Raw genomic sequence first — 111,732 nt, forward strand, 5'->3', positions numbered from 1 at the left:
CACTGGGCGTGGTGCCGGGCTTGGCGATCAACCTGTTGAGGGCTTGTTCCCACGCGGGACGCGCTGCGCCGATCTCCGACGGCCTGGCCGTCTGGATGCCGGGTGCCTGCGACAGGAGCTGGGCGCGGATGGTGGGGTGGTCTTCCGCGGTGAAGAGCAATGCCGCTACATGCTTGCAGTCCTTGCGGACCGGGCAGCTGCAGATACCCACAGTGCAGCTCCAGCCGGCGGGCTTGCGGACCAGTTTGGCCGACGTCGAATACGGTTGCGGGCCGCTGCCACGGACCTTGCCCAGGAGAAGCCCGGTAGCCGGATCGAAGGAAATGCCGCTCACCCGGCTGCCCATGGCATACGCCAGTCCGGCCGCCAAGGAGCGGTCGTTGATGGCTGGAGTCTGAATGGCCAATTCCCAGGATTCGTCGGTGGGGGACGGCATGCGTCGGGCTACTTTCGGCAGGAGGTTATCTGCTCAATCTTAGTCAGCCCCCAGCGGCCCCCAAACTTCGCCCACCGTTCACCTCCACCTCGATTGCGGCGCCATTGCCACGCGTACGTTGTAGGTGTCCGGAGCACCATCAGCTTTCAGCAGTGAGGATTTCCCATGACTACCAACGAATACCCCGTCGTCCTGAACAAGACCGCTTTCGCAGCAGGCAATGGGGATGTAGTGGATTCCAACGTCACGGTCGTGAACCATATGTACGCGGAGCTCCTCAACAGCGACGAGATCTCGCCCGCCGCGCTCAACAGCTACTTTGTGGACTTCTACCTGACCCAGGCACTCTCGGGTGGGTTCGCGCAGTACGTGTTTACCGCTCCTGAGCGTGAAGAGGTTGATGCCTATGTCCGTGCGGGCCTTGAAGCCATGGGCGCTACCCGGCACCTGGATCTCTTCGACCGCACTGCTTCGGCGTTTGATGCATTGACGGAGGACGAAGCCGAAGCCTATCTTGACGGCGAGCTGGATGAGGCCGAGACGCCCGTTCCGGCCGTTGTGGCGCTGGACGAGTTGGACGGTGAGTTTGAAGCCTTGCTTGAAGAGGAGGACATTATCGACCTCAACGCCGTGTACCTCCGCGACCAGTCCGAGCTGCTGGTTCTTTCCGACGAAGAAATCGAGGCACACATCGCAGCACGCGTGGCCCTCATCCCGGATTTGGCCGAGCGCCAGGCGGAGGCCGAAGAAGAAGCTCTGGCCAACGCACCCGAGTTCGAGGTCATCATCCGCGAACTGTGCGATGTGGCCGGCTTTGCGCTGGAGAAGATCACCATGGGCGATCCGAACTACGAGCACGACGGCGTGAAGACCCTCGCCTGGCACTTCTCCACCGACCACGGGGACTACCTCATGATCGAGGACGACGAGGAGGCCTTCATGATCCACCCAGAGACCAAGGAAATCATCGCGGCTGTGGAGTTCGAGGAGTCCGACGAGTTCGTGGGGCCTAGGCTTCCCTCCTTCCGCTCGCCGGGATCGCTGGAACGCTGCGGGATCGCCGGAGTTTTCCAGCGATCCCGGCAGCTTCCGGCGACTTGGACGAGCTCGTGAGTAGACTCGTCCAGTGCGTGCGTACTGGGAACTCGCTAAATCATCCTTCCGCCGCCATTCCACGTACCGCACTGCCGCCGTCGCCGGTGCTTTCACGAACTCCGTTTTCGGCCTCATCCGCGCCTCCCTGCTGCTGAGCGCAATTACGACGGCGGGCGGCGCCATCGGGGGATACTCGGCAACGGAGGCGGCTACTTATGTGTGGCTGGGCCAGGCGCTTCTGGCGCCTTTGGGACTCTTCGGCTCAGCTGAGCTGGCCAACCGCGTGAAGTCCGGGGACATCGCCGTCGACCTTTCCCGATCCGTCAACCTGACCGCCTCATACTGGGCACAGGACCTGGGTCGTGCCGCTTTCGATGTCCTGCCGCGCGGACTTCCCCCGCTCATCATCGGGAGCGTGGTGACCGGGTTGGCGATGCCCGGGACGCCTGGACCGTACCTTTTGGGTTTTGTGTCCATTCTGGCTGCGGTGTCCCTGAACTTCCTGGGCTTCTTCGCCATCAACCTCCTGTCCTTCTGGGTCCTTGAAATCCGCGGTTTCTGGATGCTGTACATGGTGGTGATGAATCTGCTGTCCGGCTTCCTGGTACCGGTGACGTGGTTTCCTGCCTGGCTGCTGGACTTCGCGAGGGCTACACCGTTCCCGTCGATGCTCCAGACCCCTGTGGACATCCTTGCGGGGAGAACCGAAGGGGCCGAGATCCTCGCGTTGGTCGGTGTGCAACTGCTGTGGCTGGGCGTGATGCTGGTCTTGGTGCAGGTGATGGTCCGTTTTGGTTCGCGGAAGTTGGTGGTGCAAGGTGGCTAGTCCCCGCTCAACCCGCGATCCCCAGGCGCCGGTGACCAACCTGGTTCTCCTCAAGCTGCTCGTCTCTGCCCGGCTGCGCTCGCAGCTCGCTTACCGTGGCAGCTTCCTCTCCGATCTCGCCGGGCAGGTCCTGTTGGGAGTGGCCGAGTTCGTGGAGCTATACGCGATCGTCCACAACGTATCAACGTTTGGCGGCATGACCCTGGCCCAGACGCTTTTGGTGTTCGGGTTCGCGTCAGTTGCCTTCGCTCTCGGGGACCTTCTCATGGGAGAGACCGATTCCATGGCCGAGACCATCAGGTCCGGGAAGTTGGAGGTGCTGCTGGTCCGGCCCCTTCCCGTCCTTCTTCAGCTGGCGACGTCGGATTTCCAGCTGCGAAGGGTTGGCCGGTTGATGTTCGGGGTCGTCGCGCTGGGGGTGGGCTTGCTGCTCGCAGACGTCCAGTGGGACCTGGCAAAAGTACTGCTGGCCACTGCGACGCCTCTCGCAGGAGCGGCAATTTTCTGTGCGCTCTTCCTCGGCGCCGGAGCGATGCAGTTCTGGATCCTCGATGGCAGACAATTCGCCAATGCCTTCACCTACGGTGGTCGCTACGTGGCCTCAATGCCTGGCGCCGCACTGTTCTTCCCGCTGCAGGTCTTTTTCACCTTTGTTATCCCGGCAACGCTCGTGGCCTATGCGCCCAGCCTGGTCATTCTTGACCTCACCGGGCCGGCCGGAATCCCGGCCTGGACGGGCTGGCTGGGACTGCCGGCCGCCGTCGTCCTCAGCGGACTCATGCTGCTCCTCTGGCGGGCGGCCATCAAAAAGTACACCGGCGCAGGAGGCTGATATGCCCGTTATCGAAGTGGAAAACCTGAGCCGGAACTTCCAGGTCATGGAACCATTGGGGCGATTCCGGCGCCGCAAGAAGACCGTCCACGCGGTCCGGGGGATCGATTTCAGCGTGGAACCGGGTGAGGCGGTGGGGTACATCGGGGCCAACGGTGCCGGCAAATCCACCACCATCAAGATGCTCACGGGCGTCCTGGTGCCAACGTCCGGCCGGGTATCGGTCTGTGGATTCAACCCGGTGCCTCAGCGCAAGGCGCTGGCCCGGAAGATCGGCGTCGTTTTTGGTCAGCGATCCCAGCTCTGGTGGGACCTGCCGCTGCAGGACTCCTACCCGATCCTTGGTGCCATGCACCGCCTGCCCGAGGCAGACTGGAAGCCCAGGTTCCGGGAACTTGCCGAGCAAATGGATTTGGGGGAGTTCCTCACCACGCCCGTCCGGCAGCTTTCGCTGGGACAGCGCATGCGCGGCGAGGTTGCCGCTGCCCTGCTGCATCGCCCGGACTTGGTGATCTTGGACGAACCGACCATTGGCTTGGACATGATCAGCAAGGAGAAACTGCGCCAATTCCTGGATGCGGAGCGCCGGGAGAACGGCACCACGCTGCTGTTGACCACCCACGACATGAGCGACATCCAGCGCTTGTGCCAACGGGTTCTGGTGGTCGACGACGGCGCCATCGCCTATGACGGTCCGCTTACCGGTTTGGCTGAGGTCGCCGGGGCGGTGCGAACCATGGTGGTGGACCTCGCCGCTCCCGTCCACTCGGCTGATCTTTTGTCGCTGCCCGACGGCGCGGTACACGAGGGCATTGAGGCCGAGGGGATCCGGCACAGTGTGTCGTTCGATCCACGTATGCTTTCCGCCGCCACGGTGCTTGCCTCGATCTCCCGCAGCGCTGACGTAGCTGACCTGTCCCTGCACGAGCCGGACATCGAACACCTGGTGAGGCAGCTCTACGGAAGTGTGAGGCGCTAGCTGGCTTTGGCCCGGCGCTTTGCTTGTACGCTGCAGCTCCGGTGGACGCCGCTTCGTGGGAAGCGTGCGCAGTCGCCGCAAGGTTGCGGGCGGTTTCGCAGTGTTTCCACTGTTTCGGCCCGGGCTTTCCACATAGCGAGGGCTGGACCTTCTGCGACAGGATCGGGCCCGGTGATGCTGGAGCGATGGAATCAACGTCAGCAACTCCGGTCAGCCCCGTCTTGCCGTTACCCTCGCGCGGCCACATGTGGAGGACCGATGAACTGCTCCGCTTCGGGCTAAATGCCCGAAAAATCAGGGCGCTGGTAGACGCCGGGGAGTTGCAGCGGTTGAGGTACGGCTGCTACATCAGGTCCAGCAAGTGGAACGCGCTGGGTCCAAGGCGGAAGGCGATGGCGCGCATCGTGGCACACGCCCATGGCACACTGACAACGTCGTCGGGCGGTCTCGTTTACAGCCACCTCTCCGCGGCGCGACTCCACGGATTGTTCGTGTGGGGTGTTGATGACAAGGTCCACCTGCTTTCTCCAGTCAGGCCTTCTCCGGACCGGTGGGGCAAGGACGTCACGGGACATACAGAGACCTTTACCGAGGACGATGTCGTGGTGGTTCGGGGCTTACGGGCGACTTCGCTGGAACGCACCATGTTCGACTGCGCAAGAATGCTTAGCTATCCAAAGGCCTTGGTGGTTATGGACCATGGGCTGAGATTGGGCGCGGACATCCAAACGCTTACCCGCATGCTGGCGGCCTCCAGCGGCAAACGGGGTATCCGAACGCTGCGCAAGGCACTGGAAAACGCAGATCCGCGCTCCGAGTCTGCCGGGGAGACGCTCGCCCGGGACCTGATGCAGAGATTGCGCATCAAGGCCCCTCAGCCGCAATTTGAGGTTCAAACCAGGATTGGCCGACATCGCATGGACTTTGCGTGGGAAGAAGAAATGCTGGCTTTGGAGTTTGACGGGCGAACCAAGTACTTCGATTACAAACCCACGGAGGAGGTCATCTTCCAGGAACGCCGGCGCGAGAAGGCACTCATGGAAGATGGCTGGCGCTTCATTCGAATCGAGTGGAAGGACTTGTTCCAGGAACGGGCCTTCAAGGAACGTATCCTCCGGGCGCTCAGGTGACTGCGGCTGTGCCCAGTTCGCGGGAACGCTGTGAGCTCGCCGCAAGTTTGCGGGGGTATTGGGAGGGTTCCCGCGAACTCGGTGGGGCAGGGGGCAGCGGGCGGGGTTCCCGAACAGCCCTCAGTATCCCGAAGCCGAAGCCCCCTTGACCATTTCTCCGCTCGGGCTCACCAGGTACCAAACGCCGCCAACGCCTTGGCCTGTGACATCCCCGGCGGCCTTGTCCTTGGCGTAGTAGTACAGGGGCATGCCGTTGAGGGTGACCTGCTTCTTCCCGTCAGGGGTGGCGATGGTTCCCACTGTGCCGGTGACGCCATCAACGCTCGGGGTGGCCGACGTCGTCGTAAATACCGGCCAGGCCGTGAGGCAGGCGCCGGTGCAGGCGCTTGTTCCCGAGTCCTTCACGTCCTTGGTGAAGAAGTACAGGCTCATGCCCTTGCTGTCCACCACGATCTGGCCGGCGCTGGAGGACGCGGTTTTCATCTCGGCCGCGGCGGCAGGGCTGGAGGCTGCAGAGGATGTGGCTGCAGTTGACGAGGCCGCAGGCGGCGCCGACGATGACGTGGATGTTCCGGAGCTACCACCACAGCCTGCCAACGCGGCGGCCAGGACCAGAGCCCCGATTCCCATGCTGAGTTGCTTTTTCATCCCTAGCTCCTTCGACGAGCCGGCCGGACGGGTCGGCGCTAACCCGTACGACGCCGGTCGCGCGAGAATGGTTCAAGTGAACCTTTTCGCGACGCAAGTCGTCGTATCGGGTGACACAGCGAAGGAGGTGGCTATGCCGTTGGATGAGGACGTGGTGGCAGCGATCTACCGCGACCACGGCGTAGCGCTGAAACGCTTCGTGCTCAGCTGCACGCCCGACGCCAATCTGGCCGACGACGTGGTGCAGGAAACCATCCTCAAAGTGTGGCAGCACGCCCCGCAGATCACTGGAAGCCTGCGCAGTTACCTGTTCAGGACCGCGAGGAACGTGATCATCGACAATTACCGGAAGGCCCAACGCCGCCCCACCGAAACGGGCGAGCATGACCTGCCGGACCATGCAGCCACCGAACGCGTGGACGAACTCCTCAACCGCGTGCTCATGGAGGAAGCGCTGCTGCGGCTTAGCGTCGAACACCGCGAGGTCCTGGTAGCCCTCCACTATCAGCGGTTCACTGTCGTGGAGGCTGCGCTCCAGCTGAACATTCCTGCGGGAACTGTGAAATCCCGGGCTTTCTACGCTGTGAAGGCCCTCCGAACGATCCTTGATGAAATGGGGGTGGAACGATGAACGGCGGGTCCGTCCACCAATTGCTGGGCGCCTATCTGCTGGGTGGCCTTGAGCCGGAAGAAGCCCGTGCCTTCGAAGACCACCTCGCCCGGTGTGCCGAGTGCCGCGGTGAACTGGAAGAGCTGGAGAGCCTTCCCGCGCTCCTGGACGCAGTCCCCGCTGCCGACGCCGTCGCGCTCACCTCAAGTGGCAACGCAACGCTGGCGCCATTGGGAACGGAAGCGGAGCAGCTTCCGGAAAAGGTTCTGGTTGATCTTGCGGTCCGCAGGCGGAAATCACGACGCCGGTGGGCAGCTGTTGTTGGTGCGGTCGCCGCTGCCTGCCTGGCACTTGGGTTCTTGGGTGGGCCTTTGCTGAACCAACCTCCGAAGCCTGATGCGAGCTATTCAGTGCAGTCGGACGGTGGGCTTCAGCTGACCGTGGATATGGTCAAGAAGACCTGGGGCACAGAGCTGGATGTCGAAGGACGCAGCATGCCGCTCCAAGGGACGCTCTACCTCTGGGTGAAGGGCCGTGACGGGGCCGAGGAACGTACGTGCGGGTGGACGGCCACGCCGAGTGGGCGCATCAAGATCACGGGCGCCACCCCGGTGCAGCTGGCGGGGATAGCCGGAGTGGAGCTCAGGGACGAATCCGACAAAACTGTGGCGTCGATCTCTGTCCCGTGAGGGTCGGTGCCGTGATGAGTCACTGCCGCGACTGGGCTTTCAACTCGGCCACCAGCGCCGGATCCTCGCAGGCCCGGGCGAAGGCTTCGATCCGTCGTTCGATTTCCCGGCCCAGCAGCCAACTGCCGATTCTCTCAGCCACTGGTCTGATGAAAGCCGGGCGGCACGAAAAGGTGTACTTCCAGACGGCCCGGGTGCCGCCGGCGTCGGGGGTGAACCGCCAGCCGCCGCCGAAGTTCTCAAAGAACCACGGACCGGACACCATGGTCATGCCCACGTTGCGTGGGGGAGTGTAGGAGACGTATTCGCTGACCATCTTCAGGCCCATGCGCGAAACCGTCCGGGTCCGCACACCCTTGCCCGCAGCTTGGGCGCCATCCATGAAGGACTGGGCGGAAATGAAGGGGTCCCACTTGAGCCTGAAGGCGCCCGTGGTTTGGGAGAGGGCGAACGCTGTTTCGGGGTCGAGGCGAATGAATCGTTCGGCGCGGACTTGGGGCATCAGAATCCCTGCCCGGAGCCGAGCACCAGAAACACGATGAAGACCACGCCGAAGATGTTGATCGCCATGACCGACAGTCCGATGATCCCCGTGACCCGCCCGACGTTCATGCGTCCGGCGCGGAAGACCGCAATGAGCCCGCTGACTACGGAAACGATGGCCAGGAGAACTGCCGTCCCGGCCAGGACCAAGGCACCGATCCACCACGCGTCGTTGCCTTGGTTGTAGCGGCTCATGGCCGAGGCCACAGCTGCGACGCCCAGCGGAATGCTGACCGCCGCTGCGATGGGCGAGAGGACTGCTGAGACGATGCTCGTAATACCGGCACCCAGGCCCGGTGTGCCGAAGCGCTGCGGTTGCCGGTAGTGGTCCACCGGCGGCTGATAGCTCATGGTTCCCCCAAGGTCCGTTGGCTAAAGCTTGCGGTACGTAAGGTCGAAGATCATGCGGCCGGCCTCGTGTGCCTTGTTCTCGAAGCTGGTTCGAATGCGGCCTTCGAAACGCGGCGCCCAGCCGCCCTCCTGGTCCACGCCCTCGTTAGGTCCGGTGTGCTCCGTGCTGACGGGTGCCCGGCCTTCGCGTACAGGCGCGCCACCCACAACGGATTCGACGCCGGATTGCCACACTTGCGTCAAAGGGCTCTCCTCGCCGCTGCGCTCGCCTTCGTGCATGTTCTCGAACTCCGTGGACCCTGCCAGGACTTCCCGTACGTGGACTGCATAGTTGGACCAGTCGGTGGCGATCCTCCAGTAGCCACCCTTTTGCAGCGCCTTGGCGGCAACAGAGGCGAAGGCCGGCTGGATGAGGCGGCGCTTGTGGTGGCGGGCCTTGTGCCAGGGGTCGGGGAAGAAGACCCAGAGCTCGCTGACGGAGCCTGGGGGAAGCATGGATTCGAGGACCTCGGGTGCGTTGGCTTCAACCACCCTCACATTGGTCAGTCCGCGGCTGTTGATCTTGATGATGGTGTTGGCAAGGCCCGGCGTGTAGACCTCGACGGCAAGGAAGTCCTTGTCCGGGTTCTGCTCGGCGGCGTGAACAACCGCGTCACCCAGTCCCGAACCGATCTCCACGATCAACGGCGCTTTGCGTCCAAAAACAGCCTCGGCGTCGAAGGTGTAATCCGGGTGCACGGACGTGTTGGCCACGTGACGGGGAACCTGGACAGCCCAGCGCTCGGCGTGCTCTTCCCACGCCGCTTGCCTGCGTCCCTGGAGGCGGGTGCCGCGGCGCACGAAACTGACCGGACGGCCACCATAGGTTCCGAAGGAAGCCTGGCTGCCGGGAGTTATGGGGTGTGGGGTATCTGGGGTTTCACTCATGTCCATACAAGAATACTTTGCGCGCGCTAAGCACGGATGCCGTGCTTAAGCGCAGATGCATGCGCCTGCACTACGCCGCGCTAATCCACGCCCGGACGGCTGCGCGGATCGCTTCTGAGCGGCTCAGGTGATCATGCTCGGCGCGGGCAGAGAGCTGCCGAAGCAGCTCCGCGTCCATGCGTACGGGCACCACTTCGCCGGGGCCCTCGCCAACCGGGCGGCGGCCACGCTTGCGAAGTTGCTCAGTTGGGTATCCGCGCTCGGCCTCGTCAGCCCAGGCTTGGATCATCTCAGGGGTGACTGGTGCACCATTGATCCGCTCAGCACTCATGTCTAAATCGTATTACGAAATTGAGGGTCGGGAAAGGGCGTGCGACGGCCTGACAGAATAGGACGTGTGACCTCCTCCCAGAAGCCCGCCGCAACAGAGAAATCCGTCCTGCCCGAGATCGCCGTGGACGCGGAGATCGATGACGAACCCCCTGCGGACCCCACCCAACTCCGGGGCAAGAAGGGCCTGGCCTACCTTGGCATCTGCCTTGTCCTGATCGGCCTGAACCTGCGAACGGTCTTCTCGAGCTTCTCAGCGGTCCTTCCCGAAATAACGTCCGACGCCGGTCTGCCGGGCTGGTCGCTGGTGGTCCTCACCACGGTGCCGGTCACCTTGTTGGGCGTGTTCGCGCCGCTTGCCCCAATCCTGGCCCGGAGGTTTGGTGCAGAAAGAGTGCTGCTCGGGGCCATGGCAGTCCTCACGGCGGGCCTTCTGCTCAGGCCGCTGGATATCCCCGGAGCCGGGCATCTCCCCGCACTTCTGGCCGGAACCGCCGCGTGCGGTGCCGCGATCGCGCTGTGCAACGTCCTTCTCCCCGGGGTGGTGAAGAGGGACTTCCCGCACCGCCTTGGCCTGATGGGCGGCCTCTATACGACGGCAATCTGCGCGTCAGCCGCGCTCGGTGCCGGATTTACGTACCCGGTCTTCACGGCAACCGGCCACTGGACGTCGGCGCTGTGGTTCTGGGTGGTGCCGGCCGCCGTCGTGCTTTTGCTGTTCCTGCCGTTGGCAATCCGCCAGCCGTCCGTAAAGCACCAGGCCTTCCACGGAGGCGTGAACGTGTGGCGCTCGGCGGTGGCTTGGCAGGTGACCATGTTCATGGTGCTGCAGGCGATGATGTCCTTCAGCGTGTTCGCGTGGATGGCGCCCATCCTGCGCGAGCGGGGAATCGACGGTGCAACGGCCGGGCTCATTGTGTCGGTGTCTATTGTGTTGCAGATGCTCGGTTCCCTGTTTGCCCCGGCCCTGGCGACGCGTTTCAAGGACCAGCGGATCATCAACATGGTGGTGGCCTTGATGACGGGAGGCGGCTTCGCGCTCACTATATTCGGACCCACGGAACTCATCTGGGTGTGGACCGGTTTGAACGGGCTGGGGCAAGGTTCGCTGACGGCGGTCGCCCTGACGATGATCATGGTCCGCACCCGGGATGCCCATACTGCCGCGCACCTTTCCGGGATGATGCAGGGGGTTGGCTATGGGCTGGGCTCCACAGGGACGCTGATGGTGGGTCAGTTGCATCAGGCAACGGGAGGCTTCGCGGCGGCGGGGATCCTGTTCCTGGTGGTCGGTTTGCTGGCGGCGTTCTTCGGCTACCGCGCAGGCCGTGACCGCTTCGTTTAACCCAAGTAGGGGACAGCTAACGGCCCAGTGAGCGGTCAGTGGGCCGTTAGCTGTCCCCTAGTTGGGGGAGGGGGGTTAGACGGTCAGGTCCTTGCCCTTGGTTTCGGGGATCGTGAACACGAACGCGATGCTGATCACCAGCAGGACCACGGCATAGGCGTTGAACAGGTAACCGTGACCGATCGTGCCCAGCCACGTCTGCAGGTAAGGAGCCGTTCCACCGAAGGCAGCGACGCAGATGGAGTACGGAACGCCGACGCCGACGGTGCGGATGTGCGTCGGGAACAGCTCCGCGTACACGGCCGGAACGATCGCGGCGCTGCCTGCGATGAAGAACAGCATCACGGACATGGACACCGTGAGCTGCCACGGGGAATCCTTCAGCAGCCACGTCATCGGGAAGTGGAGCAGCGCAGCACCCGCGGAGGACATGATCAGGACGGGCTTGCGGCCGATACGGTCCGAAAGCTTGCCCCAGAACGGCAAGGCAGCGATGAACACCACGTTGGCAATGACGCCTGCCCAGAGCGCCGCTCCGCGGTCCATCTTCAGGGCGGTTGCCGCGTAGCTCGGGGCCACGACGCCCCAGATGTAGTAGACCACCGTGAGGCCAACGGTCAGCCCGATGACCTGAAGGGCCTGCTTGCGGTACTTGACGATCTGCGGCCACATCGGGGCGCGCTTTTCCTTGGGTGCCTCGGCCTCGAACGCTTCGGTTTCCTTCATCTTGGCCCGCATGATCAGGGCGTAGATACCCAGCGCGCCACCGATCAGGAACGGAATGCGCCAGCCCCAAGCGCTCATGTCATCCTTGCTCAGAACGGCTGTAAGGATCGCGCCCAGCAGCGTGCCGGCCAGGATGCCGGCGGTGCCGGAGGTGTAGATGAGGGTCGCCCAGAAGCCGCGCTTCTCCTTGGGCGCCATCTCGGACAGGTACGTTTGCGACGACGGCAACTCGCCACCGTGCGCCAAGCCCTGGATGAGGCGGGCCACCAGCAGCATTACGGATGCGAAGGCACCGACCGCCGCGAAGGTGGGGGCGATACCGATCAACAGGCTGCCCACGGCACCCAGCGCAACGGCGATGGTCATCGAGGTCTTGCGGCCGATCCTGTCACCGATCCAGCCGAACACGAAACCGCCGAAGGGACGGGCAACAAAGCCGACGGCGAAGATCGCCAAGGTGGACAGAACAGCTGACGTGGGGTCGGCGCTGCTGAACAACGCGCTCGCGATGAACGGCGAGAACGTGGCGTAGATGGCCCAGTCGTACCATTCAACGGCGTTGCCGATGCCGGTGCCGACCAGGGTGCGGACATGCGATGTGTGGACCTTGGCGTCGGGGGACGTTCCAACGGTGGTGGTCATGGGGTTCTCCAGGGGTTAGTTGCCGGCGAGGGTGGCGATGCGGGACACGGCGAGTTCGGCATAGAGCGCCGCACCGTCGGTGAGGACGCCGTCGTCGAACGTTGCGTACGGCGAGTGGTTGAAGGGCGACGTCGTGTGGTCGGCTCCGGGGGCGACGGCACTGAGTCCGACGAAGGTTCCGGGAACTTCGGCGAGGACGCGCGAGAAGTCCTCCGAACCGCTCAGGGGAGTGGCGATCCGGGTGTGCCTGGACTCTCCGAACATTCCGGCGATGACGTTCTCCGCGGTGGCCGTTTCGTCGTTGTTGTTGATGGTGAGGGGGTATTCCTCTTGGTAATGCACGTCAGCCTCCAGGCCATGGGCTGCGGCGATGCCGTGGAGCAACCGGGGTACTGTCTCCATCATCTTCCGCCTGGACTCTTCGGAAAAGGTCCGGATGGTGGCTTCGATCCTGGCGGTCTCGGGGATCACGTTGCGCTTGGTTCCGGCGTGGAGGACTCCCACGGTCAGGACTACGGGATCGAACATGTTGAACTGCCGGGTGACCATGACCTGGAGCGCGGTGACCATTTCGGCTGCGGCCGTGACGGGGTCCTTGGCCGAATGCGGGGCTGAGCCGTGGCCCCCGGCGCCCAGGACGGTTACAACCAGTCCATCCGAGGAACTGAGCATGACGCCGGGCTTGGTGACGAACTGGCCGTGCGGTTCCAGGGAGGAGAAGACGTGCATGCCGTAGGCGGTATCGGCGCGGCGGCCGGCAGCATCGAGGACGCCTTCCTTGATCATGTAGCTGGCGCCGTCGAATCCCTCTTCGCCCGGCTGGAACATGAGGATCACGTCGCCGGCCAACTGGTGCTGCCTCTCGGCAAGGAGCGTGGCGGCCCCGGCGAGCATGGACGTGTGGAGGTCGTGGCCGCAGGCATGCATCGCGCCGTCCACACGTGAGGTGTAGTCGACGCCCGTGGTCTCCTGCACGGGCAATCCGTCCATGTCCGCCCGGAGCAACACCACGGGCTTCTCGGTCGAAGCGTGGGCCGCGCCACCGCGCAGAACCGCGGTGACCGACGTCGTCTCTTTGCCCAAGGTGATCTCGTACGGGAGTCCGTCCAGCGCCTTGAGCACCTTCTCCTGGGTGCGGGGGAGTTGCAGGCCGATCTCCGGTTCGCGGTGGAGGTCGTGGCGGAGGCGGACGATGTCCTCCTGCAGTTCCTTGGCGTCGGCGACGATGGTCATGATTCTCCTGGATCTATCCGGTGATGGTTTCCTCATGCCATTGTGGGGTGACCTGCTTCACACGCTTTAAAACAACTGTAAATATGCATAGCTGGGTCTGATTTAGCAGGATTCATGCGTCACTTTGGGATAATCAACTCATGGAACTCAGCGAAGAAGATTTGCGCTTGGTCAACGCGCTGCAGATATCGCCCCGGATCAGTTGGTCCGACGCCGGCAGCGTCCTGGGCGTCCACGCCACCACACTCGCTTCGCGCTGGGACCGCCTCAGGGCTGCCGGCGCCGCCTGGACCACGGCACACCTGATGGGCGATCCCAAGGACATGTGCCTCGCCATGGTGGATATCGACTGCGAAATGCACTTACGGCCGGACGTTACGGCCGCGGTGGCGCAGCTTCCCGAGGTCATCACCGTGGAAGAGGCCGCCAGCAACCGCGACCTGACGCTCACGGTGATCACCCAGGACCTGGAACAGTTCAGCACCCAGGTGTTGCCCCGGCTCAAGGAAATCCGCGGACTCACGAAGTACCACACGGCCTTGTGCACGCGGATCCACACCAGTGGCTACGCCTGGCGTCTAAACGTGCTCAGCAAAGCCGAACAACAGGCTTTGCGGGCACTCGCGGGCCCTGAGGCAGGCAATCCTTCAGCCCTGGATACCGTCGTGGCGCCCCTGCCCGAAACACACCTGGCGCTCATTCCGTTCCTTGCCCGCGACGGCCGCGCCACGGCCGCGGAGATCGCCCGTGCCCTGGGCCGCAACCCGGCCACCGTCCAGCGGCAACTCGGGCGCGTCTTGGCCAGCCGGATGCTGTCCTTCCGCTGCGAGATAGCCCAGCAGTTCTCAGGGTTCCCCATCACCGTCCAATGGTTCGCCAACGTCCCGCCCGGACAACACGAAGCCGCCGCCACCGAACTCAGGGCCATCCGCAACATCCGCTTCTCCGCATCCACCACGGGCCGGACAAACTTCACCATGATCATGTGGCTGCGTTCGCTGGCGGACGTGATGGAAATGGAGCTCACTATCCAACAGCGCATTCCGGGCATCGAGCTTGTGGAAAGCGTGGTGATGCTCAATACGGCCAAGCGGGTGGGGTGGATGCTGCATCCCGATTCGACCGCCACGGGAACCGTGGTTCCGCCCTATGGAGAGCTGTTGCCTCCGGGTATCTAGGCGCGCTTTGTCGCCCTCAGGACTGTGTCCAGGGTGGTTCCGGATTCACCGTTCGGGCCCGATACGGTTCGTTTCCTGTCCGTCAACACGTTCACGAACCACGGCTCGCGGTCCAACCGCAGCGCTCCCGCCAGTTGCTCAGGAGTGAAGAACATTCCGGGTTCATGGTGGTGCTGGCTCCAGGAAGGGAGACCGTGCGGGTGATGGCCCACCACCAGCAACGTACCGCCGGGTGCGACGGCCGCAGCCGCTGAAGTGACCGAATTGCGCCACGGCAGCAGGGGCGAGTGCAGGAACTGTGCCGAGACCAAGTCAAAGTCCGGCTGCGGTTCCCACTCGGTGAGGTCTTGTTGCTGCCAAGTGATCCGGTCGGCAACGCCTGCTTCCTCCGCATGGGCTGCTGCCCGTTCAAGCGCGACGGCGGACACGTCCAAGGCGGTCACCGTCCAGCCCTGCTTCGCGAGCCAGATGGCGTCGCCGCCTTCCCCGCAGCCAAGATCAAGGGCTTTGCCGGGCGTCAGGTCCTGGGCTTCGGCCACCAGCTGTGGGTTCGGATTTCCGCTCCATATCTTGGCCCGCTCCCGGTACATGCCATCCCACATGTCCACTGCGTTGTCCGCGTCCTTGTGGAGGTTCAGCCCACCCTGCTGGACACCTTCATGGCGGGCGCCTTCGTGCTGGTCGCCGTGCTGGTGAGTGCCGGCGTCGTGCGTGTGTTCAGTCATGACCCAAGCGTGCCAAGAGGCTCCAGCGCTAGGCAATGCCTGTTGCCATTTCGGCAAGATCGGACAGGTGGGCTACGCCGGCGCGTTCCATCGCTGGGCCCCGGCCCCGGCGGCGCCGAGCTCGTCCGACGGGTTCTGCAGCGTGCACGACTTCAAGCTCAGGCAGCCGCAGCCGATGCACCCATCGAGGTCGTTGCGAAGGTGCTGCAGCGCCGCGATCCGCGCATCCAGTTCCTCCCGCCAGCGCAGCGACAACCTGCTCCAGTCGCCTTTGGTGGGCGTGCGCCCTTGCGGCAAGGAATCCAGGGCGTCCCGGATGTCCTTCAGCGGCAGGCCCACCCGCTGCGAGGTCTTGATGAACGCCACGCGCCTCAGGGTGTCCCGGCGGTATCGGCGTTGGTTTCCGGCCGTGCGCTCGGCTTCGATGAGCCCGTTGCGTTCGTAGAAGTGCAAGGCCGACGGCGACACTCCGCTGCGCTCGGACAGCTCACCGATGGTCAGGGGGCGGTGCGAGGGGGCTGCGGACATGGAACTGCTTCCGGTAGGGCGTGCTGGATTGACCTCAACAATAGTTGAGGTTTTAGGCTGGCGTCCATGACCCCTGACACCCCAACGGCCGGAATTCTGGGCCGACCCTACCTCCTGGCTACCGTGGGAGCCTGCGCACTGGTCTTCCTGAGCGCGTTCGAATCCCTCGCGGTGACGACCATCATGCCGCTCGTGAGCCGGGATCTGGATGGAGCCAGCCTCTACGCGCTGGCTTTCGCCGGGCCGCTGGCTACCGGCGTGATGGGCATGGTGGCGGCAGGCAACTGGTCCGACCGGAGAGGCCCCGCAGCGCCCCTGTACTCCTCCGTGGGGTTGTTCGTGCTGGGCCTGCTCATCGCGGGAATGGCGGGAAGCATGGAGGTCCTGGTGCTCGGGCGCCTGGTCCAGGGCCTGGGTGGCGGCGCGATGACCGTGGCCCTCTACGTTTTGGTGGCCCGCGTCTACCCGCCCGGGCTGCACCCCAAGATCTTCGCCGCCTTCGCCGCGTCCTGGGTGGTTCCTTCCCTGGTGGGTCCCTTCGCCGCCGGGGTCGTGGCGCAGTTGAGCAGCTGGCACTGGGTGTTCCTGGGCGTCGTGGGCCTGGTTGTTCCCGCGTTGCTGATGGTGGTGCCAGCCGTGCGGGGGATGGATTCCGAACCCACTGCCGAGACGGTCCCGTGGGCATTGGGGCGTATGGGATGGGCGGCGCTCGCGGCCCTTGCGGTGCTCGGACTGAACCTGTCCGCAGAGGTTCCGGGCGTTGGCGGGGTGATTGCCGTCGTCGCACTTGTCCTTGCATTGGTGGCCCTGCGGCCGCTGGTTCCGCGCGGGACGTTGACCGCCAAGCGGGGTTTGCCCAGCGTGATCCTTACCCGTGGTTTGGCGTCTGCGGCGTTCTTCGGGGCCGAGGTTTACCTCCCATACCTGCTGACGGAGCGCTACGCCTTCACCCCAACGTTCGCCGGGCTGACCCTGACGGGGGCTGCGCTTGCGTGGGCGGGGGCGTCTGCGATCCAGGGGCGGCTGGGCACCCGGTTGGCCGATGACCGCGCGATCAAAATCGGCGCCGCACTGGTGCTGGTGGCCATTGTCCTGACCCTGGTGACGGCAAGCTTTACCCTTCCGGCAGCCGTTACGATTGGTGGCTGGATCCTGGCGGGCGGAGGGATGGGGCTTATGTACCCGCGGCTGTCCGTCATGACGCTGGCGTTGTCCAGCGAGGAAAACCAGGGCTTCAACAGTGCGGCAATGTCGATTTCCGATTCCCTCGGCGGTGCGTTGTCCCTCGCCGCCACGGGATTGGTTTTCGCGGCATTCACGACGACGAACCCGTTTGCGGGGGTCTTCGCACTGACGGCGGTGATCGCCGTCGTCGGGGTCGTCATTGCACCGAGGGTCGCCACCCGGGCCGCCGCCCCCGACGCCCGGACCGATTCCACAAGCCACCTCTCACTGACGCAACCCAACTAGGGGACAGCACATGTCGCAATGAGCGCTCATTGCGACATGTGCTGTCCCCCAGATGGGCGGGAGTGAGCGGGCGCAACGCTGCCCGATGCAAGGCTTCACCCGGGACACTGCTAGAATGGAAGGACTTGATGTGCGGTGACGCCCTGAAGGCTCGCTCGGAAGAGCGTGCGGCAGGGCATTTTTCATGTGAGAGGCACATCCTGCGTCGATGAACGCGTTCCATTTGGTCCCGGCCACCGCTGTTGCAGCGAACCGGTAGACCACCTGACTTTTCCTCGGCGAACCCCTGGCCCAACCGGCGTCGGGGGCCGATGTCCGCTACTGGACACCGCCCGAAAGACATGAAGTAATGACTACTTTTGCTGCCCTTGGCACGCCCAAGGCAATTGCTGAATCCCTCGCCGCAGACGGCATCGAAGAAGCATTCCCCATCCAGGTCAAGACCTTGCCGGACACCCTCGCCGGCCGCGACGTCCTGGGCCGTGGCCGCACCGGCTCCGGCAAGACCATCGCTTTCGCCATCCCGCTGGTGGCCCGCCTGGCCGAGCGCGAGGCCGGCTACTTCCGCAAGCCCGGCCGTCCCATGGGCCTGGTCCTGGCACCGACCCGCGAGCTTGCAACCCAGATCAACGCAACGGTCGAGCCGCTGGCCAAGGCCATGGGCTTGAACACCACGGTGATCTACGGCGGCATCTCCCAGGCACGCCAGGAGAAGGCCCTGCGCGCCGGCGTCGATATCGTCATCGCCTGCCCGGGCCGCCTCGAGGACCTGATCCGCCAGCGCATCCTGACCCTCGAAGCCGTTGAGGTCACCGTCCTGGACGAGGCCGACCACATGGCAGACCTCGGCTTCCTCCCGGTAGTCAAGAAGCTCATGGACATGACCCCCAAGCAGGGTCAGCGGTTGCTCTTCTCCGCGACGTTGGACAACGGTGTTGACAAGCTGGTCAGCCGTTACCTGTCCAACCCGCTGACGCACTCCGTGGACGATCCCCAGGCCGCTGTCACCACCATGGAACACCACGTCCTGGTGGTCAACGACCAGACCGTCAAGAAGCAGCTCATCGTGGAACTGGCCTCCGGCGCCGGCCGCCGCGTCCTGTTCATGCGGACCAAGCACCACGCCCGCAAACTTGCCAAGACCCTCACGGACGCCGGCATCCCCGCCGTCGACCTGCACGGAAACCTGTCGCAGAACGCCCGCGACCGTAACCTTGCCGAGTTCTCCAACGGCGACGTCCGCGTCCTGGTGGCCACCGACGTCGCGGCCCGCGGCGTGCACGTTGACGACGTCGAACTCGTCATCCACGTCGACCCGCCCACAGAGCACAAGGCCTACCTGCACCGTTCCGGCCGTACGGCCCGCGCAGGTTCCGACGGCACCGTGGTCACGCTGACGCTCCCCGAGCAGCAGCAGGACGTCAAGAAGCTCATGAAGGCTGCAGGCGTGGACGTGTCGTTCGAGCGTGTCACGGCCAACTCCCCGTTGGTTGCCGAGCTCGTGGGCGAGATCGCTGACAAGGTCGACCCCCGCACCCGCGCGGCCCTGCTCGCTGCCAAGCTCCCGCAGCAGGGTGGCGGAACGTCCACCGGTGCCAACGCACAGCGCAAGCGCGCCCGCCGTTCCGGCCAGGCTGCCCCGACTGCTGGTGGCCGTGGTGGTCGCGGCGGACGTGGCAAGGTTTCGGCCGAGCCGGTCCGCACCGACGTCAACCGCGCCGAGCGTCGCGCAGCAATGAACGACGACGTCGCCCGCAACTCCCGCGGTCGCGGCAAGTCGGGTGCCACGCACCGCAACGACGTGCCGGGTTCGCAGGGACAGGGCAGCCGCAGTGGCCGTCCGGCTACCGGGCAGCGCTCAGCTTCGGCTCCGCGTTCGGCCTCGGCCACCACGACGCGCAGCACCGGAAACAAGGCTGTTTGGTCTTCGAACACCGGCGGTACCTCGGGTGGATCCTACGGTTCGGGCAACTCCGGCCGTGGTGGTTCCAGCTCGGGTCGTCCGGCCCGCAGTGGCCCCCGTCGTGCGTCGGCTCCGGCCTCGAACGAGCGCCGCGGCCGCTAGCACCAACTCACCAGCCCCGGGCGCGCCACTCTTCCAGATGGGGCCGCTCGGCTCCGAGGGTAGTGGGCAGACCATGGCCAGGGTGCACCACGGTGTCATCCGGGTAGGCGTCGAACAGCCGTTCCGTCACGTCGTTCAACAGTGACGTGAAGCGTGCGGAATCGTTCTGTGTGTTGCCGACGCCACCCGGAAACAACGAGTCGCCACTGAAAATGTGGGCCGGCCCGTCCGGATCCTGGTAAACGAACGCGATCGAGCCCGGGGTGTGTCCGCGCAAGTGGACTGCCGTGAGCTCGAAGCCGTCGAACCGCTCAACGTCGCCGTGACCAAGCCGGATGTCCACCGGAACCGGCAGCGCATCGGCGTCGTCCGCTCCTGCTGAGGTGGTGGCCCCGGTCGCTTCCACCAGCTCTGCCAACGCACGGACGTGGTCCCAGTGCTGGTGGGTGGTGGCGATCCTGGCCAGTTTGGTTGGCTGGGCGGAGTCGGCAGCGGAGTCCGCCAGGAGTTGCTGGATGGCCGGGAGGTCGTCTGCAGCGTCGATCAACACCTGTTCGCCTGTGGACTTGGAGGTCACCAGGTAGACGTTGTTGTTCATTTCGCTGACGGAGATGCTGCGGATAGTGACGTCGCGCAGTGAGTGAATAAGCGAATCCATGATGTCAGCCTACGTGGTCGGCTTCACGGCCTTGCGAGACCCAGTTGGGGTCGGCGGATCGTGAACCGACGACGGCGGCTGCAGCATGGTCGAGCACCTCAAGCTGCGCTGTTCCCAGTTGCACGGACAGCGCGCCAAGGTTCTCGTCGATCCGGTGCGCCTTGCGCGTGCCGGGGATGGGAACGACAGGGATGCCAATACGGCGGCCCTGCTCAAAGAGCCAGGCCAAAGCAACCTGCGCCGGAGTAGCTTCGAGTTGCGCGGCTACCCCGCGGACTGCGGCCACCACGGCCTGGTTCGCATCAAGTGCCTGCTCGCCAAAGCGCGGGATCTTGTGCCGGAAGTCATTCTCGCCAAGGTCACCTGCGCTGACGGTTCCCGTAAGGAACCCGCGGCCAAGCGGCGAATACGGCACGAACCCAACGCCAAGCTCCTTGGCTGCAGGCACAACATTGAGCTCTACATCCCTGCTCCAGATGGACCATTCACTCTGGACCGCGGCAATGGGATGGACGGCGTTGGCCTGCCTGAGCTCCTCGGCTGTCACTTCCGACAAACCGAGGTGCCTGACTTTGCCCTCACGGACCAGCTCCGCCATGGCCTCTACGGTTTCCACAATCGGAACGCGGAGGTCACGGCGGTGCATGTAGTAGAGGTCAATGACATCAGTGTCCAGCCGGCGGAGGCTCGCTTCCGCCGCTTGCCTGACGTAGGCGGCATCCCCGCGGACGCCCGAGTAGCCGTCCGCGGGGTTGCCCTCAATCCCGAACTTGGTAGCGAGTCGGACCTCGTCCCGGCGTTCCTTGAGTAGCCGGCCGAGGAGTTCCTCGTTGCTGCCCGCGCCATACACATCGGCTGTGTCGATGAACGTGATCCCGGCGTCCACCGCATGCCTGAGTGTTTGCAGGCCTTCTTCAGGATCGATCCCGCCATAAACGGGGGTAAGGGCCATGCCTCCGAATCCGAGGGGGCTGACAGTGAGGCCATCTCCGAGCTGAACTGCAGTCATGAACGTCTCCAATGCGCGCGTTTTGGGTGCTCTTGAAGGCGGCAACTCCAGGGTGCCGGAGGGTATTCCCTGCCCTAGTCGGCCTTTGCCGGGGTTTTTCCGGACGTGCCGGAGGGCAACGCCTTCAAACCTGCGGCACAGCCCACGATGCCCGCGATGAACAGCAGCTTCAGCGGGCTCGCCGCTTCCACGCCGGTGATCATTGCCCAGCCAACGGTCAGTGCAGCACCGATACCCACCCATACGGCGTATGCCGTGCCGAGCGGGATGCGTTTTACGGCCACACCCAATCCGAGCATGCTCAGGACGGCGGTGACGGCGAAGACGACTGTCGGCAGGGGCTGCGTGAAGCCGTTGGAGAGACCCAAGGCGGTGGCCCACACGGCTTCCAGCAGTGCTGATGCCAGGAGGATGACCCAGAAGATTCCGGTGTTCTGTGCTTTGTTTGCCTGTGCAGTCATGGCTACGCCACCACCTTCAGGCCGACCACGCACGCGCCGATGCCGGCAAGCAGGAGCAGCCGGGCCGTCGTCGTGGGTTCAACTTTGGTTACCATCGCGTAGGCCGCGGTCAGCACCACGCCAACGCCGACCCAGACGGCGTAGGCCGTGCCGGTCGGTATGGTTTGCATGGCGATCGCGAGGCCGCCCATGCTCGCGATGACTGCCACCAGGAAGACAACTGTGGGGACAGGCTTGCGGAAGCCTTTGGAACGGTGCAGGGCTGCGGCCCAGACGGCCTCAAGTGCACCGGAGAGAATGAGAATTAACCACGACATGACATTTCCTTTGGCCAGTCTTGTCGCGTGCCGGGTACTGAACCGTCGTCCGGAGGTTCCAGAGCGGAACCTTCATTTCAGGCTAGCAACTCCCGCGCGGGGTGGCCACTTGTGGTGGCGAAGGTCACCCGACGTGGTCGATCGAGATCACAGCCACAAAGCCCCGGCCGGAGATCTCGGGACTGCGGGTGTCTGAGCCAACTACGGTGTCATACCGTGACAACTCAACGGGTTCGGCCGCGCTGGTGGCCGCTTCGCCGCCGTCGGACTCTTCCGCGGCCCCGGGCGCAACAGTCGCCTTGCCCTCCAACAGGACCGCCAGCTGCCCTTCGAATACCGGGTGCGGGCGCTTCTTGGAGATCTCCACGATGGACGTGTAGCCCTTGAAAGCACCTTGGCGTGCGATGACGTTCAGGTCCCGGATATCGCCGGTAGGCAGGGTGGCCGAGGAAGCTGCCTCGCCCGAGAAACGGAATGGGCGGTACTTCTCCAACGGGTGCTCGGAGCCATCGACGGTCAGGAGCAGCAGTTCGCCGTCGATGATGGTGATGACCCGCTCCATGCCCGGGAAAACGGAAAAATCGCCCGCTGTGGAGACGTCCGCGATGCTGACCCGCCAATCCCAGGCGCCGTCCTGAGCGGAGGCGGCTTGTGGATGGCTTGCGATCTCACGCGTCACACCGCCCCCATTGCGCCACGGCTCGGGACGGACATCGGCAAAACGGATAATCTCCATCCGACCAGCCTAGTGGTGGACGCCGTTTCTCCGGTGGCAACGCGGCTTGCTAACGTCATATGTGGAAAACGTTGCGGGGATTGCTGGGAGGCGCTGGATGTTCGTCAAAGTGTGCGGCTTGAGCACGCCCGAATCCGTGCGCGAAGCCGTCGACGCCGGTGCGGACGCCGTCGGTTTCGTCCTCACCGCCAGCCCGCGTGAAGTCAGCCCGGACCAGGTCCGCATTCTGCTTCCCTTGGTCCCTTCTTCGGTGAAGCCCGTGGGGGTTTTCCGTCACGAGTCCGCCGCCGATGCCGTGGATACTGCCCGCGCCGCCGGCCTCGAATGGGTCCAGCTTCACGGTCACCGCACTGCCGACGACGTCAAAACAGTGCACGACGCCGGGATGCGGGTTATCAGGGCCGTCACCATGGGTGCCTCCCCGGACGAGTTCGCTGACCTGGGCGAGGATGTGTTCCTGATCGATGCTGCCGTGCCGGGGTCGGGGGAGTCCTGGGACTACGCGTCCGTTCGCGAAAAGGGTCTCGACGGCCGTGAATGGTTGCTCGCCGGTGGCTTGGAGCCTGGCAACGTCGCCTTCGCCGCCGCGGCTGCAGGGGCCTGGGGCGTGGATGTTTCCTCGGGCGTTGAATCGTCGCGGGGTGTTAAGGACCTGGCCAAGATCCGCGCGTTCGTCCAAGCCGCCAAAGCCTGACCCTCTCTCACGTCCCCTTGGGTTGAGCCGAGCCCTCTCTCACGTCCCCTTGGGTTGAGCCCGGCCCTCTCTCACGTCCCCCTGGGTTGAGCCGAACCCTCTCTCACGTCCCCCTGGGTTGAGCCGAACCCTCTCTCACGTCCCGATTGGTGGTGATGGAGGGTTGGGCTGAAGTGGTGGGGATGTGATGGAGGGTTGGGGTGATGGTGCGGGGATGTGATGGAGGGTTGGGGTGATGGTGCGGGGATGTGATGGAGGGTTGGCGGGGCAAAGTCAGGGGAATTTCAGGGCAGACCCCGAGCCCTTTTGTCGGGGCCACAGGGCAGAATGAAGAGTATGAAAACGCTGCTCAACATCATCTGGCTTGTCTTCGGTGGCTTCTGGTTGGCCTTGGGTTATTTCGCGGCTGGAATTATTTGCTGCGTCCTCATCGTGACCATCCCATGGGGCATCGCATCGTTCCGGATCGGCGCATACTGCCTGTGGCCTTTCGGACAGATGGTGGTGGAGAAGCCGGGCGGATCCGGGGTGTTCGCGCTCCTGGGCAACGTCATTTGGCTGCTCGTGGCGGGCATCTGGATTGCCATCGGACACGTCGTCACGGCGTTCGCCATGGCCATCACAATCGTGGGAATTCCGTTGGCCATCGCCAACCTGAAGCTGATCCCGGTATCGCTCATGCCCCTCGGAAAGCAGATCGTGCCCACCAACCAGCCGTTCGTCAGCTCCTACCGCTAGGAAACGACAACCGATCCCGTCCGCAGATCAATCTGGAACGTGCGCTCCCGACGCACCGACCCGCCGTCGGCCTCCACTGCGAAGCAAAGTTCCAACGCGTCCCGAGCGAGATCTGATGCGGTGATCGTGTACGTCGGCGTGAAGTAGAGGGCGTGTTCACCGGGCTGCAGGTCCGCCGACGGGAAGTCGGCAGGGTTGCGGTGCGGCCCCTGAAGTTCGACGCCGGTCATCGCCTTCCCGGAGCAGTTGCGGGCGCGTCCGGTGAAGGCAAGGATGTCTCCGGCTTTGTAGCCCGGGATGATGGCGCCGTAGTTAAGGTCTTGGGCCTCCCGGGTGCCCAGAATCTGCTCGCCGGTGTAGCCCTGCCCGATCTCCTTCCACGTTTGGACGTCCCATTGATCTCCGCCCGAGGAAGGGATCACGTGGAAATCACCGGCGTTCTGCCACGAAGCGGGCCTGCCTGGGGTTACGGAGCGCAGCTCCATGTCGAAGACCAGGCCCGTGAGCTGAGGAGCCGGTGAAGGCCGCGCGGAAAGTTGTTCAGTGAGCTGCTCAGCGGGGATGGAAGCGAACACGATTTCCCTGTAGCCCTGCCGCTCGTAGAGCACGCCGATGTTGCCGTCCGGCAGCCGCGTCACCGTGGAGTACGCCGAGCTGCCGGGGCACACCACAAGCTTGGCAGGCCACGTGGCGCCGTTGTCCGTGGAGAGGCTCAGGACAGTGTTCCGACGCAGGTGGGGGTCGTGGTTATTGCTGGCGAGCAGCCACGTCGCGCCGGACGCGGCATCCCCCACATCTACGCCAGGCAGTCCGTCGAAACGGGCCAAGGAGCCGTTGTCGCTGGGATCGGGGAGTTCCGGTACAGGCTGCAGGGGGCTCCAGGTCTGCCCGCCGTCCTCGGACACAGCAGACATCCGGCACGGCGTTGCCCGGGAATGCAGGAGCAACCGGCCATCGTCCAGGCACACAACCTTGTTCTCATTCGGCCCTGCTCCTGCCTTGCCCGGCCCGATCAGATCACCCAGCTGCCATGTCTCTCCGTGGTCGTCACTGAACGCAGAGGCGGCCATGATGGATCCGTCCACCAAGAGCACGTACTGCTGAACCAGCCTGCCCGCAAAGGGGCCGGTGTGCAGCTGGATGCCTTGCCCCGCGGCGGCAAAAAGCCCGGCAACCCTGCGGTTCTTGAGCTGTGCGGTGAGCCGACGGTGGTGCCAGGTCCCGCCGTCGTCGTCTGAATAGCTGATGTCCGCATGCTGCACGTCGTCCTCCGGCTCCAAGCCGGTGGCCGATTCAAAGAAGCCCGCGTGGGTACCGGCAGCGTGGAACATGAAGATGCGCCCGGTCTGCGTGTCTACCAGGAGGCTCGGATCGCCGTATCCCCGCAGCCCTGTGCCCGTGCGGACCACCTGCTGCTGCTCCCACGTAGCCCCGTTGTCATGGCTTCGCCGAAGAAGGAGATCGATGGGGTTCGGGAGGTCATCCAGGTTGGGCCGGCCGTCGTAGGCAGCGAGCACGGTGCCTCGCGTACTGACCGCCAGGGCCGGGATCCGGTACTGGCGATAGCCGCCAGCACCCCGAACGGCCAGGACATGCGCGGCGGTGGGAACGGCCAAAGGGTACGGATCATCCGCGAAGAGGTAGGAGGTCACACCTCCCAGTCTAGCTCGCGGGAAAACCCCTAAAACAACCGTCCTCCAGCACAGCAACCACTGAACTGGCATCCAGCTCGGCCGCGATCGCAACATCCTCCGCGTACCCGGCGTCGCCCAGTTCGCGACCACTCGAACAACCCCGTAAAACAGCGTCCAAATGGGGTTCTGCAGCGTCGAAGGCTGCCCCGGCAGCTGCGGCCTCCGGGGAGAAATTGTGCCGGCCCGCTGCTGCCAGTCCGGCGAGAAAAGCGCCCGCTCCGAGTTCGTCCTCCAGCGCCGGCCGCAACGCGCCATGACGCCACGCCTCACCCGCCGCAATTACGGCGATTACGGCACCAGCGGGCAACGCGGAGTCCACCCAGTCGGCAGTTGCAGCGGCATTCCGCAGAGAGACCGCAACCACCTTCCGCGCCGAGGAAGCGAGCTCATGGCTGATCGTGGAGCCGTTGGGGGAGGGCAGGACCACCCGGTCCAAGGTGTGCGCCGCGCGGAGGCTCCGGGGCGACAAGCTCAACCCCTCGGAGCCTCGCGGACCTGCCAGTGAAGCACCGCGATGCGCCGCGAACTCGCTGGCCCCGGCATCACACATGGGATAGGGGAAGACTTCTGCCCCGCGGTCGACCGCAACGCTGACGCACGTGGTGAACGACAAAACGTCAACCACAACCGCGAGGTCAGCTCCAGGCACCACCGCACGCGCGCCGTCGAGCCCCCATTCGAACCGCACCGAGTACGGAAGTTGCCGCTGCGCAGCCCCTGGTTCGCTGAGCATGAGGCTCACGCCAATTCGGCGGCGAGGTTCCGGCGGGCGGTGTCGAGCCAGAGGCCCCGGGCGCGTTCGCTGTGGAACAGCGGGTCCAGGTCCAGCAGGTGACGTACGACGGCGGCCCGCCCCTTGGCGAAGTCGGCGTCACTGACGTGGGCGTAATCTTCGCGGACGGCGGCCAGATACCGTGCGTACGACTGTTCGTCCCCTCCCAGGACGGAGAGGTCCGCATCGCAGAGCAGGGCGCCGGCGTGGTCACCGGGTTCGGGTTGGTGGCTGGACGTGAGCCGCACGAGCCGGGCGACCTCCGCCACATCAGCGGGAGCCAGGCCGGCCAAGGTCAGGCGGTTTTCGGCAAGGAGTGCCGACTCTTCCTCATCCTGCCCGGCGACGCCTTCGTAAACGGCATCATGAAACCAGGCAGCGAGCGATACTGTGCGGGCGGGCAGGGCAGGTTCCGTCAGGGTGTCCAGGGCTTCAAGGACGGCCAGCAGGTGGGTCCGGCTGTGGTATTTCCGGCCGTTCTCACCCCACCGTTCCAGCAATTCAAGGCCAAGTTCCTCGTGGCCCGGATATGTGGTATTCCAGCGTTCCAGCAGGGGAACGGTCAGCGCCTTGCTGCGTTCGCGGGCGGGGATGCGCAGCCCGCTGGCAATAAGTTTGCGGACCAGGATGCGGGCTTCCACGGGGATGGCCCCGGCCTGCACCAAGTCCTCGTAGCGGCGTTCCGGGACGTCGTAGTGGTCGCCGTCGAACGCCCGCCCGGGTACGCCCGCGGCCGCTGCGAAGGCATGCAGCTCATCCAACGACGTGTCCGACACCAAGTGCGAAAACACCGTACCGTGGGCCGGCCACAGGGGCGGATCGACGTAGATAGCCATGGCCAAAGTGTAATCCCGGCGATCCTTCCCAGTTGCCGCCCGTCGGGACGTCTACCGCCGTGCTTGCCGTCCCGGAGACAGGGGCGCCAGTGCTCTTGCCTTTCGTGGCAACTGGGAAGGAGTGGGCAGCCCTCAGTGTTCCGCCGGCAGGATGTTCTGGTTGCCGCGGAATACGTTATCGGGATCGAATTGGCCCTTCACCAGGGAAAGCCGACGGTAGTTCTGTTCACCGTAGGCCGCCATGATCCGGTCCTGGCCCTCGTCGCCGATGAAGTTCAGCCAGACACCGCCCGTGGTGTGGGGTGCGATGTCATGCCGGAACTGCTTGACCCAGTCCTTGGCTTCCTGCCCGCCTTCCCGGGTTTCCGCGAGCCCGAACGGGTGGCTGACCCACGCCGCACCCCGGTTCTGCAAGGGAGTGTTCGCCGCGGCGGGTTCGGATACGGCGCCACCCCAGCGCGCTACCAGCTGCTGCGAATGTGGGCCCGGGAGGCGCTGGGCGGAATCGACCAAGAGGTCCAAGGCGACGTCGCTGAGTTCGTCGTGGTAATCGGCGCTCCAGTAGTTGTAGTGGTCCGGGGGATCGTCGATCATGCACTGGAAGTCCGCGTAGCCCATGGGCGAGACCAGATCCACTGCAGGGCCAAGCTCGCGGAACGGCTTTGCATGTTCTTCGCCTGCTTCCACGGAGCCCGCATAGAGGTAGGCCATGCCCACCGCCAGCTTGCCCACCATGTCCTCCGGGACGAACTCTTCCGGGGGAGCGGTGAGATAGACCAAAGCGGTCCCGACGGCGTCGGGCGCTTCCAGCGCGATGCTGCGGAATGCCCGGGAGAGATCAAGGGCGTCTTCCCCCGGGAACAACATGAGCCCGGCCATCACGGTGGGACCGAGGTCATGCAGCGCGAAGGTCAGGGACGTCGCTATGCCGAAGTTGCCGCCCCCGCCGTGGAGCGCCCAGAACAACTCCGGGTTCTCATCCTTGTTGGCGGTCACGTGCTCCCCCGAAGCAGTGACGAGGTCAACGGATACCAGGTTGTCACACGCGAATCCGTAGCATCGCTCCAACCACCCTGAGCCTCCACCCAGGGTGAAACCGGAGACACCTGTGGTGGACGCCCGTCCCCCTGTGACCGCCAGCCCGTGCTGCTGGGTGGCGCGGTCGAACTCGCCCCAGGTAACGCCGCCGCCTACCGTCACAGTCTTGGCTTCGGGGTCAACGCTGATGGACTTCATGGGGCGGACGTCAACCACCAGGCCGCCGTCGTTGGTGGACATGCCCGCCACCGAGTGACCGCCGGACCGTACGGCGACGTCCAGATTGTGGTTGTGGGCGTAGCGGAGGGCCTCGGCTACTTCGCCGGGATCCGCGCATTTGGCAATGACAGCCGGCTTTCGGTCGATCATCGCATTGAAGAGTTTCCGGGCCTCGTCATAGTTCGGGTTGTCCGGTCGAATCCATTCCATGGGACGCTCCTTCGCGCCTGAGACTCTCTCCTTGGAACAGGGTACTGCGGTCCCATCCGGCGGGCTATGGCTGGAGCTTACGGAATGCTTTCGGCCGCGGCCCGCACCCTTTTCCGCCCTGCGCGCCAGAGCTTAGGGTTGCATTACGCGGGTAAGGGTGCGCACCATGCGCGGAAAGGGTGCGTCGGGCGTCACCTGGTGCGCCGGCGCAACCCCATGCCTCGTCTCCGGCCCCAGCCAATGCGCACTCACAACCGAAAGTCACATTGCGTTTGCGGGCTAAGACGTTTCTTCCAGACGCAAATACGGCACTACACTCAATCCATGCCGCAAATACGAATTTCTGAGGCCGCCCGTTTCCTCGGCGTCAGCGACGACACCGTGAGGCGTTGGACGGAGAACGGGACGCTCTCGCCGCAGAAGGACGGAGCGGGCCGGCTTGCCGTGGACGGGCTGGAACTTGCCACGCTTGCCCGCGACCAATCCCACCTCCCGGACGACCCCTCCCGCGCCGGCAGTTCAGCCCGGAACCGCTTCATCGGCTTGGTCACGGGGATCACGGCCGACAAGGTCATGGCGCAGGTGGAACTTCAGTGTGGTCCGTTCCGTGTGGTGTCCCTCATGAGCAGCGAGGCCGTGCGGGAACTCGGGCTTGAGCTCGGATCGGTGGCCACCGCCGTGGTCAAGGCCACCACTGTCATCATCGAAACACCTCAGGGAAAGAGCATCATATGACCCGCAAACCCCTTACCGCAGTGCTGCTGGCCGGGGCGTTGGCAGCGAGCGTGGCGGGATGCGCCCCGGGCACCAGCCAAACGGCACAACAAGGCTCCTCACCCTCAGGCGAAATCACCGTCTTCGCCGCTGCGTCCCTCAAAGGCACCTTCACGCAACTGGCCAAGGACTTCGAGGCAGCCAACCCGGGCACAAAAGTGAAGCTGAGCTTCGCTGGTTCCTCCGATCTGGTCACGCAGATCACCCAAGGCGCCCCGGCGGATGTGTTTGCCTCCGCTGACACCAAGAACATGACCAAGCTGGCCGACGCGAACCTCGTGGAGGGCACTGCCACCAACTTCGCCACCAACGTCCTGGAGATCGCTGTCCCACCCGGCAATCCGGCGTCGATCGCTTCTTTCGCGGACCTGGCAAAGCCGGGCGTCAAAGTGGTCACCTGTGCAAGCCAGGTGCCGTGCGGCGCCGCAACCGACGCCGTCGAGAAAGCTTCCGGAACCACACTGAGCCCGGTCAGCGAGGAGTCGTCCGTGACGGATGTCCTGGGGAAGGTCAGCTCCGGTGAAGCGGACGCGGGCTTGGTGTACGTCACCGATGTGAAGGGAGCCGGCGACAAAGTGAAGGGCATCCCGTTCGCCGAATCGGACAAGGCGGTCAACACCTATCCCATCGCCACGGTAGGCTCCAGCAAGAACAAGGCACTGGCGGCGGCCTTCATTGCCACGGTAACCGGGGACAAGGGCAAGCAGGTCCTGGGCGACGCTGGTTTCGGCACACCGTAGGGAGAATATGAAGACCACCACCGGCTATCACGGCATTCCGCGATGGATCCATGCCGTGGCAGCAGTGGGTGGCCTCCTGGTGATCCTGCCGCTGGCGGCGATGCTGCTGCGCGTGAACTGGCCGCAGTTCATCCCCCTGATCACGTCCGAGTCGTCCCTCGCGGCCCTGGGCCTGAGCCTGCGGACTTCTGCGGCCAGCACGGCTCTTTGCATTGTGCTGGGTGTCCCGCTGGCTCTGGTGCTTGCCCGGGGCGAGTTCCCCGGCCAGAAACTCCTCAGGTCCTTTGTGCTCCTCCCGCTGGTGCTGCCGCCGGTGGTTGGCGGGATTGCGCTGCTGTATACCTTCGGGCGGCAGGGCCTGTTGGGGAAGTCGCTGGAGCTGGCCGGTCTGCAGATCGCGTTTACGACCACCGCGGTGGTCCTGGCTCAAACGTTTGTGGCCCTGCCGTTCCTGGTGGTTAGTTTGGAGGGCGCCCTGCGGTCGGCGGGCAGCAGGTACGAAGCCGTGGCTGCGACGCTCGGGGCCAAGCCCACCACGGTGCTTCGCCGCGTCACCCTTCCCTTGGTCCTGCCTGGGTTGGCGTCCGGGGCGGTGTTGTCCTTCGCGCGCAGCCTGGGGGAGTTCGGCGCCACGCTGACGTTCGCGGGCAGCCTGGAAGGGGTCACTCGGACGCTGCCGTTGGAGATCTACCTCCAGCGCGAGACCGATGCCGATGCCGCCGTCGCGCTGTCCCTGGTCCTGGTTGCCGTGGCAGTCGCGGTGGTGGGCCTCAGTTATGGCGGCCGGCGACGTGCACCAGAGGCGGTCCAGCCGTGAGCTTCGAGATGCGTGCCAGCCTGAAGGCCAGGAATTTCGAGATGTCCCTCAGTCTCGGAGACGGCGAAACCGTGGCAATTCTCGGTCCCAACGGTGCCGGCAAGTCGACGTTGCTGGGGGTGATCGCCGGACTGCTGCGCCCCGATTCAGGCTCCGCCTCGATTGACGGGCGGCAGCTGTTCAAGCTCGACGCCGGTACTCGCCAATGGGACCCGCCACACCTTCGCGGTATCGCACTTTTGGCCCAGGAAGCACTGCTGTTTCCGCACCTGAATGCGTTGGACAACGTCGCGTTCGGCCCCCGCAGTGCAGGTGGCTCCAGGGCCGCTGCCCGGGAAACTGCCCGGCATTGGCTGGCCGAAGTTGACGCTTTGACGCTGGCAGGCAGGAAGCCGGCCCAGCTTTCCGGAGGCCAGGCCCAACGCGTGGCCGTGGCGCGGGCTTTGGCAGCCGAGCCGGAACTGCTGCTCCTCGACGAACCCATGTCGGCACTGGACATCCACGCCGCGCCCTTGCTCCGCCGGGTCCTGAAGCGGGTTCTGCAGGACAGGAAGGCCATCATCGTCACGCACGACGTCCTGGACGCCTACATGCTGGCAGACCGGGTGATAGTGGTGGAAAGCGGCCGCATTGTCGAGGAGGGCCCGACGCGCCAGGTCCTGGAACGCCCCAGAAGCCACTTCGCCGCCGGACTCGCCGGCCTCAATCTCGTCACCGGCGCCCTCAGCCGGGAGGGAATTACGACGCCGGGTGGCCGGGTTTTCGCCGGACAACACGATCCCGACTGGTCACCTGTGCCCGGCCAGGCGGGCGTGGCGGCGTTCCCGCCGTCGAGCGTTTCCGTTTTTCTCGGCGATGTCCACGGAAGCCCCCGCAATTCCTTCCCGGTGACCGTTACGGACCTTGAACCGCACGGCGACCAGATCCGGGTCCGGGCAGGCGCCGGTTCGGACGGCACGTTGTCCGCCGACATCACGCCAGCGGCATCGGCGGACCTCGGCCTGGCTCCCGGCATGGAGGTGCGGTTCGTGGTGAAGTCCGCGCTGGTGTCGGTGTACCCGGCGTAGGGCCTACTCCCGGCTTCAACCGACGGAGACCGCCAGCACAACGCCGACGGCCTCCGCTCCCGTTTAGGGGATGTTGTGCCAGAACAGGCGGATAACATCAACGGCTAGCCGGATGATGTTGACCGCGAGGTTCCAGGCGCCCCATGGTTCTTCACGTTTCCGCTTTGAATCCATGCCGACACCTCCTCCCAAAGGAACAGGCACGGCTCGCACTGATAGTCGGCACAACAACGTTGCGCCCTACGTGCGTAGGGCCATAAACTCAAAGTGTGGCGTTTGAGGTTCTATGGCCCTCTTACCGCACCAATGAGCGAACCGCTCAGAACAAAGACCCGATGCCAGTCGGGTCTTTCGTTCGTTAACGGCACAGCAGGCTGTTGCCTGATGGTGCAAGCCTAGGGCAGGTTCCCCGCTACTCCCGGTACATCCGCTCCGCATACGACGGGCCATAGTAGGTCTCGAGATCCTCCAGCGGCGTCTCCGGCTGGGTGTACGCCTGGGCGAGCACCGCGATGCTCGGAAGGTCTTCGGATTCCCACGTTTCCGGCTGCCACAGGCCGCTGCGCATGAAGGCCTTGCCGCAGTGCGTGAACACTTCCTCCACCGAAACCACGACGGCGGCACGTGGCCTGTGCCCCTTGACCACCATCTGATCGAAGAAGTCGGCGTCACGGACAATTCGAGCTGTTCCGTTGATTCGCAGGGTGTCGGTGCGGCCCGGGACTACGGAGAGGATCCCGACGTTCGGGTTCTCCAGGATGTTGTGGAAGCCGAAGGCGAGCTTGTTGCCGGGGCGTTCGGGGATGGCGATGGTGTGCTCGTCAAGGACGTGGATGAAGCCCGCCGGATCGCCCTTGGGGGAGGCGTCCACACGACCTTGCGCATCCGTCGTCGAGAGGACGCAGAAGGGGCTGGCGGCGAGCCATTGCCGGTCGAAGTCGCTAAGCGAGGCCCGCACCTTCTTGCGCACCCGTTCGAGGGGCAATCCGATCAGGTCTTCGAGTTCAGCGGCGGAGGAAATCGTGTCCATGGCCCCAGCCTAACCGTGCAGCTATGGACATGGGTTTCGCCGTGGGCAAACATGGAACAAGTGACCGCCAAATCAAACTTGAGCGTAGTAGACTCAACTTTGAAAGTATTGGTCACTCTCCAGAAAGGGAGCTCTCTTTGGACGTCAAATTCACTACCAAAAGCCAGGAGGCCCTTTCTGCGGCCGCCATGAACGCATCAACCGCGGGAAATCCCCAAGTGGAACCCGCCCATCTGCTGAAGGCCCTCATGGACCAGCGGGAGGGCGTCGCTGTTGCTCTGCTGCGTGCGACCGGAGCCGACCCTGATGCCGTGAGCGTCCAGGCGAGCTCGGCCATCAAGGCCCTTCCGTCGTCGTCTGGCGCCTCGGTGCAGCAGGCGCAGTTGTCGCGGCAGTCACTGCAGGCCATCCAGGCCGCACAGAACGAGGCCGACAAACTCGGCGACTCCTTCGTCTCCACCGAGCACCTGCTGCTGGGGCTCTCAGCCGGAAGTGACGCCGTCGGGAAGTTAATGCGCGACGCCGGTGCCTCCCATGAGGCGCTTCTCGCCGCCCTGCCGGGTGTCCGCGGTGACAGGAACGTCAATTCCCCGGATCCGGAGAACACCTTCCAGGCCTTGGAGAAGTTCGGCACGGACCTGACTGCGGTGGCGCGCTCCGGCAAGCTGGACCCCGTGATCGGGCGTGACAGCGAGATCCGCCGCGTCGTCCAGGTCCTGAGCCGCCGTACCAAGAACAACCCGGTGTTGATCGGTGAGCCCGGCGTTGGGAAGACCGCCGTCGTCGAGGGCCTCGCGCAGCGGATGGTGGCCGGCGACGTCCCGGAGAGCCTGCGCGGCAAGACGCTCATCGCCTTGGATCTCGCATCGATGGTGGCTGGCGCAAAGTACCGCGGTGAGTTCGAGGAGCGCCTGAAGGCCGTCCTGGAGGAGATCAAGAACTCCAACGGGCAGATTGTCACGTTCATTGACGAGATCCACACCGTTGTTGGCGCCGGCGCCACGGGCGAGAGCGCCATGGACGCCGGAAACATGCTCAAGCCCATGCTGGCCCGCGGGGAACTCCGCCTGATCGGTGCCACCACCTTGGATGAGTACCGCGAGAACATCGAGAAGGACCCCGCCCTGGAGCGCCGCTTCCAGCAGGTTTACGTGGGAGAGCCGAGCGTTGAAGACACCATCGGCATCCTCCGCGGCCTCAAGGAGCGCTACGAGGCGCACCACAAGGTAGCCATCGCCGACTCGGCGCTGGTTGCCGCAGCCACGCTGTCCAACCGCTACATCTCGGGGCGCCAGCTGCCTGACAAGGCCATCGACCTCGTGGATGAGGCCGCGTCCCGGCTCCGCATGGAAATCGACTCGGCGCCGGAAGAGATCGACCAGCTCCGCCGCGCCGTCGACCGTTTGACCATGGAAGAGCTCGCCCTCCAGAACGAAACCGATCCTGCTTCCGTTGAGCGGCTCGCCGCGCTTCGCGCTGACATGGCGGACAAGAAGGAAGAACTCAACGCCCTCAACGCACGGTGGGAGGCTGAGAAGGCCGGACTGAACCGTGTGGGTGACCTGAAGGCCAGGATCGATGAACTGCGCTCCGCTGCCGACAAGCACCAGCGCGAAGGTGACCTGGAATCGGCGTCGCGGATCCTGTACGGCGAGCTGCCGGCCCTGGAACGGGAGCTGAGCGCGGCAGCCGAGGAGGAGTCCGCCCGCAGTGATTCAAAGCCGGAGCTGATGGTCGCTGAGGAAGTCACTGCCGATGACATTGCCGAGGTCATTTCTGCCTGGACGGGTATCCCGGCCGGCCGCATGCTTCAGGGTGAGTCCCAGAAGCTGCTGCACATGGAAGAGGAGCTCGGCAAGCGACTGATCGGGCAGTCCAAGGCGGTACAGGCCGTGTCCGACGCCGTCCGCCGTGCCCGTGCGGGGATCAGCGACCCCAACCGGCCCACGGGTTCGTTCCTGTTCCTGGGCCCCACCGGCGTTGGTAAGACAGAGCTGGCCAAGGCCTTGGCTGACTTCCTGTTTGACGATGAACGAGCCATGATCCGGATCGACATGTCGGAGTACAGCGAGAAGCACGCTGTGGCCCGCCTGGTGGGTGCCCCTCCCGGATACGTGGGGTACGAAGAGGGTGGCCAGCTCACCGAGGCTGTCCGACGCCGGCCGTACTCCGTGGTGCTGCTGGACGAGGTTGAGAAGGCCCACCCGGAAGTGTTCGACATCCTGCTGCAGGTGCTCGACGACGGTCGCCTCACCGATGGGCAGGGCCGCACCGTGGACTTCCGGAACACCATCCTGGTGCTGACGTCCAACTCGGGCAGCCAGTTCCTGGTGGATCCGTCGCTGGATGCCAAAGCCAAGCGCGAAGCCGTCATGGCCGTGGTCCAGGCCTCCTTCAAGCCCGAGTTCCTGAACCGTTTGGACGAGATCGTGCTCTTCGATCCGTTGTCCGTTGAGGAACTGGCACGGATCGTGGAGTTGCATGTCGACGAGCTCAGCAGGCGGCTCCGGGACCGGCGGCTCACGCTCGAGGTCACCGATGGCGCCCGGGCGTGGCTGGCCATGTCCGGCTACGATCCCGCCTACGGTGCCCGGCCGCTGCGTCGACTGGTCCAGCGCGAGATCGGCGACCGCCTTGCCAAGGAAATCCTGGCCGGCGAAATCAGCGACGGCGACACCGTACTGGTCGATACTGCGGCGGACTTGGACGAGCTCACCATCGACGGTTTGGAAGCGTTGTCAAACGCCGACGGCGGGACCCCCGCCGGTACGGGCCTCACCGTCCGCCGGAAGTAGGACGGTCCGGCACTACTTCTCGAGGAGGTCTTCCTTGATGGTATTGCCGGAGTCCACCACGATGAAGCAATCAACGCGGCGGTCGCCACGGTCCCAGCTGGAACTGCTGGGGTACACGTTCTGCTGGAGCAGCACGTAGTTGGCGGCCGCATCGTTGAGCTTCACGGTCTTGCACACTTCCCGGCCCTTGTCCCGAAGGGCATTGGCGCCCGGGAAGGACTCGTCAGCGCCATAGCTGAACACTGCGCCGAGCTGGGCTGAATGTTCGGTGTCGCAGGCAACCGCCCTGGCCTCGCTGGCTTTGGGGTCGAAGCTGGCGAAGCAATCGCCTATCTGGAAGTCCTTCGCGTTCGTGTCGCGGGGGAGCGGGCCAAGCGTTGCCGAGGCACTGGGGCTCGCCACGCTGGCTTCAGGCCGGTTGCCGAGCAGGTTGAGCAGAACCCAAATCACCACGCCAATGAGAACCAGGACACCGACAACGATTCCGCCAATGACAAGACGCTGGCGCTTGACCGGATCGCCATGCGGCTCCGGCTGCCATTCCTGGGCCGTTTGCTGGGCAGGGTATGGCTGGCCCGTGTAAGGCTGTCCTGCGTCCTGTCCCGGGTACGGTTGGCCCGTATAGGGCTGACCCGGCTGTGACTGGTTCGTATAAGGCAGCTGCCACGGGTAGTTCGGCTCGCCGCCGGGCGCTGGGTCTGTGTTTGCCGCACCGTTTTCCGGGGGCAGCGCCGGATCAGGTTGCTCGGCCGGGTTGGGGACGAAGTCGGGGTCGAGCTCAGGTGCGGGGTCGGGTTGGAGGCCCGACGGTGTTGTCCCCGGCTCCGTTTCAGGCTGTTCGCCAGGTGCCGGGCGAGGTGTTTCAGGCGCGGGGGACGCACCCTCCTTGCCCTGATCGTGTGGTGAACCATCACGCGGTGAGGTGTTGTCCTGGCTCATATTTCCGGGTGTGCCTTCCTGCTGTGGAGCCGCATTGAGGCCGACTCTACCCAATTTTCCCCGTGCTTGGAGGTGCATATGGCTGGTTTTGACGGTGTGGGGCCTGGACTCGGGGCCTATGTGGCGCACAGGCACCCCTGAAAGCATGTAATCTAGACATACGACAAATTGACCAAACATTCCGGGGCCTCACCGATAGCCAAGGTGACCACCTCCGGTCCAAGTACAAAAGGGGGTCACGCCATGGGGCGCGGCCGTCAAAAGGCAAAAGCTACCAAGCAGGCTCGGGACATCAAGTACTACTCCCCGAACACTGACTATTCGGCACTTGAGCGTGAGCTCACGGGGCCATCCAGTCGTGTAAAGAGCCACTTCCCGGACGATCCTCCGGAGCCGGACTACTCGGCCTACGAGGACAAGTACGCGGAAGATGATGACGACGAGGTAGACACCCGCCGTATCGGATAGCTGTCGCAACCAACAGGTGCCGCTGGCACTGAGTTGCGTACCGCCGTCGTACATCAGGTCATCGCGCATCCCCGGATGCCGTACATCTTTTGAAAAGGGCCCCCAGGGCACGCCGCTCATTGGCGTACCCTGGGGGCCTTTTCTGCTGAGGCCCAAGTCCTGGCCGTGGCAGGATTAAAGGCATGACGGAGAGAAAGCACTACGCCAGCGGCGAGCCCTGCTGGGCGGACCTGCAGACCAGGGACGTCGCGGCTGCCAAGGATTTCTACCAGCAGGTGTTTGGGTGGTCGTACAAGGACCTGCCGACTCCGGACGGACGCAGTTATTCGCAGGCGTTCGTGAAAGATCAGTTGGTGGCTGTCATCGCTCCGCAGAATCCCCTGCAGGAAGCCGCCGGGACGCACGGACAGTGGAACATCTACCTGGCCGCCACGGACACGGAAGAAGTAGCCGAGGACGCTGCCCACGCCGGCGGCAAGCTGCAGTTCGGCCCCGAGGCAGTTGCCGATACGGGAGTGCTGGCGTTCATCGAGGCAGCAGGCGGGGGAACCACGGGGATTTGGCAGGCGGGAACGCATATTGGCAGCCACCTGTACAACGAGCACGGTGCGCTGGCATGGGCCGAACTTCTCACTCCTGAGCCCCAGGCCGCCGTCGCGTTTTTCCAGCAGCTTTTCGGCTACGAGGTCACCGAATATCCCCAGGACGACGGCGGCAGCTACAGCACGCTGATGGTCGGCGGTGATGAGGTGGCCGGCATTGTCCCTGCCGAGGAGGGCGACGACGCCGCGTGGCAGGTGTACTTTGGGGTGGCTGATGTCCGGAAGGCCGCCGACGCAGCCGTCGCGGCCGGGGGAGAGCTTCTGGTGGAACCCGAAGACCAACCCGAGGCTGGGTCATTGGCCACCATCATGGACCCCCAGGGCGGAATCCTGAGCCTGATCCAGGTCTAGTACCCAACTAAAAGCGGCCCGGCAGTTGGATCAACTGCCGGGCCGCTTTTCAAGCGAGAGGACGCTTAGGCGTAGGCGTTCACCAAACGGACCGCGCCGCCGTCGACACCCTTGGCACCCTGGACGTAATCCGGACCGGTCTTGTCGATCGAGTCCGAGTTCTCCGTGACGGTACCCATGACCCAGGACGGCAGGCCGCGCTCGTTGAGGCGGGCGACTGCGGCGTCGGCAGCTTCCGGGGAAACGATCGCAACCATGCCCACGCCGAGGTTCAGCGTACGCTCCAGGTCGGCCAGCGGAACGTTGCCGAGCTCGGAAACGAGCTTGAAGATCGCAGGGAGCTCCCACGTGGCGCGGTCAACCGTGGCGACGAGGCCCTGCGGGAGGACGCGTGCCAGGTTTGCGGCCAAGCCACCACCGGTAACGTGGCTGAAGCCGTGAACAGCTGCTCCGGCGGAAACCGGGAACGTGCGGGCCAGGTCCAGGCAGTCGGCGGCGTAGACGCGGGTGGGCTCCAGGAGTTCCTCACCCAGCGTGCGGCCAAGCTCGGAAACCTGACGGTCCAGTGCCCAACCGGCGTGGTTGATGACGCGGCGGACCAGGGAGTAACCGTTGGAGTGCAGGCCGGAGGACGCCATGCCGATCACGACGTCGCCCGCGCGGACGCGGTCCGGGCCGAGCAGTGCGTCAGCTTCTACAACACCGGTGGCGGCACCTGCGACGTCGTATTCGTGCTCGCCCAGGAGGCCCGGGTGCTCGGCGGTTTCGCCACCCACCAGGGCGGTACCGGCCACGGAGCAAGCCGAAGCGATACCGCGGACGATGTCGGCGATGCGCTCCGGAACAACCTTGCCGCAGGCGATGTAGTCCGTCATGTAGAGCGGCTCGGCGCCCACAACAACGATGTCGTCCACCACCATGCCCACCAGGTCGAAACCGATGGTGTCGTGGATGTCCATGGCCTGCGCAATGGCCACCTTGGTACCGACACCGTCGGTGGAGGTCGCCAGGAGCGGCTTCTTGTAGGTCAGGAGCTTTGAGACGTCGTACAGGCCAGCGAAACCGCCGACGCCGCCAATCACCGACGAGTTATGGGTCGCCTTGACGGCGCCCTTCATGAGTTCGACTGCGCGGTCTCCCGCTTCGACGTCGACACCTGCCGAAGCGTAGGTGATGCCGGCGTTGTTTTCAGCGGCGGGGGTTGCGGAGGTCATACAGACTCTTTCTTGTCGGCGTCGGTCAAACGATCAGCGTCGGTCAGGAGGTTCTCGAATTCGGCGTCGGGCCCTGGATCGCAACCGGTGGCACCCGGCTTCTCGGCCGGATCCTCGGTTTCTTCAACGGAGTCTTCAGCAGGGGTGAGGCCACCCAGGTCGGTGCGCTCCAGCAGGTTCTTGCCCAGCTTGTCGGCGTGCGGCAGTTCGATCGGGTACTTGCCCGTGAAGCAGGCGGTGCAGAGACGTTCCCGAGGCTGCTGGGTGGCGCCGATCATGCCGTCTTCGGAGATGTAGGCCAGCGAGTCGGCGCCGATGGCCTGGGAGATCTCGTCGATGGTGGCGCCGTTGGCGATCAGCTCCGCGCGGGAGGCGAAGTCGATGCCGTAGAAGCAAGGCCACTGGACCGGGGGAGAGGAGATCTTGACGTGGACCTCTTTGGCGCCGGCTTCCCGCAGCATACGGACAATGGCGCGCTGGGTGTTTCCGCGGACGATCGAGTCGTCCACCACCACGATGCGCTTGCCGCGGATCACGGACTCCAAGGCGTTGAGCTTAAGTCGGATACCGAGCTGGCGCAGCGTCTGTGAAGGCTGGATGAAGGTACGGCCAACGTAGGCGTTCTTGACGAAGCCGTGCGCGAACGGAATCCCGGACTGTTCGGCGTAGCCCACAGCGGCGGGAGTGCCGGACTCGGGCACCGGAATGACGAGGTCTGCCTCGTGGGTGTTCTCGCGGGCCAACTGGCGGCCCATCTCCACGCGGGACTCGTAGACGGAGCGGCCGGCGATGGCGGCGTCGGGACGGGCCAGGTAAACGTATTCGAAGACGCAGCCGGCCGGTGTCGGCTCTGCGAAGCGCTGCGAACGGACGCCGTCCTCGTCAATCGCGATGAACTCGCCGGGCTCGATCTCACGGATGAAGCTGGCACCGACGGTGGCCAGGCCGGCCTGTTCGGAGGCGACAACCCAGCCGCGATCCAGGCGGCCGAGGCACAGCGGCCGGATGCCGTACGTGTCACGCGCTGCGTAGAGGGTTCCCTCGTCCATGAACACGAAGCAGAAGCCACCCTTGATCTTGGGAAGCAGCTCCAGAGCGGTCTGCTCCAGGGTCTTGCCCTCTTCACCTTCAAGGAGAGCGGTCACCAGTGCGGTGTCGGAGGTGTTGCCCTGCTTCATTTCGCCGGTCAGCTGGCCGTCGTTGCGCTGGAGGATCATTTCCCGGAGCTCAGCGGTGTTGGTCAGGTTGCCGTTGTGGGCCAGTGCAACCGTGCCGGTTGCTGTCGCGCCGAGGGTCGGCTGCGCATTTGCCCAGTGGCTTGCACCGGTGGTGGAGTACCGGCAGTGGCCCACGGCCAGGTGCCCGGTCAGGGTGTTCAGGGTTGTCTCATCGAACACCTGGGACACAAGGCCCATGTCCTTATAGACGTTGATGCGCTTGCCGTCACTGGTAGCGATACCAGCCGATTCTTGTCCGCGGTGCTGCAGCGCATACAGCCCGTAATAGGTGAGTTTTGCTACTTCTTCACCGGGAGCCCAGACACCGAAGACGCCACAAGCGTCCTGGGGGCCTTTTTCGCCGGGGAGAAGATCATGAGAAAGTTTTCCGTCGCCACGTGCCACTGGTCGATTGTCTCATGTTGTGGGCGTGGTACGTTCCCCCGCAGCCTATATGACCCCGCCCACCCCTACAGAAAAGGCGAAGATCAGGCGTGTCGGGCCGAAAATGCGGTGTGTCTCACATTGGCTCCCCCGCAAAAGGGCGGGACGGGCACCTGACTTAGCGGACGCCGTCGTTCTCTGGTCCCTCGTCCGGAACCGAATCCGGAACGGCCTCCACGACCGCACGCTCGGAGCGCTTGACGCTCATGCGGTCCAGGACCAGGGCCAGGATGGAGAAGAGGATGACGCCGCCGCCGGCACAGACGGTGAGGAAGAATCCGAAGACTGTGCTGGCGTCGAAGGCGGGATCTGCCGGGCGGCCGTAAGCGATGATTGCGGCCACGATTGCCCCCACCACCGCGCCCAAAATCATGAAGGGAACGAACTTGGGTGCCCGGCGAACAGTGATTTCGCGGCGGGCGGTGTTGGGGGTGGTGTCCTCTGAAGCCATGCCTTCAAGCGTACCGTTCCGCGTTTGGGTACAGATAATGCCCCTAAGAAGACTCCTTAAGGGCATTACCTGTACAAACTTGGCGGGTTAGCTGCCGCGGTACGTCGAGAAGGCGAACGGGCTCAACAGGAGCGGCACGTGGTAGTGCTCGCCGGCGTCGGAAACTGTGAAGTTGAGGTCCACTTCCGGGAAGAAGGTCTCAGTGCCGAGGCCTTCATAGTACGCGCCGGTGGCGAAGCTCAGGCGGTAGGCGCCACCCGGGATGCGCTCCGGGCCAAGGGTCTTGATGCGGCCGTCGGCATCGGTTTCGCCCTTGGCCACCAGGGTCCATTCGTCGCCTTCGCGGACGTAAAGCACGACGGCGACCCCCGCCGCCGGGCGACCGGAACCGGTGTCCAGGATGTGCGTGGTTATTTGTGAAACGCTCATGCGTTGGCTCCTTCGCTGACCAGGCCGGAGAGACGCAACAGCGCGATCTCCCGCAGCTGTCCGGCCACAATCGTGTCTTCTTCTTCGGGGGTGTGGTTGAGGCGCTCCTGCAGCGTGCTGAGGATTTCCTGGGCGCTGCGACCGGCGGCGCGGATCAGGAAGACGCGACCGAACTTCTCTTCGTACGCCCGGTTGCCTTCTGCCAGCGCGGTTGTCGTCTCGTTGTCCCCGGGGTCGACGCCGGCTTGTTCCGAACGCGACATGGCCGCCTCGGTGGTTTGTGCCTTGGGACGTTCACCGATGCGGGGGTGGTGGGCCATGGCTGATTCCACCTCGGCCGCAGTAAAGGGCTCGGCGGCGCGTTCGGCCTGGGCCAGGAGTTCATCGACGCTGGCGTAGGGGCGCGCGTCGACGACGGCTTCCACCCAGCGGCTGATATCCAGGCAGGGGGTGAGGGTCTTGATGGCCTCGTCCCGGTCGACGCTGTTGAATACTGCAAGCTCCATGCTTGTCATCCTCGTACAAAATGCTGGCATCCATGGTGTGGGCTATGCGGAACCCCCGCTTTCGGGAGGAAGCTTGTGCTTTCTGGCTTCCGCATCATGGAACTGTTATTTCAGCATACGTAATTCAGTTAAGCGGAGTCGCCCGGCTGGTGTCAAGAGACTACCTCGTGATGACGCCTCGTGCGCACTGTCAGATAGAGCCTGTGAGCGGTGATGACCAAGGCCAGCCAGGCAATGCCAATGGCCCACGCGGCCAGGACGTCGGTCAGCCAGTGGTGGCCGAGGTAGACCCTGCTCAGGCCCATGGTTGCCGCAAAGACGGCGGCGATGACTATGGTGATGACCCTTGCCCTGGCGGTCTTGACCCGCAGGATGATCAGGTAGGCCACGATTCCAGCGATCACGATCGAGTTCAGGGAGTGGCCGCTGGGGAATGAAGCCGAATGTTCGTATGGCGGGATCGCGTCCGCAAGATCGGGGCGTGTGCGGCCAAACAGCGGCTTTCCCAGGATGGTGATCAGGAGCGAACCCAGGCCGGCTGCGAGCATCAGAATGACCGGAGTCCACGAACGCCTGCGGGTTGCCAGGAAAATCATGATTCCCACCGCGATGAGTGGCATGCCAACGGTGCCGCCTACATTCGTATAGGCCGTGATGGCCGCATCTGCAGCAGGGGAGCGGACGGACTTGGCTGCTTCCAGCACGGGGTGATCGAAGTTCGCGACGCCGTTGGCTTCTGTGACGGACTCGTAGACTTCGCCGAAGGCCCATGCCAGGGCAAGCGTGACACCGAGGCCCACCAGGAGTGTGATGATGAGGGCTGCGTAGGGGCCCAGGAATTTGGTGACCCGCTCCGCGCCCTTGGCCAAGGTTCGGCCCGCCGGGGACTTCCACCGCGTCAGGTCCTGCCCGGCGACGAAGCGGTCCTGGTTTACTTCACCCCGTACGCCCTGTTCTGCGGGGCTGCTTCCTTCAGTCGTCACTCTCGTCCCCTATCGTGGCGGCTTCGATATTAGTGAGTAACCTTAGCATTTGCGCTTTGGAGTTCCCTTTGCGGGGCCTGATATGCGCCCCATGCCCGACTTTTGGCACGAAGAGCGGGCCTCACAACGGCTGCTGGGGCAGAATGACCTCAACTGAAGGAGTTCGCATGCCCGACATTCTGACATCCAGGTTCCTGTTCGGTCCCGGCCCGAGCAATTGCTACCCCGAGGCCATGGCCGCTCTGGCCTACCCGGTGCTGGGCCACCTTGATCCGGTGTTCATCGAGCGCCTCGACCACACCTGCGAGGGGCTACGGACCGTGTGGGGCACGGCCAACGCGCGGACCCTTCCGTTAAGCGCCACCGGTTCCGGCGGCATGGAAGCGGCGTTCGTGAACACCGTGTCCGACGGCGACGTAGCTGTCATCGCCGTCAACGGACTTTTTGGGGCGCGCATGTGTGAGGTCGCCCGGCGCTGCGGGGCGACAGTCATCCGGGTGGACCACGTATGGGGCCAGCCGGTCGATGCCGACCGTGTCCTCTCCGCACACCCAAACCCCACGGTCATCGCCGCCGTCCATGCAGAGACGTCCGTGGGCGTGATCTCGGATATTGCTGCCCTCGGAGCCGGGAAGGGCGACGCCCTGCTGATCACCGACGCCGTCACGTCCATAGGCGGACTGGACCTTCGGGCAGACGACTGGGGCATCGACGTCGGATACGCCGGCACCCAGAAATGCTTGGGCGTCCCGCCGGGGCTCTCGCCCTTCACGGTGTCAGATCGCGCGTTCGAGCGCCGCGTCAAGGATCCGCGCTCGTGGTACCTCGACATCGGTCTGCTCGGCGGGTACGTCGGGGCTGCCTCAGGCGCGCGGACGTACCACCACACCGCGCCCGTCACCATGATCGCCGGACTCGAGGCGGCCCTGGACCGGATCCTCGCCGAGGGCTTGGAGAACGTGCAGGCCCGGCACCGCGCCGCGGGCGCTGCTTTGCAGGGCGGACTGCAGGAGATGGGACTGGAACTGTTCGCCGCCGAAGGCTCACGCCTGCCGAGCCTCACCACCGTGAAAGTGCCCGACGGCGTCAACTCGGCAGCCGTCCGCGCTTACCTTTTGGAGCACTTCAGTATCGAGATCGGCTCCGGCGTAGGGGAGTTCGCCGACACGGTGTGGCGTATCGGCATGATGGGCCCGAATGCCAACAGTGCCTCTGTGACTTTGGTCCTGGGTGCGCTCAAAGAAGCCCTCGCAAAGGCCTGACGCTCGCTCACATCCCTCCCGCTTGAACCCAACGCTCTCTCACATCCCAAGGGTTTGAGTGCGTCGCTCTCTCACGTCCCTCGGGTTTGGGCGCAACGCTCGCTCGTTTTCCGCTGCGGTCGCCTGAATTCCCGGAGTCGCCTAACGTCCTGCGGCGGATGCCCGAGCGCCTCCACGCTGCGTCGCAAAGGTATTGAGCGAGGGTTCGGCCCAAGCGCGTGGGATGTGAGCGAGGGTTCGGCCCAAGCGCGTGGGATGTGAGCGAGGGTTCGGTTCAAGCGGGTGGGATGTGAGCGAGGGTTCGGTTCAAGCGCGGGGGGTGTGAGCGAGCGTGGGGCCGCAAGCGGGTGGGATGTGAGCGAGGGTCAGGTTTCGCGGGTGAGAATCCAGGTGTTGGTGCCGTCCTGGCGCTCGAACGTCACAGTTGTCACCAAAGCCTCGATCAGCGCCAGCCCACGCCCGGACTCGGCATCGGAATCCGGCATCGAGGCCTGCATATCGTCGGCGAACGGTTCCCGGGCATTAAAAGCGCTGACCCGGGCCACCAAGCGGGCAGGGCGCACGCTGATGTCGACGTCGATCTCCACCGGCTTCTCTGCCGCAGGGAGCGCGTGCTGCACGATGTTCGCCGCTGCCTCGATCACTGCTGTAGCGAACGTCATCCGGTCCATGTCCGGCACAAAAGAGGCGTCGTCCCACAGGGCGTCCAGCTCGTTGTGGATGGACTCGATGGCTTCGTCGTTGGAGGGCCCGTGAAATCCCCGGCGGGCGACTACATCAGTCATTGCCGAAAGCGTCTTCAGGCGTGGGGTAGGCCGTGAGGACCCGGTCCATGTTGGTCAGTTCCAGGACCATCTTGACCTGCGGCTGGACGGCGGCGATGCGCAGGTCCCCACCGGCTTGGCGGGCAGCTTTGAGGCAACCGATGAGCGCCCCAAGCCCCGAGGAATCCATGAAGTCGGTCTCGGCCAGGTTGACCACCACACGGCTCGAGCCGCCGGCAACAACTTCAGCCACCACTTCGCGAAGCTTGGGCGCGGCTACCATGTTCAGCCGGCCCACGCTCTTGACCTCCGCGTAGGCCTCCTTGACCTCGTAGCTAAACTGCATCTGCATTCCTTTCTTCTTGGTGCTCAGGCCCACTTTCAGGCACGAAACCCTTGTACAAAACTGCTTTGACCAGCACGCTCAGGACCACGAGGTCGAACGCCACCCACGCCACGTTCACCAGGGTGCCCAAGGGCTCCGACATGCCGGCGAGCAAGCGGATGAGGCCAACGATCAACGCCACGGTCAGCAGCACGGCCACGATGATCTGGGGCCGGATCAAGCTCCAACTTGGTCCGCCGCTCTGCCGCGCTTTGGGGGTGACCGCAAACCCAAGGGGACGGCCGAACCAAACGTTCCGTGCCGCCGTCGTGCAGGCCTTGATCCAGGTGGGGAACAGCGCAAGGCTGTACTGCTGCCCGCGCCAGGTGGGAATGCCGTGCCCGGCCACCAGGAAGAGCAACTGGTTCACCACCATGAACGGGATGAAGCGGATGAAGAAGTCGTAGCTGAGGCTGCTCACCGGGAGGATGCCAAGCGTCAGGTAGATGATCGGCGCGGCGAAATACACGACGGCGGCGAAACCGCTGAGGTAGCTCCACATCGTCGAGAAATACATGAGCCGCTGGCCCCAGGTGAGCCGGCGCTGGACCAGAGGGTTCTCGCGGAGCAGGACCTGGATGGTGCCTTGGGCCCAGCGGAGGCGTTGGGTCAGCATGGTCTTGATGTCCTCGGGCGCCAGTCCGTTGGCCAGGATTTCGTGGTGGTACACGCTCTTCCAGCCCAGGCCGTGCAGGCGCATTGCGGTTGCCATGTCCTCGGTGACCGAGATGGTGGCCAGGGGCATGATCGGCTGGGCTTCGTCGGTGCGTTCCACCGAGATGGCGTCCAGGACGGCGTGGACGGACTCGAGCGCACCCAGAGGGGACCAGTCGCGCCCTGACATACGGTCGACGGCGTCACTCGCCACGGTGGTGACGCCCGACTCACCGACGTGGGCAAGTTCCATCGCGGCGATTTCTTCGAGGTCCGATTGGAGCGCGGAGAAGTCGGCGGCCACAAGGGTGCGGACGGCGTCGTCCACTTTGCGGCGGACCCGGTAGGTGATCTCGCTCAGGGATGCTCCGGCTTCGAGTTCCTTCTGGGCGGATTCCGTGGCGGCCTCAACCTCGTTCAGCATCTGTTCCACCAGCGGGTTCTCGGCCTCGGGGGAGCGGCGTGCCTTCTTGATGGCGGTGCGCGAGGCCGCCAGGGCGCGGCGGATGCTCTTCTCCGTGGCCTTCACATAGCCAACCAGGCCCAGTTGCATGAGGGCCTCCCGGCGGAGGATGGCGTTGGAGCCGCAGAAGAACGCAGCGTTCCAGCCGTCCTTGCCCTGCTGGATGGGTCCGTAGAACAGGGGTGCCTGGCTGCCCAGGGGATCGTCGGCGGGGACGTTGATGAAGTACTGCGGGGTCTGGATCAGGGCCACACGGTCGTCGTTGAAGTAGCCCAGCGTCTTGTCCAGGATGTCCGGCTCGGGGATCTGGTCGGCGTCGAGAATCAACAGGTACTCGCCCGAGGTGATCATGAGCGCGTTATTGAGGTTGCCCGCCTTGGCGTGCCGCGGCATGTCAGGTGTCCAGTCAGCAGTGCGCGTCACGTAACCGATGCCGTGGGCTTCGGCGAGTTCGCGCATCTCAGGCCGGTTGCCGTCGTCGAGAATCCACGTACTGTGCGGCCAGGTGATGTCCTTGGCTGCCAGGGCCGTGGTCATCACCAGATCCAATGGCTCGTTATAGGTGGTGATGAAGACGTCCACGGTGGCCGTATCGGGGGCCGGGGGCGGTGGTTTGCGGAACTTGATGTTCCACACCGTCAGGCCGAACAGCATCACGTCGATCAGGCTGTACGTCTCAGCGAGCACCAGCGGAACCGCGATCCACCAGGCATCCCAGTTCAGCGACGCCATCCAACGCCACGCCACATAGTTAACGCCCAGAATTACTGTCAGGACTACGATCAACCGGGTCCAGAAACGTGTCAAAATCCCCCCTTTGTGGCTTTAGTTCGGTGCGTCAGGTTTACGGCGAACGACGACGGCGGTCACGTCGTCTTCGGCTGTTTCCGCCGGCGCCAGCTCCAGCAAGGCGGCGCAGACGTCGTCCGAGGTAGGTCCGGTGCGCGCCGCTTTCTCGACATTCCGCACAAAGTCTTCCAACGACTCATGGGCGTCCAGCACCCCGTCGCTGACAATCACCAGGGAATCCCCCGGCTCAAGTTCCAATTCAGAGGCCGGCCAGTGCTGGCCATCCATGATGCCGACGGGCGGACCTGCCGACACGAGCCTCTGTGCGGTCCCCTCTGCGGGGATGTGCAGCGCGAGCCCGTGTCCGGCGTCGATGTAGCTCAGCTTCCCGGAGGCGCTGTCCAGGCGTGCGTGGAACATCGTGGCGAAGGAGCCGGACTGGTCGAGGTCGGAGGCGATAGTGAGGCTGGCCGAGGCGAAGGCGTCATCGATGGCCGGGGTATCCGCCACGGAACGCATCACGGCCCGGACGGTGGCGGCGATCAGGGCGGCGCCCATTCCCTTGCCCATCGCATCGGCGAATGTCAGGTGCATGCCGTCGCGGGTCTGGTACCAGTCGTAGAAGTCTCCGCCAACGCTGCGGGTCGGACGGAAGGCGCCAGCGACGTCGTATCCTTCCAGCCGGACTGTTTCGCGCGGGAGGAGGCTTTGCTGCACGACGGCCGCCCGTTCAAGTTCGTCCACCTGGCGCGGGTCTTCCGCAGGGGCGGCGGGCGTCCGGGCCCGACGGAACAGGGCACGGATGCGCGCCTGGAGTTCCCTTGGGCTGAAGGGTTTGTTGATGTAGTCGTCCGCGCCGGTATCCAGGCCGTTGAGGCGGTCGATCTCATCGGCGCGGGCGGTGAGCATCAGGATGTATGCGTCCGAGAATTCCCGTAGGCGGCGGCAGACTTCCATGCCGTCGATGTCCGGGAGGTTGATGTCCAGGGTCACCAGTTCGGCGTTGGTCCTGCGGACGGCTTCGACGCCGGAAAGACCGTCCGGTGCCTCGGTCACCACAAAGTCGAGCTGCTCAAGGACCAGGACGAGGAGGCCGCGAATGTCGGCGTCGTCTTCGACAACGACGGCATGGCGCGGGGGCGAGGTTGAGACCATGGCTCAATTAACTAATGCTGCTGGCTATTTGTCACGTTTAGTCACGTCAAATGAAACGCCCGCTCATTTTTGGTGAGCGGGCGTTACAAGATTTGTGCAGTTATGTGAGCGGGCGATCGGCTCAAGCACGCGGGATGTGAGCGGGCGTCCGGCTCAAGCGCGCGGGATGTGAGAGAGGGTTAGACGCCCAGCAGCTCTTCCTTCAGCGCCTGGACGTGGCCCTGTGCGGAGACCTGGTACTGGGTGAGGCGGACAAGTCCTTCGCCGTCCACGACGACAGTGGAACGCACCAGGCCTTCGACGATCTCGCCGTCGACCAGCTTTTCGCCCCATGCGCCGTAAGCCAGCGCCACGGCGTGGTCTTCGTCGGAGAGCAGCGGGAAGGTCAGGGCGAAATCACCGGTGAACTTGGCCAGGGCTTCGGGGCCGTCGGGGGAGATCCCAAGGACCTCGTAGCCGGAGCCCTGCAGGCTGGCGAGGTTGTCGCGGAAATCGCAAGCCTCGGTGGTGCAGCCGGGGGTGGCTGCCTTCGGGTAGAAGTACACAATGACGTTGCGTCCGCGGTAATCGGACAGCGAGACCTTGTTGCCGTCGGCGTCGAGCAGCGTGAAGTCAGGTGCTTGCGTTCCGACGATGAGTTTCTGGGTCATGGCGATCCTTTACATTCAACCGGTGTGCACCGGCGTTTGGTCATTCAAAATAAAGCGGATTCGAGATGTAGAACAGCGAACCTAGATGCTGTATTCCGCGGGTCCGCGCACTGTGGCATAGGGGCCTGGCACGAACTGGTAGCCACCACCACGGACGGTGGCGACGGTGTGGCGCGCGGAGCCGAGCTTCCGCCGCACCCTTCCAACATAAACGTCGATCGAGCGAAAAGCCGCGCCGGGAAGGTCAAATGACTCCAGGAAACGTTGCAATTCTTCACGACTGATGGCCCGGGAGCAGTTCACCACCAAGTAGCGCAGCAGCTTGTATTCCATGCCAGTAAAGGAAACCGGCTCGCCATCAAGCAGGACTACTTCAGCGGCAAGGTCCACCGCAAGTTGGCTGCGACGGCTCGCCAACGTTACGGGCTCGACGGCGGTGCTGCCGCCTGCTTGGGTGCCCTCGCCGCCGTCGGACGCGGTCTTGGACCGGGCCTCCGCGAGGGCATCGGCGAGGGTGAGCGAGCCGTTGGTACCGGCGTCGGCGGCTTCCTGCGGAGTGCCGCCCCAGGAAGTGTCGCCGACGCCGGAGTGCTGTGCCCCGATGGCGGGCCAGATGCGGACTTCCGCCTCCGGGGCAAGTTTCATGGCGCGGGCCAGCACAAGTCGTGCTGCCCGCTCCCAAATTTCAGGATCCACGGGGTCGCCCTCGGCCGGGTTGACCCAGAGCGCGAGACCGTGTGCTGTCAGGCCTTGCTGCCGCGCGGCCCCCGGCGCTCCGTTGCTGGAGCGCCGGGGGAACCGTGCGGGCGGTGGCCCATAGGCATTGACTGCCATGGTGGTGGGCCTAAACGTTGCCGCGGCGGAGCAGCTTGCCGCCGGGGTTCTGGCCGTCGATCGGGGTGCCGCGCAGGTAGGTCTTGCGGACGACGCCGGCCAGCGGACGGCCGTCGTACGGCGTGATCGGGTTCTTGTGCTTGAGCTTGGTGACGTCCACAACGAAGGCTTCGTCCGGGGCGAAGATGGAGAAGTCGGCGTCGTAGCCCAGGGCGAGCTGGCCCTTGTTGTGCAGGCGGGCCAGCGCGGCGGGCTTCTCCGACATCCAAGCGACAACCTGCTCCAGCGGGATGCCGCGGTGGCGTGCTTCGGTCCAGATCAGGGACAGGCCCAGCTGGAGGGAGGAAACGCCGCCCCAGGCCACTGCGAAGTCACCGTTCTCCAGGTCCTTCAGGTCCAGTGTGGAGGGGGAGTGGTCCGAGACGATGCAGTCGATGGTGCCGTCCTGCAGGCCCTTCCAGAGGAGCTCGCGGTTGGAGGCCTCACGGATGGGCGGGCAGCACTTGTAGGCCGTGGCGCCGTCGGGGATTTCTTCGGCCATGAGCGTCAGGTAGTGCGGGCAGGTCTCAACGGTGAGGTTGACGCCGTCGCGCTTTGCCGAAGCGATCATGGGGAGCGCGTCGGAGGATGAGAGGTGCAGGATGTGGGCGCGGGCGCCGGTCCAGCGGGCGCGTTCGATGACCTCGGCGATGGCCTTGTTCTCGGCACCGCGGGGGCGGGAGGCGAGGAAGGTCTCGTAGTGGTCGCCGCCGGGGTGCGGGGCGCGGTCGATCGCGTGGGAGTCCTCGGCGTGGACGATCATGAGGGAGTCGAAGGACTTCAGTTCCTTCATGTCCTCTTCCATCTCGTCCGCGTCCAGGTGCGGGAACTCGTCCACGCCGGAGTGCAGGAGGAAGCACTTGAAGCCGAAGACGCCTTCGTCGTGCAGCGGGCGGAGGTCGGCCTTGTTGCCGGGGATGGCACCGCCCCAGAATCCGACATCCACGAATGCCTGGTCCTTGGCGACGACGCGCTTCTGCTCCAGGCCGTCCACGGTGGTGGTGGGCGGGATGCTGTTCAGCGGCATGTCGATGATGGTGGTCACGCCACCGGCAGCGGCGGCACGGGTGGCGGAGGCGAAGCCTTCCCACTCGGTGCGGCCGGGCTCGTTGACGTGGACGTGGGTGTCCACCAGGCCGGGGATGAGGGTTTCGTCGTCTGCGAGTTCGATGACCTCATTGCCTGTCAGGCCGTTGCCCAGGGGTTCGATGGCGACGATGACGCCGTCGCGGATGCCAACTTCGCGTGCAGCGAGGCCGGCAGTGGTCAGGATGCGCTGTCCCCGGATGACGAGGTCATAGGCGCCGATTGCTTCAGACATTGAGGTACTCCTTGTTTTCGGTCCGTTCCGCCAGGTACACGCCTATGTGCTTACCTAATTGTTCAAGCAACGGACCTGCTTCAGCGATACATTTTTGGACGTCTTTTTCCAGGTCGGTCAGGGCATGGACCGTGTGGAAACCGGCGTCGTTCAGTTGTTCCCGGCTCAGCGTACTCCGGCCGCAGACTGCGATCACGGGAACGCCCTGCCGCGTTGCTGCCCTGGAGACACCCATGGGGGTCTTGCCGAGCAGGCTCTGTTCGTCCAGGCTGCCTTCGCCGGTGATCACCAGGTCGGCGCCCTTCAGTTTGTTCTCCAGCTCAGTGAATTCGAGGACGACGTCGATGCCCGGCCGCCGCTCTGCCTTCAGTGCCGCTATGGCGATGTAGCCAACGCCGCCCGCCGCGCCTGCGCCTTCTGCTTTGGCCGCGAACTTGGCGTGTTGCCCGGTCGCTGCGGCGAGGACGTCGACGAAGTGGCTCGCGGCTGCGTCCAGTTCGGCGACGTCGTCCGGCGTCGCGCCCTTTTGCGGACCGAAGATGGCTGGGGCTCCGCTGGCCCCCAAAAGGGGATTGTCGACGTCGGACGCCAACACGAACTCTGTTGCTTCGATCCGTACGTCGAAGTTGGAGAAGTCGATGCTGTCGAGCTGGGCGAGGGCGGCGCCGCCGCCGGGGAGCTCGTTGCCGTTCTTGTCCAGGAAGACGGCGCCGAGGCCCTGCAGGACTCCGGCTCCGGCGTCGGTGTTGGCGCTGCCGCCGACGCCGAGGATGATCTTCCGGCAGCCGAGGTCCAGCGCGGCGCGGATCAGTTCGCCCGTGCCGATGCTGTTGGCGGTCTTGGCTGTTTTCGACGTGGGGCCCTCGGGGAGGAGGGCCAGGCCGGAAGCTGCCGCCATTTCGATGACAGCTTCCTCGCCGCGGATGGCGAAGTCGGCCTTGACCGGTTCGCCGAGCGGGCCGGTGACGGTGGTGTTCCGGCGGGTGAAGCCGGAGCCGATGGCGGCGTCGATGGTTCCTTCGCCGCCGTCGGCCACCGGAATGCGTGTTGCTTGTATGCCCTGGCCGAAGCCCGCCAGCAGGCCTGTTGCCAGGTGCTCGGCGACCTCGGGCGCGGACAGCGAGCCCTTGAATTTGTCCGGGGCGATGACAACACGCATTCCGGTGCCTCCTTTACTGTTACTTACGCCTTGGCGAGGATCGCGGTGGGTGCATCCGCCGCGGTCTCGGCCAGCTCTTCGAACTCGTTCACGCCGTTGATCTCAACGCCCATGGAGATGTTGGTGATCTTTTCCAGGATCACTTCAACAACCACGGGAACCTTGAACTCGCCGGCCAGTGCCTTGGCCTTGTCGAATGCGGCGGGCAGGTCGTTCGGGTTCTCAACGCGGATGGCCTTGCAACCCAGGCCTTCGGCAACCTTGATGTGGTCAACGCCGTAGCCGTTGGTCTCCGGGGAGTTGATGTTCTCGAAGGCCAGGGAAACGTTCTGCTCCATGTTGAAACCGCGCTGGCTCTGACGGATCAGGCCCAGGTAGCTGTTGTTCACCACAACGTGGATGTACGGCAGGTTGAACTGGGCGCCCACGGCCAGTTCTTCGATCATGAACTGGAAGTCGTAGTCACCGGAGAGGGCAACAACGGTGGCGTCCGGGGTGCCGCGTACAACGCCCAGGGCTGCCGGTGCGGTCCAACCCAGCGGACCGGCCTGGCCTGCGTTGATCCACTTGCGGGCACCGAACACGTGCAGCATCTGGGCACCGGCGATCTGGGAGAGACCGATGGTGGACACGTAGGTGGTGTCCTTGCCGAAGGCCTTGTTCATCTCCTGGTACACGCGCTGCGGCTTGATGGGCACGTTGTCGAAGTTGGTCTTGCGGTGCAGGGAGCCCTTGCGCTCCTGGCACTCGGCGACCCAACCCGAGTAGTCCGGCAGGGTCTTGGCTGCCTGGCGCTCGCGGGCCAGCTCCAACAGACCGTCCAGCGCCGCACCGGCGTCGGACGCAATGCCCAAGTCGGGGGAGAAAACGCGACCGATCTGCGTCGGCTCGATGTCGATGTGCACGAACTTACGGCCTGCCGTGTAGGTGTCCAGGCCGCCGGTGTGGCGGTTGGCCCAACGGTTGCCGATGCCGATCACGAAGTCGCTCTGCAGGAAGGTCTCGTTGCCGTAGCGGTGCGAGGTCTGCAGGCCAACCATGCCGGCCATCAGCTGGTGGTCGTCCGGAATCGCGCCCCAGCCCATCAGGGTGGGGATGACAGGAACGTTGAGGATCTCGGCCAGTTCAACCAGCTGGGCCGAAGCGCCGGCGTTGATGATGCCGCCACCGGCAACGATCAGCGGGTGCTGGGATGCGGTCAGCAGGTCCAGTGCCTTTTCCAGCTGCTTGCGGGAAGCCTTGGGCTTCTCCACGGGCAGGGGTTCGTAGGCGTCGATGTCGAACTCGATCTCGGCCATCTGAACGTCGATGGGCAGGTCCAGCAGAACCGGGCCCGGACGGCCCGAACGCATTACCTGGAAGGCCTTCTGGAAAGCACCGGGAACCTGACCCGGCTCCAGAATGGTCATGGCGAACTTGGTGACTGGCTTGGCGATGGACTCGATGTCCACGGCCTGGAAGTCTTCCTTGTGCAGCTTGGCAACGGGTGCCTGGCCGGTGATGCAGAGCATCGGGATGGAGTCGGCCTGGGCTGCGTAGAGGCCCGTGATCATGTCGGTGCCGGCGGGGCCGGAGGTGCCGATGCAGACGCCGATGTTGCCATCAGCTGCGCGGCTGTAGCCGTCGGCCATGTGGCTGGCGCCTTCAACGTGGCGGGCCAGCGTGTGGCGGATGCCGCCGTGGGCACGCATTGCCGAGTAGAAGGGGTTGATTGCTGCGCCTGGCAGGCCGAACGCCTCGGTGGCGCCTTCCTTTTCCAGGATGGCTACGGCCGCATCAACGGTACGCATCTTTGCCATGGTGTGCTCCTTGAAATCTTGGGTTCGCCCCGCGTTGGGGGCGGAAAAAGGGTGTGGTGAGGGAGCCGCCGTCGTAATTCACGACGGCGGGTTCCCTTGGTTTGGTGCTTAGTGCCTTACTTGCGGCCGCTGAGCTGGAGGACCTGCTTGAAGAGGCCCGAGTGGTCCAGACCGCCGTCGCCCTGGTTGACGGTTGCGGCGACGAGCTGCGCGACGACGGCACCGAGCGGGACGGCGACGTTGGCTTCGCGGGCTGCGGAGGTGACGATGCCCAGGTCCTTGTGGTGGAGGGCGAGGCGGAAGCCGGGGTCGAAGTTGCGGTCGAGCATCTTCTGGCCCTTCTGGTCCAGGACCTTGGAGCCGGCCAGGCCGCCGCCGAGGACCTTGAGTGCTGCGTCGGTGTCGACGCCGTAGGCCTCAAGGAAGGCGATGGCCTCGCCGAGGACCTGGATGTTGACGGCGACAATGAGCTGGTTGGCTGCCTTGACGGTCTGGCCGGAGCCGGACGGGCCGACGTGGACGATGGTCTTGCCCACTGCGTTGAGGACATCCTGTGCTGCCTCGAAGTCTGCTGCGTCGCCGCCGACCATGATGGAGAGGACGGCGTCGATGGCGCCCTGTTCGCCGCCGGAGACCGGGGCGTCGAGGGGGCGGATGCCTGCTTCTACTGCTTCTTCCGAGAGGCGCTTGGCGACGTCGGGGCGGATGCTGGATGCGTCGATCCACAGCGTGCCCTTCTTCGCGTTGGCGAAGACGCCGTCCTTGCCGCTGACGACACCCTGAACATCGGGGGAGTCCGGGACCATGGTGATGACGACGTCGGCGTCCTTGACTGCGTCCGCGATGCTGCTGGCGCCTTGACCGCCCTCGGAGACGAGCTTGTCGATCTTGTCCTGGCTGCGGTTGAAACCGGTGACCGTGTGGCCGGCCTTGACGAGGTTGATGGCCATGGGGAGGCCCATGATTCCGAGGCCGATGACTGCAACGTTGCTCATTGTGGTTCTCTTTCTGAAAGTCTTTTTAGCTCAGGTGTGCTTGTTGAGCTGGGTGCTTAGTTGGCGTTGGCGCGCTGGCGGATGGCCCAGCTGAATGCCGTCTCCTGCGGTTCCTTGTATTCCAAACCGATGTAGCCCTCGTAGCCGAGTTCGCGGCTGCGGGCGATCCACTCGCCGAGGGGGAGGGTGCCGGTGCCGGGTGCGCCGCGGCCGGGGTTGTCGGCGATCTGGATGTGGCCGAAGTCCTTGGCGTGGTTCTCGATGACGGATTCGACGTCGTCGCCGTTGACTGCCAGGTGGTAGAAGTCGGCGAGGAGCTTGATGTTCTGTGCACCGGATTCTGCCTTGACGCGGGCGATGACCTTGAGTGCGTCTTCAGCCGTGAGGAGCGGGTACTTGGGTGCGCCGCTCACCGGCTCGAGGAGGACAGTTCCGCCAATACGTGCGACGCCGGCAGCTGCTGCGGCGAGGTTCTTGGCGGCGAGTTCGTCCTGCTCTTCAGGGGTGAACTCATCCTGGCGGTTGCCGTAAAGGGCGTTGAATGCCTTGCAGCCCAGGCGCTCACCGATGCCGGCTACGACGTCGATGTTGTCCTTGAACTCGGAGCAACGTCCCTTCCAGGAAACGAGGCCGCGGTCGCCGCCGGGCATGTTGCCGGCGTTGAAGTTCAGGCCCGTGAGCTGAACGCCGGCGTCCTTGATGGCTGTTTCAAACTCTGTGGTCTCTTTGTCGGTGGGAACCGAAGTGGCGAAGGGCCACCAGAACTCGACGGCGTCAAAACCGGCTGCCTTCGCGGCGGCGGGGCGCTCGAGCAAGGGCAGCTCCGTCAGGAGGATGGAGCAGTTCACTGTGTACGTCATCGTAGGTCCTTCCGAGGAGGGGCTTTGATCTATCTTCCTCTGTGCTTCGGCTGGCCCTAGTGCTTGGCCTCAGTTTCCGCTTTGTGGAATTTAGATTCTGCTTTATGAAAAGTTTAGGGAAGGTGGAGGTGTGAGTCAAGGGGGTGGGTGGGGAGGTGCGGGTTTGGGATACCAGGCTCGTGCCGCTCCTATACCTATCTAGAAGCTCCGTCCCACCCTTTGGGGGAAGCGGCGTGTTGCGACACGGATAGGGTCTAGCAATAAATGTCCTTTGGCCCAAGGGCGCGGACATAGGATCGGGGGCACTGTATAGGACATGAATGGGGGCCTCTGTGAGCTTCAGCGCTACTCGATTGACCTGCTACGCGTTGCTTTCAAGCCTGGAACAGGACATGCGGGCCTTGGTCTCGGAAGCTACGGCAAGCCCCGAGATACCTATCGAGTTGCCGCAGGATAAGAGAGCGAAAGTAGACGAGCGTCGCAAGCGAGATGGTCAAGCCCCTGCGGCCAATATCCAGGCGGTGCTTCCTTATCTAGACTTTGCCGAAGTCTACGAATTGGCCATGAGCCTAAAGAGAAAGCTGTCACCGACGCAGCTAACGGCCATTGCACCGCTTTCCTCTCGCATGGAGAGAGTGGTGTCCATTAGAAATCGGGTCGCTCACACGAGGCCGATGGAGATTGATGACTCGGCAACCCTAATAGACGCAGCCAAAGAGCTGGCAAATTTTCCCGGCATTTGGGCCGAAACTGACGTTACACTCAGTCGGCTCTCCGAAGATCCGTCGTACGTGCTCGGTCTAACAATGCAATTACCTAAGGATGGTGACAAAGGGCCACAGCACAACCTGCCGGTTCCTGACTTTGACGAGACCGGGTTCTTCGGCAGGCAGGAGCAACTCCGTCAGATTAAGAAGGCAATTAAAGGACCTTATCCTGTTATTTCTATTCTAGGAGACGGTGGCATAGGTAAGACGTCTCTTGCTCTAAAGGCCGCTTATGATCTTCTGGATGACCCAAGCATTAGCTTTGACGCCATTGTTTGGGTTACTGCTAAGTCGACCATCTTGTCATCCAATGAGATTCAACGAATTCAAGGTGCCATTGAGGATTCACTAGGTCTTTTCGATCAGGCCGCTTCAATCCTTTCCGGATCTGAGAACACTGATTCCGAGGATGAAATCCTCTCCTACCTCGAGAATTTTAAGGTACTTCTAATTCTTGATAACCTAGAGACCGTACTCGATGATAGGCTTAGGAATTTCCTACTTGAGTTACCACTTGGTAGCAAAGTTGTAATCACAAGTCGCATAGGCGTCGGCAGCACCGAATATCCCGTGAGCCTAACACCCCTAGGTACAGATGATGCATCTCGACTATTAAGGGCACTAGCTCGAGTTCGAGGAATACAGCAACTGCGAGAATTACCGCAAGAGATAGTCGAGCGCTGGGTAAACGCAATGAGTGGGCATCCTGCCTATATCCGTTGGTTTGTCGCTGGAGTCCAGACGGGGAAGCGTCCAGAGGATCTGCTTACCAACAATGCACTTCTTTTGGACTTCTGCATGTCGAACGTATACGAGTACCTGGGCGACAATCCCCGTGCAGTGCTTCGTAGCATGCAGGTCTTGCCTGGGGCCCGCAATCAGGCTGAACTCGCATATCTTAATGATTTTACCGCCGATGATATTCAGTCCGCGCTACTCGAATTGCTGACAACAAATTTTGTTTCGATGTCTAATCTCAATAGCAATCAGTCTGTGGATACTGGCTACCAGCTGACCGATTTTGCAAAACAATATCTAGATAAGCATCACCCTGTCATACCTGAAGAGCGTAAGTGGCTTCTCGAACGTAAGGATAGCCTGTCGCTTATGGGTACCGGATTAGTGGCCCTAATCCGTGCGACCCCGTATGACGCCTCCACTGTTTCGGTGAGAGGGCCTGGCGACTTTCACGTCGCTCGCCTGTTACGGGAGGCCCTATGGTTGCCCACTGAGCGGGAGCGTGCTCTAGAACTATGTTTTGAGGCGCAGAAGCTGGCACCTACATTCTCAGAGGCTTGGAGGATTGAAGGGTATATCCACTCGATGGACCGCAACGACCACGCTGCGCAGATGGCTTATGAACGGGCCATCGAACTGGCACCCGAGTCGGCCTCCTCGTATTTCCATTACGGAAGCTTCCTGCTCTCTGACATGGGTGACGCACCGGCCGGACTCCGCGCGCTCCAGACTGCAGCGCGCTTCGATCCGCAATCCATCGAGATACTCAAGGGGATTGCCTGGGCGCATTACTCGATGGAGAGTTTTTCTGAAGCTGCCGAGACCGCCGGTGTCATAGTTGAAGATCGGTCCGTCTCGGCACCTGAAAAGGTACGAGCACTCCAGCTTTTTGTCCGGTCGAGGAATGCAGAGGCACTCCGGTGTCTAAAAGTTGATGATATTGACGCTGCCGTCGAAGCAATCGAACTCGCAGTTGAATTCTTGGCATCTGTCGCCGATGAACGGACAGTCGCGTCGGCGGCAGATCACGTATTGCATCTTCAGCAAACGGCGAGTGACATCTCACGCCGAAGCAAAGGATATGCAAGTTCTAAGTCTGAACATTTTGCAGCCACCCTTCGGGCCTTATCAGAACTTGCCGCCGGTGACGACGCGCGGACCATAGGTGCGGTAAAGAGCATGAAATCCGAAAAGGGTTATATGTTTCTGCGCTCACAAGGTAAGGATTACTTCTGTCATGCGAAAGATTTTTCAAACCAAGATGATTGGCAGCGAGTCCAGATAGGCTCTATTTGTGGATTTACAGTCTCCTCAAATGGTTCAAAAGGTCTTCGAGCGATGAATGTGAGCCTTATAGACATCTAACCGGCAATTTTTTCGCTTGTCCATTCACTTAGTTCTAAGATGTAGAATTACATGGCTCTTCAGCAGCCCGCCGAGAAGTCTTAAAAACTCTCCTTTTTGAAGTATTTCCTCGGCTGAGGAGAACTGTATGTTTCCCGTTGGGTGTGCTATGTCATTGCGTTCATTCATGATATCTGAAAGACGCTTTCTGGCTTCTTGCTTGCACATGCCATCGCTATTGTTCTCAAAAAGCAGCTTTACCTCAGTCTGCTTTCCTACTTCTGTCCAAAAATCAGCAAGACCGATTCGCTTCAAGACATCATCGAGGACGTCAGGTCTCATGTTCGAATCGGTGTAAGAGATAAGCCAGGAGTCCACTTGCAGCTCCTCACTACCGGGCTTCTCTCGCTCAACCAGCTTCGTTAGGATATCGAATGCCTCCAGCTCTGTAAGTCTGAACTTGCTGGGATCTCGGGCAACATCAAGTGAACGATTATGTAAATATCTGCGGACGGGATCAGGCAGTTGCTCGTAGGTCTCGGCCGCCTCGACGAGGTAGTCCGTCGCGGCTTCAACCGTCTGCCTAACAAAAAATTCGAACCGCCCGGCTAGATAGAGCAGTATCGCGCCCGACAATATCGGCAGGTCAGTTCTCAACGGCTTCGATAGATCTAGAAGTGATTGAGCGGAAGGCCACGACGCAACAGAATCTTCCGGCGGGTTTGTCGAAGCAAAAGCGTGAAACTGAATGATGAACTCCAGTAAGCGCCGCGCGCGCGAAAGGTCCGCTTCGAAGTCTCTGAAGGACGCATCGATCGCAGGGTAGCTCACAAGCCGGCTCCAAGGATCTTGGACGCCAAATTTACGCGGCTACGTATGGCTTCCATAGTGTTGCCGCGTCCAACGAGTATGTCGTACTCGGCTGGGTCTGATAGGGCCTCACTCAAGCGGTCACGAATAGAGCCGCACCGTTGCAGAACAGAACTGCTGTCGGTATCGCTCACCGCGACCATGAAAGCGTCGTACATTGGGCGACTTCTCCGTCCGCCATCGGGAAGTCGGAACGGAGCCCCTTCGAAGACAGTGTCGAGCGTGGAGAGGCTAGAGGTGAACTCATCTCTCATCTGGACGATTTCCATTGCCGGTGCTTCCCTATTTCGTTCCATGTACGAGTCAAGTAGTCGCTTGAGTGAACCTCCGCGATTGTTGGCAATCGCATCACGGATGGCAAAGAAGCGGAGCACCAGCTCAGCATCCGCGAGTGAACTAAACAAGGCATTGGCAAGCAGGTCGCTCGAAGGGTTCTCTGCCTCCTCTGCGGTGTAGGGTGGAATGCCCCATATTCGGGTAAACAAGGGCGTTCTTGCAAGGGCCATGATCATGGAGTTAAGTTCTCCCGGGTAAAGTGCGTTCCGCAATTCCTGAGGGTTTAGGCGCACTCCACCAGTGTTCAGGCGGTCAAATAGTACGCGTCTGACATCAATTCCTTGGTCATCCACCGCTCGAGTCTCTGCCAGGAGAACGACTGCGGAGAGGCTCCGTCGAAGGAGACCTTTCTGGAGGACTGTAGGTAGTTCACGAAATCGTTTTCGATTCAGTTCGGGCCAATACTCTAGACCAGAAAGAGGAAACTCGTTACCTAGAAATGATCGAATGGCTTCTAATCTTTGGCGACCATCGATTACCTCGTACTCATTGTAATCACGCTCGAACATAAAGATCGGTGGTACTGGAATGTTCAGAAGGAATGATTCAATCAGTAGGGAACGTTTACGAAGCGGCCATCGAAGCCTTCTCTGGTATTCTGGCGAGGTGTGAATTGATTCGGCGCCAGGCTGGAGCGCATGTCTCAAGTAGTCCAGCTGATAGTCTTTCGTCTCACGTATGACGCGAAGCTGGCTTTGGGCATACTTCTCATCGGCCGTCTGTGCAGGACCTTCACTTTCCGGGGTTCCGCTCTGCGCATCGTCGATTTCTTCTTCGAACCACTCTTCGACTTCAGTCGTAGGTACGGAAGGGTCATTGGTCATGAAACGTAGGTTATCGGGAATCGGGGTGAAACCGTGAAAGAGTCGGACACTTTGCAGCTATTCTCTATGGTGTCCCCTTTCCGCCCCGCGGCTCGGCTACTCCTTAGGGCTTAAACGAGGGGTAGCTCCGCATGGTGACAGCGGATTCTGGTCCTAGGAATTAGCCGTCGCGCCGTTAGTTCCGTTCTGCCGAGGTGGTGGGCGCACACTACCCACCCAACGTGGGTCGATGGCATCGTCTTGGTGGGTACGAGAGAAATTGACCGGCGTGACAGCACGGGCATAGCCAGCCATGCTTGACCTTGCCGTGCCTTGAATCTGGCATCATCTTGGGGCATGAGGACGCTCTGGTCGCTGCCGGGTTCTAAATAGGTTCGGGAGCAATTGAATGTCGCCAGGGCTTCAAAAGCTCCCGTGCCATTTACAGTCATCATTAGAACCTCTCCTGGCGGTACTTCTAGTTGATGCGTCTAAGCTGAGAACGCCGGTGGACCGGCTCAATGTGGCGGCAGGCGTCATCCGCGGAAGGACAAACAATGGCTCGGTCGACAGTGCAAGATGTCGCCAGGACTGCTGGTGTATCCGTCGGGACGGTGTCGCGCGTCCTCAACGGGAGCTCGGCCGTAAGCGCCACGGCCAAGGAAAAGGTCAACGCCGCAATCAAGGAACTGAGCTACCGACCTCTTGCCTCGGCGCGAGACCTAAGAAGAGACCGAACCATGCGCGTCCTTGCCCTCGCCAAGAACCTCGACTCCCTCGTCATCAGCGAAGTCTTCCGCGGAGTAGGAGACGCGGCCGCGGACAACGGATACGTCAGCCTCATTGCAGCGACAGACGGGGACCGTGACCGTGAACAGCAACTCGTGGACATGCTGCGGAACGGCTCCGTGGACGGCCTGGTGATCTTTTCACCTACCATGCCGGACGAAGAAGTAAGCGCCGTCGCCGAGCAACTCAGCGTCATCCAGGTCTGTGAAATCGTCGATGCCGAGGCAGCGTTCGGAGTTTCCATCGATGACCGCCAGGCAGGCTACGACATCACCAAGCACCTCATCGACACTGGCGCCAAGAAGCTGGCCATGCTTGCCCATAGGGGTGCCCGCTCCGGCCGGCTCAGGGAAGAAGGTTTCCGCCAGGCACTCAAAGAGGCAAACCTCGAGCCGGACCGGGTCCTCCTAGGCGAGGGCAACTTCGGCTTCCACGCAGGCCGTAATCTCACAAAGAAGCTCCTGGAAGCCAAGGACCTCCCGGACGCCGTCTTCTGCGGAACGGACGTCGTCGCCGCCGGGTGCGTCCGTGAGCTGACCGACGCGGGCCTGAGAGTTCCGCATGATGTCGCCGTTGCAGGCTTCGACGACTCAGCCCAGGCAGAGATGTGCGTTCCGGAGCTGACTACAGTGAGGCAGCCGGCCTACGAGATGGGCCGAGCGGCCTTCGCCGAGCTCCTGGAGCGGATGACTGTCGAGGGGGCGCACCGTAAGGGGCGGACCTTCTTCCCGCACCAACTCGTCATCCGGGACTCCACTAAATAAAAGGGTTGACAGCCACGAGCAACCACTGCAAAACTACTTTGGAATCGATTCCACGGGCCGCAAGGCCTTTTTTCAAAGCGACATTTGGAATCGATTCCACCACTCAGCACAGCACCCGGCAACGAAGCCAAACTCAGGACTGCGCAACAGCCAAAGCGCCGCACTGAACATCCCCACAGTCACCAAAGGAGCCACTTGTGGACTTGAACCGACCTGCTCTCCCGCTCCAAAACAAAGCCACCAAACGCACAGCCCTCGCCGCCACCGCCATAGCAGCAGCCCTCCTCCTCAGCGCCTGCGGCGGGGGAGCAGCTCCCCAAGGTGCGGAACAAGCGGCAGCCGCCGATCCGTCGTCGGGCGCTAATGCCAGCGGTGCCGTGAACGTCTGCGGCGTCAAGGACGCGAGCGGCATCTACAAGGGCACGGCTGAAGCGTTCACCAAGGCAAACGGCAAGGTCACGGCCAAGTACACCGAGATCGGCGCCACCACGGACGAAGCCCGCACGCAGATTGTGCAGCGGCTCGAAGGCAAGTCCACGGAGTGCGACATCTTCATCTCGGACGTCATCTGGACCTCCGAGTTCGCATCGCAGGGCTGGCTGCTGGACCAGACCAAGCTGGTGGAAGCCAACAAGGACCGGCTCATTCCCTCCACTGTGGAAACCACCAAGTACCAGGACAAGTACTGGGCCTCGCCGTTCTTCACCAACGCCGGCCTGATCTACTACCAGAAGGACAAGGTAGCCAAGCCGGAGACCTGGCAGCAGCTCTACGCTGAAGCAGCCAAGGCCCCGGGCAACGGGTTCGTCTACCAGGGCAAGCAATACGAGGGCCTCACGGTGAACTTCCTCGAAATGCTCTACAGCGCGGGCGGCGAAGTCCTCGATGACCAGGGCAACGTCAAGATCGACTCCCAGGAAACCCGCGACGTCCTCAACTTCATGACCGACGGCCTCAAGAACGGCTCCGCCGACCGCGCCGTCCTCACCTACAACGAAGACCCCGCCCGCCTGGCCTACGAGTCCGGCAGCTTCGGATACCAGCGCAACTGGCCGCACGTGTACCGCCTGCTGAACGCGACGCCGCTCGCGTCCAGCTTCGCCGTTGCACCGCTGCCGGCCTGGGAAGGCGGCAAGGCCTCGGGCGTGCTTGGCGGCTGGAACTTGGCAATCTCGGCCAACTCCACCAACCAAGCAGGGGCGGTTGCCTTCATCGACTTCGCCACGACGCCGGACTGGCAGAAGCACGTGGCCATGGACTACTCGCAGGCCCCGGTGAATGAGGCTGCCTACTCCGACGCCGCGGTGCTCCAGAAGATGCCGTTCGCTACTGAACTCCTCGCCTCGGTCAAGGGTGCCAAGCCGCGCCCGATCTCCCCGGTCTACCCGCAGATTTCGCAGGCGATCTACAAGAACGTCTACGCCGTCCTCTCCGGCACCACCTCCACCGAGGACGCCGTGAAGAAGATGGCCGACGAAGTCGCTGCGGCCAAGTCGAGCTTCTAACCATGGCCATCAAGACCCTCCAACCCGGTCGCGGGGCGCCAAAACGCGCAACGAACGACGGCGGCGTCCCCGGTCGTGTGTCAGGCCGCGACCGCGCCGAACGCCGTCTCGCCTTCCGCATGACCGCGCCGTCGCTGATCCTCATGGCCCTCGTGGCGGCGGTCCCGATCGGCTACGCAATCTGGCTCTCGATGAACCAGTACAGCGTCCGCACGGCTGGGCTCTCGCGGTTTGTCGGCCTGGAGAATTACATCAACGCCCTGGCCAGCCGCGAGTGGTGGGCCGCGTTCGGCCAGACCTTCCTCTTCGCGGGCCTCTCTGTGAGCTTGGAGCTGATCCTCGGCACGGCGATGGCGTTGCTGCTCAACCTCGCGTTCAGGGGTCGCGCCGTCCTGCGCACGGTGGTCCTGCTGCCGTACGCGATCGTCACCGTGGTCAGCGCCATCACTTGGCAAACGATGTTCCAGCCCAACCTCGGACTGGTCACCAACGTCCTCTCCGCACTCGGACTGCCGGGCGGCGACGTCGTCTGGCTGGGGGAGCACGGCTACGCCATGGCGGTGATCGTCCTCGCCGACGTCTGGAAGACGACGCCATTCGCGGCACTCATCATCCTGGCCGGCCTGCAGGTCATCTCCGCCGAAACCTACGAGGCCGCGGAGCTCGACGGCGCCAGCAAGTGGCAGACCTTTGTCCACATCACCCTGCCGCTGCTGCGTCCCGCGATCGTGCTCGCCGCGATCTTCCGCACCATGGATGCCCTGCGCGTGTTCGACCTGCCGTTCGTCCTCACCCGCGGCGCGAACGGCACCGAATCGATGTCCATGCTGGCCTACGGCGAACTCCGCGAAAACCGGCTGGTTGGCGAGGGCTCGGCCCTCTCCATCCTCACCTTCATCACCGTCATGGTGGTCTCGGTCATCTACATCCGCTTCGGCGGCGGCAACATCCGCGACGTCGCGAAGGAGGAGCAATGAGCACGCTGACGGCAGAACGCACGACGCCGGCACCCGCCCCCGGGCGCAAGTCACCCAAGCGCCGCTTGCGCGGGGAGGCGAAACTCCATCCCTTGGTGTGGGTATTCGTCGTCGCGGTCATGGGCTTCTCGCTCATCCCCTTCTACTGGCTGGTGAACACCTCCCTTAAGAAGGGAGCGAGCCTGTCCAAAGGCGAGCTCTTCCCGAGCCAGCCGACCCTGGAGAACTACTTGGTTGTCTTCCAGAACCCCGAGTTCCTCCTGGCCTTGCGCAATTCGGTGATCATCGCCGTCGTAACTACAACCGTGGCGCTGGTGTTCGCATCCTTCGCCGCGTATGCGCTGGCCCGGCTGAAGATGCGCCGCAAGGCGATGATCCTGACGCTGATCCTCTCGGTGACGACGTTCCCGGCCATCGCCATCGCGGCCCCGATGTTCTCCATCTGGCGCGAAATCGGGCTTTACGACACACTGCTCGGCCTCATCATCCCGAAGCTGACGTTCGCGCTGCCTTTGGCGATCTACACGCTGACGTCGTTTTTCAAGGAGATCCCGCGTGAGCTCGAGGAATCGGCGTACATGGATGGCGCTACGCCGTTCACCGCGTTCCGCAAGGTCATCCTTCCGTTGGCAGTGCCCGGCCTGGCGACCACCGCGATCCTGGTGTTCATCTCGGTCTGGAACGAGTTCCTCCTGGCCGTCACGCTGACCACCTCGCCCGAAGCCCGCCCGGTACCGGTCGCGATCGCGTTCTTCAGCGGAACCAGCGAGTTCGACCAGCCCCTCGGCACCATCAGCGCGGCATCGGTGATCATCACGGTCCCGCTCGTGATCCTGGTGCTGCTGTGCCAGAAGCGCATCGTGTCCGGTATGACCGCGGGCGCGGTCAAGGGCTAACAGCTTTCCAAAACCATCAAGAAACCCAGAAAGAACAGGAATAACGTGAGTATTCAGCAGCAGGCCACCACCGCAACCCTCAAGGTGGGAGTTGTGGGCATCGGTTGGGCCGGCCAGCAGCACCTCAAGGCATACAGCAACATCGACGGCGTCGAGATTGTCGCCGTCGCGGGGATGGAACCAGAGCTCCTGGCCCAGCTGAAAGAGGAGTACAGCATTCCGAACGCGTTCGCGCGCTGGGAGGACATGATCGAACTTCAGGACCTCGACGCCGTCAGCGTCGCCGTGCCGACGTTCCTCCACGCGCCGATCGCGATTGCTTCGCTTGAGCGGGGACTGCATGTGCTGAGCGAAAAGCCCCTGGCGCGCAACGCCGTCGAGGGTCAAGCGATGGTTGACGCCGCCCGGAAGGCCGGCCGCGTCCTCGACGTCGCGTTCAACCACCGCCGCCGCGGCGACATTCAGGCGCTCAAGAACGTGATCGACGAAGGGACCCTCGGCCGTCCGTACTACGCCAAGGCTTCCTGGCTTCGCCGCCAGGGCATTCCGATGCTCGGCAGCTGGTTCACCAACCCGGCGCTCGCCGGCGGTGGCCCGTTGGCCGACATCGGCGTGCACGTCCTGGACTACTCGCTGCACCTGCTGGGCGAGCCTAAGGTCCTGGCCGTTTCGGCGTCGACCCACTCTGAACTCGGCCCGCGCGGCCTCGGCGGCAACGCGAGGTATACGGCGTCGAACTCCAGCCATAAGTTTGAAGTGGAGGACTTCGCCTCCGCGTTCATCCGGTTGGAAGGCGGCGGAACCTTGATCCTCGAAGCGGGCTGGGCCACCTACCGCGACGAGAGGGACCTGATGGACTTTACCGTTTACGGGACCGACGGCGGTGCGGACTTGCGCTCGGTGGGCGCCTCCGAGAACCCCGTCGCAGACGTGCACATTTTCACCGAGAAGGACGGCCAGAATGCCGACTTCGAGGTGGTAGCCGAACCCGGAAAGGCGCACCAGGCCGTCGTCGACGATTTTGTTGCTGCCGTCCGCGGCGGCGAGACCGTCTGGGGAAGCCATGATGGATCGCTCGCCCTCAGCCGCGCGTTGGTGCTCGACGCCTGCTACAAATCCGCCCTGGAACAACGCGAAGTAAGGCTCTGACATGTCTGATACGAAACTGAAGATCGTCGTCTGGAACGAGGGCGTCCACGAGGCCCGCAACGAGCCCGCCACCATCGGCGACATGTACCCGGAAGGGATCCACGGCGCCATCGCAGCCGGGTTGCGGGGTTTCTACCCGGACTCCGAAATCACCACGGCTACCCTGGCCGATCCGGAACACGGGTTGTCCGAGGAACTCCTGGCGCAGACGGACGTACTGCTCTGGTGGGGCCACATTGCCCACGAGGAAGTCGCGGAGGAAGTGGTGGAGCGCGTGCAGCGGCATGTGCTCGGCGGCATGGGCCTGGTGGTGCTCCACTCCGGGCACTTCGCCAAGATCTTCACTCGCTTGCTGGGGACTACGTGTTCGCTGAAGTGGCGCAACGAGGGCGAACGGGAGCTGGTGTGGACCGTCAAACCTTCGCACCCGATCGCGGCCGGGATTGAAAGCCCCATCGTGATTCCGCAGCAGGAAATGTACGGGGAACTGTTCGACATCCCTGAGCCCGACGACCTGATCTTCATCAGCTCGTTCACCGGGGGAGAGGTGTTCCGCTCAGGCGTGACCTTCTCGCGCGGCAAGGGACGGATCTTCTACTTCAGCCCCGGCGACCAGGAGTACCCGGTGTACCACCAGCCGCAGATCCAGAAGGTCATCGCCAACGGCGTTGGCTGGGTTGCGCAGCCGGGTGTCTTCCGCGAGGCGCCCGAGGTTTCCAACCCGTCGCGGGACTGGTTCGCGTAGGCCTGTCTATCCAAGGAGATTAAGCATGACCACTTCCCTTCCCGCTGGCCGTCCGTTGGGCGTGGCCGCGATCGGTTACGCCTTCATGGGAAAGGCCCACTCGAATGCGTGGCGGAACGTGGCCAGCTTCTTCGACGTCCCGGCCTTCGAGCAGCGCGTGCTCGTCGGCCGGGACGCCTTGGCGGTGGCCGAGGCCGCCGGCAAGTACGGCTGGGCGGAATCGGCGACCGACTGGCGATCCGTGATTGAGCGCGACGACATCGACATCGTGGACATCTGCGCTCCAGGCTGGATGCACGCGGAGATCACTATCGCGGCGCTGGAAGCCGGGAAGCACGTGCTCGTGGAGAAGCCGCTGGCCAACACCCTGGAGGAGGCCGAGCTGATGGCTTCGGCGGCAGCTTCGGCCCGCGAGCAGGGCGTGCAATCGATGGTCGGGTTCAACTACCGACGCGTCCCGGCGCTCGCCTTGGCCCGCGAACTGATTGCCGAAGGCCGTCTCGGAACCGTTCGGCACGTCCGTGCCGCCTACCTGCAAGACTGGCTATCCGACGTCGAAACCCCCATGAGCTGGCGGCTCCGGAAGGAGACCGCCGGCTCCGGGGCGCTGGGCGACATCGCTTCGCACGCGATCGACCAAGTCCAGTACCTGACCGGCCAGACCGTCACCGAGGTGACCGGGACGCTGCGGACTTTTGTTGCCGAACGGCCCGGTCCTGCTGGTCTGGAGAAGGTGACAGTGGACGACGCCGCGTGGACCACTTTGGGGCTAACCGGTGGCGTGAGTGCCTCTGTGGAAGCGTCACGGGTGGCTACCGGGCAGAAGAACTCTTTGAAGATCGAGATCTATGGGTCGTTGGGTTCATTGACGTTCGACCTGGAGAACCTGAATGAACTCGGCTTCCTGGATGCCACGCTGCCTGTGCGGGAGCAAGGGTTCCGGCGGATCCTGGTCAATGAGCCGGAGCATCCGTACCTTGAGGCGTGGTGGCCGCAGGGGCACATCATCGGCTGGGAACACACGTTCACGCACCAGATCCGGGACTTCCTGTGCGCTATCCGCGATGGTGAGGCGCCGTCGCCGTCGTTCGACGACGGGCTGCAGGTCCAGCGGGTGCTGGCCGCCGTCGAAGAGTCGGCGCGGAACAGGAGTGTGGTGACGGGGGTTCAAAGGGCTGGATTTGGGGGCGAATTAGACGACCGGAACTCCTCTGTCGTCGGAGTTATCCAGAGAAAGACGGTTGAAGTCGTTCCCTGACGGGAAACGGGCGTCCGTAACGCGGACGCCGCGGCACAGACCGTTAGGCCCGACGGCCTTAATAAAACATGTCTCAACCAGCCTTGGACATCTTTTATTAGACCAACGTACGATCTTGAGTCGAACTCCCGCCGGTTCTGCGGGCATCCCCTACATTCAAGACGTCCCAGGTTCAGGACCCGCGTTGGAGCATCAAGGGGAGCCCAGACGATAACTAAGCCCGTCGCGAATTGCGGTGAGAAGCTATTCCAGCGCCAATTGCCATAGCGGCTGCCGCTAGAACGATTCCGATACCGAGTGCCGGCAATACACCAAAGATCGGCCAAAATATTGCGAAGGAGATAAATCCCGCCAGGAAGATGATGATAGTGCGACGCATTCGAGGAGTCACTTTCATGGGATGACGCTACCACCGGCGTTTGCCGCCTTCCTTTACCACCGTTTTCCAGATGCAGCAGGTACTGGGCGCCTTAGTCTGAATCCGGCCGCGACGAATCGGCTTCGTGGCAGATGATGGCCAGGCCGTCCCGAGGGGAAGTTACCGTGAACTCGGGAAACCGTGAGGTGAATTTCGAGGAGCTGAAGCGGTTGTGGTGTTCGTAGCGCGGAAGAAGTTCCCGCAACTCGCGCACTTGGGCTGAGAACAGTCCTGCGACGTTGAGAACCCATCGGGGCACGACGGTGTAGCCGGCATCCTGTCCGAACGCCTTGCTGGCTATGTTGGCGAACTGCCGGTAGGTCAATGACTCCGCATCGACCGGGAGGTGCCACGTCTGCCCGAAAGCGTCAGGCGTGTTGCCCAGAAGCGCGAGAGCCCGGCTGGCGTCCGGGGTCCAGATCAGCGTTCTTTCGCGGTCATCTCGCACGGGCACGAAGGGCTTTTTGCCTTTCTTCAGGCGGTCGATGAGGAACGCATTGGTGAAGCTCTGCGTGCGGCCCGGTCCGTAGAACTCGGGCGCCCGGGCGATGAGGACAGGAATATCGGCCCTGGCCATTTCTTCCAGCACCATCGATGCCATGTCCGCGCGGACTTTTCCCTTACGCCCCACGGGAGCGAACGGGGCTTCTTCGGTCTGGACGCGATCGTCCTGGGGGTACATGTAGGTGTTGTCGAAGTAGACGAACTTGGCGCCGGCAGCCCTTGATGCTTCCAATGCGTTGCGGAGCGTGGTGGGAAATTGTGCTTCCCAAAGCTCCGTGTTCGCCGGGAGGCCAGCCGTGAAGTAGACGATATCGCTGCCCTGTACCGCCGCAGCCGTCTGTCCTGCGTCGAGCAGGTCCGCTTTGACAAGGGAGTCGGACTCGTTGACCTTCCGGGGGTTTCGGCTGACAAGCCGCAAATCCTTGCTGTAGGCGCGGTGCAGCTCCTTGGCCAGTTCGATTGCGATCTGGCCGTTGGCGCCCAATATTGTCTGCATTTTTCAACCTCGGTTTCGTACGCGGCTTAGTGCGTCGGCGTGGACCTGCCAGGGCGCTATGTGTACACTGCTTACATCAGCGTAGGAGGCGAAGTTAGCAGTGTCAACATCAGTAAAGCCTTATCATCACGGTGACCTTCGTGCGGCACTGGTTGCTGCCGCCGTCGAGAGCCTGGAAGCGGGGGAGCCGTTCTCCCTGAGAGCCGTGGCCCGCCGCGCGGGGGTGTCTCCGACTGCGCCTTATCGGCATTTCGCTGATCGGGAGGCTCTCGATAACGCTGTTGCCGTGGAGGGTTTCCGGGACCTTCTGGCAGACCTGGAAGCTGCCTCGGCTAGGTTGCCCGGGGCTGGGGCACCCGAGGAGGTGATCACGGCACTCGGAGTGGCCTATGTGGCGTTCGCCTTGAGACGGCCGGCTGTCTTCAGGTTGATGTTCGGAAATGAATGCGACGAGGCCGACAGCGAACGTGTTCAAGCGGCGGAGCAACTCCATGGGATGTTGAACCAGGTCTTCGAGCGCCTCTTTCCAGGCAATTCAGGTCTTTCGGTCGCCCTGTGGAGCATGGCCCACGGCTTGGCATTCCTGCACCTGGACGGCAAACTGCGACCCCAAAGCAACGACGACGTTGCAGCCCGCGTGAAGTTGGCGGTCGGGGCGATCTTCGCGCTCAACGACAGCAAAAGGTCGGCTGGCTAAGTCCCTATCCGGCCCCCACGAAGGAGAACCAGCATGACCAAACGCATCCTCCATGTCGCCACCAACGTCAGCCACTACGACGACCCATCACACCCCACTGGCCTTTGGCTCTCAGAACTGGTTCACGCGTGGGCGGTGTTTGAGGAACACGGGTTCGAGCAAACCATCGTCAGTCCGGAAGGCGGCACGGTCCCTTTGGAACCTCGATCGTTGAAGTTCCCCAGTTATGACAAAGCTTCCAAGGCATGGCATGCGGACCCGGAGCGCATGGCACTTCTTGAGCACACCGACAGCCCCGAAAGCATTGAATCCGGGGATTACGATGCCATCTATTTCACCGGGGGTCATGCGGTGATGTACGACTTCCCCGACAGTGAAGGGCTCCAGAGGATCACCCGCGAAATCTGGGAACAGGGTGGCATCGTGTCCTCGGTCTGCCACGGGTATTGCGGCCTCCTCAACACCAGGCTTTCAGACGGCAGCCTCTTGGTGGAGGGCCGGAAGGTCACTGGCTTCGCATGGCAGGAGGAAGTCCTGGCCCGCGTGGACAAGCTTGTGCCGTACAACGCCGAGGAGGAGATGAAGAAGCGCGGGGCGCTCTATGAGAAGGCCAAGCTCCCCTTCGTCTCTTACGCCATTGCGGACGGGAAATTGGTCACCGGGCAGAATCCTGGATCGGCCAAGGAAACGGCACGGAAGGTTGCGGAACTGTTGTGAGGGACGCCGGACGACGGCGGGATGGAGCCTGACTATCGAAGCGCAACGTAGAAGACGATCACCAGTGCGGGGAAAAGCGCTTGGCCAATGGCGCTGGCAAGGAGACGTTTCTCCGTCACCCAAAGCCAGAAGCCGAGGAATACGTGGCAGGCGCAGCAGAAGATGACTATTGCCGACCCGCTGTCGGGATTCCCAGAGAAGTTCACCATCCAAAGACCCACTGCGATTCCCAGGCCGAAGGAGACGTTGTAGGCACCGACGTTCATCGCCCACATACGCACGGCTTGGACGTCTTCAGGCCGAATCAGAAAGATCCGGTGGAAACGCTGGTCGCCATGGAAGAAGATCTCCAGGACACCAACACTTAGGAGTGCCAGTCCGGTGGATCCAGCGAGTATCTGGCTGAGCAGGTTCATGCCGCGCTCCTAGGCCGATCCCCAACCGCGCTTCTTTGAGCAGATTACGCTCGGTGCACGAAGCCCTTCAAGAGAAGAAGGTGTGCATTATCTAGAAGAGACTCACAATAAACTCTTCGATCCTTTCGAAGATCTCGGATTGCGCCGTTTGCGAAGCACGCCAATCGTTGTGAATCTGTAGGGAATGATCGGCCCCCGGCACTTCTAGAAACGTGCCGTTGGTCTCCGCCAATCGTCCTCCGTCCCAGAGTTTGTCCTCTGATCCACCGATGAACAGGTCAGACTTGGGGCTGGCCGCGATAGTGCTTCTCACTGAGGCGTCGGTGAGGAGTGGTGTCAGCCAGATTCCCGGAGTCAATGTCTCTTCGGCCCAGGGGATGCACAGAGTGCTGAATGACTTGGCCACGATAAGCCGCTTATGCGCTTCGGGTGATTCCGCGAAGGCTTGCTGGGCGGCCATGGCAGCGAATTCGTGAGGATTAGCACTTGGAGAATCTTCGGGAGTCCATTTGACAGCCTGTACATGCCATCCCAAGGCGCCGAGCATCTCGCCTATCCAAAAGAGGACAGGCCCTTCCACCGGGTAGCCGGAGCCAGGCAGCATTACAGCTACTTTGTTGGTTTCCGGATTATCCGTTGCGGCTCTTGCCCAAGTGAAGGATTTCATAGTGCATGCACCGTGCCCTTTCTACCCCGGCCTCAGAGCGATGAATAGTTATTTGGACTGCCGTCTGTAAGCCACGTAGGTGGCAATCATCCCCACAGCCGCGGCCAAGGACAGCCATGCCGCCAACGGATTACTGACGTACGAGATGCAGGCGGCGATCAGGAGTGCGGCAGCCGCAGTAAGGGTCAGTAGCTTCATCTCCTCAGGATGCACCACGAAGCGACACTCATGAGCAAAATGACGGGAAATGAGTGGTCGTTTGGGCTTCTCTAGGTGCTAACGGTGGCAAAAATGAGTGGTGTTCGGGAGCTGCCTAGGTGGTGGAACGATCGCCGGCCTCTGAAAAGGCGGCGCTCGATGATGCGGGACGGATGAGTTCGCTTCCAGCACCTAGACGACAGAGGATCACCACCTAGATGCCGGAAATTACCACCTAATTTTGGCAATTTCACCACCTAATTTTGGGTTTCGGGCCTGTGCAAGCAATTTCATTCAGTTAGATGCCGGTAGGTGCGGTGTTCGCCGCAACCAAATTTGGATGCAGAAGTGTCCAATTACATCGGAGGAAATTTGAAGAAGAATCTCTTGATGTCCACAAGGGTGGTCCTGGCCACGACACTGAGCGTTTGCCTCTTGGCCGCCGGTCTTGGCCCTGCCATCGCTGATGACCACAAAAGCGGGTCCCAAGCGATCGAACACACGCGGGCTAATCCGCAGAGCGGCGATGCTAAATCGCACATCGCAACCGTGCCGGTTGCTGGCTCCAAAATAGTAACGACCGACGAACAATCGCAAGACAGCATTTCGGTCTCTCTTCCCGGCACTCCTGTGCGTCCCGACCGTGTAAATCTGGCCGGAGTGCCGGCCGGTCTCTTTCATGGCGAAGATACTCCCCTCGTGAGCACAGCGATGACGGCGGCATCAGTTACCGCCTACGCAACCGAGTACGGCAGTCAATCCATCATCAGCGTCGAAGGTGAAGCGGCACCGCACGAGTATCGATTCGATTTGAATCTTCCGTCCGGTGCATCAGCGAAAGTGAACCCTGACGGATCAGTTCAGATCGCCGATGCCAGTGGCAAACCGCTGGGTCTTGTCCAGGTCCCATGGGCCTACGACGCCAACGGAGCAAAGGTCCCCACATCTTTCTCCCTGGTAGGCTCGGAGCTCGTCCAAACGATTGCCCATGATTCCTCTACTGCCTTTCCAGTCAAAGCTGATCCAAGTATTCAGTGGATTCCTTGGCCGGTGCTAGCCGTCTGGGGCGCGGAGATAAAGGCGTTCAGCTCCATCTCGGTTGCCCTCGCGGCTGGCGGGGCATGGGCGGGATGTACCTTCACGCGGCTTTCCGGAGCTTGGGCGAAGATTGTGAGTCAGATCTGTACGGTAGTCGGTATTGCCGGCGTCAAGGGAGTCGTCGATGCTGTCGCTTCCGTATGGGGACCCTCGTACATCAACAGCTCAACGTGTTACGGCGTCCCGCTGTACAACCCTCGGGGAGGCCTTGCGATCATGCCAGCCCGCGATTGCTGGTAGCGGAGGCGCTGCTTTGACCAGGGAAAAACCATGAAATGGTACCGGTACGTTCATCCAGCAATTTTCGTTGCATCGTTCATGCCGCTCGTGTTCTCCTGGGTTCCGTTTTGGCAAGGCGTCGCTATACCGCTCGTCGCACTGATCCCCTTTGCAGCCAACGAAATCTGGCTTTCCCGAAAAGACAGGAAGCCGTCTGGCGGTAAGACCCAGTAGGCAGCCTTACGGCGAACCCTCGGCACTAGGTCTGTGACCGGCGCCGAGGGTTTGCCCGTCTGCAGAGCTTGAGCCACCTGGAAGTCGGCTCTCCACCACCTAGACGAAGCAAAATTCACCTAAACCGCCCAATTCACCACTTAGTTTTCCCGTTTCCGCACTGAGGCGCCATCAACCGCCTGTAGTGTCGGTGCCAAGAACAATACCGACGCCACACTTGGGGAGTGCCGTAGATGACAACCACACTGGAGAGAACCGTCGACCCTGTCCTGCAAACTTTGGGAGGTGTAAGCGTCAGGCAACAGGGGCGGGATATCTTCGGAACCCGCCTCTACGACCACATCCTCGCCAGCAGCCTCACAGAGATTCCGGAGATTCTGGCTGCTGCAGCCGAGACCTCTGGAGCGGTCCTTGAGCTGTCATGGGGTTCGGGTCGGTTGAGCCGGAGGATCGGTTCCACAGGAAGGGAATCGCTGGCGCTCCGCCCTTCGAAGCGTGGCTCCGAACAGACCTTTGGTTGTGTCATCCTCGGCGCCAGCTACGCCACCCTTCTCGATCCCGACACCCGGCGAACGCTGTTCCGCATGGTGAACCGGTGCCTGGTGCCAGGCGGCCGCTTTCTCATGACCGTGCTGAATCCGGACCACCGCCACGGCCCAATTACAACCAACAACGGCGCCACTATTTTACAGCTGGGGGAGGACGCCTTCCTGATCACCGTTGAAAGCCGGGATGCCCTTAACGGCGCACGGCACGTGACTATGACCCACATCGGCTTCAACGAGCACGGAACCTACAGGTCCTCGGCCTCCTCCAGTGACATCTCCTTCGTCAGCACTGGACTCATCGAAGAAGACCTCGCTGCTGAGGGTCTCACTGTTCTTGAGCGACGGCCCGTGAGAGCGGACAAGCACGAAGAGCGCATTAAAGAACTCAACCTCTGGGTGTGCGCCCTGAGCCAACGGACCCAAAAAGCAAAGGATCGACTATGAGCAACAGAGAGGTGAGCTGGCTGATCCTGGCCATGGTCCTGGGTTTCTACTCCCTCTACGTTTTCATCTCCGGAGGCAGCGACTCTGTCTGGGCACTCATCACGGGTGTCATTTGCGCCCTCGCGGCCTGCACGGCTTACTGGCGTTCCAGGGTGGAACGCAGAGCGGACCGCGGCTGACAAAGCCGCGGCGCGCTTCAACGTTCGGAGGGGACAGAACTACTTGAGCTTCGGACCCTTTCCTGGGCCTCGATTATCGTCGGAAACCACCATTGCAGAGCCTCCTCCGCGACGCGTCGGCTCGGCAGCCGCGGTGAGCTTCCCGCCGTCGCCGAATTCAATGGCGGTGGCCGCGCCTATCTCAGCGGCGGATGTGAAGGCATCACCGGCCGGCATCAGATTATGACCCTTCGCCGTCAGCGCCGGGCCGTAGGCATCAATGAACGCCGGTTCCGAGCTCACTGTGGCGCCGTTCCTGGGTGCGGCACGGGGAGCTGCGAGGGCCTCGGACACGGTCATGCCCAGGTCAACCCGGTTGATGATGGTCTGCAGGACAGTCGTGATGATGGTCGAACCACCAGGAGAACCGAGCGCCAGGAACGGCTTGCCTTCGTCCAGGATGATAGTGGGCGACATGGACGACCGCGGCCGTTTCCCTGGCTGAATACGGTTCGGATCAGCGGCGTCGTAAACAGTGCTGAAGTCGGTCAGCTCGTTGTTCAGCAGGAACCCACGGCCGGGAACAACGATCCCGGAGCCGCCCGTCTGTTCGATGGTCAGCGTGTACTCCACCACGTTGCCCCACTTGTCCGCAACCGTGAGGTTGGTTGTGGAAATGTTCTCGGTATCGGATTCCTTGGCGTGCGGTGCCGCCGCAGCCGGGCACACGCCGTCGTAATCCGTGACGTCGCCGGGAGCGACCGGCTTCGCGGCCGCCTTTGCCGGATCGATCAGGCAGGAACGTTCCTTGCCGAAGTCACGGTCCAGCAGGGCGTTGGTAGGAACCTGCACGAAAGCCGGATCACCGACGTATTTGCCACGATCGGCGAAGGCCAACGAACTGGCTTCGAAGTAGTGGTGCAGCGCGTCCGTTGACTTCATTTCGGAGAGGTTGAAGGGCGCCAGGATGTTCAGGGCTTCGCCAACCGTGGTTCCGCCGCTGCTTGAGGGTGCCATCCCGTAGACGTCATAGCCCCGGTAGTTCATGTGCGTGGGGTCTTGATCCACAGCTTTGTAATCCGCCAGGTCCTGGGTGGTCATGAACCCAACGGGAATGGGCAGGGTCGGCTCGGCGACCTTTGGCGGCGCCTGCACTGTATTGGCGATCTCGGCAGCAAGCGGCCCGCCGTAGAAGGCGGCAGTGCCTTCCTCGGCAAGGAGCCGATAGGTCGCCGCGAGGTCGTGGTTCTGGAAGACACTTCCGACGGCGGGCGCGTCACCACCGGGAAGGAACAGGTCCTTGGTGGACGTGAAATTGCTGAATCGTGCTTGGTTGTCCTTCGTCTGGTTCCGGAAGGTTTCATCCACCACGAAGCCGCGGGTTGCCACCTTGATGGCGGGTTTCAGCGCATCTCCCAAATCCAAGGTGCCCCAGCGTTCCAGAGCGCCCTCCCAGGTGGCCGGAGTGCCGGGGACGCCGACGGAGACGCCACTTGTGGGTAGCGCCGGGTTCTGCGTCGTAAAGGGATACGGCTTGCCCGTGCTTGGGTCGATGAAGGCATCGTTAGGCATCGCTGCGGGCGCGGTTTCCCGGCCGTCGATGGTACCGACCTGGCCGGTCTTGGCGTCGTAGAAAACGAAGTAGCCGCCGCCACCGATGCCCGCGCTGTAGGGTTCGGTGACGCCGAGGGTCGCCGCCGCAGCAACGGCGGCATCGGCTGCGTTTCCGCCCTTCTTCAGGACCTCGATGGCGGCTGCCGATGCTTCAGGATCCACGGTGCTCACGGCGCCGCCGTAGCCGGTTGCTGTAGCTGTTTTCTCCGTTTGACGGGGATCAGCGACGGCCGGATTGGCGATGCCCAGGCTTGTCGCGCCCAGTGCGAAGGCCGCTGTGACAGCGGCCAGCTGACGTCTCACATGAGTCATGGTTTCTCCCAGAATTTTCCCAGACGATGATGTGGCGAACGGTTCGGCCACCCTACCCCGGGGGATCTGCGAGGGACAAAGGTTGATTCTTGAAGCAGTGACGGTGGCTCAGGGCCGTTATGGGCTCTTCCGGCCGGTCATTGCGCGGATCCCTGCACCAGCCAGCCCAATGCCCACGGCGAGCAACAGCGTTGGGCCGGCACCGCCGTCGGGCCCCAAAGCGGCGGTGAGGACCTGCTGGCCCATGAGGACCATCTCGGCGATGTCCCCGGCGATCGCGCGGGTCGCCAACACTGACTGGACCGCGGTGAAAACGGCGGGGATGACCCACAGGAACGCGAGGTCCAGAACCCAGACGACGATGCGGCGGGCGGGTTTGAAACCGCACCAAGCCAGTGTGCAACCCACAAGGACAGCGGGGATCCAGTGGGCTAGCGTCGGGACTTCGAGGGGCATGTTGCTTCGGCCCGCAACGCCGACGACCCACTGCACGGCCCAGGAAGTGACGGGGACGGCGATGAGCCCGACTCCCAGAGCTGTGGCAGCACGGCCTGTCGAGCCGATCAGGAGCTGGGCCACGATACTGGCAGCAATCGAGAGGATGACGCAGGCCAGCAGTCCGAAGAAGTAGAAGTCCGTGAGCTTCCCGCCGGCGAGACCGTCGTTGAGCACTGTAAAGGACTGCGCTGTTGCCACCACCTGGACCATTAAGACGCCGCCAACCGCGCACCACATCGCAATGGCCCGGCGGGCAGGATTCCAGAGCCGTACCGCCAAACCGGCGAGGGCGCCGCCAGTGGTCAGGAGCGCGATCAGGGTGAGGATCTCATACTGACTCAACGGCAGCAGCGCCAGCGGCATCTGATCCGGCATCACCGGGGAAGCCCAGAGGTTCTGCAGCGGCAGCTTCGCGCCGGTGATCCACCAGGGGAGAAGGCCAAGTGCTCCAGCAAGGGTTCCGATCAGCAAGGCGACTGCGGCTTGGAGGCCCGCCCTCGCGGGGCGGCTGTTCGACGCCGGCACCTGCTCAGTTGCGTGGTGGGCATGGCTCACGGAAGCTCCTCACTGGTTAGTCTTCCCACCCTAACGAATGAGTTTTGAACTCCGGCGCATTCCAAGGCTCAAGCGCGGCCCTTAAGGATGAGGTGCCAGTAGATCTGAGGGAAAACGTCCCGGTCCACGAACCAAGAGAGACGGCTTTCCTTCCATGTGGGGATACGGGGGATGGTCGGCATGACCTGGTAATGGTCATCGAATTCGGCGAAGACGACCGTTTTGCGGGAGACCGTGAAGGGGCAGACCGAGTAGCCGTTGTAGGCGGCAGGCAAGGCGTTCCCTTTCATGGCGGCCACGAGATTCTCGGCCAGGACTTTTGTTTGCTTCCGCAAGGCTCCGCCGGACTTGGAATTGGTGGTTCCGGCTGCGTCGCCCAGCGACCAGACGTTGGGAAACCTTGTGTGCCGCAGGGTTCGGGTATCCACTTCGACGAAGCCATGGCTGTCACCCGGCGCCGGAAGGGACGTGGTTTTGAGCCAGTCCGGGGCTGTCTGTGGAGGGACTGCGTTCAGCACGTCGTAGCCTAATTCTTCAGAAGTTCCCGTTGCGAGTTTGCGGACCGTGGCCTTCCTGTCAGCGGCATCGACTGCCACCAGTTCGCTGTCCGGCCACAATTCGATGCCATACTCGGCGATCTTCCGCTCCAACTCGCGGTCCACCTCGGCAACCCCGAATACTGTGGGATAGGGCTGGACCATGACAACCCTGATCCGATCCAACACGCCCTGCTTCTTCCAGAAATCGCACGCCAGGTACATGGGTTTTTGCGCAGCGCCCCCGCATTTGATAGGCCCTGACGGCATGGTGAAAACCGCTGTCCCCGACGTCAGGCCACTGAACAACTCCCATGCTTTGGCGGCGAGGTCGAACTCGTAGTGTGAGGCGCCATGCGGTGAATGGACGGCGTTAAAGAGCCCGGGAATCGAATCCCAGTCATACTGCAGGCCTGGGCACACCACCAGCTGTTGGTAGGAGAGCTGGGTCCCCGATTTCAGGGTCACGGTGTCTGTTTCGGCGCTGATACCGGTGACGGCATCCCGAATCCAGGTCACCCCGCGTGGCATCACGGACTTCTGCGGCCTGGTCGCCATCCGCGGCTTCGCGCGCCCTCCGGCGATGTGGGAAAAGAGCGGCTGGTACAGGTGGTGTTCGCGGGGTTCGACGACCGCAACATTTTTCACCCCGGAACGGTGCAGGCGTCCGGCAACCGACAGCCCCGCGTTCCCGCCGCCAACAATCACAACTTCATATCCCGTAGCCACAAACACCCTCCCTGAAAGGCAAAGAGCGCACCCGATGTGGCTCCCGTTATCATAAGCATGCTGATGATCCAGAGTTCAAGGGCAACGGAAAAGAACACGCCCGGCTAAGGGGCCCGGAAGCTAAACAACCAGCCGCAGCGGCCTCTGCCCCAGCTGCACCGTGATCTCCTGCCCCCACGAAGCCGTCAGTCGGTCGTCCTCCATGCCATCGCCGAACACCACCAGCTGGTCCGATGCCACGGTGATCCGCAGTGTTTCGCCTGTTTCCAGTACGCCTTCGGTCAGTGAAGCGCCCGTGACCGGTGACGGCCATGCCTCGCGGACAAACCATGCCAGCCGGGGATCGGTGGGTGCGGGCAGCGTCCGGCCGCCGCGTTCCAGGGCAATGGAAGCGCACCATCCCGTGGCGCCCGTCCCGGTGGAAACAATGAGGCCCGACGACGACTGCCGCTCAGTCTGTCCGCCGGCCTGGGTGAAACTCGGGGCGGTCAGGGTGTACTTGGCCGACTGGTGCGAGGCGTGCCCGACGAAAACCTCGTTCAGCGCCGAAAGCTGCTGACCGTCGTCGAGCGTTGCTGTCACTGTGGTGAGGTCCTGGCAGCGAAGCCGCCCAACGTCGCCGGAAGCCAGAAGGGCGGCAGCCGCGGCCGGGGTGTGCCGCACCAGTACGCCCGGGTTCGCTCCTGGCTCCGGATTGATGCCGATCACGGGCTGGCCCTTCAGATATTTGGCGACGTTCGCCACCAACCCGTCCTGGCCGACGACTGCGATGATGTCTTCGTCCGTCAGCAGGAAGCGGCTGAGGTCTGCGCGTTCCACTTCGGCCTGTCGCCAATCGGCAGGGACTGAGGAGCGCACTGCCGCGAGGGCTTCGTTGAGGCGATCGTGGCGGTCCTGCACGTCCTGGATGCTGCGACCGCGGGTGCGGAGGAAGAACTCCGCCTGGCCCCGGGTGGCGTGCCGGTCCAACAGTTCCTGGAGCTCCGTGCGCCGGTGGACGATGACGATGCGCGGGGTTGCCATGGTGCGACCTTACTTGGTGGTTTCGGTGGTGGCGGTTTCCTTGAACAGCCCGGCGAGTGCTCCGCTGAGCAGGTCCGGAGTGATGGTCAGGTTCCCGATGTTTGGCAGGCTTCCGGCTGCGTCCTTGAGGGCCAAGGCCAGGAGGGTGGTTTGGTCCATGCCGCGGTAGACCTCCATGGTGGCGGCTTCGCGGGCGGCTGCCGCTTCGCCCACCAGGCGGATCTGGTTGGCCTCCGCGGCGGCGCCGATTCCCTGCCGTTCAGCGGAACCTTGAGCTTCGATCAGCCCGGCAGCTGCCTTCTCCTCGGCAGCGCGGCGGGCGTTTGCGCCTTCCTGCGCCACCAGGCTTTCCCGACGGACGGCCAGTTCGATCTGGCTCGCCATCTCGTTCTCGGAGATGGTGCGTTCACGTTCGACGGCGACTGCCCGCCTTTCGTACACGGCCCGGTCCGCTTCGGCTTGGAGTTGTTCGCGGACGGGGGTCTGCAGGGCACGTTCGACCTCGGCTTCGGGCCGGACGGCGAGGACCTGGACGCCGAGGATCTCGATTCCGGTGGATTGGAGCCTTGCGTCGGCGCGGAGGGCATCGGTCAGGACGAGGCGGAGCTGGCTGACCCCGCGTTCCAATGCCTCGGCGAGGGTGGTGGTGGCGATCTGGTCGATCGCGTGGCTCTGGCACAACTGGCCGATGATGGTGGACACCTGCTCGCGTCCGGTAGCGGGGGCCTTGCCTGCGGTCTGAAGTCCGAAGTCGAGGCGCGTGGAGACCGCAACGGGGTCGATGAAGCGGTAGGTCACGTTGGCCTGGACGCTGACGTCCTGGTGGTCCCGGGTGATCGCGTGGAAGAGGGTGGGCAGTTCCTGGTCGTCCACTGGAACTTCGCTGAGCACGGAGTTCGCGGGGCGGAAGAAGAACGCCTGGCCGACTCCCTGGTGCTTGACCGCACCCTTCTGCAGGTGCACGACGTAGCCGGTGGGGCTGCCGAGGAAGTGGCTGATCCAGGGGTAGCGCTTGATGGTTGCCATGATGTTTCGCCTCTTTGGTTTGGTTGTCGTCACTTTGACGATAACCAAACTCTAAGCGGACCCGACCTTTATTGTCAACATGACGATAACTCCCCTAGGATTGCTTCATGCCTTCAACCCATCCAGCGCCTGAGCGCTTTCCGGTGACTGTCGACGTCGTCGCCCTTACAGTGCGCGATGGCGAACTGAACGTCCTGCTCATCACCCGCCTCATCGAGCCTTTCCGGGGCAAGCTCGCGCTGCCTGGCGGCTTCGTCCTTGCCGGCGAAGACCTGCTGGAGGCGTCGGTCCGTGAACTTGCGGAGGAGACCGGCGTCGAACGCTTGCCCGGGCACCTCGAGCAGCTGGGGAGCTATGGGCCCAAGGGGCGTGACCCCCGCGGTGATGTGCTCACTGTCGCGCACCTGCTGCTGGCGCCCGACTTCCCGGTGCTGGCCGCCGGCAGCGACGCTGAGCAGGCGGCCTGGTATCCCGTCCGGGAGGTTCTCAACGGCCGGCTGGAGCTGGCCTTCGATCACGCAAAAATCCTCGACGACGCGCTGGAGCGGGCCAAGTCGAAGCTCGAATACTCACCCTTGGGCGCTGCGTTTTGCGGTGAGGAATTCACGATTGCCCAACTCCGCGCCGTGTACGAAGCCGTGTGGGGCACCCGGCTGGATCCGCGCAATTTCCACCGAAAAGCGACCGGGACGCCCGGCTTCCTGGAGGACACCGGCCGCATGACAGCGGGCGACGCCGGACGCCCGGCCGCGCTGTTCAGGCTCGCTCCCGAGTCGCGTCCGACGGCGGGCCACCCCGCCCGCGCGGTGCTGAACCCACCCCTGATGCGCCCCCGCGCCTAACCGCCGTTGGACCCCACGGACGGGAGAAGGGGGGTGCTCCCGTGTGCAGTGAGCCGGAGCGCACCCCGGATGCAACGCGCCGGGAGCGGGTGCTGGACAGGCTCCGCGAAACGGTAGTAAGTTTCCTGACGAACTACTACGCCAAAGGAGGATGCACGCCTATCATGATGCTATGTACGGACCTCTCGCGGGAAAGATTCGTTTGGATCCTTTTCCACAGGGGTACGTAAGAAATATGGAGATGAATTTCTCCAACCGGTGCCCGTTGGCATGGGTGGCGCTCCACATGGTGTGGGGTACCAGCGGACGCCTTCCTGAATAGACAAACAGTTATTGAAAGGGATGCGTAGCTCAATGAACACACTCCTCATAATCGCAGGTGTAATCGCGATCATCTTGCTTCTTGTTGGCGGTCTGAACCAGGCCCTTAGTTTCCTGCTCTGGGTAGGAATTATCCTGCTCGTGCTGGCACTCATTGGTTGGGTCGTCGGCAGGGGCCGGTCCCGCGTATGACAACTGATCCAAGCGAAGTTGCCGGTTTTTCCCAGGTTCGCGATGGAACCACCACCCCTGGACATCCCATTCCCAGGGACCCGGGGGTGCCAGAAACCAGCGGTCCGGGGGATGCCGGTGACGCATCGTCGGGACGTCAGGATGACGCCGTCGATGCTGGTCCCAGCGAATCTGCCAATCCACCCGGGCCGGCAGAAGAAAAGGATGAAAAGACCGCGGACGACCGTGGTCTGACTACCGAAACCAATCCAACGGATTGATCGGATCAGCGGGCGGCGGGCGGGAGAAATCCGGTCCGCCGCCGCGCTTCTTGAGGAAACATTTTTACTAATGCTGAACGTCGTCACATAGCGATAGGGGTAGAAATGAGAATCGGCTCAATCCTCGGGCTATTCGTCGTTGTTTGGCTCATTATCGGGGCAGTAGCCGCCGGCCAAAGAGGATACTACAGCGCCCCGCCCGCCCAATGCTCGCAGGTGGCCACGATTGCCTTGAATATTGTTGCCGGCCCACTCAATTACACCGGTTTGAATCCCCAGGGCGGATGCGAGATACCGAAGCCGTCATGAGAAACGCCCCGCAGTTCCGCGCGGTGGCCCTGACCTTCTTGCTGATCGTTGCCACGCTGCTGGCTGGCTGCTCACAGCGGCCCGCCGCCGACTCCCTGGAAGGACCCGCCAAAGAGGTCTCCTCCGCCGTGCGCGCGGCAAGCCTTGCGCTGGACCTCAGGATTGCGGACAGTACGACGGCGGCCGCCGCGTCCACGACGGCTGACGACATGCTGGGCGACGTCGAATCCGCCACCGATCAGGTCCACCGGCTCTCAGCGCAAACCGAAGAGGAAAGCATGCTCCGGAACGACGTCCTGGCCGTGTTTTCCTCTGTTTCCCGGGCGCTCCTGCATGCGCGCGATGCGCTCTCCCCAACTTCCGGCGTCTCCGACGATGCGCAGGGCCGAACCGAACTCTCCACAGTGCAGGGCGAGCTCCGCATTGCCACGGATCAACTCGATAACCTCATGACCAAGGCCGGCATCCAGTGAAACGGCTCCTCGGTGTTGCGCTCGGCATCCTGACTGCGATCGGGGGCTTTGTCGACATCGGGGACCTTGTGACCAATGCCGTCGTGGGCTCGCGGTTCGGCATGTCGCTGGCTTGGGTTGTGCTGGTGGGCGTCGTGGGTATCTGCCTGTTCGCCAATATGTCCGGCAGGGTGGCTGCGGTCTCCGGGCGTGCCACCTTCGAGGTCATCAGGGAGCGCCTGGGTGCCAGAGCCGGATTGGCCAACCTGGGGGCGTCGTTCCTTATCAATGTCATGACCGTCACGGCGGAAATCGGTGGCATAGCCCTGGCGCTCCAACTGGCCAGTGGCGTGGCGTATCTGCTCTGGGTTCCTTTCGCCCTGCTGGCCGTGTGGCTGGTGGTGTGGCGGGTTAAGTTCAAAATCATGGAAAACGTCACAGGGCTCGTGGGCTTGTCCTTGGTGGTGTTCGCGGTGGCTCTGTTCCTGCTCAAACCCGACTGGGGTTCGCTCCTCGGACAAGCCTTGCCCCCGGCGGTACCGGAAAGCGAGAGCGCCGGGACCTATTGGTACTACGCCATTGCCCTGTTTGGCGCTGCAATGACTCCCTACGAAGTGTTCTTCTTCTCCTCAGGTGCTGTGGAGGAACGCTGGAAGATCAAGGACTTGGCGCAGTCGCGTATCAACGTTCTTTTGGGTTTCCCGCTGGGCGGGTTGTTGTCCATTGCGATCGCCGCGTGCGCCGCCGTCGTTCTTCTGCCGGCGGGCATCAGCGTCACGTCCTTGTCGCAGGTGGCGCTTCCGGTGGCACAGGCCGGCGGTCAACTGGCCTTGGCGGTCTTGATTCTGGGCGTGGTAGCGGCAACGTTCGGGGCGGCTTTGGAGACGACCCTCTCCAGCGGCTACACCTTGGCACAATACTTTGGCTGGTCCTGGGGCAAGTTCCGTAGTCCCGCCCAGGCTGCCCGTTTCCACGTGTCCATGATTGTGGTGCTCCTGGTCGGGGTCGCGGTGCTGGCTACGGGCGTCGATCCCATCCTGGTGACTGAATACTCGGTGGTCTTCTCGGCGATAGCCCTTCCGCTGACCTACCTGCCGATCCTCATCGTGGCCAACGATCCTCAATACATGGGCAAGCACGTCAACGGCCGGGCTGTGAACATCGCCGGCGTGATCTACCTGTTCATCATCCTGCTGGCTTCCCTGGCCGCCATTCCACTGATGATCGCCACAGGAGCGGGAGCATGAGTAAAAACAAGCGCGTCCAGCCCCAGGAAATCCATGCCGCTCCCCATTTGGCGGGCCTCGTCCTCGATGCCCAGCTCCACTTGCTGGACAGGCAGGTGCTGGATGTCGACGGCGTCCCCGTCACCACTGTTGACGACATCGAGTTGAGCGGCCTGGAACCCGGCGAAGCAATCCCCGAGGGAACGTCGGCGCCGCAGATCTCGGCCTTGCTCACGGGGCCGATACTGGGGACGCGGATCTTTGGCGGCAGGCCGCCGTCGAGCCGTCTGATCCGGATCCCTTGGAATGTGGTGGCGGACGTGGACACGGTGCTGACGATGGGTGTGCGCGCGGATTCGATGGATGCTTCGTGGGTGGAACGCTGGTTGCGGACCCATGTCATCGCCAGGATTCCTGGAGGCCGCCATGAACCTTAACGACCTGCTGGGCACTGATGTGCTGGACGCGGACGGGCAGAGGCTGGGCGAAGTCTCGGATTTCCGCTTCGTGCTCGATGGCGCAGGTGGCCAACTCCTGAGCGGGGCGAGACTCGTGGGCATCGTGGTCAGCCCGCGGACGGCGGCGTCGTTCCTTGGCTATGAGCGGCAGGGCCTCACCCAGCCATGGCCGTTGGCACAGCTGTTCCGGTGGTGGCACAGGGGTTCATTCCTGGTGCTGTGGGAGGACATCGCCGTGATGGGGCCGCAGGAGGTGGGGCTGCGGCCGGACTTCACTGCCTACGACGCGCGGCTGGCACCATAAACCATATGGCGACCAAATGCTAAGTTTACTGATAATTTTGTCAAAGGCATGGACATGCCACTAAGCATCCTTATAGGTTCGAAGTGTTCCATTAACACGTTCGCCGCATCGGAAAGGACACGTCACATGGACAAGCAGGACGCCACACCGGAAGAGGAAGTAGGGGGCTACGGCACTCCTACGGCAGAGCAGGAATCAGGCGGAGGCCAGGCCCAGCCGCGCGTCGAGGAAGACATCGATGAAGCCGCGCTGGGAGAGGGAACCGGCGCGCCGAACCTCAGCCACTTGGATCCCGAAGACTCGGACAGCTCAGGAGAGCCAGGCGCGGGCCGCTTTGGCGGGATCGATGAACAGTCCCACGCGGAGCAGTCGTCGCAGCCGGCAGACGCTGATGAACTGCCGGACGGCAGTGGTAACGACCTCCCGCAGGAAGAGTCGCCCAACGACGATGACGAAGAAAACTTTGACGCCGGCTAAATAGCTTTGGCTGGCGCGCTTAGACTGGCGCGCCACTGGTTAAGCAGCCAGCCGGCTGGTGCGCCGCCGGGAATCACGAATCTGGAAACAGAGACTAGATCGAAGGAGCAAAACCCATGGCAACGGTTAACAAGTCAATTGACGTAGACGTGCCCGTATCTGTGGCCTACAACCAATGGACGCAGTTCGAATCCTTCCCCCACTTCATGAATGGCGTGGAGGCTGTGGAGCAGATCGACGACACGGCACTGCATTTTTCCACCAACGTGGGAGGTGTGAAACGGGAGTACAACGCCCAGATCATTGAACAGGTCCCCGACGCGTTGGTGAGCTGGGCCAGTGTTGACGGGCCGCGCAACTCCGGAACGGTGAGCTTCGTGCCACTGGAGGACGAGCGGACCCGTGTCAACGTGGCCATCGACTGGGAGCCCGAAGGCCTTGCCGAAAAGGCGGGATCGGCCCTCGGCGTGGACGAGCTGCGCGTGGGTGCAGACCTGGACAAGTTCAAGAAATTCATTGAAGCCCAAGGACACGAAACCGGCGCCTGGCGCGGAACGGTGACCGGGGGCGACGTGGATGACACAGGTGGAGCCCTTCTGTAAGTTTCAACCCTAAGCGAGGGCCGGCCATTTCAACGGGCCGGCCCTCGCGGCATACTTGGAGCAAGTCGCAACGAGGGAGTTAAGAGGGCCATGGCAACGTCCAGCAGCGTGGAAGCAGAGCAAAAATTCGACGCCGTGGAGTCCACTCCGCTTCCGACGCTGGAGACCATCGACGGCGTCGGAAAAGTCGGCGAACCAGTGACCCACACGCTCGAAGCCAGCTACTTCGACACTAGGCAGCTTGCCCTTGCCAGGCACGGGATCACCCTGCGGCGCCGCACTGGAGGGCACGACGCGGGCTGGCACCTGAAACTTCCGCTCGGCCCCGGCAAACGTACGGAAATCCATGCTCCCTTGGGCAGCGAGGATGTTGTGCCGACCGAACTCATGGACCGGGTGCTCGCCTATACGCGGGCCCACGCGGTCTCGGTGGTGGCAACCTTGCGCACGGAGCGCACGAGCTACGCCTTGTATGGAGGCCATGGAGAACGTGTGGCTGACTTCGTCGATGACCATGTCCGCGCCAACGTGACCGTGGGGGAGGCCCACGAGCTGCAATGGCGGGAGTGGGAAGTGGAACTGGCGGCCTCCGACGGCACGGGCGATGCTCTGCTGGCCGAGCTGACCCGGCAACTTTCCGAGGCCGGCGCGACTCCCAGTAAGCGGTCGTCCAAGTTGGCCACGGCTCTGGGCGGGCAATGGCCTGTGACCGGCAAGGCCGAGGAGAAGAAGGACAAGAAGGCCGGCAAGACCGAGGCATCCGTTCCAGTGCTCAGCTATCTGCGTGCGCAGCTGGCCGGCCTGCTCCTCCAGGATGCCCACGTCAGATTGCACCGGGACGATTCCGTTCACCAGCTGCGGGCCTACACGCGGCGGATCCGCTCCGTCCTGCACAGCTACCGTGAGATGTTCGAGCCCGAACCCGTTGCCGGACTCGAACAGGGGTTGAAGTCGTTGGCGGAGACACTGGGCAGGTACCGTGACACGGAAGTCCTGCACGAACACCTGCGCGCTTCCCTGGATGAACTGCCCGAGGAGCTCGTCCTGGGCCCACTGCACGCGGAGCTGGAGCAGCGGATGGAGGTCAGGGCAGACACCGCGAAGGCAGCCATTCAAGCGCGGTTGACCAGTCCAAACTACTTCCGGCTTCTTGATGACCTTGAGGCTTTCATCGACACACCTCCCCTGACGGAAAAAGCCAAGGCGCCGGCCCGGAAAGCCACCGCGAAGCTCGTCAACAAAGCGGTCAAACGGCTCCGCAAACGCCACGACGCGGCGGTGGCGGCCGCCGTCGGGCATTCACGCGACGAGGCCTTCCATAACGTGCGGAAATCCGCCAAAAAGCTGCGGTTCGCTGCTGCTGCCGCGGAAAGCGTCCATGGCAAACGCGCAGCCAAGCTGGGCAAGGCCGCGCATAACGTGCAGTCGATCCTTGGCACCCATCAGGACAGCGTAATGGCGCGCCGTGAGTTGCTGGATCTCGGCTCGGCAGCCGGTGCGGGGAACGCGGCGTTCACCTACGGGGTGCTGTATGCCGTTGAAGGTACAGTTTCGGATGCTGCGCAGCGGAAGTACCTGAAAAAGAGTGCCAAGGTGTTGAAGCTGCGGCTCAAGAAGTAGCCTGCGAGCCGGCGCTGGCCCCGCCATGCTGCGGCGCCCTGATTGCCTCTAGTTGCCCGCAGCAACCAGACGTAAACTGGCCTTCGGTTCACATCGAGGCTCGGAGACAGCATGCTCTGGAAGGTACTGGTTCGCTTCCTTCGGCCGCATCAGCGGCTGCTGGTCGCCGTCGTCGTTTTTCAACTGGCGCAGTCGATCGCATCCCTGTACCTGCCAACCCTGAACGCCGACATCATCGATAACGGCGTCGCCGCCGGGGACACGGAATACATCCTTCGGATGGGCGGCCTGATGCTGCTGATCACGCTCCTGCAGATCGCCTGTGCCGTGGTCGCGGTGTACTTCGGTGCCAAGGCAGCCATGGGGATGGGCCGGGATGTCCGTGACGCGATCTTCAGCAGGGTGGGCGAATTCTCGGAGCAGGAAGTCACCCGGTTCGGCGCGCCGTCGCTGATTACCCGCTCCACCAACGACGTCCAACAGGTGCAGCAGTTGGTGCTGATGTCGTGCACGCTTATGGTCACTGCGCCGATGCTCAGTATCGGCGGCGTGATCATGGCGGTGCGCCAGGACGGCCAGTTGTCGTGGCTGATCGCCGTGTGCGTGCCGGTGCTGCTGGTTGCGGTGGGCCTGATCGTGTCGCGGATGGTGCCGCTGTTCCGCAAAATGCAGGTCCGGATCGACGCCGTCAACCGGGTCCTGCGAGAGCAGCTCACCGGCATCCGCGTGGTGCGGGCGTTCGTGCGCGAGAACATGGAAGTCTCCCGCTTCGGCAGGGCGAACGACGACGTCACGGACGTTGCGCTGCGGGCTGGCCGGTTGATGGCGCTCATGTTCCCTGTGGTCATGCTGGTGATGAACGTTTCCAGTGTGGCGGTGATCTGGTTCGGCTCGTTCCGCATCGAGGACGGCTCCATGCAAGTGGGAACCCTGATTGCGTTCCTGAGCTATCTCATGCAGATCCTCATGTCGGTCATGATGGCAACCTTCATGGCAGTCATGATCCCGCGCGCCTCCGTCTCCGCCGACCGCATCGGCGAGGTGCTGGAGACCGACTCCAGTGTCCGGCCGCCGTCGAACCCTGTTTCCCTCACGGGCCGCCGCCGCGGCCAATTGGAAATGCGCGACGTCGGATTCGCCTACCCGGGTGCCGAACGGCCCGTGCTGAGCGGTGTCACCTTCACCGCGTTGGCCGGGCAAACGACGGCGATCATTGGCAGCACGGGCGCCGGCAAAACCACGCTCGTCAATCTGATGCCCCGGCTCTTCGATGCCACCACCGGTTCTGTCCGGATGGACGGAGTAGATGTTCGTGACCTTCACCCGGATCTGCTGTGGGGCCACATCGGCTTGGTTCCACAGCGGCCGTACTTGTTCTCCGGCACTGTCCGCAGCAACCTTCATTACGGTAAGCCGGATGCCACAGAGGACGAACTATGGGAGGCGTTGCGGGTGGCCCAGGCCGATGATTTCGTGCGCGGGATGGAAGGCGGGCTCGATGCGGCCATCTCGCAGGGCGGCACCAACGTTTCAGGTGGGCAGCGGCAGCGGCTCGCGATAGCCCGGGCGCTGGTGAAACAGCCTGAGCTCTACATCTTCGACGATTCCTTCTCCTCCCTGGACACCGCCACGGATGCCCGGCTGCGCCAAGCGCTCAAACGGCACACGAACGGCGCCACCTTGGTGATCATCGCCCAGCGCGTGTCCAGCATCGCCGACGCGGACCGGATCCTGGTGCTCGACGACGGCAGGATCGTTGGGCAGGGAACGCACGAAGAGTTGCTGGAGACATCCGAAACGTACAGGGAGATCGTGTCGTCCCAGCTGGCAGCGGAGGAGGCAGCATGAGCGCTGTATCAGCCGGACCGCGCGGCCCCCAGCGTCCGGCGATGGGCCCCGGGCGGGGTGGACCGTTCGCGGGGATGAACGTGCCCGCCGAGAAAGCCTCCAACTTCAAAGGCTCGGCGCGCCGCCTCCTGGGGACCTTGCAACCGGAACGACTCTGGCTTGGCCTGGTCCTGGTGTTGGCCGTGGCAAGCGTTGCGCTGTCCGTGATCGGTCCGCGGCTCCTGGGCGAGGGGACCAACCTGATCTTCGCAGGCATCGTGTCCAAGCAGCTGCCCGCCGGCGTCTCCAAAGAACAGGTCATCGCGGGGCTTCGCGCCTCAGGGGAGAACAGCAAAGCGGACATGCTGGGCGCCATGACCCTGACACCCGGCGTCGGGATCGACTTTGGTGCGCTGTCCTCCGTGCTGTTGTGGGCGCTTGCGTTGTATGTCTTGTCCTCAGCATTCGGTTGGATGCAGGCGTACGTCCTTAACGGCGTCGTACAGCGGACCGTGTACCGCCTCCGCCAGCGCATCGAAGCCAAAATCCACCGTCTCCCGCTTCGCTACTTCGATTCCATCCAGCGCGGTGAGCTGCTCAGCCGGGTGACCAACGACGTCGACAACATCTCCCAAAGCCTCCAACAATCCATCAGCCAGGTAGTGTCCTCGCTGCTGACGGTGCTGGGCGTGCTGGTGATGATGTTCATCCTCTCGCCCCTGTTGGCGCTGATCGCCCTGGTCACCATCCCGCTGACGTTGGGCATCACCATGCTGATCGCCAAGCGCTCGCAGAAGCTCTTCGTCGCGCAGTGGAAGAACACGGGAGAGCTCAACGGGCAGATCGAGGAAACCTACACCGGGCACGCCTTGGTGAAGGTGTTCGGACGGCAGAACGAGGTGCAGGAGAAGTTCCGCGCCAAGAACGCCGAACTCTACCAAGCGAGCTTCGGTGCGCAGTTCGTCAGCGGTCTGATCATGCCTGCCATGACGTTCATCGGGAACCTCGTCTATGTGGGGATTGCCGTGGTGGGCGGCCTGCAGGTGGCTTCCGGGGCGATGCAGCTGGGCGATGTGCAGGCGTTCATCCAGTACTCACGGCAGTTCACCATGCCTCTGGCGCAGCTCGGGTCCATGGCGAACATGCTGCAATCCGGTGTTGCCTCGGCCGAGCGCGTGTTCGATCTACTCGATGAGGAGGAAGAATCGGCTGAACCTCCTGCCTCTGACACGGGGCCTGGTCGAGGCCGGCTCGTATTCGAGAACGTCTCCTTCAGCTACTCGCCGGACAAGCCGCTGATTACGGATCTCAGTTTGGTGGCCGAGCCCGGGCAGAGCATCGCCATTGTCGGGCCCACCGGGGCGGGCAAGACGACGCTGGTGAACCTCATGATGCGGTTCTACGAGCTCGACGGCGGCCGGATCACCTTGGACGGCGTGGACATCGCCACCATGTCCCGGCAGGAACTGCGCTCGCGGATGGGCATGGTCCTCCAGGACACGTGGCTGTTCGGTGGGACCATCCGGGACAACATTGCCTACGGCAAGCCGGATGCTTCCGAATCTGCCATTGTGGAAGCAGCCCAGGCCACCTATGTGGACCGCTTTGTCCGGTCCCTGCCCGAGGGCTACGACACCGTCCTCGACGACGAGGGCAGCAACGTGTCGGCCGGCGAAAAGCAGCTGCTGACCATTGCCCGGGCGTTCCTGTCCCGGCCATCGGTGTTGATCCTGGATGAGGCCACGAGCTCCGTCGATACCCGGACCGAGGTGTTGGTGCAGAAGGCCATGAACGCCCTGCGCTCGGACCGGACCAGCTTTGTGATTGCCCACCGGCTCTCCACCATCCGCGACGCCGACCTCATCCTGGTGATGGAGGCCGGGCAGATCGTGGAGCAGGGGACCCACTCGGAGCTGCTGGCTGCCGGCGGGGCCTACTCCAGGCTGTACGAAGCCCAGTTCGCGGCACCGGTGGCGGAGGTCTGAGGCAGGATTACTTTCGACGGCGGGCGGTTGCGTAGGAGGGTTCGCGCAGTCGCCTGGTCCAGCCGTAGGTCCCAGCCGTGGGCAGCGGATTCAGGACCGGGTCGAAGCGTTCGTGGGTGTCTTCTGCGTGATCGGCGACTCTGAGCGTCAAGGTTCCAAACCTTGTCCAAGACCCGAGGGGGCTTGCATGGTGGAGTTCCAACGTCCAGGCCGTTTCGCTAAGGAGTGATCGGAAGGCGCCCGGGTCCATGGGCAGTTTTTCCGGTCCTCCAATGGTCCGCGCGGCGATGAGGACTGGGCCCTTATTCGACTTGTAGGGCATCATGCTGGAGAAAACAGCGCCCGCCGCGTCGCGTCGGAGCCGGAGGATGAAACGGCCCAGCCCGGTGGGGCCGGTGGTGGCCAGCAACATGTCAGATCGTTTGCCCTCCGTGAAACGCACTGCGAGGCCAATGATGTCCGGGAAGGCGTCCGGTGGCCCGATGGATCGGGAGATCCGGGCATCGACTTGCGTGCTTCCTGAGGCATCCAGCCAGGGAATGCCTGAAGGTTGTCGTGTGCCCTTGTCCCTGTCAAGGGTGCCAACCAGCCGGATTCCCTTTGGGTGGATCGGCCTGTGGGGTCGTACAACCTTGATGGCTTTGAACATGGCGGCAAACGCCGTGCCGGCCAAGGCTTGTAGCCTGCTGCTTACTGTCTTCCTGCGTCTTGCGGTCTCCACCAGATCACCCTATGTGGCCCACGTGGAGAAAGACAGGCTCCTGATTAATACTGGGCGTGCCTTCACGACCTTCTTTGAGACCAAGTCGCTCCAAAATCAACCTTTTCGTGGTGATTTTGGACTTACAAGGCCTCAAAGCAGGTCGTGGCGGCACGGCACGCGGCACGCGGCCCCGAGCTAGGGCAACCGCGATGGCCGCAGCACGTTCGCATCGCCGGCCTTGGTGGGATCCAACGGCACCGGGCTGAGCAGAACGGCTGGCCCGCGATGCAGCAATCCGCCGGACACCGCCTGGCACCGGACACCACCCCGCCCCCGCATCGCCTTGTGCGCACCGGGAGCCAGCATCTGGTCCATCCAGGCGCAGGGGTGGGCCGGGCGCCCGGCCTTTAAGCGCACCATATCTCCACCGGACTCAAGGCCGAACTCGTGGCCCAGCAGGGGAGCGAGCTCCACTCCGCGCAGCACAACGTTCCGGCGGGTCAGAAGGGGATCGAAAGGCCCGGCTCCAAGCTCGGCGGCAATGGCTTCCAATGCCTCGATGGCGAAGAGCGTCACCGCGGCATCCATATGGGCGGCCTTGCCGAAGAACCTGTCCCCAACAATGCCTTTGCCGGCAACCAACTCAGCCTGATCGACGTCGTCCGTTGGAACGTCAGCCGCCCCCTCGCGCGCGCGGCCAAAGTACGCATGCCCCGGCGACACCAAAAGGTGCAGCACCTCGACGTCGTACCTGTACTCAGTCATGCTCCAACGCTAGCCCCTGTTGCCGCGCAGCGCAGGACCCATTGTCCCGCTATGTAAAGCGTGCTTTACTTTGCTCATGAGTAAAGCTTCCTTTACATCACGTCGGGCGCCTGCCCAGCACTACGTTTTGGCCGCCATCTTCGGCGCCGTCCTGACCATCGCGGTTGCGGTAGTGGTCGGAGCAACCAACCCGGGTGACTTTTGGCCCGCAGCAGGGATCGGCGCTCTGTGTTCGGCATACCCGGCCCTCTCGCTCGGGGTGCGGATCTTCGTCTCGAACAACACCGTCACCCGCGACTCCCACGGCGAGCAGAGCGTCGAGTTGCAATGGATGCGCGAGGCCGGCGCGGGGGCCTTCCTGGACGTCCTGGTGGCCACGATCGTTGCTGCGCTGGTGCTGGCCATCGGTCGTTTCCAGATTGACGCCCTCCCGGTGCTGCTGGGACTTGTTGCCCTCAGCGCCGCGGATGCCGGACTCCGCTACGTGACCATCCGCCGTCGAGCTCTTAAGTGAAGAACAACCTCGCCGAGCGTCGTGCCGGCCGCAACTGGACCCAGGCGGACCTGGCCGCCGCGCTCGGAGTGTCCCGGCAGACCGTCATCTCCATCGAGAAGGAGAAGTTCGACCCCTCCTTGCCTTTGGCCTTCCTCATCGCGCGAACCTTTGGCTGCGCCATCGAGGACATCTTCACTGCAGAGTGATCGGCCCGCACAGATACAGTGGGCACCGTGAACTTTGCTGAAGCGGCCGACGGCGCACAACTCGCGTGGACGTCTGAAGGCCAGGGCGAGCCGATGCTGCTCATCGCCGGACAGGCGACGGCCATGGACGGTTGGGGCCCGACGGCGGAGCTTCTGTCCCGCTCTTACCGCGTCATCCGCTTTGATCACCGGGGGATTGGCCTCAGCGGCAAGGGTGAAGCTGATCGCTACACCACGCGCTTGCTCGCACAAGATGCAGTGGCCGTCCTGAACGCAGCCGACGCGGATTCAGCACACGTGTACGGGCATTCGATGGGCGGGCGCATCGGGCAGTGGCTGGCGATCGATGAGCCCCGAAAAGTGCGGACTTTGTCCCTCGCGGCTACCAGTGGGGGAAAGTGGCCCGACACCTCGACCATGCCGCACAAGGCTGCCTTGGAAGCACTGGTAAGCGGCGACATGAGCCGTCTTGAACCTCTCTTCTTCGACGCCGCATGGGCCCGGAGCAACCCCGAAGCGACCCACACCTTCTTCAATTCCCGGGCTTCGGCGTGGGCCAAAGCGCGTCACTTCAAGGCCAGCCGCGAACACGATGCCTGGAGTGAGCTTGGCGCCATCCGGTCTCCGACGCTGATACTGCATGGCACCGAGGACAGGCTGACTCCTTTGCTTAACGCCCAGCTTCTCCGCGGGCACATCCCCGGCTCCGTGCTCGTCAGGGTTCCCGGCGCGGGGCATGGGCTGCACCTGGACCATCCCGAGACTGTCGAGTGGATCCGGCAGTTCATTGAACGCAGGAGCGGCTAGCCCGCCGCGCCAACGTGACGGACCAAGGCATCCACAATAGGCAGCTGCCCCTTGACGAGCTTGGTGCGGGCCACGGACTCTTCAAACCACTGGGCGTCGTCGATCTCCGGGAATTCCTTGATGGCGCCGGAGCCTTTGGGCCATTCCATCGGGAAAGTATTGCTGACAATCTCCTCAGGCTGAAAATCGTTGGCTTCAGCGGTGAAAGCGGTGATGAGCTTTCCTGAGGGCTGACGGAATGTGCCCAGCAAAACGTACTCGGTCGATGGGGGAGGAGTGCCGATTTCTTCGGTGAATTCACGACGCGCGGCAGTCAGCGCGTCTTCGTCGTCGGAAAATTCACCCTTGGGAATTGACCAGGCGTGCTGGTCCTTCCTGGCCCAAAAGGGCCCTCCCATATGGGCTATCCAGAGCTCCAATTGTTCTGTGCTGTTGCGGCGGTAAAGGATGATGCCTGCGCTGTGGATACTGATGGTGCCTCCCGGGCCAAATGCTGCCTGCACTTTCACAAGAACACCTCAAGGCTACGCCGATGGACCCCGCCGTTATCCAATCGATGTTAATTCCGGGATTTCGGGTGCCAATTTCGCTTCCGACAGGACTGCGGCTCCCTGATAATCGAGGAGTTGTACCTTCTTCGGGGGTGGAGGGTATTGCGGCCAGCGGGACCAGCCGCTGGCATTCTGGGCGCATCAGCAGGAGGAAACAGCTATGGCATTTGCAGTGAGGCTCCTTCCACGTGGGGGAAGAAGAATGATGGGGGTGGCCGTTGTTGCTGCGGTTGCCTTGTCGATGTTTGCGGGAACAGGTCCGTCGCACGCGGCGGACACAACGCCCATGGCCGATGATCCTGGCCCTGTGGGCAGTTTCGCGTGGAAAGGTTTCAATTGGCAGAAGCGGTTCTGGGGCGGGGCACCCATGTACAACGGCACGTGGGATCCGAACAATGTCAGCAATCCTGACGCGAATGGCTACGTGAAGCTGTCCATCAGCAATCCCACGGGATCGGCCCCAGTGGGCGCAGAATTCCAATCCACGCGTGAAGGTTTCGGCTACGGGACGTACAGCACCACGGTGGAAAAGGACGTCAGTGCGCTCCAAAAGGAAGCGGTGTGGGGCTGCCTGTTCACCTATGACCCCAACGCAACGCCCGGGTACACGGAGATCGACCTCTGTGAGGCCTCGGCGTGGGGCGGAGGTGGCGCCTATGGCGAGAGCTGGCCTGTGACGCAGGGACATGGGTACTGGTTCGATGCCAGCCTGCCTCCCGGGCAGGGCAACAACACGGTCAATTTCGACGTCACGAATGCACCGATCCTCACTCATCGAATGGTCTGGGAGCCGGGCAAGATCACCTTTGAGACGTTTGCGGGTGAAGGCTACAACGGGCCACTCCTGAAGAGGACCGTCCTGGAGGGCTCCACCGTTCCCACGCCCGCCAAGGAACAGATCCACTTCAACCTGTGGGTGACCGGCGGTGGCGGTGGAGACCCGGCCCATGTTGCGCCGGAGTCCGTCACTGTCAGGGACTTCTCCTTTGTCCCCGCCAACCAGCTCACCGGACCGACTCCCACCATCACCGGCAATGCCGCCGTCGGATCAACGCTCACGGCCGTCCCGGGCGCATGGCCTGCCGGAACCACTTTGGCGTATCAGTGGTTCAAGAACGGCACGGCTATTTCGGGGGCCACAGCTCCCACCCGGGTCCTGGCCGCTTCCGATCAAGGTGCCGCCCTGACCGTGCGGGTGACGGGAAGCCTGAGCGGCTATGCCTCGGCGACGAAGGAGTCCGCACCAACGGCGGCAGTGGTGGCGGGAACCTTGGTGGCTCCCACCCCCACTATCAGCGGTAACCTCACAGTGGGTTCAATGTTGACCGCCAACCCGGGAACGTGGACATCCGGGACCTCGCTGGCGTACCAGTGGTACCGCTCCGGCGCCCCCATTTCCGGGGCAACGTCCAAGAACTACAAACTTGTCGCGGCTGACCAAGCGGACACCATGAGTGTGAGGGTCACGGGATCCAAGGCCGGCTACACCACGGTGTCCAAGTTCTCGGCCAGCACGGCAATGGTTCCCTAGGACGCGGAAGGCAGGCTCTTGTCCGCCCGGACGGGAACGATCCTCTTAATCGCCAGTCCCAAAGCCAGCATGGCAAAGGCGGCCAGGGCGAACCAGAACAGATCGCCCGCTCCGGTCATCGCGAGCGTGCCTGATCCCATTCCGCCAGCGGCTGCTCCGGCAATGGGATTTACTGGGTTGTTGTACATCGGGAACTACCAAACTTTCTTACGGTTGAATGCTGCATCCAGGTACGCCTTGGCGTGGACGGCCTGGAGGAAGACGTCGATCACTGTTTCGTACATGGTCGCGGCCAGCAGCATGTACCTCCAGCCCCGGAAACGCACAGTGATGATGCGTTCCAGGATGAAGATGCCGGTGACTGCAACCCAGAAGGGCTGGAGGTTGAGCCCCATCCCTGAAATGAGTGCAAAGAGGATGGAACCAAAGTAGGCCAGCGTCACTACGACGCCGATCATTGAAAGGAACTGACGGCCCCAGTAGGGCCTGGTCACTTTGGTCCATCCGTATTGCACGCAGTTCTCCACCGCGCCCCGCTTCCACCGGAGCCGTTGTGCCCACAGTTCACGCCACGTGGGCATGACCTCCGTGACCAGCGTGCAGTTGGCCGGAGAGGCGATACGGTAGCCCAGTGTCAGCAGGGCGAAGGAGAGTTCGTTGTCCTCGGTAAGGACGGACGTGTCGTAGATGCCGCCGTTGCCGTTGCCGGGCGGCAGTGTGCCCTGGAGGCGGGCGGCAGCGACGTCGCGAAGTGTCTTGACGCGGAAGAGGGCAGCGGTGCCGGTCACCACCAGGCACTTGCCGTGGAGGCGCTTCACATCGCGGGCGTAGCGGGCGTATTCGTTTCGCTGGAGGTGACCGACGAAGCCGCCTCCGGGGCCGCCGCTGAAGACCCCGCCTACCGCGCCGAGCAATTCGTCCCTGAGGAGGTTTGCCTTGGCGTTCTCAATGAAGTCCAGAGCCAACTGGGAGTCGGCGTCCTGGACCAGGATCAGGTCTTCGGGATCGGCGTCGGGAAGCAGCCGGCTGAGGGCGAAATTGAGTGCCCCCGCTTTCTTGTCCTTGTTCCCGACGGTGCGGATGACCTCTGCCCCCTGAGCCAGTGCGAGCTCTTCGGTGTCATCCGTGCAGTTGTCGGCCACCACGATCACGCGATCAGGCCGGTGGCTCTGGTTGTTCAGGGAGACGAGGGTTTCGGTGATGCCGGCGGATTCGTTGTGGGCCGGAACCAGCACGGTGACTACGCCACCGGCTGCACGGTGGGTTCCCCGTGGCGCCACGGCTGGGTCCGGTGCATCAGTGTGGACTGTGTTGTCGGTGAGCATGGGGACCCCTCCGTTCCTGCGTTGATTGCGTTGTCTCATTTAGAGTTCCAACGCGAACGCAAGAAAGGGGCAGGCAAACCGTCAAGGAAAACTCAAGGTTTGCTCAGGACTTACCGGCAATCGAGTTCGTGGGAGTGGTGCGGGAACGGGGGAAAATTGCGGGTGGTTTCGCTGGCTTCCAGCGAACTCGCGCTTTAAACGCAAGAGGACGACGGCGGGAGGTCCCGGCGTCGTCCTCTTGCGTTTGTTTCGAGCTGCTTAGCGGCTCAGGGCAACCGTGAAGGTTTTCGGTCCGCTGAGGGTCACGGCGATTCCGCAGTTTTCAGCGGCAGCGCGGTGGGAGAGGGACTGGATGGCGGCATCGATGGTGTGGTCGATGGCCGACTTGTCCCAGATTTTCAGCGTGATGGAGTCAGTATGTGTCGTCATTGTCAGTACTTTCACTCAGGCCGTTGACAGCCCCAAGCCTCTTCGCCCGGGGCCGCATCCTCGTCGGTGAGGATTGCTGATTCAGCTTGTATGGGAACGGATTCCCTCATTCATGGTTCATGCTGCCCACCCCGAAAAACAAGCCAAACGGCCCAAGTGTGACCGATTACACGTTCCTCATTACTCCGTGTAACCGGTGGCGGCACTGCGCTCGCGCCACCGCTCAACCTCGGCCCGCATGGCTTCCTCCACGGCGTTGTAGGCGTAAACAGCGTCGGCTCCCAGCAGCAGGAATGCCGGTGTTTCGTCGGCGTCGACGGCACTGATGATCAGTTGCGCGGCCTTGTCCGGATCACCTGGTTGGGTGCCGTGGACGGTGTCGTTTTCCTTGCGGCGCTTGCCCGCGGTTTCGGCGTAGTCGTCGATGGCTTCGGCTGACTGTGTCAGGGACCGGCCTGCGAAGTCGGTCCGGAAACCACCCGGTTCCACGGCCGTCACGGTGATCCCCAGGGGTGCCAGTTCCTTCTGCAGGGAGCCCGAGATGCCTTCCAGTGCAGCCTTCGTAGCCGAGTAGTACCCCGAACCGGGAGGGCAGATCCGCGCCCCGATGGAGGAGATGTTCACGATCGCACCGGAACGGCGGGAACGCATGCCGGGCAGGACGGCCTTGATCATGGCGACGGGACCGAAAACGTTGGTGTCGAACAAGGCCCGGACATCGGCGTCGTCGCCCTCTTCAACAGCAGCGCGGTAACCGTACCCGGCGTTGTTGACCAGGACGTCAACGACGCCAAAGCGTTCCTCCGCCTGCTTCACGGCCGCGTCCACCTGGGACTGGTTGGTGACATCGAGCGCTACGGCGAGTGCCGTCGTCGGGAACTCCGTGGCGAGGTCCTGCAGGGATTCAGTGTTGCGGGCGGTGACGACGGCGTTATCGCCTTTCGCGAGGACCGCTTGGGCCAGTGCGCGGCCAAGTCCCGTGGAGCAGCCAGTGATGAGCCAGGTAGTCATGTGGTTCCTTTCATGGTTGACCTATCCAACTGAACGCTACTCCCCACGGCTGAGGGAGTGCCTGCGTTAACAGGTACTGACAGGGCCACTGTGAAGATCAGCCCACGTGGACCCACGGGCGCCGGCTCACGTCCGGTTCTGCTTCCCGCAGGACTTCACGGGTGACTGGGGCGATCTCGCCCTCGCCCAGGAACAGGAAACGCAGCAGGTTGGTGATCGGGTTGCCTTCGGTCCAGCGGAAATAGATGTGGGGCATCAGGCCTGTGACATCGCGGATATGGAGCAGCACGGAGGCAATGGTGTTCGCCACCACCGGACCGTGGACCTCCAAGATCCGGTAGCCGTGGCGTTCGATGCCCTTGACGTAGAGCTCTGTCTCGAAATCGGAGGTGTCGTCCAGCACCACTTCCAGGAACATACCGTGATAGTTGAGGGGGAGGTGGCTGACCTCGATGGCCGAGACCAGCTTCTCCCGGTACGCCTCGGCCGTGAGCCTGCGGGGCTCGTGGGCGATGAGCCGGATGGGACCTGAGTCGTCGTCGAGGATGAATTCGAGGGCGTTGCGGTCCATGTGGACATGCGTGGCGTGCAACTCAAAGGACCTCCGCACCCGGGACAGCAGGGAAATGCCGATGATTCCCGCGATGAAGACGGCCGCGATCCGGATGCCTTCCGGGCGCTCCACGATGTTCGCCACCGTGGTGTAGACGAAGACCGTGGCTATGGCACCGAAGGCAATGGTCCGCTTGCGTTGATGACCACGGCGGCTGGACAGTGTCACTGCCACGGCGGCTGAGGTCATGAGCACCAGGACGCCGGTGGCGTACGCACCGCCCTGGGCGTCGACGTCGGCATTGAAGACCACGGTGATGAAGAACCCCACCAGCGTGAAGACGAGAACCAGCGGCCTGACTGCCTTGGCCCAGTCGGGAGCCATGCCGTAACGGGGGAGGTAGCGCGGGACGAGGTTGAGCAGGCCGGCCATGGCGGAGGCCCCGGCGAACCACAGGATGGCGATGGTGCTGATGTCGTACATGGTTCCGAAGCCGAGGCCCAAGTACTCGTGGGCCAGGTATGCCAAGGCTCGACCGTTTGCCTGGCCGCCCGTTTCGAACTCGCGCTCCGGGATCAGGACCACCGTGGTGAAGCTGGACGTGATGAGGAAGGAACTCATGATCAAGGCTGCTGTGGTCAGCATCCGCCGCGTACCCCGGATGCGGCCTGTGGGCTTGGCCTCGGTGTCTTCCGGATCGCCTTGGACCTGCGGCATCACGGCAACGCCGGTTTCGAAGCCCGAGAGGCCGAGCGCGAGCTTAGGGAAAACAATGCACGCGATCGCTATGGCCATGATCGGGTTGCCGTGCGAGGTCCACAGCAGCTGCCACCAATTCCCCACCGCGGTGGGATGGGTGAGCACTTCCACCACCGTGGTGGCGACGACCACCACGTTCAGCCCGAGGTAGAGGACCACCAGGACAACGGCGACACCGATCGCTTCCTTGAACCCGCGCAGGAACACCGCCGCCAAGAGAGCCAAGAGGAACAAGGTCACCAGCACGTTCTGGCCTTGCAACCAGCCGGGCATGACCGGGTTTTGGATGAGGTGGGCTGTGGCATCGGCAGCGGACAGGGTCATGGTGATCATGAAATCCGTGGCTGCGAAGCCCAGGAGCACCAGGACCAGGAGCTTGCCGCCCCAGCGGGGGAGCAGCCGCTCCAGCATGGCAATGGAACCCTCGCCCCGGGGGCTCTCGCCAGCCACCCTCCGGTACACAGGCAGTGCACCGAGCAGGGTCACGGCAACCAGGACGATGGTGGCCAACGGCGAGATCACCCCTGCTGCCAGCGCAGCGATGGCCGGCTGGTAACCCAATGTGGAGAAGTAGTCCACACCCGTCAGGCACATGACCTGCCACCAGTGGTGCTTCTTTTCATGGGCCGCGCTGACGCCGCCTGGCCCGGGGTGTCGCCCTTTGTTGTCCTGCAGGCCGAACAGAAGCCAGGTCCGGAACGATGTCCAGCCCTTGGGCCCCTGCGCTGACGGGTCTGCCGGGGGCCTGCTTAACGTGGTCATGGGTTTCCTCCCAGCCCTACGCTCATTCAATCTGAGCTGAACATAGCACCGCTAAGGATGCTTGGTACCGGACCGGGAGGATTCTTGATGAGTCCTTAACGCGGCAGGGAAACTGGAGGTCCGGCGCGCCCTCTCTCACATAACCCCGGCTTCCGGCCGACCCTCTCTCACGTGGTGATAGAGGGTCGACGGGAAAGGGGTGGTATGTGAGAAAGCATTCGAGTGAGGCCGGGCTTGTCAGTGCTGGCCGAGCGAACCACCCAGGGGCGGCACGGCACCCGGTCCCCGTCGGCCTTCCGGTCCGGTGGCGTCCTCAGACGTGTCCCCTTCGAAGACTCCGGCACCTGATTCGTCCTGGTCCGAGCGCTCGGCCGCACTGCGGGTGTCGCTCTCAGCCGTGCCGTCCGAGTCGCCCTCAAGGTCATCGGCCAAGCCATTGGTCTGGTCGAAGGGGTGGGTGATCGGATCCAGGGTGTCTTCGCTTGCGGTGGTGCGTTCCGTATCTTTCTCGGTCACGGTGTCCTCCTCGCTGGCTCCAAATTCATCAGTAAACTTACAATATCCGCTATTGGGGCCGCGGACCAGAGGCTTGGCGCGCCGACCGCCGTCGAACGTCCATGCGTACCTTCCCGACCCTCTTTCGGGAGGCGTCGCGGGAAAATTACCCCATATCGGTTGCTTATCGCTTCACGGCGCGGCAAAGCAGGTGGGGAAGGTACGGGACTTACGACGCCGGGACGGCAGCGCTGCTGCGGGCGTATCGTTAAAGCCCCGGCCGTCTCTCGAAACGGACCAGTGTCATGGCGCGAATCATCATCATGGGCCCTCCGGGTTCCGGCAAAGGCACTCAGGCGGTCCACATCGCCAAGCATTTCGGCGTCCCGGCCATCTCAACGGGGGACCTGTTCCGCGCCCACGCCCGGGAGAGGACCGGACTCGGTTTGGAAGCGGGCGCCTACATGGACCGCGGGGAGTTCGTGCCGGACCACGTCACCACCAACATGCTCAAACAGCGGCTCGAGGAAGTCGACGCGGCCAATGGCTTCCTGCTGGACGGCTATCCGCGGACGGTGATGCAGATCGGGGCCTTGGACGAGTTGCTGGCCATGAGGGGACAGGCTCTGGGAGTCGTCCTTGCGCTCACTGTGCCGGATGATGAATTGGTGGCCCGTATGCTGCTTCGTGCAAAGGAACAGGGGCGCCGCGACGATACCGAGGATGTGATTCAACGCCGTTTGGAGTTGTATCGGGATGAGACCCAGTCTGTGCTGTCGGCCTACCAGCAGCGCGGGATCCTGCTCACTGTTGATGGATCGGGCGAGCGTGAGGACATCACGACCGCCGCCATTGCCGCCGTCGAAAAGGTGTTGGCGCCCTAGCCTGTTGCCGCTGGAAGTTCAGCTCCGAGCACGCGAAGGTAGGCCGCGAAGCCCTCTGGTGCGCGGGCGTGAGTGCGCCCGGACGTCAGGACGCGGGTAGTATCCGTAGCAACCACGCTGAATCCATGGCTACGAAGACGTTCCACCAGGACACGGTCCTCGTGCGCCCGAAGTTTGGGAAATCCGCCCGCCGCCAGGTACGCGGAGCCCCGGACTCCCAGGTTCGCGCCGTATATGTGCTGGTGGTCCTCGCGGAACGGGTGCAGTTCCAACCATCGCCCCAACAGTGATGGGTCGAGGTCGTCCGGGTCAGGTTCCACGGAGCCCAGGATGGCATCGGCTCCATCGTTGGCAAGCTCCACTTGGCGGGTCAGCCAGTTCGCCGGAACTGTGGAGTCGGCGTCGGTATTCGCGAGCCAAAGTGCCTGCAGCGAACCGGGCTGAGCCGGGTTCAGCTGAGCCTGGTGCAGCGACGCCAATGCTGCGCGGATGCCCTGGCGCCGGCTGGACCCCGTGCTGCGGAGCGCAACGTTCATCGAACTGAACCGGGGATCGCCTGCCACGTAGGCGGCCGTGATGTCCGCCGAGCGGTCAGTGCAGCTGTCCAGGACGACGGTGACGGCGACTTGAATCTCCGGCCGCGCCTGCTGCAGAGCGTCCGCTGCCGTTCCGAGCGCAGCCAGCGCTTGGCCGATGTGCTTGTCCTCGTTGTGGGCGGGCATCACCACAGTCACCTGCCGGATGCCCTGCGCTGCCGGAGTTGTCATGTCGCCGTGTCCGGAGCGACGAGGACCTCCAGGATGAAGTCTTTCTCCCGGTACAGCCCGTGCGTCGGCCACTGAAGAGTGGTCCGGGCCATAGCGTGCACCGCCTCCGCGTCGAGCTGCCAGCCGGAGATCGGGTGCCGCCAATGGCACAGAAGCAGCGTGCCTCCGGGCCGGGTGGAGGTCTGGATCCGTGCAAGGAGTTCGTTGAGTTCGTCCGGTGAGAGGTAGTAACCGGTCTCGGACAACACCACCAGATCGAAGGTACCCTCAGGCCACTCATGTGGCACGGTGACATGGCGGAACCCGGCCGAAGAGTGTGCGGGAAGGCGTTTGCGGGCTTCTTCCAGGGCCGTGCTGCTGGCATCGACGCCGAGGAAAGTCCGGCAGCGTTCCGCGAGCTCCTGGCTCAGTGTGCCGATGGAACAGCCCAGTTCCAAGCCCGATTCATAGGATTCCTCGGGCAAGGCAGCCAGGGTCAGCGCCCGCTTCCGCCGTTCGTACCAGCTGGTGGTGTAGCTCCAGGGGTCTGCCTCCCTGGAGTGGACCTCGTCGAAAATCCGTTCCGCATCCTTGGCGCTGTTGTTGCCAGCCGTGGAAGGGTGCCACACGAAGGTCTCCCACGACCTGCCGAAGTGCTCCAGGAAGCTGCTTAAAAGCAGGGTCTCATCGCCGGGCTCTGCGGACAGGGGTTCCGTTTGTGAGGCGTGGGCGCGCATGGCGTTGGCCTTGGCCTCCTGCTCCGCGGCCGAGAGCGGTACCCGGACCCACTCACGCCACGATCCTTCGTCCGGGCCCGCCCACAGCCAGTACCAGATGGGGTATTCCAGCAAGCCGTGGCCGCCGGTTGTGGCGACCTCCGCAGCCGTCGAGCCAAGGGTGTCGTGGTCGGTGTGTCCGTCCGAACGGTAGGGGGCAATGATGGCCACGTTTTCCGCCGGCCGCCCTGATGATGAAATGACCTCCCGCACCGCGGCCGAGATCCGGTCCGCGTTGGCTGCCAGTTGTCCGTCCGGCAGTTCCAAAAACCGCCAGTCCGCGCTGGGAGCCAGCCCGGACACAGCCGCGTCGAACTCTGTGAGCCTGAGAGCGGCAAGCTGCTCCGCCGTCGTCGTGGGCGATTCCGGGTGCGACGCCTCCCCGGCAGTGCAGAGCACGAACCTCACGTCCGCGCCCGCAGCGTGCAGTTTGGCGACCAAGCCGCCCGCGCCGAGGGTTTCATCGTCCGGATGCGCCGCGAGCACTACGAACGTCATGCCCGCGAGTTCGTCATGGTCCAAGGCGAGCTCGGGGAGGGCGGCGACGCCGCTGCGCGCCCAATCGGCCTCGGACGTGCCGGTATCGGCGTGCGTAAAGGTCACCAACTGCGGTCCCCCTTCAGTGTCAGGCCGCCCAGCTGGGCATCGTCGCGCATCGCATGGTGCTGCCGGATGTACAAGGACAGGTCCGCCATGCGCTTTCCGTAAGCCTCATCGAACGCCAGCGGGCCGGGGCCCAGGTTTTGCGTCACCAAGTTTTGGACGCGCTCGACGGCGGCCGCTACAGTTCCGCGGACACGCAGGGCATCGCTCCAGGGGCTTGGGTTGTCCCGGCTGGCGTCGTCCGGATCGGCCTCGGCGTCGAGCTCGACGGCGTACGCCTCGCCGGCGTCGATGCGTTCGGCCGTCTGGGCGAGGTAGCCGATGACTCCGCTGATGGTGCGGTCGATGTCTCCCAAAGCGGCCAACGCAATCTGGTCCGGTTCGCGGCCGTTGGCCGCGGCCTTTGTTAGGGCCGCGGCGAAGTCCCTTGCTACTGCGACAGCGCCGCCCAGCCAGCAGGCGGCCACGCCCATGCCACCCCATGCGAATCCGGGGCGCTTGAAGTACCAGTCATCGCCGCCGACGGGGATGGCCGGAACGTTGTCGAAGTGAACTGTGCCGCTGGGGATTTCCTGCAGGCCGCGGCTTGTCCAGGCAGGGGTCTCTGCCGTCACGCCAAGGTCCTTCAGGTTCACCGCGAACGCGGCCCGTGCGCCGTTGTCCGGAAGGTGCGCTGTGATGACGGCGCCGTCCAAGTACTGGGCCAGCGAGCACCACGGTTTGGAGCCGCTGAGGACGAAGCTGCCGTTGGCGGTCCGCTTGGCTTCGAGTTTCATCCCCGGCCCCTCGGCGGCGAAGACTCCCCAAGCACCCGTGGTGTCGGTTTCGACGCCGGACTGGGACAGGATCGCGAGGGCATCCAAGTGGGGCTCAAGGACCCGCCCCGCGGCCACATCCACTGCCGTTACTGAGGCGAGGAGTTCCCATAGCTTGGCCGTGTTGCCTTCACCGGGCAGGGGGGCCGTCTGCCCAATGTCCTTTGCGATAGCCAGCAGGGCCGGGACATCGCCCACCGCGGCGTGCACCTGGTGGAGCAACGGCTCCAGCGCTTGGAGCTGTACGGGGACCGAACTGATGCGTACGGGCTGGGGGTCGGGTGCGCTCATGGACCCAGCCTATTCTAAGGACCCTTAGTTTAGCTGCGGGCGGAAAAGGAACGACGGCGGGTGGTGCCCGCCGTCGCTCATAGGCCGACAGCCCCCAACGAGCCCACCCCCTGCAAAAGTTCCCCTTTGTCGCCACATGACATCGCATCTTCACAACTTTTGTCATGCGAGTCACATCTACTTGTCACTGGGCATGACAGATTCCGTAGCTTGGAAGGGTCACATTCCGAGCCAGGAGAACGCAATGCCCCAATCCAACGAATCCGCCACCATCCCCGCCGACTCCCACAGCCCGCCGGGACCGGAAACCAGCCAGCCCAGCACCGGGAAACCCAGCTTCCTCAGCAACCTCGGCGCCGACCTTCCCGCATCGCTGGTGGTCTTCCTCGTAGCCCTCCCGCTGTCCCTGGGAATCGCCGCCGCCTCCGGAGCGCCCATCATGGCTGGCCTCATTGCCGCGGCCGTGGGCGGAATTGTCGCCGGCAGCCTTGGGGGCTCCCCACTTCAGGTGAGCGGCCCCGCCGCGGGACTGACCGTCGTCGTCGCCGGTCTGGTTGCCGAGTTCGGCTGGCAGGTGACGTGCGCCATCACGGTGGGTGCCGGCGTCGTGCAGTTGCTCATGGGTGTCAGCCGTATCGGCCGAGCCGCGCTGGCAGTGTCGCCGGTGGTGGTCAAGGCCATGCTCGCGGGCATCGGAATCACCATCATTTTGCAGCAACTCCATGTGCTGCTCGGCGGGCAAGCCGCAGGGTCCGCCGTCGAAAACCTCACCGCGCTCCCTGCCGCCGTCACCAACGTCGAGCTGCACTCGGCGCTGTTGGGGCTTGCCGTCGTCGCGATCCTGCTGTCTTGGAAGTTCCTTCCCGCCGCGGTGCGAAAAGTGCCAGGGCCGCTTGCCGCCGTCGTTGCCGTCACGGCGTTGTCCGTTGCGGTGGCGCCAGGCGTGGAGCGGATCAGCTTCAGCGGTTCGATTTTCGACGCCGTCGCCCTCCCCAGCCTGCCCGACGGCAACTGGCGCGCCGCCGCCATGGCCGTCATCACCGTGGCGCTGATTGCCAGCATTGAGTCCCTGCTCTCCGCCGTCGCCGTCGACAAGATGCATGGCGGGATCCGCACCAACCTCAACCGCGAACTCGTCGGCCAAGGCTCGGCGAACATGGTCTCCGGCATGCTCGGTGGCCTGCCGGTGACCGGCGTGATCGTCCGCAGCGCCACCAACGTTGAAGCCGGTGCGAAGAGCCGGACATCCGCAATCCTGCACGGCGTCTGGGTCCTGGTGTTCTCCGCGTTGTTCGCGGGCCTCATCCAGCTGATACCGCTGTCCGTCCTGGCAGGTTTGCTGTTGGTGATCGGCGCGAAGCTCATCAAGGTGGCCGATATCCGCACCAGTCTTCGCACCGGTGATCTGCTGGTCTATGCCGTCACCGTGGTCTGCGTTGTGGTCCTGAATCTGCTGGAGGGGGTCATTATTGGCCTGGCCCTCGCCGCGTTGTGCGTGCTGTGGCGGGTACTCCGGGCCCAGATCCAGGCGCACGCCCCAGCCGGGACCGGCCTGCCGTGTCGGGTGACCATCGCCGGCTCGTGCAGCTTCTTCGCGCTGCCCCGGCTCAACCGGGTCCTTCACTCCGTTCCCGAAGGCCAGGACGCAGTGGTGGAACTCAACGCCGACTACCTCGACCACGCTTTCCGCGAATCCCTGGTGGCCTGGGAGAAACAGCAGCGGAACAGCGGCGCGACCGTGGTGGTGGAGGAGCACGGCACCACCGCCTTCACCGACGCGGAGGACAACACGCCCCAGCGCCAGGAACCGCGTGAATTCCCGCTTCCGCCGCGCACGACGTGGCAGCCGGCGGACGCGGCAGCCCAGAGGAACAACGACGACGGCGACCCCCACCCGCCGCTGCGGTCCATCCTCCTGGGCATCGACAAATACCATCGCCGGCACGCAGACAAGGTCCGGCCGTTGGTACAGGACCTCACCGAGGGACAAAACCCTGACACCTTGTTCGTGGCCTGCGTCGATTCACGCGTGAATCCCAACCTGATCACCAGCAGCGGTCCCGGCGATCTGCTCACGCTGCGGAACATCGGCAACGTAGTGTGCAGCGATGACCACGACGCTTCGATCGACTCAACGCTGGCCTTCGCGGTGAAGGCCTTGTCCGTGGACTCGATCGTCGTTTGTGGCCACTCCAATTGCGGAGCCATGAAGGCTGTGATCGCGGATGCCGAGGGTTCGGATGCCGGATTGGGACGCGGGTTCGATACCTGGCTTGAGCATGCACGGCCCAGCTATCAGGCACTCCTTGCCGGACACCCCGTAGCCCGTGCCGCCGAAGTCGAGGGCTTCAGCCGCCTGGATCAGCTGAGCATGGTGAATGTGGCCATCCAGCTGGGTAAATTGTCCGAGCACCCCGTCACGGGACCCGCACTGGCTTCAGGGCAGGTGCAGGCAACGGGGCTGTTCTACGACATCTGCACGGCCCGCGTGGTCCTGGTAACGCCCGAGGGAATCGAGCAGTTGGACCCGAGCATGGCCGTCCGCTAAGTCAGGTGCGGCCGAGCCCCGGCCCGCGCCGCCGCCACCCACATTAGGCCGCGAAACTGCCCCGACACGCCGTACCCACGGCGTGTCGGTGCAGTTTCCGTGCCAAAGCAGGTGGTGGCGGCACACGCTTCGCCCAGTGGTTTCAATGACGCTTCCGTGGGTACGGGATTAACCATTGAAAGGTGCGGAATACTGGACGTAGAACCACGAATTCCGGCAGACGAGGGCTGCCGTTCGAGGAGGTGGCCCACACAGTGAATGACGGGAACAACGCTTTCAGGCGGAGGCTCGAACGCGGGGCGGAACTTCGTGCCGTGCGCGGCTGGGGCGGCAATGCGCAGGAAGACGCCGAGCTCGAAGCCGCGGAGGCCGAGGAACGCGAGAAACGCCGGAAGGTCGATGACGCCGCCCGCGTTGAATACCTGATCCGCGATGCCATGAACCAAGGGAAATTCGACAACCTGAAGTACGCGGGCAAACCGATTCCCGGGCTCGGCGAGCACTACGATCCCGACTGGTGGGTCAAGGGTCTGATCCAGCGTGAACGCCTGAGCGGGATCGGCCCTCCCGCCATCCTGCTGCGGATTGAAGACGCCGAACTCGACGAAAAGCTGGACCAGCAATACACCGAAAAACAGGTCCGGGACATCCTGGAAGACTTCAACAAGAGGGTCATCGAAGCCAGGCGTCAGTTGCAGGGCGGCCCTCCGGTGATCACAAAGCTCCGGGAGGTGGACTCCGAGGTCCAGCGGTGGTGGGAGCGCAGAGCCGCCTCAGCACCAGCGGAACCGGAACCCGTGACGGAAACCAAACGCACGTGGTGGCAGCGCCTGTGGAACGGCTCCGGCTGACCGGCAGGGTCGCGCACAACAGCAGCCGACGGCGGAACCCGGGTCCCGCCGTCGGCTGCTGTTTAGGTTGTGGTGGCGTCAGCCAGGCTGTCTTCCTTGGCTTCGACGGACTGGGAAGCGGCAGGCTTCCGCGTGATCAACGCCGACAGGTGTGCCTGCTGCTGGCGGAAGTGGCCGTGCGCGGTGAGCCCGAACTCGTAGGCGGACTCGGCGTGCTGGGTGAGGTCCACTCCGGTGATCTCGTGCTCGTGCGGAA

At 63.4% G+C, this 111,732-nt stretch carries 113 protein-coding genes, 1 pseudogene and 1 riboswitch (2 of these 115 only partly in view); of the genes and pseudogenes, 52 read left to right on the plus strand and 62 right to left on the minus strand.

Annotation, left to right across the window (positions count from 1 at the left end):
• A protein-coding gene (locus PQ627_RS08390; RefSeq protein ID WP_274259991.1) for a DEAD/DEAH box helicase crosses the window boundary here: on the minus strand, window positions 1-436 show its 5' end (the start). It extends 2,975 nt beyond the left edge of the window; the window shows 436 of its 3,411 coding nt (coding positions 1-436); its start codon is at window positions 434-436; its stop codon lies off the left edge, out of view.
• Between the two features lie 165 nt (window positions 437-601).
• Between PQ627_RS08390 and PQ627_RS08395 the strand changes: the two genes are divergently transcribed.
• From PQ627_RS08395 to PQ627_RS08415, 5 genes are all read left to right on the plus strand, one after another.
• Window positions 602-1,549 (plus strand): DMP19 family protein, encoded by a 948-nt coding sequence (locus PQ627_RS08395; RefSeq protein WP_274259993.1) that lies wholly within the window; start codon window positions 602-604, stop codon window positions 1,547-1,549.
• A gap of 13 nt (window positions 1,550-1,562) precedes the next feature.
• On the plus strand, window positions 1,563-2,357 hold the full coding sequence (locus tag PQ627_RS08400) for an ABC transporter permease (protein ID WP_274259995.1): 795 nt from the start codon (window positions 1,563-1,565) through the stop codon (window positions 2,355-2,357).
• Window positions 2,350-3,189, plus strand: coding sequence for an ABC transporter permease (locus tag PQ627_RS08405; protein WP_274259997.1), 840 nt, complete (start codon window positions 2,350-2,352; stop codon window positions 3,187-3,189). Before PQ627_RS08400 ends, PQ627_RS08405 begins: the two co-directional genes overlap by 8 nt.
• Window position 3,190: 1 nt before the next feature.
• Window positions 3,191-4,168 carry an ABC transporter ATP-binding protein gene (locus PQ627_RS08410; RefSeq protein ID WP_274260000.1) on the plus strand — a complete coding sequence of 326 codons (978 nt, stop codon included), beginning with the start codon at window positions 3,191-3,193 and terminating at the stop codon, window positions 4,166-4,168.
• Window positions 4,169-4,353: 185 nt separating this feature from the next.
• The gene (locus tag PQ627_RS08415; protein ID WP_274260003.1) at window positions 4,354-5,298 is read left to right on the plus strand and encodes a hypothetical protein; all 945 of its coding nucleotides are present in this window, start codon (window positions 4,354-4,356) and stop codon (window positions 5,296-5,298) included.
• Between the two features lie 120 nt (window positions 5,299-5,418).
• Here the strand turns inward: PQ627_RS08415 and PQ627_RS08420 are convergent, their stop codons facing one another.
• On the minus strand, window positions 5,419-5,946 hold the full coding sequence (locus tag PQ627_RS08420) for a COG4315 family predicted lipoprotein (RefSeq protein WP_144661195.1): 528 nt from the start codon (window positions 5,944-5,946) through the stop codon (window positions 5,419-5,421).
• A gap of 133 nt (window positions 5,947-6,079) precedes the next feature.
• On the opposite strand from PQ627_RS08420, the gene PQ627_RS08425 reads away from it, so the two are divergent.
• Both PQ627_RS08425 and PQ627_RS08430 read left to right on the plus strand, forming a co-directional pair.
• Window positions 6,080-6,577: a sigma-70 family RNA polymerase sigma factor gene (locus PQ627_RS08425; protein WP_262276167.1), complete on the plus strand. Its 498-nt coding sequence runs from the start codon at window positions 6,080-6,082 to the stop codon at window positions 6,575-6,577.
• A complete protein-coding gene (locus PQ627_RS08430; protein WP_274260007.1) occupies window positions 6,574-7,245 on the plus strand; it encodes an anti-sigma factor family protein in 672 nt (223 codons plus the stop codon). Before PQ627_RS08425 ends, PQ627_RS08430 begins: the two co-directional genes overlap by 4 nt.
• 19 nt (window positions 7,246-7,264) lie before the next feature.
• Here PQ627_RS08430 and PQ627_RS08435 read toward each other — a convergent pair whose 3' ends face one another.
• From PQ627_RS08435 to PQ627_RS08450, 4 genes are all read right to left on the minus strand, one after another.
• Window positions 7,265-7,747 (minus strand): SRPBCC family protein, encoded by a 483-nt coding sequence (locus PQ627_RS08435; RefSeq protein ID WP_274260010.1) that lies wholly within the window; start codon window positions 7,745-7,747, stop codon window positions 7,265-7,267.
• The gene (locus tag PQ627_RS08440) at window positions 7,747-8,139 is read right to left on the minus strand and encodes a hypothetical protein (protein ID WP_274260012.1); all 393 of its coding nucleotides are present in this window, start codon (window positions 8,137-8,139) and stop codon (window positions 7,747-7,749) included. The genes PQ627_RS08435 and PQ627_RS08440 overlap by 1 nt, the downstream gene beginning before the upstream one ends.
• Window positions 8,140-8,160: 21 nt before the next feature.
• A complete protein-coding gene (gene trmB, locus PQ627_RS08445; RefSeq protein WP_274260014.1) occupies window positions 8,161-9,066 on the minus strand; it encodes a tRNA (guanosine(46)-N7)-methyltransferase TrmB in 906 nt (301 codons plus the stop codon).
• Window positions 9,067-9,136: 70 nt separating this feature from the next.
• On the minus strand, window positions 9,137-9,397 hold the full coding sequence (locus tag PQ627_RS08450; protein WP_144661213.1) for a ribbon-helix-helix domain-containing protein: 261 nt from the start codon (window positions 9,395-9,397) through the stop codon (window positions 9,137-9,139).
• 66 nt (window positions 9,398-9,463) lie between these two features.
• Between PQ627_RS08450 and PQ627_RS08455 the strand changes: the two genes are divergently transcribed.
• Window positions 9,464-10,741 carry a CynX/NimT family MFS transporter gene (locus PQ627_RS08455; protein ID WP_274260017.1) on the plus strand — a complete coding sequence of 426 codons (1,278 nt, stop codon included), beginning with the start codon at window positions 9,464-9,466 and terminating at the stop codon, window positions 10,739-10,741.
• A gap of 75 nt (window positions 10,742-10,816) precedes the next feature.
• Here PQ627_RS08455 and PQ627_RS08460 read toward each other — a convergent pair whose 3' ends face one another.
• Together PQ627_RS08460 and PQ627_RS08465 are read right to left on the minus strand one after the other, a co-directional pair.
• Window positions 10,817-12,109, minus strand: a complete 1,293-nt coding sequence (locus PQ627_RS08460) for an MFS transporter (RefSeq protein WP_274260019.1) — start codon at window positions 12,107-12,109, stop codon at window positions 10,817-10,819.
• Between the two features lie 15 nt (window positions 12,110-12,124).
• Complete coding sequence (locus PQ627_RS08465) at window positions 12,125-13,342, minus strand: M20 metallopeptidase family protein (protein ID WP_274260021.1); 1,218 nt, start codon at window positions 13,340-13,342, stop codon at window positions 12,125-12,127.
• A gap of 140 nt (window positions 13,343-13,482) precedes the next feature.
• On the opposite strand from PQ627_RS08465, the gene PQ627_RS08470 reads away from it, so the two are divergent.
• A complete protein-coding gene (locus tag PQ627_RS08470) occupies window positions 13,483-14,520 on the plus strand; it encodes an Lrp/AsnC family transcriptional regulator (protein ID WP_274260023.1) in 1,038 nt (345 codons plus the stop codon).
• Here PQ627_RS08470 and PQ627_RS08475 read toward each other — a convergent pair.
• On the minus strand, window positions 14,517-15,245 hold the full coding sequence (locus PQ627_RS08475; RefSeq protein WP_443192748.1) for an SAM-dependent methyltransferase: 729 nt from the start codon (window positions 15,243-15,245) through the stop codon (window positions 14,517-14,519). The two genes, PQ627_RS08470 and PQ627_RS08475, sit on opposite strands and share 4 nt — an antisense overlap.
• Window positions 15,246-15,317: 72 nt before the next feature.
• Window positions 15,318-15,773: a redox-sensitive transcriptional activator SoxR gene (gene soxR / locus PQ627_RS08480; protein ID WP_274260027.1), complete on the minus strand. Its 456-nt coding sequence runs from the start codon at window positions 15,771-15,773 to the stop codon at window positions 15,318-15,320.
• A 66-nt stretch (window positions 15,774-15,839) separates the two neighbouring features.
• Here soxR and PQ627_RS08485 point away from each other — a divergent pair, with 66 nt between their 5' ends.
• Together PQ627_RS08485 and PQ627_RS08490 are read left to right on the plus strand one after the other, a co-directional pair.
• Complete coding sequence (locus PQ627_RS08485; protein ID WP_274260029.1) at window positions 15,840-17,243, plus strand: MFS transporter; 1,404 nt, start codon at window positions 15,840-15,842, stop codon at window positions 17,241-17,243.
• Window positions 17,244-17,592: 349 nt separating this feature from the next.
• Window positions 17,593-19,308: a DEAD/DEAH box helicase gene (locus tag PQ627_RS08490; RefSeq protein ID WP_274260030.1), complete on the plus strand. Its 1,716-nt coding sequence runs from the start codon at window positions 17,593-17,595 to the stop codon at window positions 19,306-19,308.
• 7 nt (window positions 19,309-19,315) lie between these two features.
• Here the strand turns inward: PQ627_RS08490 and PQ627_RS08495 are convergent, their stop codons facing one another.
• The 5 genes from PQ627_RS08495 to PQ627_RS08515 all read right to left on the minus strand — a co-directional run bounded on the left by PQ627_RS08495 (window position 19,316) and on the right by PQ627_RS08515 (window position 22,489).
• Window positions 19,316-19,966: an MBL fold metallo-hydrolase gene (locus tag PQ627_RS08495; RefSeq protein ID WP_274260032.1), complete on the minus strand. Its 651-nt coding sequence runs from the start codon at window positions 19,964-19,966 to the stop codon at window positions 19,316-19,318.
• A 4-nt stretch (window positions 19,967-19,970) separates the two neighbouring features.
• Window positions 19,971-20,975, minus strand: a complete 1,005-nt coding sequence (locus PQ627_RS08500; RefSeq protein WP_274260034.1) for an aldo/keto reductase — start codon at window positions 20,973-20,975, stop codon at window positions 19,971-19,973.
• A 74-nt stretch (window positions 20,976-21,049) separates the two neighbouring features.
• Window positions 21,050-21,436, minus strand: coding sequence for a DMT family transporter (locus PQ627_RS08505; RefSeq protein WP_144661243.1), 387 nt, complete (start codon window positions 21,434-21,436; stop codon window positions 21,050-21,052).
• A gap of 2 nt (window positions 21,437-21,438) precedes the next feature.
• Window positions 21,439-21,753, minus strand: coding sequence for a DMT family transporter (locus PQ627_RS08510; RefSeq protein WP_274260037.1), 315 nt, complete (start codon window positions 21,751-21,753; stop codon window positions 21,439-21,441).
• Window positions 21,754-21,762: 9 nt separating this feature from the next.
• Window positions 21,763-21,828: riboswitch (guanidine-III (ykkC-III) riboswitch) on the minus strand.
• A 49-nt stretch (window positions 21,829-21,877) separates the two neighbouring features.
• Entirely contained in the window at window positions 21,878-22,489 is a 612-nt protein-coding gene (locus tag PQ627_RS08515) for a HutD/Ves family protein (protein WP_274260039.1), read from the minus strand.
• Window positions 22,490-22,586: 97 nt separating this feature from the next.
• On the opposite strand from PQ627_RS08515, the gene PQ627_RS08520 reads away from it, so the two are divergent.
• Window positions 22,587-23,183 carry a phosphoribosylanthranilate isomerase gene (locus PQ627_RS08520; protein WP_274260041.1) on the plus strand — a complete coding sequence of 199 codons (597 nt, stop codon included), beginning with the start codon at window positions 22,587-22,589 and terminating at the stop codon, window positions 23,181-23,183.
• Window positions 23,184-23,519: 336 nt separating this feature from the next.
• The gene (locus PQ627_RS08525; protein WP_144661254.1) at window positions 23,520-23,921 is read left to right on the plus strand and encodes a YccF domain-containing protein; all 402 of its coding nucleotides are present in this window, start codon (window positions 23,520-23,522) and stop codon (window positions 23,919-23,921) included.
• Here PQ627_RS08525 and PQ627_RS08530 read toward each other — a convergent pair.
• From PQ627_RS08530 to PQ627_RS08545, 4 genes are all read right to left on the minus strand, one after another.
• Complete coding sequence (locus PQ627_RS08530; RefSeq protein WP_274260043.1) at window positions 23,918-25,573, minus strand: sialidase family protein; 1,656 nt, start codon at window positions 25,571-25,573, stop codon at window positions 23,918-23,920. The genes PQ627_RS08525 and PQ627_RS08530 overlap by 4 nt on opposite strands.
• 10 nt (window positions 25,574-25,583) lie before the next feature.
• Window positions 25,584-26,348, minus strand: a complete 765-nt coding sequence (locus PQ627_RS08535; protein ID WP_274260045.1) for a 2-phosphosulfolactate phosphatase — start codon at window positions 26,346-26,348, stop codon at window positions 25,584-25,586.
• 5 nt (window positions 26,349-26,353) lie between these two features.
• Entirely contained in the window at window positions 26,354-27,223 is an 870-nt protein-coding gene (locus PQ627_RS08540) for a DUF4031 domain-containing protein (protein WP_144661260.1), read from the minus strand.
• 132 nt (window positions 27,224-27,355) lie between these two features.
• Entirely contained in the window at window positions 27,356-28,690 is a 1,335-nt protein-coding gene (locus PQ627_RS08545; protein ID WP_274260047.1) for an FAD-binding oxidoreductase, read from the minus strand.
• Between the two features lie 324 nt (window positions 28,691-29,014).
• Between PQ627_RS08545 and PQ627_RS08550 the strand changes: the two genes are divergently transcribed.
• Genes PQ627_RS08550 through PQ627_RS08565 form a run of 4 tightly spaced genes read left to right on the plus strand, consistent with a single transcriptional unit; the run spans window position 29,015 to window position 32,088 of the window.
• The gene (locus PQ627_RS08550) at window positions 29,015-29,425 is read left to right on the plus strand and encodes a TOBE domain-containing protein (RefSeq protein WP_274260049.1); all 411 of its coding nucleotides are present in this window, start codon (window positions 29,015-29,017) and stop codon (window positions 29,423-29,425) included.
• Window positions 29,422-30,204 (plus strand): molybdate ABC transporter substrate-binding protein, encoded by a 783-nt coding sequence (gene modA, locus PQ627_RS08555; protein ID WP_274260051.1) that lies wholly within the window; start codon window positions 29,422-29,424, stop codon window positions 30,202-30,204. The genes PQ627_RS08550 and modA overlap by 4 nt, the downstream gene beginning before the upstream one ends.
• 7 nt (window positions 30,205-30,211) lie before the next feature.
• The gene (locus PQ627_RS08560; protein ID WP_274260053.1) at window positions 30,212-31,021 is read left to right on the plus strand and encodes an ABC transporter permease; all 810 of its coding nucleotides are present in this window, start codon (window positions 30,212-30,214) and stop codon (window positions 31,019-31,021) included.
• Complete coding sequence (locus PQ627_RS08565) at window positions 31,018-32,088, plus strand: sulfate/molybdate ABC transporter ATP-binding protein (RefSeq protein ID WP_274260055.1); 1,071 nt, start codon at window positions 31,018-31,020, stop codon at window positions 32,086-32,088. Before PQ627_RS08560 ends, PQ627_RS08565 begins: the two co-directional genes overlap by 4 nt.
• Before the next feature lie 412 nt (window positions 32,089-32,500).
• Here PQ627_RS08565 and PQ627_RS08570 read toward each other — a convergent pair whose 3' ends face one another.
• Complete coding sequence (locus tag PQ627_RS08570; protein ID WP_274260057.1) at window positions 32,501-33,118, minus strand: pyridoxamine 5'-phosphate oxidase family protein; 618 nt, start codon at window positions 33,116-33,118, stop codon at window positions 32,501-32,503.
• A 137-nt stretch (window positions 33,119-33,255) separates the two neighbouring features.
• Between PQ627_RS08570 and clpB the strand changes: the two genes are divergently transcribed.
• The gene (gene clpB, locus PQ627_RS08575; RefSeq protein WP_274260059.1) at window positions 33,256-35,913 is read left to right on the plus strand and encodes an ATP-dependent chaperone ClpB; all 2,658 of its coding nucleotides are present in this window, start codon (window positions 33,256-33,258) and stop codon (window positions 35,911-35,913) included.
• A 12-nt stretch (window positions 35,914-35,925) separates the two neighbouring features.
• Here clpB and PQ627_RS08580 read toward each other — a convergent pair whose 3' ends face one another.
• Complete coding sequence (locus tag PQ627_RS08580; protein WP_274260062.1) at window positions 35,926-36,852, minus strand: septum formation family protein; 927 nt, start codon at window positions 36,850-36,852, stop codon at window positions 35,926-35,928.
• Window positions 36,853-37,095: 243 nt separating this feature from the next.
• Here PQ627_RS08580 and PQ627_RS08585 point away from each other — a divergent pair, with 243 nt between their 5' ends.
• The gene (locus PQ627_RS08585) at window positions 37,096-37,320 is read left to right on the plus strand and encodes a DUF3073 domain-containing protein (protein ID WP_011776148.1); all 225 of its coding nucleotides are present in this window, start codon (window positions 37,096-37,098) and stop codon (window positions 37,318-37,320) included.
• A 182-nt stretch (window positions 37,321-37,502) separates the two neighbouring features.
• Window positions 37,503-38,273 carry a VOC family protein gene (locus PQ627_RS08590; protein ID WP_274260068.1) on the plus strand — a complete coding sequence of 257 codons (771 nt, stop codon included), beginning with the start codon at window positions 37,503-37,505 and terminating at the stop codon, window positions 38,271-38,273.
• Window positions 38,274-38,338: 65 nt separating this feature from the next.
• Here PQ627_RS08590 and purM read toward each other — a convergent pair whose 3' ends face one another.
• From purM to PQ627_RS08620, 6 genes are all read right to left on the minus strand, one after another.
• Window positions 38,339-39,487, minus strand: coding sequence for a phosphoribosylformylglycinamidine cyclo-ligase (gene purM, locus PQ627_RS08595; RefSeq protein WP_274260070.1), 1,149 nt, complete (start codon window positions 39,485-39,487; stop codon window positions 38,339-38,341).
• Window positions 39,484-41,109 carry an amidophosphoribosyltransferase gene (gene purF, locus PQ627_RS08600; RefSeq protein WP_144661277.1) on the minus strand — a complete coding sequence of 542 codons (1,626 nt, stop codon included), beginning with the start codon at window positions 41,107-41,109 and terminating at the stop codon, window positions 39,484-39,486. The genes purM and purF overlap by 4 nt, the downstream gene beginning before the upstream one ends.
• A gap of 157 nt (window positions 41,110-41,266) precedes the next feature.
• Window positions 41,267-41,599, minus strand: a complete 333-nt coding sequence (locus PQ627_RS08605) for a hypothetical protein (protein ID WP_144661278.1) — start codon at window positions 41,597-41,599, stop codon at window positions 41,267-41,269.
• An 87-nt stretch (window positions 41,600-41,686) separates the two neighbouring features.
• A complete protein-coding gene (gene uraH / locus PQ627_RS08610) occupies window positions 41,687-42,028 on the minus strand; it encodes a hydroxyisourate hydrolase (RefSeq protein ID WP_274260073.1) in 342 nt (113 codons plus the stop codon).
• Window positions 42,025-42,534 (minus strand): 2-oxo-4-hydroxy-4-carboxy-5-ureidoimidazoline decarboxylase, encoded by a 510-nt coding sequence (uraD, locus tag PQ627_RS08615; RefSeq protein ID WP_274260075.1) that lies wholly within the window; start codon window positions 42,532-42,534, stop codon window positions 42,025-42,027. Before uraD ends, uraH begins: the two co-directional genes overlap by 4 nt.
• Before the next feature lie 152 nt (window positions 42,535-42,686).
• Window positions 42,687-43,517 carry a phosphatase PAP2 family protein gene (locus PQ627_RS08620; protein WP_274260077.1) on the minus strand — a complete coding sequence of 277 codons (831 nt, stop codon included), beginning with the start codon at window positions 43,515-43,517 and terminating at the stop codon, window positions 42,687-42,689.
• Window positions 43,518-43,684: 167 nt separating this feature from the next.
• On the opposite strand from PQ627_RS08620, the gene PQ627_RS08625 reads away from it, so the two are divergent.
• Complete coding sequence (locus PQ627_RS08625) at window positions 43,685-44,779, plus strand: pyridoxal-phosphate-dependent aminotransferase family protein (protein ID WP_274260079.1); 1,095 nt, start codon at window positions 43,685-43,687, stop codon at window positions 44,777-44,779.
• A 365-nt stretch (window positions 44,780-45,144) separates the two neighbouring features.
• Here the strand turns inward: PQ627_RS08625 and PQ627_RS08630 are convergent, their stop codons facing one another.
• From PQ627_RS08630 to PQ627_RS08680, 11 genes and pseudogenes are all read right to left on the minus strand, one after another.
• The gene (locus tag PQ627_RS08630; protein WP_274260081.1) at window positions 45,145-45,564 is read right to left on the minus strand and encodes an ATP-binding protein; all 420 of its coding nucleotides are present in this window, start codon (window positions 45,562-45,564) and stop codon (window positions 45,145-45,147) included.
• Window positions 45,557-45,889 carry an STAS domain-containing protein gene (locus PQ627_RS08635; protein ID WP_274260226.1) on the minus strand — a complete coding sequence of 111 codons (333 nt, stop codon included), beginning with the start codon at window positions 45,887-45,889 and terminating at the stop codon, window positions 45,557-45,559. Before PQ627_RS08635 ends, PQ627_RS08630 begins: the two co-directional genes overlap by 8 nt.
• Window positions 45,879-47,852 carry a glycosyltransferase family 2 protein gene (locus PQ627_RS08640; RefSeq protein WP_274260083.1) on the minus strand — a complete coding sequence of 658 codons (1,974 nt, stop codon included), beginning with the start codon at window positions 47,850-47,852 and terminating at the stop codon, window positions 45,879-45,881. The genes PQ627_RS08635 and PQ627_RS08640 overlap by 11 nt, the downstream gene beginning before the upstream one ends.
• Before the next feature lie 18 nt (window positions 47,853-47,870).
• Window positions 47,871-48,989 carry a PP2C family protein-serine/threonine phosphatase gene (locus PQ627_RS08645; RefSeq protein WP_274260085.1) on the minus strand — a complete coding sequence of 373 codons (1,119 nt, stop codon included), beginning with the start codon at window positions 48,987-48,989 and terminating at the stop codon, window positions 47,871-47,873.
• Between the two features lie 179 nt (window positions 48,990-49,168).
• A complete protein-coding gene (gene bcp / locus PQ627_RS08650; protein WP_144661287.1) occupies window positions 49,169-49,639 on the minus strand; it encodes a thioredoxin-dependent thiol peroxidase in 471 nt (156 codons plus the stop codon).
• Window positions 49,640-49,720: 81 nt separating this feature from the next.
• A complete protein-coding gene (locus PQ627_RS08655; RefSeq protein ID WP_274260088.1) occupies window positions 49,721-50,473 on the minus strand; it encodes a winged helix-turn-helix domain-containing protein in 753 nt (250 codons plus the stop codon).
• A gap of 10 nt (window positions 50,474-50,483) precedes the next feature.
• On the minus strand, window positions 50,484-51,833 hold the full coding sequence (gene allB / locus PQ627_RS08660) for an allantoinase AllB (protein WP_274260090.1): 1,350 nt from the start codon (window positions 51,831-51,833) through the stop codon (window positions 50,484-50,486).
• Window positions 51,826-52,992: a glycerate kinase gene (locus tag PQ627_RS08665; protein ID WP_274260092.1), complete on the minus strand. Its 1,167-nt coding sequence runs from the start codon at window positions 52,990-52,992 to the stop codon at window positions 51,826-51,828. The genes allB and PQ627_RS08665 overlap by 8 nt, the downstream gene beginning before the upstream one ends.
• A 23-nt stretch (window positions 52,993-53,015) precedes the next feature.
• Entirely contained in the window at window positions 53,016-54,791 is a 1,776-nt protein-coding gene (gene gcl, locus PQ627_RS08670) for a glyoxylate carboligase (RefSeq protein ID WP_274260095.1), read from the minus strand.
• 116 nt (window positions 54,792-54,907) lie between these two features.
• Window positions 54,908-55,804 (minus strand): annotated as a pseudogene (locus PQ627_RS08675) (2-hydroxy-3-oxopropionate reductase); the annotation flags it as partial.
• Between the two features lie 38 nt (window positions 55,805-55,842).
• Window positions 55,843-56,646: a hydroxypyruvate isomerase family protein gene (locus tag PQ627_RS08680; RefSeq protein WP_274260099.1), complete on the minus strand. Its 804-nt coding sequence runs from the start codon at window positions 56,644-56,646 to the stop codon at window positions 55,843-55,845.
• A 332-nt stretch (window positions 56,647-56,978) separates the two neighbouring features.
• Between PQ627_RS08680 and PQ627_RS08685 the strand changes: the two genes are divergently transcribed.
• Entirely contained in the window at window positions 56,979-59,516 is a 2,538-nt protein-coding gene (locus PQ627_RS08685) for a tetratricopeptide repeat protein (protein ID WP_274260101.1), read from the plus strand.
• Window positions 59,517-59,540: 24 nt separating this feature from the next.
• On the opposite strand, the gene PQ627_RS08690 is transcribed toward PQ627_RS08685, so the two are convergent.
• Together PQ627_RS08690 and PQ627_RS08695 are read right to left on the minus strand one after the other, a co-directional pair.
• Window positions 59,541-60,326, minus strand: a complete 786-nt coding sequence (locus tag PQ627_RS08690) for an MAE_28990/MAE_18760 family HEPN-like nuclease (RefSeq protein WP_274260103.1) — start codon at window positions 60,324-60,326, stop codon at window positions 59,541-59,543.
• Window positions 60,323-61,525, minus strand: coding sequence for a DUF262 domain-containing protein (locus PQ627_RS08695; protein ID WP_274260105.1), 1,203 nt, complete (start codon window positions 61,523-61,525; stop codon window positions 60,323-60,325). Before PQ627_RS08695 ends, PQ627_RS08690 begins: the two co-directional genes overlap by 4 nt.
• Window positions 61,526-62,061: 536 nt before the next feature.
• Between PQ627_RS08695 and PQ627_RS08700 the strand changes: the two genes are divergently transcribed.
• The 7 genes from PQ627_RS08700 to PQ627_RS08730 all read left to right on the plus strand — a co-directional run bounded on the left by PQ627_RS08700 (window position 62,062) and on the right by PQ627_RS08730 (window position 69,587).
• Complete coding sequence (locus tag PQ627_RS08700) at window positions 62,062-63,057, plus strand: LacI family DNA-binding transcriptional regulator (RefSeq protein ID WP_274260108.1); 996 nt, start codon at window positions 62,062-62,064, stop codon at window positions 63,055-63,057.
• Window positions 63,058-63,254: 197 nt separating this feature from the next.
• Complete coding sequence (locus PQ627_RS08705) at window positions 63,255-64,562, plus strand: ABC transporter substrate-binding protein (RefSeq protein ID WP_274260110.1); 1,308 nt, start codon at window positions 63,255-63,257, stop codon at window positions 64,560-64,562.
• Between the two features lie 2 nt (window positions 64,563-64,564).
• A complete protein-coding gene (locus tag PQ627_RS08710) occupies window positions 64,565-65,539 on the plus strand; it encodes a carbohydrate ABC transporter permease (protein ID WP_274260112.1) in 975 nt (324 codons plus the stop codon).
• Window positions 65,536-66,435, plus strand: a complete 900-nt coding sequence (locus tag PQ627_RS08715; protein ID WP_274260113.1) for a carbohydrate ABC transporter permease — start codon at window positions 65,536-65,538, stop codon at window positions 66,433-66,435. The genes PQ627_RS08710 and PQ627_RS08715 overlap by 4 nt, the downstream gene beginning before the upstream one ends.
• A 45-nt stretch (window positions 66,436-66,480) precedes the next feature.
• Window positions 66,481-67,584, plus strand: a complete 1,104-nt coding sequence (locus tag PQ627_RS08720) for a Gfo/Idh/MocA family protein (RefSeq protein WP_274260115.1) — start codon at window positions 66,481-66,483, stop codon at window positions 67,582-67,584.
• A 1-nt stretch (window position 67,585) separates the two neighbouring features.
• Window positions 67,586-68,329, plus strand: a complete 744-nt coding sequence (locus tag PQ627_RS08725; protein WP_274260117.1) for a ThuA domain-containing protein — start codon at window positions 67,586-67,588, stop codon at window positions 68,327-68,329.
• 25 nt (window positions 68,330-68,354) lie between these two features.
• A complete protein-coding gene (locus PQ627_RS08730) occupies window positions 68,355-69,587 on the plus strand; it encodes a Gfo/Idh/MocA family protein (RefSeq protein ID WP_274260119.1) in 1,233 nt (410 codons plus the stop codon).
• Between the two features lie 470 nt (window positions 69,588-70,057).
• Here the strand turns inward: PQ627_RS08730 and PQ627_RS08735 are convergent, their stop codons facing one another.
• A complete protein-coding gene (locus PQ627_RS08735) occupies window positions 70,058-71,005 on the minus strand; it encodes an NAD-dependent epimerase/dehydratase family protein (RefSeq protein WP_274260121.1) in 948 nt (315 codons plus the stop codon).
• A 100-nt stretch (window positions 71,006-71,105) separates the two neighbouring features.
• On the opposite strand from PQ627_RS08735, the gene PQ627_RS08740 reads away from it, so the two are divergent.
• Window positions 71,106-71,702: a TetR/AcrR family transcriptional regulator gene (locus PQ627_RS08740; protein ID WP_274260123.1), complete on the plus strand. Its 597-nt coding sequence runs from the start codon at window positions 71,106-71,108 to the stop codon at window positions 71,700-71,702.
• Between the two features lie 33 nt (window positions 71,703-71,735).
• Window positions 71,736-72,419 (plus strand): type 1 glutamine amidotransferase domain-containing protein, encoded by a 684-nt coding sequence (locus tag PQ627_RS08745; protein ID WP_274260125.1) that lies wholly within the window; start codon window positions 71,736-71,738, stop codon window positions 72,417-72,419.
• Between the two features lie 32 nt (window positions 72,420-72,451).
• Here the strand turns inward: PQ627_RS08745 and PQ627_RS08750 are convergent, their stop codons facing one another.
• From PQ627_RS08750 to PQ627_RS08760, 3 genes are all read right to left on the minus strand, one after another.
• The gene (locus tag PQ627_RS08750; RefSeq protein WP_274260127.1) at window positions 72,452-72,835 is read right to left on the minus strand and encodes a DUF1304 family protein; all 384 of its coding nucleotides are present in this window, start codon (window positions 72,833-72,835) and stop codon (window positions 72,452-72,454) included.
• A 91-nt stretch (window positions 72,836-72,926) separates the two neighbouring features.
• Entirely contained in the window at window positions 72,927-73,502 is a 576-nt protein-coding gene (locus PQ627_RS08755) for a hypothetical protein (RefSeq protein ID WP_274260129.1), read from the minus strand.
• A 48-nt stretch (window positions 73,503-73,550) separates the two neighbouring features.
• Window positions 73,551-73,718: a hypothetical protein gene (locus PQ627_RS08760; RefSeq protein WP_274260131.1), complete on the minus strand. Its 168-nt coding sequence runs from the start codon at window positions 73,716-73,718 to the stop codon at window positions 73,551-73,553.
• Window positions 73,719-74,048: 330 nt separating this feature from the next.
• On the opposite strand from PQ627_RS08760, the gene PQ627_RS08765 reads away from it, so the two are divergent.
• From PQ627_RS08765 to PQ627_RS08775, 3 genes are all read left to right on the plus strand, one after another.
• Window positions 74,049-75,038 carry a hypothetical protein gene (locus tag PQ627_RS08765; protein WP_274260133.1) on the plus strand — a complete coding sequence of 330 codons (990 nt, stop codon included), beginning with the start codon at window positions 74,049-74,051 and terminating at the stop codon, window positions 75,036-75,038.
• Window positions 75,039-75,484: 446 nt separating this feature from the next.
• Entirely contained in the window at window positions 75,485-76,243 is a 759-nt protein-coding gene (locus tag PQ627_RS08770) for a class I SAM-dependent methyltransferase (protein WP_274260134.1), read from the plus strand.
• Window positions 76,240-76,422: a hypothetical protein gene (locus tag PQ627_RS08775; RefSeq protein ID WP_274260137.1), complete on the plus strand. Its 183-nt coding sequence runs from the start codon at window positions 76,240-76,242 to the stop codon at window positions 76,420-76,422. The genes PQ627_RS08770 and PQ627_RS08775 overlap by 4 nt, the downstream gene beginning before the upstream one ends.
• 39 nt (window positions 76,423-76,461) lie before the next feature.
• On the opposite strand, the gene ggt is transcribed toward PQ627_RS08775, so the two are convergent.
• The 5 genes from ggt to PQ627_RS08800 all read right to left on the minus strand — a co-directional run bounded on the left by ggt (window position 76,462) and on the right by PQ627_RS08800 (window position 82,694).
• Window positions 76,462-78,327 carry a gamma-glutamyltransferase gene (ggt, locus tag PQ627_RS08780; RefSeq protein WP_274260138.1) on the minus strand — a complete coding sequence of 622 codons (1,866 nt, stop codon included), beginning with the start codon at window positions 78,325-78,327 and terminating at the stop codon, window positions 76,462-76,464.
• 117 nt (window positions 78,328-78,444) lie between these two features.
• On the minus strand, window positions 78,445-79,380 hold the full coding sequence (locus tag PQ627_RS08785) for a hypothetical protein (RefSeq protein WP_274260140.1): 936 nt from the start codon (window positions 79,378-79,380) through the stop codon (window positions 78,445-78,447).
• A gap of 68 nt (window positions 79,381-79,448) precedes the next feature.
• Window positions 79,449-80,645 (minus strand): NAD(P)/FAD-dependent oxidoreductase, encoded by a 1,197-nt coding sequence (locus PQ627_RS08790; RefSeq protein WP_274260142.1) that lies wholly within the window; start codon window positions 80,643-80,645, stop codon window positions 79,449-79,451.
• 120 nt (window positions 80,646-80,765) lie between these two features.
• A complete protein-coding gene (locus PQ627_RS08795) occupies window positions 80,766-81,668 on the minus strand; it encodes a hypothetical protein (RefSeq protein WP_274260144.1) in 903 nt (300 codons plus the stop codon).
• 9 nt (window positions 81,669-81,677) lie between these two features.
• Window positions 81,678-82,694, minus strand: coding sequence for an SPFH domain-containing protein (locus tag PQ627_RS08800; protein WP_274260145.1), 1,017 nt, complete (start codon window positions 82,692-82,694; stop codon window positions 81,678-81,680).
• Window positions 82,695-82,801: 107 nt separating this feature from the next.
• Between PQ627_RS08800 and PQ627_RS08805 the strand changes: the two genes are divergently transcribed.
• The 11 genes from PQ627_RS08805 (at window position 82,802) to PQ627_RS08855 (ending at window position 93,569) form a co-directional block, all read left to right on the plus strand.
• Entirely contained in the window at window positions 82,802-83,536 is a 735-nt protein-coding gene (locus tag PQ627_RS08805) for an NUDIX hydrolase (protein ID WP_274260147.1), read from the plus strand.
• A gap of 509 nt (window positions 83,537-84,045) precedes the next feature.
• A complete protein-coding gene (locus tag PQ627_RS08810) occupies window positions 84,046-84,309 on the plus strand; it encodes a hypothetical protein (RefSeq protein WP_274260149.1) in 264 nt (87 codons plus the stop codon).
• A 305-nt stretch (window positions 84,310-84,614) separates the two neighbouring features.
• The gene (locus PQ627_RS08815; protein ID WP_274260151.1) at window positions 84,615-85,091 is read left to right on the plus strand and encodes a hypothetical protein; all 477 of its coding nucleotides are present in this window, start codon (window positions 84,615-84,617) and stop codon (window positions 85,089-85,091) included.
• Window positions 85,088-86,317, plus strand: a complete 1,230-nt coding sequence (locus PQ627_RS08820; RefSeq protein WP_274260153.1) for an NRAMP family divalent metal transporter — start codon at window positions 85,088-85,090, stop codon at window positions 86,315-86,317. The genes PQ627_RS08815 and PQ627_RS08820 overlap by 4 nt, the downstream gene beginning before the upstream one ends.
• Window positions 86,314-86,733, plus strand: coding sequence for a hypothetical protein (locus PQ627_RS08825; protein WP_274260155.1), 420 nt, complete (start codon window positions 86,314-86,316; stop codon window positions 86,731-86,733). The genes PQ627_RS08820 and PQ627_RS08825 overlap by 4 nt, the downstream gene beginning before the upstream one ends.
• Entirely contained in the window at window positions 86,723-87,058 is a 336-nt protein-coding gene (locus PQ627_RS08830; protein ID WP_144661322.1) for a PRC-barrel domain-containing protein, read from the plus strand. Before PQ627_RS08825 ends, PQ627_RS08830 begins: the two co-directional genes overlap by 11 nt.
• A 48-nt stretch (window positions 87,059-87,106) precedes the next feature.
• Window positions 87,107-87,535, plus strand: coding sequence for a hypothetical protein (locus PQ627_RS08835; protein WP_443192749.1), 429 nt, complete (start codon window positions 87,107-87,109; stop codon window positions 87,533-87,535).
• A gap of 116 nt (window positions 87,536-87,651) precedes the next feature.
• A complete protein-coding gene (locus PQ627_RS08840; protein WP_274260159.1) occupies window positions 87,652-88,137 on the plus strand; it encodes an SRPBCC family protein in 486 nt (161 codons plus the stop codon).
• 90 nt (window positions 88,138-88,227) lie between these two features.
• Window positions 88,228-89,757: a CYTH and CHAD domain-containing protein gene (locus PQ627_RS08845; protein WP_274260161.1), complete on the plus strand. Its 1,530-nt coding sequence runs from the start codon at window positions 88,228-88,230 to the stop codon at window positions 89,755-89,757.
• Between the two features lie 111 nt (window positions 89,758-89,868).
• Complete coding sequence (locus PQ627_RS08850; RefSeq protein ID WP_274260163.1) at window positions 89,869-91,605, plus strand: ABC transporter ATP-binding protein; 1,737 nt, start codon at window positions 89,869-89,871, stop codon at window positions 91,603-91,605.
• Complete coding sequence (locus tag PQ627_RS08855; protein WP_274260164.1) at window positions 91,602-93,569, plus strand: ABC transporter ATP-binding protein; 1,968 nt, start codon at window positions 91,602-91,604, stop codon at window positions 93,567-93,569. The genes PQ627_RS08850 and PQ627_RS08855 overlap by 4 nt, the downstream gene beginning before the upstream one ends.
• A gap of 7 nt (window positions 93,570-93,576) precedes the next feature.
• Here PQ627_RS08855 and PQ627_RS08860 read toward each other — a convergent pair whose 3' ends face one another.
• Window positions 93,577-94,290, minus strand: coding sequence for a hypothetical protein (locus tag PQ627_RS08860; protein WP_274260167.1), 714 nt, complete (start codon window positions 94,288-94,290; stop codon window positions 93,577-93,579).
• A 177-nt stretch (window positions 94,291-94,467) separates the two neighbouring features.
• The gene (locus tag PQ627_RS08865; protein WP_274260169.1) at window positions 94,468-95,037 is read right to left on the minus strand and encodes an MOSC domain-containing protein; all 570 of its coding nucleotides are present in this window, start codon (window positions 95,035-95,037) and stop codon (window positions 94,468-94,470) included.
• Between the two features lie 76 nt (window positions 95,038-95,113).
• Between PQ627_RS08865 and PQ627_RS08870 the strand changes: the two genes are divergently transcribed.
• The 3 genes from PQ627_RS08870 to PQ627_RS08880 are packed head-to-tail and all read left to right on the plus strand — an operon-like array spanning window position 95,114 to window position 96,546.
• Window positions 95,114-95,551, plus strand: a complete 438-nt coding sequence (locus PQ627_RS08870; protein ID WP_274260170.1) for a hypothetical protein — start codon at window positions 95,114-95,116, stop codon at window positions 95,549-95,551.
• Window positions 95,548-95,739, plus strand: coding sequence for a helix-turn-helix transcriptional regulator (locus tag PQ627_RS08875; protein WP_274260172.1), 192 nt, complete (start codon window positions 95,548-95,550; stop codon window positions 95,737-95,739). Before PQ627_RS08870 ends, PQ627_RS08875 begins: the two co-directional genes overlap by 4 nt.
• 27 nt (window positions 95,740-95,766) lie before the next feature.
• On the plus strand, window positions 95,767-96,546 hold the full coding sequence (locus PQ627_RS08880) for an alpha/beta fold hydrolase (protein ID WP_274260174.1): 780 nt from the start codon (window positions 95,767-95,769) through the stop codon (window positions 96,544-96,546).
• On the opposite strand, the gene PQ627_RS08885 is transcribed toward PQ627_RS08880, so the two are convergent.
• Window positions 96,543-97,019 carry an NUDIX domain-containing protein gene (locus tag PQ627_RS08885; RefSeq protein WP_274260228.1) on the minus strand — a complete coding sequence of 159 codons (477 nt, stop codon included), beginning with the start codon at window positions 97,017-97,019 and terminating at the stop codon, window positions 96,543-96,545. The two genes, PQ627_RS08880 and PQ627_RS08885, sit on opposite strands and share 4 nt — an antisense overlap.
• A 283-nt stretch (window positions 97,020-97,302) precedes the next feature.
• On the opposite strand from PQ627_RS08885, the gene PQ627_RS08890 reads away from it, so the two are divergent.
• Window positions 97,303-98,628 (plus strand): hypothetical protein, encoded by a 1,326-nt coding sequence (locus tag PQ627_RS08890; protein ID WP_274260230.1) that lies wholly within the window; start codon window positions 97,303-97,305, stop codon window positions 98,626-98,628.
• Here the strand turns inward: PQ627_RS08890 and PQ627_RS08895 are convergent.
• The 6 genes from PQ627_RS08895 to PQ627_RS08920 all read right to left on the minus strand — a co-directional run bounded on the left by PQ627_RS08895 (window position 98,625) and on the right by PQ627_RS08920 (window position 103,983).
• Complete coding sequence (locus PQ627_RS08895; protein ID WP_144661332.1) at window positions 98,625-98,816, minus strand: hypothetical protein; 192 nt, start codon at window positions 98,814-98,816, stop codon at window positions 98,625-98,627. The two genes, PQ627_RS08890 and PQ627_RS08895, sit on opposite strands and share 4 nt — an antisense overlap.
• Window positions 98,817-98,822: 6 nt before the next feature.
• Window positions 98,823-99,953, minus strand: a complete 1,131-nt coding sequence (locus tag PQ627_RS08900; protein ID WP_144661333.1) for a glycosyltransferase — start codon at window positions 99,951-99,953, stop codon at window positions 98,823-98,825.
• Between the two features lie 258 nt (window positions 99,954-100,211).
• Window positions 100,212-100,382, minus strand: coding sequence for a hypothetical protein (locus tag PQ627_RS08905; protein ID WP_186313584.1), 171 nt, complete (start codon window positions 100,380-100,382; stop codon window positions 100,212-100,214).
• A gap of 180 nt (window positions 100,383-100,562) precedes the next feature.
• On the minus strand, window positions 100,563-101,393 hold the full coding sequence (locus PQ627_RS08910; RefSeq protein WP_274260180.1) for an oxidoreductase: 831 nt from the start codon (window positions 101,391-101,393) through the stop codon (window positions 100,563-100,565).
• Between the two features lie 97 nt (window positions 101,394-101,490).
• Window positions 101,491-103,467, minus strand: a complete 1,977-nt coding sequence (locus tag PQ627_RS08915; protein WP_274260181.1) for an amino acid transporter — start codon at window positions 103,465-103,467, stop codon at window positions 101,491-101,493.
• A 237-nt stretch (window positions 103,468-103,704) separates the two neighbouring features.
• The gene (locus PQ627_RS08920) at window positions 103,705-103,983 is read right to left on the minus strand and encodes a hypothetical protein (protein WP_274260182.1); all 279 of its coding nucleotides are present in this window, start codon (window positions 103,981-103,983) and stop codon (window positions 103,705-103,707) included.
• Between the two features lie 284 nt (window positions 103,984-104,267).
• Between PQ627_RS08920 and PQ627_RS08925 the strand changes: the two genes are divergently transcribed.
• Window positions 104,268-104,846: an adenylate kinase gene (locus tag PQ627_RS08925; protein WP_274260183.1), complete on the plus strand. Its 579-nt coding sequence runs from the start codon at window positions 104,268-104,270 to the stop codon at window positions 104,844-104,846.
• On the opposite strand, the gene PQ627_RS08930 is transcribed toward PQ627_RS08925, so the two are convergent.
• The 3 genes from PQ627_RS08930 to PQ627_RS08940 are packed head-to-tail and all read right to left on the minus strand — an operon-like array spanning window position 104,843 to window position 108,077.
• Window positions 104,843-105,613 carry a glycosyltransferase gene (locus tag PQ627_RS08930; protein WP_274260184.1) on the minus strand — a complete coding sequence of 257 codons (771 nt, stop codon included), beginning with the start codon at window positions 105,611-105,613 and terminating at the stop codon, window positions 104,843-104,845. The two genes, PQ627_RS08925 and PQ627_RS08930, sit on opposite strands and share 4 nt — an antisense overlap.
• Window positions 105,610-106,974, minus strand: a complete 1,365-nt coding sequence (locus tag PQ627_RS08935) for a bifunctional PIG-L family deacetylase/class I SAM-dependent methyltransferase (protein ID WP_274260185.1) — start codon at window positions 106,972-106,974, stop codon at window positions 105,610-105,612. Before PQ627_RS08935 ends, PQ627_RS08930 begins: the two co-directional genes overlap by 4 nt.
• The gene (locus tag PQ627_RS08940; RefSeq protein WP_274260186.1) at window positions 106,968-108,077 is read right to left on the minus strand and encodes an acyl-CoA dehydrogenase family protein; all 1,110 of its coding nucleotides are present in this window, start codon (window positions 108,075-108,077) and stop codon (window positions 106,968-106,970) included. Before PQ627_RS08940 ends, PQ627_RS08935 begins: the two co-directional genes overlap by 7 nt.
• 244 nt (window positions 108,078-108,321) lie before the next feature.
• On the opposite strand from PQ627_RS08940, the gene PQ627_RS08945 reads away from it, so the two are divergent.
• Both PQ627_RS08945 and PQ627_RS08950 read left to right on the plus strand, forming a co-directional pair.
• A complete protein-coding gene (locus PQ627_RS08945) occupies window positions 108,322-110,625 on the plus strand; it encodes a bifunctional SulP family inorganic anion transporter/carbonic anhydrase (protein WP_274260187.1) in 2,304 nt (767 codons plus the stop codon).
• Between the two features lie 254 nt (window positions 110,626-110,879).
• The gene (locus PQ627_RS08950; protein WP_274260188.1) at window positions 110,880-111,476 is read left to right on the plus strand and encodes a J-domain-containing protein; all 597 of its coding nucleotides are present in this window, start codon (window positions 110,880-110,882) and stop codon (window positions 111,474-111,476) included.
• A 62-nt stretch (window positions 111,477-111,538) separates the two neighbouring features.
• On the opposite strand, the gene PQ627_RS08955 is transcribed toward PQ627_RS08950, so the two are convergent.
• Window positions 111,539-111,732 carry the 3' portion of an ammonium transporter gene (locus tag PQ627_RS08955; RefSeq protein WP_274260189.1) on the minus strand. The gene runs 1,150 nt beyond the window's last position, so 194 of the gene's 1,344 nt are visible here — the last part of the coding sequence; its start codon lies beyond the right edge, outside the window; its stop codon occupies window positions 111,539-111,541.

It is taken from the genome of Paenarthrobacter sp. AB444 (assembly GCF_028736865.1).
Taxonomy (GTDB): Bacteria; Actinomycetota; Actinomycetes; order Actinomycetales; family Micrococcaceae; genus Arthrobacter; species Arthrobacter nicotinovorans_B.

Excerpts from the sequence above, each read along its gene's own strand:
- PQ627_RS08395 (WP_274259993.1), top strand. The coding sequence starts at position 602 with ATGACTACCAACGAATACCCCGTCGTCCTGAACAAGACCGCTTTCGCA.
- PQ627_RS08410 (WP_274260000.1), top strand. The coding sequence starts at position 3,191 with ATGCCCGTTATCGAAGTGGAAAACCTGAGCCGGAACTTCCAGGTCATG.
- PQ627_RS08415 (WP_274260003.1), top strand. The coding sequence starts at position 4,354 with ATGGAATCAACGTCAGCAACTCCGGTCAGCCCCGTCTTGCCGTTACCC.
- PQ627_RS08420 (WP_144661195.1), bottom strand. The coding sequence starts at position 5,946 with ATGAAAAAGCAACTCAGCATGGGAATCGGGGCTCTGGTCCTGGCCGCC.
- PQ627_RS08425 (WP_262276167.1), top strand. The coding sequence starts at position 6,080 with ATGCCGTTGGATGAGGACGTGGTGGCAGCGATCTACCGCGACCACGGC.
- PQ627_RS08430 (WP_274260007.1), top strand. The coding sequence starts at position 6,574 with ATGAACGGCGGGTCCGTCCACCAATTGCTGGGCGCCTATCTGCTGGGT.
- PQ627_RS08435 (WP_274260010.1), bottom strand. The coding sequence starts at position 7,747 with ATGCCCCAAGTCCGCGCCGAACGATTCATTCGCCTCGACCCCGAAACA.
- PQ627_RS08440 (WP_274260012.1), bottom strand. The coding sequence starts at position 8,139 with ATGAGCTATCAGCCGCCGGTGGACCACTACCGGCAACCGCAGCGCTTC.
- trmB (WP_274260014.1), bottom strand. The coding sequence starts at position 9,066 with ATGAGTGAAACCCCAGATACCCCACACCCCATAACTCCCGGCAGCCAG.
- PQ627_RS08450 (WP_144661213.1), bottom strand. The coding sequence starts at position 9,397 with ATGAGTGCTGAGCGGATCAATGGTGCACCAGTCACCCCTGAGATGATC.
- PQ627_RS08460 (WP_274260019.1), bottom strand. The coding sequence starts at position 12,109 with ATGACCACCACCGTTGGAACGTCCCCCGACGCCAAGGTCCACACATCG.
- PQ627_RS08465 (WP_274260021.1), bottom strand. The coding sequence starts at position 13,342 with ATGACCATCGTCGCCGACGCCAAGGAACTGCAGGAGGACATCGTCCGC.
- PQ627_RS08470 (WP_274260023.1), top strand. The coding sequence starts at position 13,483 with ATGGAACTCAGCGAAGAAGATTTGCGCTTGGTCAACGCGCTGCAGATA.
- PQ627_RS08475 (WP_443192748.1), bottom strand. The coding sequence starts at position 15,245 with ATGACTGAACACACGCACGACGCCGGCACTCACCAGCACGGCGACCAG.
- soxR (WP_274260027.1), bottom strand. The coding sequence starts at position 15,773 with ATGTCCGCAGCCCCCTCGCACCGCCCCCTGACCATCGGTGAGCTGTCC.
- PQ627_RS08485 (WP_274260029.1), top strand. The coding sequence starts at position 15,840 with ATGACCCCTGACACCCCAACGGCCGGAATTCTGGGCCGACCCTACCTC.
- PQ627_RS08490 (WP_274260030.1), top strand. The coding sequence starts at position 17,593 with ATGACTACTTTTGCTGCCCTTGGCACGCCCAAGGCAATTGCTGAATCC.
- PQ627_RS08495 (WP_274260032.1), bottom strand. The coding sequence starts at position 19,966 with ATGGATTCGCTTATTCACTCACTGCGCGACGTCACTATCCGCAGCATC.
- PQ627_RS08500 (WP_274260034.1), bottom strand. The coding sequence starts at position 20,975 with ATGACTGCAGTTCAGCTCGGAGATGGCCTCACTGTCAGCCCCCTCGGA.
- PQ627_RS08505 (WP_144661243.1), bottom strand. The coding sequence starts at position 21,436 with ATGACTGCACAGGCAAACAAAGCACAGAACACCGGAATCTTCTGGGTC.
- PQ627_RS08510 (WP_274260037.1), bottom strand. The coding sequence starts at position 21,753 with ATGTCGTGGTTAATTCTCATTCTCTCCGGTGCACTTGAGGCCGTCTGG.
- PQ627_RS08515 (WP_274260039.1), bottom strand. The coding sequence starts at position 22,489 with ATGGAGATTATCCGTTTTGCCGATGTCCGTCCCGAGCCGTGGCGCAAT.
- PQ627_RS08520 (WP_274260041.1), top strand. The coding sequence starts at position 22,587 with ATGTTCGTCAAAGTGTGCGGCTTGAGCACGCCCGAATCCGTGCGCGAA.
- PQ627_RS08525 (WP_144661254.1), top strand. The coding sequence starts at position 23,520 with ATGAAAACGCTGCTCAACATCATCTGGCTTGTCTTCGGTGGCTTCTGG.
- PQ627_RS08535 (WP_274260045.1), bottom strand. The coding sequence starts at position 26,348 with ATGCTCAGCGAACCAGGGGCTGCGCAGCGGCAACTTCCGTACTCGGTG.
- PQ627_RS08540 (WP_144661260.1), bottom strand. The coding sequence starts at position 27,223 with ATGGCTATCTACGTCGATCCGCCCCTGTGGCCGGCCCACGGTACGGTG.
- PQ627_RS08545 (WP_274260047.1), bottom strand. The coding sequence starts at position 28,690 with ATGGAATGGATTCGACCGGACAACCCGAACTATGACGAGGCCCGGAAA.
- PQ627_RS08550 (WP_274260049.1), top strand. The coding sequence starts at position 29,015 with ATGCCGCAAATACGAATTTCTGAGGCCGCCCGTTTCCTCGGCGTCAGC.
- modA (WP_274260051.1), top strand. The coding sequence starts at position 29,422 with ATGACCCGCAAACCCCTTACCGCAGTGCTGCTGGCCGGGGCGTTGGCA.
- PQ627_RS08560 (WP_274260053.1), top strand. The coding sequence starts at position 30,212 with ATGAAGACCACCACCGGCTATCACGGCATTCCGCGATGGATCCATGCC.
- PQ627_RS08570 (WP_274260057.1), bottom strand. The coding sequence starts at position 33,118 with ATGGACACGATTTCCTCCGCCGCTGAACTCGAAGACCTGATCGGATTG.
- PQ627_RS08580 (WP_274260062.1), bottom strand. The coding sequence starts at position 36,852 with ATGAGCCAGGACAACACCTCACCGCGTGATGGTTCACCACACGATCAG.
- PQ627_RS08585 (WP_011776148.1), top strand. The coding sequence starts at position 37,096 with ATGGGGCGCGGCCGTCAAAAGGCAAAAGCTACCAAGCAGGCTCGGGAC.
- PQ627_RS08590 (WP_274260068.1), top strand. The coding sequence starts at position 37,503 with ATGACGGAGAGAAAGCACTACGCCAGCGGCGAGCCCTGCTGGGCGGAC.
- purM (WP_274260070.1), bottom strand. The coding sequence starts at position 39,487 with ATGACCTCCGCAACCCCCGCCGCTGAAAACAACGCCGGCATCACCTAC.
- PQ627_RS08605 (WP_144661278.1), bottom strand. The coding sequence starts at position 41,599 with ATGGCTTCAGAGGACACCACCCCCAACACCGCCCGCCGCGAAATCACT.
- uraH (WP_274260073.1), bottom strand. The coding sequence starts at position 42,028 with ATGAGCGTTTCACAAATAACCACGCACATCCTGGACACCGGTTCCGGT.
- uraD (WP_274260075.1), bottom strand. The coding sequence starts at position 42,534 with ATGGAGCTTGCAGTATTCAACAGCGTCGACCGGGACGAGGCCATCAAG.
- PQ627_RS08625 (WP_274260079.1), top strand. The coding sequence starts at position 43,685 with ATGCCCGACATTCTGACATCCAGGTTCCTGTTCGGTCCCGGCCCGAGC.
- PQ627_RS08630 (WP_274260081.1), bottom strand. The coding sequence starts at position 45,564 with ATGACTGATGTAGTCGCCCGCCGGGGATTTCACGGGCCCTCCAACGAC.
- PQ627_RS08635 (WP_274260226.1), bottom strand. The coding sequence starts at position 45,889 with ATGCAGTTTAGCTACGAGGTCAAGGAGGCCTACGCGGAGGTCAAGAGC.
- PQ627_RS08645 (WP_274260085.1), bottom strand. The coding sequence starts at position 48,989 with ATGGTCTCAACCTCGCCCCCGCGCCATGCCGTCGTTGTCGAAGACGAC.
- bcp (WP_144661287.1), bottom strand. The coding sequence starts at position 49,639 with ATGACCCAGAAACTCATCGTCGGAACGCAAGCACCTGACTTCACGCTG.
- PQ627_RS08655 (WP_274260088.1), bottom strand. The coding sequence starts at position 50,473 with ATGGCAGTCAATGCCTATGGGCCACCGCCCGCACGGTTCCCCCGGCGC.
- allB (WP_274260090.1), bottom strand. The coding sequence starts at position 51,833 with ATGTCTGAAGCAATCGGCGCCTATGACCTCGTCATCCGGGGACAGCGC.
- PQ627_RS08665 (WP_274260092.1), bottom strand. The coding sequence starts at position 52,992 with ATGCGTGTTGTCATCGCCCCGGACAAATTCAAGGGCTCGCTGTCCGCG.
- gcl (WP_274260095.1), bottom strand. The coding sequence starts at position 54,791 with ATGGCAAAGATGCGTACCGTTGATGCGGCCGTAGCCATCCTGGAAAAG.
- PQ627_RS08680 (WP_274260099.1), bottom strand. The coding sequence starts at position 56,646 with ATGACGTACACAGTGAACTGCTCCATCCTCCTGACGGAGCTGCCCTTG.
- PQ627_RS08695 (WP_274260105.1), bottom strand. The coding sequence starts at position 61,525 with ATGACCAATGACCCTTCCGTACCTACGACTGAAGTCGAAGAGTGGTTC.
- PQ627_RS08700 (WP_274260108.1), top strand. The coding sequence starts at position 62,062 with ATGGCTCGGTCGACAGTGCAAGATGTCGCCAGGACTGCTGGTGTATCC.
- PQ627_RS08710 (WP_274260112.1), top strand. The coding sequence starts at position 64,565 with ATGGCCATCAAGACCCTCCAACCCGGTCGCGGGGCGCCAAAACGCGCA.
- PQ627_RS08715 (WP_274260113.1), top strand. The coding sequence starts at position 65,536 with ATGAGCACGCTGACGGCAGAACGCACGACGCCGGCACCCGCCCCCGGG.
- PQ627_RS08725 (WP_274260117.1), top strand. The coding sequence starts at position 67,586 with ATGTCTGATACGAAACTGAAGATCGTCGTCTGGAACGAGGGCGTCCAC.
- PQ627_RS08730 (WP_274260119.1), top strand. The coding sequence starts at position 68,355 with ATGACCACTTCCCTTCCCGCTGGCCGTCCGTTGGGCGTGGCCGCGATC.
- PQ627_RS08735 (WP_274260121.1), bottom strand. The coding sequence starts at position 71,005 with ATGCAGACAATATTGGGCGCCAACGGCCAGATCGCAATCGAACTGGCC.
- PQ627_RS08745 (WP_274260125.1), top strand. The coding sequence starts at position 71,736 with ATGACCAAACGCATCCTCCATGTCGCCACCAACGTCAGCCACTACGAC.
- PQ627_RS08750 (WP_274260127.1), bottom strand. The coding sequence starts at position 72,835 with ATGAACCTGCTCAGCCAGATACTCGCTGGATCCACCGGACTGGCACTC.
- PQ627_RS08755 (WP_274260129.1), bottom strand. The coding sequence starts at position 73,502 with ATGAAATCCTTCACTTGGGCAAGAGCCGCAACGGATAATCCGGAAACC.
- PQ627_RS08770 (WP_274260134.1), top strand. The coding sequence starts at position 75,485 with ATGACAACCACACTGGAGAGAACCGTCGACCCTGTCCTGCAAACTTTG.
- PQ627_RS08775 (WP_274260137.1), top strand. The coding sequence starts at position 76,240 with ATGAGCAACAGAGAGGTGAGCTGGCTGATCCTGGCCATGGTCCTGGGT.
- ggt (WP_274260138.1), bottom strand. The coding sequence starts at position 78,327 with ATGACTCATGTGAGACGTCAGCTGGCCGCTGTCACAGCGGCCTTCGCA.
- PQ627_RS08795 (WP_274260144.1), bottom strand. The coding sequence starts at position 81,668 with ATGGCAACCCCGCGCATCGTCATCGTCCACCGGCGCACGGAGCTCCAG.
- PQ627_RS08800 (WP_274260145.1), bottom strand. The coding sequence starts at position 82,694 with ATGGCAACCATCAAGCGCTACCCCTGGATCAGCCACTTCCTCGGCAGC.
- PQ627_RS08805 (WP_274260147.1), top strand. The coding sequence starts at position 82,802 with ATGCCTTCAACCCATCCAGCGCCTGAGCGCTTTCCGGTGACTGTCGAC.
- PQ627_RS08810 (WP_274260149.1), top strand. The coding sequence starts at position 84,046 with ATGACAACTGATCCAAGCGAAGTTGCCGGTTTTTCCCAGGTTCGCGAT.
- PQ627_RS08815 (WP_274260151.1), top strand. The coding sequence starts at position 84,615 with ATGAGAAACGCCCCGCAGTTCCGCGCGGTGGCCCTGACCTTCTTGCTG.
- PQ627_RS08825 (WP_274260155.1), top strand. The coding sequence starts at position 86,314 with ATGAGTAAAAACAAGCGCGTCCAGCCCCAGGAAATCCATGCCGCTCCC.
- PQ627_RS08830 (WP_144661322.1), top strand. The coding sequence starts at position 86,723 with ATGAACCTTAACGACCTGCTGGGCACTGATGTGCTGGACGCGGACGGG.
- PQ627_RS08835 (WP_443192749.1), top strand. The coding sequence starts at position 87,107 with ATGGACATGCCACTAAGCATCCTTATAGGTTCGAAGTGTTCCATTAAC.
- PQ627_RS08840 (WP_274260159.1), top strand. The coding sequence starts at position 87,652 with ATGGCAACGGTTAACAAGTCAATTGACGTAGACGTGCCCGTATCTGTG.
- PQ627_RS08845 (WP_274260161.1), top strand. The coding sequence starts at position 88,228 with ATGGCAACGTCCAGCAGCGTGGAAGCAGAGCAAAAATTCGACGCCGTG.
- PQ627_RS08850 (WP_274260163.1), top strand. The coding sequence starts at position 89,869 with ATGCTCTGGAAGGTACTGGTTCGCTTCCTTCGGCCGCATCAGCGGCTG.
- PQ627_RS08855 (WP_274260164.1), top strand. The coding sequence starts at position 91,602 with ATGAGCGCTGTATCAGCCGGACCGCGCGGCCCCCAGCGTCCGGCGATG.
- PQ627_RS08865 (WP_274260169.1), bottom strand. The coding sequence starts at position 95,037 with ATGACTGAGTACAGGTACGACGTCGAGGTGCTGCACCTTTTGGTGTCG.
- PQ627_RS08870 (WP_274260170.1), top strand. The coding sequence starts at position 95,114 with ATGAGTAAAGCTTCCTTTACATCACGTCGGGCGCCTGCCCAGCACTAC.
- PQ627_RS08890 (WP_274260230.1), top strand. The coding sequence starts at position 97,303 with ATGGGGGTGGCCGTTGTTGCTGCGGTTGCCTTGTCGATGTTTGCGGGA.
- PQ627_RS08895 (WP_144661332.1), bottom strand. The coding sequence starts at position 98,816 with ATGTACAACAACCCAGTAAATCCCATTGCCGGAGCAGCCGCTGGCGGA.
- PQ627_RS08900 (WP_144661333.1), bottom strand. The coding sequence starts at position 99,953 with ATGCTCACCGACAACACAGTCCACACTGATGCACCGGACCCAGCCGTG.
- PQ627_RS08905 (WP_186313584.1), bottom strand. The coding sequence starts at position 100,382 with ATGACGACACATACTGACTCCATCACGCTGAAAATCTGGGACAAGTCG.
- PQ627_RS08910 (WP_274260180.1), bottom strand. The coding sequence starts at position 101,393 with ATGACTACCTGGCTCATCACTGGCTGCTCCACGGGACTTGGCCGCGCA.
- PQ627_RS08915 (WP_274260181.1), bottom strand. The coding sequence starts at position 103,467 with ATGACCACGTTAAGCAGGCCCCCGGCAGACCCGTCAGCGCAGGGGCCC.
- PQ627_RS08925 (WP_274260183.1), top strand. The coding sequence starts at position 104,268 with ATGGCGCGAATCATCATCATGGGCCCTCCGGGTTCCGGCAAAGGCACT.
- PQ627_RS08930 (WP_274260184.1), bottom strand. The coding sequence starts at position 105,613 with ATGACAACTCCGGCAGCGCAGGGCATCCGGCAGGTGACTGTGGTGATG.
- PQ627_RS08940 (WP_274260186.1), bottom strand. The coding sequence starts at position 108,077 with ATGAGCGCACCCGACCCCCAGCCCGTACGCATCAGTTCGGTCCCCGTA.
- PQ627_RS08945 (WP_274260187.1), top strand. The coding sequence starts at position 108,322 with ATGCCCCAATCCAACGAATCCGCCACCATCCCCGCCGACTCCCACAGC.